Annotated in this window: 102 protein-coding genes and 1 riboswitch (2 of these 103 only partly in view); of the genes, 48 read left to right on the forward strand and 54 right to left on the reverse strand. The window is 69.6% G+C overall.

What is annotated here, in order from left to right; translation table 11 throughout:
- Positions 1 to 617 carry the 5' portion of an IS982 family transposase gene (locus tag J2853_RS37715; RefSeq protein WP_307555729.1) on the reverse strand. 277 nt of this gene lie to the left of the window's left edge, so 617 of the gene's 894 nt are visible here — the first part of the coding sequence; its start codon is at positions 615 to 617; its stop codon lies beyond the left edge, outside the window.
- A 317-nt stretch (positions 618 to 934) separates the two neighbouring features.
- Here J2853_RS37715 and J2853_RS37720 point away from each other — a divergent pair, with 317 nt between their 5' ends.
- The 3 genes from J2853_RS37720 to J2853_RS37730 all read left to right on the forward strand — a co-directional run bounded on the left by J2853_RS37720 (position 935) and on the right by J2853_RS37730 (position 4,232).
- On the forward strand, positions 935 to 1,492 hold the full coding sequence (locus J2853_RS37720) for an RNA polymerase sigma factor (protein WP_307565799.1): 558 nt from the start codon (positions 935 to 937) through the stop codon (positions 1,490 to 1,492).
- Positions 1,493 to 1,765: 273 nt separating this feature from the next.
- The gene (locus J2853_RS37725) at positions 1,766 to 3,277 is read left to right on the forward strand and encodes a S1 family peptidase (RefSeq protein WP_307565801.1); all 1,512 of its coding nucleotides are present in this window, start codon (positions 1,766 to 1,768) and stop codon (positions 3,275 to 3,277) included.
- A 322-nt stretch (positions 3,278 to 3,599) separates the two neighbouring features.
- A complete protein-coding gene (locus tag J2853_RS37730) occupies positions 3,600 to 4,232 on the forward strand; it encodes an ice-binding family protein (RefSeq protein ID WP_307565803.1) in 633 nt (210 codons plus the stop codon).
- A gap of 382 nt (positions 4,233 to 4,614) precedes the next feature.
- Here J2853_RS37730 and J2853_RS37735 read toward each other — a convergent pair whose 3' ends face one another.
- Positions 4,615 to 5,226 (reverse strand): hypothetical protein, encoded by a 612-nt coding sequence (locus J2853_RS37735; RefSeq protein WP_307565805.1) that lies wholly within the window; start codon positions 5,224 to 5,226, stop codon positions 4,615 to 4,617.
- A gap of 343 nt (positions 5,227 to 5,569) precedes the next feature.
- Positions 5,570 to 5,710, forward strand: a riboswitch (SAM riboswitch).
- 14 nt (positions 5,711 to 5,724) lie between these two features.
- Between J2853_RS37735 and thrC the strand changes: the two genes are divergently transcribed.
- The 4 genes from thrC to groL all read left to right on the forward strand — a co-directional run bounded on the left by thrC (position 5,725) and on the right by groL (position 9,817).
- The gene (thrC, locus tag J2853_RS37740; RefSeq protein WP_307565807.1) at positions 5,725 to 6,987 is read left to right on the forward strand and encodes a threonine synthase; all 1,263 of its coding nucleotides are present in this window, start codon (positions 5,725 to 5,727) and stop codon (positions 6,985 to 6,987) included.
- A 22-nt stretch (positions 6,988 to 7,009) separates the two neighbouring features.
- Positions 7,010 to 7,285: a MoaD/ThiS family protein gene (locus J2853_RS37745; protein ID WP_307565809.1), complete on the forward strand. Its 276-nt coding sequence runs from the start codon at positions 7,010 to 7,012 to the stop codon at positions 7,283 to 7,285.
- A gap of 387 nt (positions 7,286 to 7,672) precedes the next feature.
- Positions 7,673 to 7,873: a cold-shock protein gene (locus J2853_RS37750; protein ID WP_012895270.1), complete on the forward strand. Its 201-nt coding sequence runs from the start codon at positions 7,673 to 7,675 to the stop codon at positions 7,871 to 7,873.
- Between the two features lie 318 nt (positions 7,874 to 8,191).
- On the forward strand, positions 8,192 to 9,817 hold the full coding sequence (groL, locus tag J2853_RS37755) for a chaperonin GroEL (RefSeq protein WP_307565811.1): 1,626 nt from the start codon (positions 8,192 to 8,194) through the stop codon (positions 9,815 to 9,817).
- 126 nt (positions 9,818 to 9,943) lie between these two features.
- On the opposite strand, the gene J2853_RS37760 is transcribed toward groL, so the two are convergent.
- Positions 9,944 to 10,363, reverse strand: coding sequence for a GNAT family N-acetyltransferase (locus J2853_RS37760; RefSeq protein ID WP_307565813.1), 420 nt, complete (start codon positions 10,361 to 10,363; stop codon positions 9,944 to 9,946).
- A 23-nt stretch (positions 10,364 to 10,386) separates the two neighbouring features.
- Positions 10,387 to 12,414, reverse strand: coding sequence for a HelD family protein (locus J2853_RS37765; protein WP_307565814.1), 2,028 nt, complete (start codon positions 12,412 to 12,414; stop codon positions 10,387 to 10,389).
- A gap of 138 nt (positions 12,415 to 12,552) precedes the next feature.
- On the opposite strand from J2853_RS37765, the gene J2853_RS37770 reads away from it, so the two are divergent.
- Complete coding sequence (locus tag J2853_RS37770; protein WP_307565815.1) at positions 12,553 to 12,861, forward strand: hypothetical protein; 309 nt, start codon at positions 12,553 to 12,555, stop codon at positions 12,859 to 12,861.
- A 189-nt stretch (positions 12,862 to 13,050) separates the two neighbouring features.
- Here J2853_RS37770 and J2853_RS37775 read toward each other — a convergent pair whose 3' ends face one another.
- The 4 genes from J2853_RS37775 to J2853_RS37790 form a co-directional block, all read right to left on the reverse strand.
- Entirely contained in the window at positions 13,051 to 14,697 is a 1,647-nt protein-coding gene (locus J2853_RS37775) for a DNA repair helicase XPB (RefSeq protein ID WP_307565817.1), read from the reverse strand.
- Between the two features lie 170 nt (positions 14,698 to 14,867).
- A complete protein-coding gene (locus J2853_RS37780) occupies positions 14,868 to 15,563 on the reverse strand; it encodes a hypothetical protein (RefSeq protein WP_307565819.1) in 696 nt (231 codons plus the stop codon).
- Between the two features lie 121 nt (positions 15,564 to 15,684).
- Positions 15,685 to 17,196, reverse strand: coding sequence for an AMP-binding protein (locus tag J2853_RS37785; RefSeq protein ID WP_307565821.1), 1,512 nt, complete (start codon positions 17,194 to 17,196; stop codon positions 15,685 to 15,687).
- A gap of 43 nt (positions 17,197 to 17,239) precedes the next feature.
- Positions 17,240 to 19,618, reverse strand: coding sequence for a helicase-associated domain-containing protein (locus J2853_RS37790; protein WP_307565822.1), 2,379 nt, complete (start codon positions 19,616 to 19,618; stop codon positions 17,240 to 17,242).
- Positions 19,619 to 19,741: 123 nt separating this feature from the next.
- Here J2853_RS37790 and J2853_RS37795 point away from each other — a divergent pair, with 123 nt between their 5' ends.
- Positions 19,742 to 21,166, forward strand: coding sequence for a hypothetical protein (locus J2853_RS37795; RefSeq protein ID WP_307565823.1), 1,425 nt, complete (start codon positions 19,742 to 19,744; stop codon positions 21,164 to 21,166).
- Positions 21,167 to 21,217: 51 nt separating this feature from the next.
- Here the strand turns inward: J2853_RS37795 and J2853_RS37800 are convergent, their stop codons facing one another.
- Positions 21,218 to 21,880, reverse strand: coding sequence for a TetR/AcrR family transcriptional regulator (locus J2853_RS37800; RefSeq protein WP_307565825.1), 663 nt, complete (start codon positions 21,878 to 21,880; stop codon positions 21,218 to 21,220).
- 320 nt (positions 21,881 to 22,200) lie between these two features.
- Here J2853_RS37800 and J2853_RS37805 point away from each other — a divergent pair, with 320 nt between their 5' ends.
- Positions 22,201 to 22,830, forward strand: coding sequence for an HAD family hydrolase (locus J2853_RS37805; protein WP_307565827.1), 630 nt, complete (start codon positions 22,201 to 22,203; stop codon positions 22,828 to 22,830).
- A 90-nt stretch (positions 22,831 to 22,920) separates the two neighbouring features.
- Positions 22,921 to 23,319, forward strand: coding sequence for a cold-shock protein (locus J2853_RS37810; RefSeq protein ID WP_307565829.1), 399 nt, complete (start codon positions 22,921 to 22,923; stop codon positions 23,317 to 23,319).
- 65 nt (positions 23,320 to 23,384) lie between these two features.
- Here the strand turns inward: J2853_RS37810 and J2853_RS37815 are convergent, their stop codons facing one another.
- Complete coding sequence (locus J2853_RS37815; RefSeq protein WP_307565831.1) at positions 23,385 to 24,974, reverse strand: MFS transporter; 1,590 nt, start codon at positions 24,972 to 24,974, stop codon at positions 23,385 to 23,387.
- A gap of 181 nt (positions 24,975 to 25,155) precedes the next feature.
- Here J2853_RS37815 and J2853_RS37820 point away from each other — a divergent pair, with 181 nt between their 5' ends.
- Together J2853_RS37820 and J2853_RS37825 are read left to right on the forward strand one after the other, a co-directional pair.
- A complete protein-coding gene (locus J2853_RS37820) occupies positions 25,156 to 25,971 on the forward strand; it encodes a DUF3027 domain-containing protein (protein ID WP_307565833.1) in 816 nt (271 codons plus the stop codon).
- 135 nt (positions 25,972 to 26,106) lie between these two features.
- Positions 26,107 to 29,172, forward strand: coding sequence for a sacsin N-terminal ATP-binding-like domain-containing protein (locus J2853_RS37825; protein WP_307565834.1), 3,066 nt, complete (start codon positions 26,107 to 26,109; stop codon positions 29,170 to 29,172).
- Positions 29,173 to 29,316: 144 nt separating this feature from the next.
- On the opposite strand, the gene J2853_RS37830 is transcribed toward J2853_RS37825, so the two are convergent.
- Complete coding sequence (locus tag J2853_RS37830) at positions 29,317 to 29,580, reverse strand: DUF2530 domain-containing protein (protein ID WP_307565836.1); 264 nt, start codon at positions 29,578 to 29,580, stop codon at positions 29,317 to 29,319.
- 131 nt (positions 29,581 to 29,711) lie between these two features.
- Here J2853_RS37830 and J2853_RS37835 point away from each other — a divergent pair, with 131 nt between their 5' ends.
- Positions 29,712 to 31,178, forward strand: coding sequence for an NCS2 family permease (locus J2853_RS37835; RefSeq protein ID WP_307565838.1), 1,467 nt, complete (start codon positions 29,712 to 29,714; stop codon positions 31,176 to 31,178).
- A gap of 96 nt (positions 31,179 to 31,274) precedes the next feature.
- On the opposite strand, the gene J2853_RS37840 is transcribed toward J2853_RS37835, so the two are convergent.
- On the reverse strand, positions 31,275 to 32,420 hold the full coding sequence (locus tag J2853_RS37840; protein WP_307568955.1) for an RNA polymerase sigma factor: 1,146 nt from the start codon (positions 32,418 to 32,420) through the stop codon (positions 31,275 to 31,277).
- A gap of 8 nt (positions 32,421 to 32,428) precedes the next feature.
- Complete coding sequence (locus J2853_RS37845) at positions 32,429 to 32,836, reverse strand: YciI family protein (protein WP_307565840.1); 408 nt, start codon at positions 32,834 to 32,836, stop codon at positions 32,429 to 32,431.
- A gap of 285 nt (positions 32,837 to 33,121) precedes the next feature.
- Here J2853_RS37845 and J2853_RS37850 point away from each other — a divergent pair, with 285 nt between their 5' ends.
- Positions 33,122 to 33,496 carry a DUF4259 domain-containing protein gene (locus J2853_RS37850; protein ID WP_307565842.1) on the forward strand — a complete coding sequence of 125 codons (375 nt, stop codon included), beginning with the start codon at positions 33,122 to 33,124 and terminating at the stop codon, positions 33,494 to 33,496.
- A gap of 186 nt (positions 33,497 to 33,682) precedes the next feature.
- On the opposite strand, the gene J2853_RS37855 is transcribed toward J2853_RS37850, so the two are convergent.
- A complete protein-coding gene (locus J2853_RS37855; protein WP_307565843.1) occupies positions 33,683 to 34,327 on the reverse strand; it encodes a MarR family winged helix-turn-helix transcriptional regulator in 645 nt (214 codons plus the stop codon).
- A gap of 123 nt (positions 34,328 to 34,450) precedes the next feature.
- On the opposite strand from J2853_RS37855, the gene J2853_RS37860 reads away from it, so the two are divergent.
- Complete coding sequence (locus J2853_RS37860) at positions 34,451 to 35,128, forward strand: FMN-dependent NADH-azoreductase (protein WP_307565845.1); 678 nt, start codon at positions 34,451 to 34,453, stop codon at positions 35,126 to 35,128.
- A gap of 361 nt (positions 35,129 to 35,489) precedes the next feature.
- On the opposite strand, the gene thpR is transcribed toward J2853_RS37860, so the two are convergent.
- The 3 genes from thpR to J2853_RS37875 all read right to left on the reverse strand — a co-directional run bounded on the left by thpR (position 35,490) and on the right by J2853_RS37875 (position 38,030).
- Positions 35,490 to 36,062 carry an RNA 2',3'-cyclic phosphodiesterase gene (gene thpR / locus J2853_RS37865; RefSeq protein WP_307565847.1) on the reverse strand — a complete coding sequence of 191 codons (573 nt, stop codon included), beginning with the start codon at positions 36,060 to 36,062 and terminating at the stop codon, positions 35,490 to 35,492.
- Positions 36,016 to 37,488 (reverse strand): MFS transporter, encoded by a 1,473-nt coding sequence (locus J2853_RS37870; protein ID WP_307565849.1) that lies wholly within the window; start codon positions 37,486 to 37,488, stop codon positions 36,016 to 36,018. The genes thpR and J2853_RS37870 overlap by 47 nt, the downstream gene beginning before the upstream one ends.
- Before the next feature lie 77 nt (positions 37,489 to 37,565).
- Entirely contained in the window at positions 37,566 to 38,030 is a 465-nt protein-coding gene (locus J2853_RS37875) for a MarR family winged helix-turn-helix transcriptional regulator (protein WP_307565852.1), read from the reverse strand.
- A 520-nt stretch (positions 38,031 to 38,550) separates the two neighbouring features.
- On the opposite strand from J2853_RS37875, the gene J2853_RS37880 reads away from it, so the two are divergent.
- Entirely contained in the window at positions 38,551 to 39,414 is an 864-nt protein-coding gene (locus J2853_RS37880) for an NAD-dependent epimerase/dehydratase family protein (RefSeq protein WP_307565855.1), read from the forward strand.
- 137 nt (positions 39,415 to 39,551) lie between these two features.
- Here the strand turns inward: J2853_RS37880 and J2853_RS37885 are convergent, their stop codons facing one another.
- Positions 39,552 to 40,520 carry an aldo/keto reductase gene (locus J2853_RS37885; RefSeq protein ID WP_307565857.1) on the reverse strand — a complete coding sequence of 323 codons (969 nt, stop codon included), beginning with the start codon at positions 40,518 to 40,520 and terminating at the stop codon, positions 39,552 to 39,554.
- Positions 40,521 to 40,696: 176 nt separating this feature from the next.
- Here J2853_RS37885 and J2853_RS37890 point away from each other — a divergent pair, with 176 nt between their 5' ends.
- Positions 40,697 to 41,761, forward strand: coding sequence for a hypothetical protein (locus tag J2853_RS37890; protein ID WP_307565858.1), 1,065 nt, complete (start codon positions 40,697 to 40,699; stop codon positions 41,759 to 41,761).
- A 108-nt stretch (positions 41,762 to 41,869) separates the two neighbouring features.
- Here J2853_RS37890 and J2853_RS37895 read toward each other — a convergent pair whose 3' ends face one another.
- Positions 41,870 to 42,247 (reverse strand): STAS domain-containing protein, encoded by a 378-nt coding sequence (locus J2853_RS37895; protein WP_307565860.1) that lies wholly within the window; start codon positions 42,245 to 42,247, stop codon positions 41,870 to 41,872.
- Positions 42,248 to 42,602: 355 nt separating this feature from the next.
- On the opposite strand from J2853_RS37895, the gene J2853_RS37900 reads away from it, so the two are divergent.
- The 4 genes from J2853_RS37900 (at position 42,603) to J2853_RS37915 (ending at position 47,109) form a co-directional block, all read left to right on the forward strand.
- A complete protein-coding gene (locus tag J2853_RS37900) occupies positions 42,603 to 43,628 on the forward strand; it encodes an NAD-dependent epimerase/dehydratase family protein (RefSeq protein ID WP_307565862.1) in 1,026 nt (341 codons plus the stop codon).
- Positions 43,625 to 44,815, forward strand: coding sequence for an L-2-hydroxyglutarate dehydrogenase (gene lhgD / locus J2853_RS37905; protein WP_307565864.1), 1,191 nt, complete (start codon positions 43,625 to 43,627; stop codon positions 44,813 to 44,815). The genes J2853_RS37900 and lhgD overlap by 4 nt, the downstream gene beginning before the upstream one ends.
- A gap of 34 nt (positions 44,816 to 44,849) precedes the next feature.
- Positions 44,850 to 45,557, forward strand: coding sequence for a response regulator transcription factor (locus J2853_RS37910; protein ID WP_370879484.1), 708 nt, complete (start codon positions 44,850 to 44,852; stop codon positions 45,555 to 45,557).
- Between the two features lie 112 nt (positions 45,558 to 45,669).
- On the forward strand, positions 45,670 to 47,109 hold the full coding sequence (locus tag J2853_RS37915) for a HAMP domain-containing sensor histidine kinase (RefSeq protein WP_307565868.1): 1,440 nt from the start codon (positions 45,670 to 45,672) through the stop codon (positions 47,107 to 47,109).
- Between the two features lie 85 nt (positions 47,110 to 47,194).
- On the opposite strand, the gene J2853_RS37920 is transcribed toward J2853_RS37915, so the two are convergent.
- Complete coding sequence (locus tag J2853_RS37920) at positions 47,195 to 49,393, reverse strand: efflux RND transporter periplasmic adaptor subunit (RefSeq protein ID WP_307565869.1); 2,199 nt, start codon at positions 49,391 to 49,393, stop codon at positions 47,195 to 47,197.
- Between the two features lie 147 nt (positions 49,394 to 49,540).
- Between J2853_RS37920 and J2853_RS37925 the strand changes: the two genes are divergently transcribed.
- The 7 genes from J2853_RS37925 to J2853_RS37955 all read left to right on the forward strand — a co-directional run bounded on the left by J2853_RS37925 (position 49,541) and on the right by J2853_RS37955 (position 58,524).
- Complete coding sequence (locus J2853_RS37925; protein ID WP_307565870.1) at positions 49,541 to 50,755, forward strand: efflux RND transporter periplasmic adaptor subunit; 1,215 nt, start codon at positions 49,541 to 49,543, stop codon at positions 50,753 to 50,755.
- Positions 50,752 to 51,483 (forward strand): ABC transporter ATP-binding protein, encoded by a 732-nt coding sequence (locus J2853_RS37930; RefSeq protein ID WP_307565872.1) that lies wholly within the window; start codon positions 50,752 to 50,754, stop codon positions 51,481 to 51,483. Before J2853_RS37925 ends, J2853_RS37930 begins: the two co-directional genes overlap by 4 nt.
- On the forward strand, positions 51,480 to 52,745 hold the full coding sequence (locus J2853_RS37935) for an ABC transporter permease (protein ID WP_307565874.1): 1,266 nt from the start codon (positions 51,480 to 51,482) through the stop codon (positions 52,743 to 52,745). Before J2853_RS37930 ends, J2853_RS37935 begins: the two co-directional genes overlap by 4 nt.
- Positions 52,746 to 52,803: 58 nt before the next feature.
- Complete coding sequence (locus J2853_RS37940; protein WP_307565877.1) at positions 52,804 to 53,406, forward strand: hypothetical protein; 603 nt, start codon at positions 52,804 to 52,806, stop codon at positions 53,404 to 53,406.
- Between the two features lie 57 nt (positions 53,407 to 53,463).
- Complete coding sequence (locus J2853_RS37945) at positions 53,464 to 54,204, forward strand: response regulator transcription factor (protein WP_307565879.1); 741 nt, start codon at positions 53,464 to 53,466, stop codon at positions 54,202 to 54,204.
- Positions 54,205 to 54,718: 514 nt separating this feature from the next.
- Entirely contained in the window at positions 54,719 to 56,647 is a 1,929-nt protein-coding gene (locus J2853_RS37950) for a GTPase family protein (RefSeq protein ID WP_307565880.1), read from the forward strand.
- A complete protein-coding gene (locus J2853_RS37955) occupies positions 56,644 to 58,524 on the forward strand; it encodes a GTPase family protein (RefSeq protein ID WP_307565881.1) in 1,881 nt (626 codons plus the stop codon). The genes J2853_RS37950 and J2853_RS37955 overlap by 4 nt, the downstream gene beginning before the upstream one ends.
- Positions 58,525 to 58,590: 66 nt before the next feature.
- Here the strand turns inward: J2853_RS37955 and J2853_RS37960 are convergent, their stop codons facing one another.
- The 7 genes from J2853_RS37960 to J2853_RS37990 form a co-directional block, all read right to left on the reverse strand.
- On the reverse strand, positions 58,591 to 59,478 hold the full coding sequence (locus tag J2853_RS37960) for an alpha/beta fold hydrolase (RefSeq protein WP_307565883.1): 888 nt from the start codon (positions 59,476 to 59,478) through the stop codon (positions 58,591 to 58,593).
- Between the two features lie 300 nt (positions 59,479 to 59,778).
- Positions 59,779 to 60,327 (reverse strand): DUF8788 domain-containing protein, encoded by a 549-nt coding sequence (locus J2853_RS37965; RefSeq protein WP_307565885.1) that lies wholly within the window; start codon positions 60,325 to 60,327, stop codon positions 59,779 to 59,781.
- The gene (locus J2853_RS37970) at positions 60,324 to 60,791 is read right to left on the reverse strand and encodes a DUF8788 domain-containing protein (protein ID WP_307565887.1); all 468 of its coding nucleotides are present in this window, start codon (positions 60,789 to 60,791) and stop codon (positions 60,324 to 60,326) included. The genes J2853_RS37965 and J2853_RS37970 overlap by 4 nt, the downstream gene beginning before the upstream one ends.
- 39 nt (positions 60,792 to 60,830) lie before the next feature.
- Positions 60,831 to 61,613 carry a hypothetical protein gene (locus J2853_RS37975; protein ID WP_307565888.1) on the reverse strand — a complete coding sequence of 261 codons (783 nt, stop codon included), beginning with the start codon at positions 61,611 to 61,613 and terminating at the stop codon, positions 60,831 to 60,833.
- A 25-nt stretch (positions 61,614 to 61,638) separates the two neighbouring features.
- Entirely contained in the window at positions 61,639 to 62,127 is a 489-nt protein-coding gene (locus J2853_RS37980) for a DUF8788 domain-containing protein (protein WP_307565889.1), read from the reverse strand.
- Positions 62,128 to 62,175: 48 nt separating this feature from the next.
- Entirely contained in the window at positions 62,176 to 63,717 is a 1,542-nt protein-coding gene (locus J2853_RS37985; protein ID WP_307565891.1) for a phenylacetate--CoA ligase family protein, read from the reverse strand.
- Positions 63,714 to 65,216 carry a pyridoxal phosphate-dependent decarboxylase family protein gene (locus J2853_RS37990; protein ID WP_307565893.1) on the reverse strand — a complete coding sequence of 501 codons (1,503 nt, stop codon included), beginning with the start codon at positions 65,214 to 65,216 and terminating at the stop codon, positions 63,714 to 63,716. Before J2853_RS37990 ends, J2853_RS37985 begins: the two co-directional genes overlap by 4 nt.
- A 1,164-nt stretch (positions 65,217 to 66,380) precedes the next feature.
- Here J2853_RS37990 and bla point away from each other — a divergent pair.
- Positions 66,381 to 67,391: a class A beta-lactamase gene (gene bla, locus J2853_RS37995; RefSeq protein WP_307565896.1), complete on the forward strand. Its 1,011-nt coding sequence runs from the start codon at positions 66,381 to 66,383 to the stop codon at positions 67,389 to 67,391.
- 40 nt (positions 67,392 to 67,431) lie between these two features.
- On the opposite strand, the gene J2853_RS38000 is transcribed toward bla, so the two are convergent.
- Positions 67,432 to 68,574 (reverse strand): ROK family transcriptional regulator, encoded by a 1,143-nt coding sequence (locus J2853_RS38000; RefSeq protein WP_307565898.1) that lies wholly within the window; start codon positions 68,572 to 68,574, stop codon positions 67,432 to 67,434.
- A 139-nt stretch (positions 68,575 to 68,713) separates the two neighbouring features.
- Here J2853_RS38000 and J2853_RS38005 point away from each other — a divergent pair, with 139 nt between their 5' ends.
- The 4 genes from J2853_RS38005 (at position 68,714) to J2853_RS38020 (ending at position 72,104) form a co-directional block, all read left to right on the forward strand.
- On the forward strand, positions 68,714 to 69,637 hold the full coding sequence (locus J2853_RS38005) for a glutamate ABC transporter substrate-binding protein (RefSeq protein ID WP_307565900.1): 924 nt from the start codon (positions 68,714 to 68,716) through the stop codon (positions 69,635 to 69,637).
- Complete coding sequence (locus J2853_RS38010; RefSeq protein WP_307565902.1) at positions 69,637 to 70,281, forward strand: amino acid ABC transporter permease; 645 nt, start codon at positions 69,637 to 69,639, stop codon at positions 70,279 to 70,281. Before J2853_RS38005 ends, J2853_RS38010 begins: the two co-directional genes overlap by 1 nt.
- A 61-nt stretch (positions 70,282 to 70,342) precedes the next feature.
- Complete coding sequence (locus J2853_RS38015; protein ID WP_307565904.1) at positions 70,343 to 71,167, forward strand: amino acid ABC transporter permease; 825 nt, start codon at positions 70,343 to 70,345, stop codon at positions 71,165 to 71,167.
- 190 nt (positions 71,168 to 71,357) lie between these two features.
- Entirely contained in the window at positions 71,358 to 72,104 is a 747-nt protein-coding gene (locus J2853_RS38020; RefSeq protein WP_307565906.1) for a copper homeostasis protein CutC, read from the forward strand.
- Positions 72,105 to 72,197: 93 nt separating this feature from the next.
- Here J2853_RS38020 and J2853_RS38025 read toward each other — a convergent pair whose 3' ends face one another.
- The 3 genes from J2853_RS38025 to J2853_RS38035 form a co-directional block, all read right to left on the reverse strand.
- Positions 72,198 to 73,433 (reverse strand): TolB-like translocation protein, encoded by a 1,236-nt coding sequence (locus tag J2853_RS38025; protein ID WP_307565907.1) that lies wholly within the window; start codon positions 73,431 to 73,433, stop codon positions 72,198 to 72,200.
- Complete coding sequence (locus J2853_RS38030; protein WP_307565909.1) at positions 73,430 to 73,930, reverse strand: SigE family RNA polymerase sigma factor; 501 nt, start codon at positions 73,928 to 73,930, stop codon at positions 73,430 to 73,432. Before J2853_RS38030 ends, J2853_RS38025 begins: the two co-directional genes overlap by 4 nt.
- A 195-nt stretch (positions 73,931 to 74,125) precedes the next feature.
- Positions 74,126 to 74,629, reverse strand: a complete 504-nt coding sequence (locus J2853_RS38035; RefSeq protein WP_307565910.1) for a GNAT family N-acetyltransferase — start codon at positions 74,627 to 74,629, stop codon at positions 74,126 to 74,128.
- A gap of 314 nt (positions 74,630 to 74,943) precedes the next feature.
- On the opposite strand from J2853_RS38035, the gene J2853_RS38040 reads away from it, so the two are divergent.
- From J2853_RS38040 to J2853_RS38050, 3 genes are all read left to right on the forward strand, one after another.
- Positions 74,944 to 75,771: a helix-turn-helix transcriptional regulator gene (locus J2853_RS38040; RefSeq protein ID WP_307565912.1), complete on the forward strand. Its 828-nt coding sequence runs from the start codon at positions 74,944 to 74,946 to the stop codon at positions 75,769 to 75,771.
- Positions 75,772 to 75,962: 191 nt separating this feature from the next.
- Complete coding sequence (locus J2853_RS38045; RefSeq protein WP_307565913.1) at positions 75,963 to 77,456, forward strand: sensor histidine kinase; 1,494 nt, start codon at positions 75,963 to 75,965, stop codon at positions 77,454 to 77,456.
- Between the two features lie 99 nt (positions 77,457 to 77,555).
- The gene (locus J2853_RS38050) at positions 77,556 to 78,008 is read left to right on the forward strand and encodes an ATP-binding protein (RefSeq protein ID WP_307565915.1); all 453 of its coding nucleotides are present in this window, start codon (positions 77,556 to 77,558) and stop codon (positions 78,006 to 78,008) included.
- A 10-nt stretch (positions 78,009 to 78,018) separates the two neighbouring features.
- Here J2853_RS38050 and J2853_RS38055 read toward each other — a convergent pair whose 3' ends face one another.
- The 12 genes from J2853_RS38055 to J2853_RS38110 form a co-directional block, all read right to left on the reverse strand.
- A complete protein-coding gene (locus tag J2853_RS38055; protein WP_307565917.1) occupies positions 78,019 to 79,059 on the reverse strand; it encodes a LysR family transcriptional regulator in 1,041 nt (346 codons plus the stop codon).
- Positions 79,060 to 79,183: 124 nt separating this feature from the next.
- Positions 79,184 to 80,356 carry a glycine C-acetyltransferase gene (locus tag J2853_RS38060; RefSeq protein ID WP_307565919.1) on the reverse strand — a complete coding sequence of 391 codons (1,173 nt, stop codon included), beginning with the start codon at positions 80,354 to 80,356 and terminating at the stop codon, positions 79,184 to 79,186.
- Positions 80,356 to 81,384, reverse strand: coding sequence for an L-threonine 3-dehydrogenase (gene tdh / locus J2853_RS38065; RefSeq protein WP_307565921.1), 1,029 nt, complete (start codon positions 81,382 to 81,384; stop codon positions 80,356 to 80,358). The genes J2853_RS38060 and tdh overlap by 1 nt, the downstream gene beginning before the upstream one ends.
- 229 nt (positions 81,385 to 81,613) lie before the next feature.
- Positions 81,614 to 82,696, reverse strand: coding sequence for an SPFH domain-containing protein (locus J2853_RS38070; protein ID WP_307565922.1), 1,083 nt, complete (start codon positions 82,694 to 82,696; stop codon positions 81,614 to 81,616).
- A 5-nt stretch (positions 82,697 to 82,701) separates the two neighbouring features.
- Entirely contained in the window at positions 82,702 to 83,136 is a 435-nt protein-coding gene (locus J2853_RS38075) for an NfeD family protein (RefSeq protein ID WP_307565924.1), read from the reverse strand.
- 335 nt (positions 83,137 to 83,471) lie between these two features.
- Positions 83,472 to 84,608, reverse strand: a complete 1,137-nt coding sequence (gene fahA / locus J2853_RS38080) for a fumarylacetoacetase (protein ID WP_307565926.1) — start codon at positions 84,606 to 84,608, stop codon at positions 83,472 to 83,474.
- Positions 84,608 to 85,639, reverse strand: coding sequence for a hypothetical protein (locus tag J2853_RS38085; RefSeq protein ID WP_307565927.1), 1,032 nt, complete (start codon positions 85,637 to 85,639; stop codon positions 84,608 to 84,610). The genes fahA and J2853_RS38085 overlap by 1 nt, the downstream gene beginning before the upstream one ends.
- Positions 85,636 to 86,805, reverse strand: a complete 1,170-nt coding sequence (locus J2853_RS38090) for a homogentisate 1,2-dioxygenase (protein ID WP_307565928.1) — start codon at positions 86,803 to 86,805, stop codon at positions 85,636 to 85,638. The genes J2853_RS38085 and J2853_RS38090 overlap by 4 nt, the downstream gene beginning before the upstream one ends.
- Before the next feature lie 260 nt (positions 86,806 to 87,065).
- Positions 87,066 to 87,731, reverse strand: a complete 666-nt coding sequence (locus tag J2853_RS38095) for a response regulator (protein WP_307565930.1) — start codon at positions 87,729 to 87,731, stop codon at positions 87,066 to 87,068.
- The gene (locus J2853_RS38100) at positions 87,728 to 88,969 is read right to left on the reverse strand and encodes a sensor histidine kinase (protein ID WP_307565932.1); all 1,242 of its coding nucleotides are present in this window, start codon (positions 88,967 to 88,969) and stop codon (positions 87,728 to 87,730) included. The genes J2853_RS38095 and J2853_RS38100 overlap by 4 nt, the downstream gene beginning before the upstream one ends.
- Positions 88,970 to 89,079: 110 nt before the next feature.
- Positions 89,080 to 89,865, reverse strand: a complete 786-nt coding sequence (locus tag J2853_RS38105) for an ABC transporter permease (protein ID WP_307565934.1) — start codon at positions 89,863 to 89,865, stop codon at positions 89,080 to 89,082.
- 67 nt (positions 89,866 to 89,932) lie between these two features.
- A complete protein-coding gene (locus J2853_RS38110; RefSeq protein WP_307565936.1) occupies positions 89,933 to 90,850 on the reverse strand; it encodes an ABC transporter ATP-binding protein in 918 nt (305 codons plus the stop codon).
- On the opposite strand from J2853_RS38110, the gene J2853_RS38115 reads away from it, so the two are divergent.
- The 3 genes from J2853_RS38115 to J2853_RS38125 all read left to right on the forward strand — a co-directional run bounded on the left by J2853_RS38115 (position 90,849) and on the right by J2853_RS38125 (position 92,552).
- The gene (locus J2853_RS38115; protein WP_307565938.1) at positions 90,849 to 91,247 is read left to right on the forward strand and encodes a VOC family protein; all 399 of its coding nucleotides are present in this window, start codon (positions 90,849 to 90,851) and stop codon (positions 91,245 to 91,247) included. The genes J2853_RS38110 and J2853_RS38115 overlap by 2 nt on opposite strands.
- A gap of 180 nt (positions 91,248 to 91,427) precedes the next feature.
- Complete coding sequence (locus tag J2853_RS38120; protein ID WP_307565940.1) at positions 91,428 to 91,781, forward strand: VOC family protein; 354 nt, start codon at positions 91,428 to 91,430, stop codon at positions 91,779 to 91,781.
- Positions 91,782 to 91,871: 90 nt separating this feature from the next.
- Positions 91,872 to 92,552 carry an MmyB family transcriptional regulator gene (locus tag J2853_RS38125; protein ID WP_307565941.1) on the forward strand — a complete coding sequence of 227 codons (681 nt, stop codon included), beginning with the start codon at positions 91,872 to 91,874 and terminating at the stop codon, positions 92,550 to 92,552.
- A 40-nt stretch (positions 92,553 to 92,592) separates the two neighbouring features.
- Here the strand turns inward: J2853_RS38125 and J2853_RS38130 are convergent, their stop codons facing one another.
- Together J2853_RS38130 and J2853_RS38135 are read right to left on the reverse strand one after the other, a co-directional pair.
- The gene (locus J2853_RS38130) at positions 92,593 to 93,774 is read right to left on the reverse strand and encodes an alpha-hydroxy-acid oxidizing protein (RefSeq protein WP_307565943.1); all 1,182 of its coding nucleotides are present in this window, start codon (positions 93,772 to 93,774) and stop codon (positions 92,593 to 92,595) included.
- Between the two features lie 62 nt (positions 93,775 to 93,836).
- On the reverse strand, positions 93,837 to 94,391 hold the full coding sequence (locus J2853_RS38135) for a DUF302 domain-containing protein (RefSeq protein WP_307565945.1): 555 nt from the start codon (positions 94,389 to 94,391) through the stop codon (positions 93,837 to 93,839).
- A gap of 220 nt (positions 94,392 to 94,611) precedes the next feature.
- On the opposite strand from J2853_RS38135, the gene J2853_RS38140 reads away from it, so the two are divergent.
- Positions 94,612 to 95,106, forward strand: coding sequence for a winged helix-turn-helix transcriptional regulator (locus tag J2853_RS38140; protein WP_307565947.1), 495 nt, complete (start codon positions 94,612 to 94,614; stop codon positions 95,104 to 95,106).
- 143 nt (positions 95,107 to 95,249) lie between these two features.
- Here the strand turns inward: J2853_RS38140 and J2853_RS38145 are convergent, their stop codons facing one another.
- From J2853_RS38145 to J2853_RS38160, 4 genes are all read right to left on the reverse strand, one after another.
- Positions 95,250 to 96,482: a cytochrome P450 gene (locus tag J2853_RS38145; protein ID WP_307565949.1), complete on the reverse strand. Its 1,233-nt coding sequence runs from the start codon at positions 96,480 to 96,482 to the stop codon at positions 95,250 to 95,252.
- 35 nt (positions 96,483 to 96,517) lie between these two features.
- Positions 96,518 to 97,912, reverse strand: coding sequence for an NAD(P)/FAD-dependent oxidoreductase (locus J2853_RS38150; protein WP_307565951.1), 1,395 nt, complete (start codon positions 97,910 to 97,912; stop codon positions 96,518 to 96,520).
- Positions 97,902 to 98,147, reverse strand: coding sequence for a ferredoxin (locus J2853_RS38155; protein WP_307565952.1), 246 nt, complete (start codon positions 98,145 to 98,147; stop codon positions 97,902 to 97,904). The genes J2853_RS38150 and J2853_RS38155 overlap by 11 nt, the downstream gene beginning before the upstream one ends.
- Positions 98,148 to 98,472: 325 nt before the next feature.
- Complete coding sequence (locus J2853_RS38160; RefSeq protein WP_307565954.1) at positions 98,473 to 99,105, reverse strand: IclR family transcriptional regulator; 633 nt, start codon at positions 99,103 to 99,105, stop codon at positions 98,473 to 98,475.
- Positions 99,106 to 99,210: 105 nt separating this feature from the next.
- Here J2853_RS38160 and J2853_RS38165 point away from each other — a divergent pair, with 105 nt between their 5' ends.
- The 4 genes from J2853_RS38165 (at position 99,211) to J2853_RS38180 (ending at position 104,338) form a co-directional block, all read left to right on the forward strand.
- A complete protein-coding gene (locus J2853_RS38165) occupies positions 99,211 to 100,329 on the forward strand; it encodes an NAD(P)/FAD-dependent oxidoreductase (protein ID WP_307565956.1) in 1,119 nt (372 codons plus the stop codon).
- A 99-nt stretch (positions 100,330 to 100,428) separates the two neighbouring features.
- Positions 100,429 to 101,775 (forward strand): hypothetical protein, encoded by a 1,347-nt coding sequence (locus J2853_RS38170; RefSeq protein WP_307565958.1) that lies wholly within the window; start codon positions 100,429 to 100,431, stop codon positions 101,773 to 101,775.
- Between the two features lie 559 nt (positions 101,776 to 102,334).
- On the forward strand, positions 102,335 to 103,477 hold the full coding sequence (locus J2853_RS38175; protein ID WP_307565960.1) for an FAD-dependent oxidoreductase: 1,143 nt from the start codon (positions 102,335 to 102,337) through the stop codon (positions 103,475 to 103,477).
- Positions 103,478 to 103,510: 33 nt separating this feature from the next.
- Positions 103,511 to 104,338, forward strand: a complete 828-nt coding sequence (locus J2853_RS38180) for a L,D-transpeptidase family protein (RefSeq protein ID WP_307565962.1) — start codon at positions 103,511 to 103,513, stop codon at positions 104,336 to 104,338.
- 213 nt (positions 104,339 to 104,551) lie between these two features.
- Here the strand turns inward: J2853_RS38180 and J2853_RS38185 are convergent, their stop codons facing one another.
- From J2853_RS38185 to J2853_RS38195, 3 genes are all read right to left on the reverse strand, one after another.
- Positions 104,552 to 104,752, reverse strand: coding sequence for an EF-hand domain-containing protein (locus J2853_RS38185; RefSeq protein ID WP_307565964.1), 201 nt, complete (start codon positions 104,750 to 104,752; stop codon positions 104,552 to 104,554).
- A 340-nt stretch (positions 104,753 to 105,092) separates the two neighbouring features.
- Positions 105,093 to 107,366 carry a protein translocase subunit SecD gene (gene secD, locus J2853_RS38190; RefSeq protein WP_307565966.1) on the reverse strand — a complete coding sequence of 758 codons (2,274 nt, stop codon included), beginning with the start codon at positions 107,364 to 107,366 and terminating at the stop codon, positions 105,093 to 105,095.
- An 81-nt stretch (positions 107,367 to 107,447) separates the two neighbouring features.
- Positions 107,448 to 107,825 (reverse strand): hypothetical protein, encoded by a 378-nt coding sequence (locus tag J2853_RS38195; RefSeq protein WP_307565967.1) that lies wholly within the window; start codon positions 107,823 to 107,825, stop codon positions 107,448 to 107,450.
- Positions 107,826 to 108,097: 272 nt separating this feature from the next.
- Here J2853_RS38195 and J2853_RS38200 point away from each other — a divergent pair, with 272 nt between their 5' ends.
- Positions 108,098 to 109,759 carry an alpha-amylase family protein gene (locus J2853_RS38200; RefSeq protein ID WP_307565969.1) on the forward strand — a complete coding sequence of 554 codons (1,662 nt, stop codon included), beginning with the start codon at positions 108,098 to 108,100 and terminating at the stop codon, positions 109,757 to 109,759.
- Positions 109,760 to 109,865: 106 nt separating this feature from the next.
- On the opposite strand, the gene J2853_RS38205 is transcribed toward J2853_RS38200, so the two are convergent.
- Together J2853_RS38205 and J2853_RS38210 are read right to left on the reverse strand one after the other, a co-directional pair.
- Positions 109,866 to 110,222, reverse strand: a complete 357-nt coding sequence (locus J2853_RS38205; protein ID WP_307565971.1) for a hypothetical protein — start codon at positions 110,220 to 110,222, stop codon at positions 109,866 to 109,868.
- A gap of 426 nt (positions 110,223 to 110,648) precedes the next feature.
- Positions 110,649 to 112,514, reverse strand: coding sequence for a CASTOR/POLLUX-related putative ion channel (locus J2853_RS38210; RefSeq protein ID WP_307565972.1), 1,866 nt, complete (start codon positions 112,512 to 112,514; stop codon positions 110,649 to 110,651).
- Positions 112,515 to 112,763: 249 nt separating this feature from the next.
- Between J2853_RS38210 and J2853_RS38215 the strand changes: the two genes are divergently transcribed.
- The gene (locus J2853_RS38215; RefSeq protein ID WP_307565973.1) at positions 112,764 to 113,294 is read left to right on the forward strand and encodes a hypothetical protein; all 531 of its coding nucleotides are present in this window, start codon (positions 112,764 to 112,766) and stop codon (positions 113,292 to 113,294) included.
- Positions 113,288 to 113,773, forward strand: partial view of an adenosylhomocysteinase gene (locus tag J2853_RS38220; protein ID WP_307565974.1) — the 5' portion only. 675 nt of this gene lie beyond the right edge of the window; the window shows 486 of its 1,161 coding nt (coding positions 1–486); the start codon lies at positions 113,288 to 113,290; its stop codon lies off the right edge, out of view. Before J2853_RS38215 ends, J2853_RS38220 begins: the two co-directional genes overlap by 7 nt.

The raw sequence follows: 113,773 nt of genomic DNA on the forward strand, positions 1-113,773 counted from the left end.
TTCTCAAAAGGCTTGGAGGCGAAACCCTTGTCGCAGATGAGCAGAATGCCCTCGCGTTCGGCGATCAGGCCGGCATCGACCTCGAGCATCGCGGCCAGCACCTCCCGCTCGCCGATCTTCGGGTTGGCCAGCGCCCATAAGATCGGCATGCCGGTCGGGGTGCACACCAGATACAGCCGCAGGCCCCAGAAGAACCGGGAGTGTGAGGCGCAGTAGCCATAGCCGGCCCAGCCGGCCAGGTTCGAGCGCTGCACGGTTGGGCGCGACATCCCGCACGGCACCGGTGTGGAGTCAACGATCCAGTGGTTGTCGAACCAAAAGTCGCTGTCGGTGGCCAGCTCCCGGATCATCTGCTTGACCAGGGGCAATGCCGCGCGCAGGCGTTTGTTGTAGCCCGACTGCTGCGGCAGGTACGGGAACATGCCGGACAGGTGCGTGCGGGCGAAGCGCAGCCAGCGGGCCTCGGAGTGGTGACCGAGCAGCGCCTGGGCCACCGCTAGGCAGACGAGCTCGGAGTCGCTGAGCAGCGGCGGCCTGCCCATCGATCGGCTTCCTCCGATCTTGTCGTCGATCTTCACATATAGTGCGGTCAAGAGGGTGTTCAGGTCTTGCGTCACAACATGATCTTGAACGCCCTCTCTTCATGCCCGGTCACCGGCCCCAGACATCGGACTTACTCGTCTAGGGACACGCCTGTCCTGAAGGTTAACCGGGACGTCACCAGGATGCTCTGGACTTCAGGCCAGGGAAGAATGGCGTCGATCAGATTGTGTCAGCTCTTGTCATTAGGTTGGTGGATATGCAATGTTTCTGCGCTGCCCTTGGAGCTGGGGCGGGGCCGATTTGGGCGGGGTTCCGGTCGATGGGGACGTTAACGAATGTGGCTTCCGACCGTAGGATGTCCAGCGACTGTGACCGCTGATGGGGGTCCGCGATGGCGCTGGACGAGACGACCGAGGAACTGGCCCGCGGGGCCGCCCAAGGTGATCACCGGGCACTGGGCGAGCTGCTGAAGCGGATCGAGCCGGACGTGCTGCGGCACTGCGGGCGGATCCTCCCCTACCGGCAGGACGCCGAAGAGGCCTGCCAGGACACGTTGCTGGCGGTGGCGCGCAACATCGGCCGCTTCGAGGGGCGTGCCCGGTTCAGCACCTGGCTGCACATCGTGACCGCCAACTGCGCCAGGACCACCTATCGCTCGATGAAGCGACGTTCAGCCGAGCAGGGATCGGACGATCTGCTTCTGCAGAAGCCCGATGTCGCCAGGGTGAGTGTGATCGCCGGTTCCAGGCTGGACCTGCTCGACGCGATGGAGGCGCTGGAGGCCGAAAAGCCCGATCTGGCCCAGGCGCTGGTGCTGCGTGACATCTGCCAGCTCGACTACAGCGAGGTGGCCGAGCAGCTCCGCATCCCGCTCGGCACCGCCAAGTCCCGCATCCATCAGGCGCGCAAATACGTCCAAGGAGCTCTGGGCGACGCCTACGGTTTCTGACCTCGACGGGGTGGCGGGGAGCCCGGGGCGGGTCGAGCCGGTTTGCGGAGGTTCCTCCGCAGGAGCCGGAGCGCACCGGCAGACCCTTTTTCGGAAGGCCGGCGCTCCGGTGGGCCCCGCTCTAAAAACACCGCCCGCGTGGCGCGCGGCTTTTGCGGCCCCGAACGGCAACGGCTGAATTAGGGTGGCGTTGCCCACATCGCATGATCAACCTGCGATACGGGGTGATCTCCCCCCCTCATGCTGTGAAAGCCGAGGTCGAGGAGAGACCCCATGTCCCGCAGACATGTCGTTACCACGGGATGCGTTCTGTCGATCACCGCACTTACCCTGGCCGCGGTTCCGGCCGGCGCCGAACGCCGGGCAGCGGGCCCCCCGGTCGCCGCGGCCGCTCCGGCCGCGCTGAAACCGCCGCCGGGCATGGTGGAGGCGCTCCAGCGCGACCTGAATCTCAGCGAGGCGCAGGCCGAGGCCCGCATTCTGAACGAGGCCCGCCTGACCCCGATCGCGGCGCAGATGAGCACCAGGCTCGGCCCCCGCTACGGTGGCTCCTGGCTGCGGGGAAACAGCGCACAAGCGCTGGTGGTGGCCACCACCAGCGCCGCCGACATCCCCGTGATCCTCGCCGCGGGCGCCCAGGCCGAGGTCGTCACCAGGTCGCTGGCGGAACTGGCCACGATCAAGAAGCAGATCGACCAGAGTCTGCCCGCGAATCCGCTGGTGTCGAGCGCGCGCTACGTCGACGTCAAGCGCAACAAGGTGGTCGTCCTGGCCCCGAAACCCGACGAGGCCCAGATCGTCGTCGAGAGCGCCGGCGTGGACACCGAGGCGGTGATCGTGCTGCCCTCCACCGAGGTCCCCCAGCCCTTGTATGACCTGGTGGGCGGCGACGCCTACTACATCGGCGTCACCAGCCGCTGCTCGATCGGTTTTCCCGTGGTCAAGGGCGCCCAGAGCGGTTTCGTCAGCGCCGGCCACTGCGGCAAGACCGGTGCCACCACCACCGGCTTCAACCGGATCGCCCAGGGCGTCTTCCAGGGATCGACCTTCCCCGGCAGCGACTACTCCTGGATCGCCACCAACGCCAACTGGACGGCCCAGCCGGCGGTGAACAACGGCGAGGGCGGCACCATACCCGTCGCCGGCGCCCGCGTCGCGATCGAGGGCGCCTCGGTCTGCCGGTCCGGCTCCACCACCGACTTTCACTGCGGCCTCATCCAGCAGCGCGACGCCAGCGTCACCTACCCCCAAGGCACCATTTTCCAGCTGACCCGCACCAACGTCTGCGCCGAACCCGGCGACTCGGGCGGCGCCTTCATCTCCATCGACCAGGCCCAGGGAGTCACCTCCGGCGGCACCGGCGACTGCAGCTCGGGCGGCACCACCTACTTCCAGCCGATCGGCGAGATCCTCACCGCCTACGGCCTGTCCCTGAGAACCACCGCGGGCAACCCCCCGCCGCCGACCACGGGCACCTGCACCGGCTACCCGAACACCGTCACCGGCACCCTGACCAAGGGCCAGTCGGCCTACCAGCCCAGCAACCGCTACTACCAGTCGACCGCCGCAGGCGTCCATACCGGCTGCCTGGACGCCAATGTGGGCGTCGACTTCGACCTGTATCTGCAGAAGTGGAACGGCACGACCTGGCCTACTGTCGCGACCTCCGAAAGTGCGGGCCCGGACGAGAAGATCACCTACACCGGCACCCCCGGTTACTACCGCTACCGAGTGGTCGCCTCCAACGGCTCCAGCCCCTACACCCTGGGGTTCAGGGCACCGTAACCCGCCTCGGCTCCCCCCTCACATCCCGATCACCGGATGCGTTCCCGACGACCGGTAGGCGACAGCCGAGCGGTCCGTCGCAGAGCCGATGGGCGACCTGCTCGTTCACCTGTGGAAATTCAGAAGGGAGAGGTGCTGCAAGCCCTGCGGGTGCAGAAGCAGATGCCGTGCATGCCTGCGCGGTCCGCGTAGTCGGTGCGGACCGCGCGGACCTCGCGGACCTCCCGCCTTAACTCTGCCTATGGGTAAGGGACGTATGAGGAAGTTCGTGTCGACTGTGGTGTGGCATACCAGGGTTTCGAGGCTGGCCGGGGTACTGGGAATGGGGAAGCCTCTCGCTACGGCAGCCGCCCCGCCGCAGGCTGGCTTGTCCGGATTCTCCCGGCTGGCGGCGGGTTTCGCGCTCGTCCCCGCCACGACCGTGCTCATCGTCACGCAGTCCGGTGCGGGCGCCCCGCAACCGCCGGTGAGCCTTGGAACTGCGGGCAGCTTCGCGGTTCTGGCTGGGAGCACCGTCACCGGGAACCTCGGGCTGAGCCCGGGCACGGCGGTGACCGGCTTTCCGCCCGGCACCGTGAACGGAACCATCCATGCGGCCGACGCCACCGCCGAACAGGCCAAGACCGACCTGACCGCCGCCTACGACGATGCCGCCGCTCGGACTCCTGCCGCCACGGTGCCGACGGAGCTCGGCGGGACCACCGTGACGCCGGGGGTCTACACCTCCGCCGCGGGCACCTTCGGGATCACCGGGAACCTGACCCTCAACGCGCAGGGAGACCCGAACGCGGTCTTCGTCTTCCAGGCGGCCTCCACCCTCGTCACCGCGTCCGCCAGCACGGTGACCCTCACCGGGGGAGCCCAGGCGAGCAACGTCTTCTGGCAGGTCGGCAGCTCGGCAGCTCGGCCACGCTGGGAACCAACTCCAGCCTCACCGGGAACATCCTCGCGCTGACCTCGATCACGGTGACCACCGGCGTGACCGTCAACGGCCGCGCCCTGGCCCGCAACGGCGCCGTCACCCTGGACACCAACACCATCACCAGGCCCGCCGGTGCTCTCTCCATCAGCGTGCCCGCGACCGCGAATCTGGGTTCCGCGGCATCCGGTGCCGCCAACGTATCGGCCCATCTCGGCGAGGTCACCGTGACCGACGCTCGCGATGTCTCACCCGCCGCCTGGGTCGCGACCGTCAGTCGGGTGGTTTCTGTAGGCGGCTCCAGCTCCTGCAGGCCGGGTTGCACGACGCCGTACCCCGCTCCTGGCCTTGCCCTTCCCGCCGTGCCGGTCGCACCCCTGAACGGATCATGCCCGAGGGCGCGGATCGCGGTTGATGCTCAATCCCAGTTGAAGAACTGCTCGAACCTGAACCTTCGCACCAGGAGGGGGACGGAGTCCCGGCCGGTCACTCGGATCTTCCTGAGGCGGGTCTGCTGGTTCATCGTGACCTTCACGCACGTCAGGCAGACCTCATGATCTCCCAGCAGGGCGAAGTAGGAGATGCCGGCGCTGCGGCGTCCGAGACCCCTGTCGGAAAGGCCCAGTCCCACCTCACGGTAGATCCGCCTCGAACCCTTGAGGTTGAACGCGGTGGAGCCGATGATCGCGTGGTTCGACGTGGGGGGACAATGTACGAATATCCGGACGTTGTTGTTCTGGCGGGGATTCCAGGGCAACACCCGGAGCGACGTGACGTTCTTCAACTCGGGCGGGATCTGCCCGCCGTTCTTTCCCGAGGAGCCGCTCTTTCCCGAGGAACCGCCCTTCCCCGAGGAGCCGTCGTCCTTGCCGGAGGTGGTGGAGTTGTTGACGTTGACGTTCTTCTTGGAAGGGTCGGGGTCGGCGGCGACCTTCCGGACGACCGCGGCCGGGGTGTCGGACACCCCGGCCACGGGGCTCTGGCCTATCAGGAGAGCGATGACCGCTCCCATTCCCACGACGAGACGCATGTGTTCCTCTTGCCGGACAGACGCCGGACGTTGGTGGCGTGTTCTCGCCGAGGGACGGACACGCGGGTGGCGACGGAGGGCCGGTGCCTGGAACAGCGCGTGGAAGGATGACCGGGCACCCGTCCTGACCAGGCTTATTGTCTTATTATGCCGATCATGTCGTGCCGAGGTGCGCGCCACACCGACGCCGGCCCGCGGCTCGCGGTTCGCGCTCGGGGGAAGCTCGGGGGAAGCCGTCCGGCAGGCAACACATCACATCTCGAAATGTGGGACGCGTGGTCAGGATGACGGTGGGGCGGGTAGAGTGCATGAGACCTGCTCGTCAGGCTCCTAACTGAATATTTGCTCATCCAGAGGGGTGGAGGGACCGGCCCTGCGAAGCCCCGGCAACCATCTCGGTTCGCGACTCGTAATCTGACGAGGCCAGCCGAGACAGGTGCCAATTCCGGTCTGTGACCAGGGTGGTCGCAGACGAAGATGAGGGAAAGGCCTCGCTTCATGGCGCTCGCAACCACTGAAAACACCACCTCGCTCGACTTCGGCCCCGCTGTGGCCCTCTCCTGTCGCGAGTGCGGTGCCCGCTACGACCTCGGTCCCACCTTCGCCTGCGTCGAGTGTTTCGGACCCCTTGAGATCGCCTACGACTTCGGGCAGGTGACCCGGGAGCAGATCGCCGCGGGACCGACCAACATCTGGCGCTATCGTTCCCTGCTGCCGGTTCCGGCCGACGTGATCTCCAAGCCCAACATGGCCCCGGGGTGGACGAAGCTCGTCAAGGCCGACAACCTGGCCCGCGAGCTGGGCCTCCGCTCGCTGCACGTGAAGGACGACTCCGGCAACCCCACGCACTCCTTCAAGGACCGCGTCGTGGCCATGGCCGTCGAGGCGGCCCGCAACTTCGGTTTCCACACCCTCTCATGCTCCTCCACCGGCAACCTGGCCGGCGCGGTCACCGCCGCGGCCGCCCGCGCCGGGCTGGACGCCTGCGTGTTCATCCCCGCGGACCTGGAGGAGGCCAAGGTCGTCATGGCCTCGGTCTACGGGGGCAAACTCGTCGCCATCGAGGGCACCTACGACGACGTGAACCGCTTCTGCTCCGAGCTCATCGGCGACGAGCTGGGCGACCAGTGGGGCTTCGCCAACGTCAACCTCCGTCCGTACTACGCGGAGGGTTCCAAGACCCTGGCCTACGAGATCGCCGAGCAGCTCGGCTGGCGGATCCCGGACCAGATCGTCATCCCGGTCGCGTCCGGCTCCCAGCTCACGAAGATCGACAAGGCCTTCAAGGAGCTGATCAAGCTCGGCCTCGTCGAGGAGAAGCCCTACAAGATCTTCGCGGCGCAGGCCGAGGGGTGCTCGCCGGTCTCCACCGCCTACAAGGCGGGTCTCGACGTGATCCGCCCGGTCAAGCCGAACACGATCGCCAAGTCGCTGGCGATCGGCAACCCGGCGGACGGCCCCTACGTGCTGGACATCGCCCGGCGCACCGGCGGTGCGGTCGAGGACGTCACGGACGCCGAGGTCGTCGACGCGATCCGGCTGCTGGCCAGGACCGAGGGCATCTTCGCCGAGACGGCGGGCGGCGTCACCGTCGGTGTGCTGCGCAAGCTGGTCGCCGCGGGGCGGCTCGACCCCGACGCGGAGACCGTGGTCCTCAACACCGGCGACGGTCTGAAGACCCTCGACGCGGTGGCGAGCCAGGCGCGTCCCACCGCCGTCATCCGGCCCTCTCTTGACGCATTCCGTGCGGTTATCGCCTAGAAATCGTGAAAGGTACTGAATTATGAGCGTTTCTGTGCGGATTCCGACGATTCTGCGGACCTACACCGATGGTGCCGCCGAGGTGAACGGAGACGGTGCGACTCTTCGCGAGGTTCTGCAGAAGCTGGACGCGGACTTCCCGGGGATCGGAGCGCGCATTTTCGATGAAACGGGCAAGATTCGCCGTTTCGTCAACGTTTATGTCGGGGATGAGGACGTCCGTTTTGTCGACAACCTCGACACGGCCACGCCGCCCGGCGCCCAGGTCTCCATCATCCCGGCGGTGGCCGGGGGCTGATCCTCCCGGCGTTCCTTGAGCGCCCGGGCCCTCTCGCGACACCGCAACCCCGGGCGTCTCTCCGTGCTTCCCCTGTCACCCTCTCTGCTCTTCTCACGACACCCGCACCGGCTCCGGCCGCGTGCGGGTGTCGTGTTTTGTGACGTGAGCGCATACTTGGGACGCGGGGAAATAATGCAACATTTAACTAACTAATCGTGATTGCCAAACATGATTTGGCGCTAAAAGCGCATGTAAAGCAGTAGTTTGTTGATTGACTCTGTTGCCCCACGGCATCCCACAGGTATGGTCGAGAACGATCGACGTAGGCGATGTCTCCGCCTCGGAGATTGAGGACTTCGCGAGAGGAATGGGTGTTGTCCTCAAGTCCAGTAAGAGGAGTCGCAAGTGGCGCAGGGCACCGTCAAATGGTTCAACGCGGACAAGGGCTACGGCTTCATCGCGGTAGACGGTGGTAAGGATGTGTTCGTCCATTACTCCGCAATCATGATGGATGGCTACCGTGCACTCGAGCAGGGCCAGCGGGTCGAGTTCGAGATCACCCAAGGGCAGAAGGGTCCCCAGGCGGAGTCCGTCCGGGCGGTCTGACGTAGCCATCCCGTGAATTTGTCGGGAAATGTCGGTGGATCCCGCGGCAGCGCAGTCTGTGTGATCTTCGCGACAGCGGCCCGGTTCGCCGCTCCAGCGGCGGGCCGGGCTTTCGCCATGAGTGGAATGCAGGTCAAAGACCCGCAGCTTGCACTCGACAGGGTAGAGTGCTAAACAGTTTGTTGGCACTCCCGGTTCGAGAGTGCCAACCTGGATCGAGGCGATGGGGCCCGCCGAACGGAGTCGTGGGCCCACATGCCGTCGCGGGCGTCGGCTCGATCCGGTGCAAGCCACCCTGTGTTTGGGAGGTCTAGCCGTATGGCAGCCAAGATGATCGCGTTTAATGAGGACGCCCGGCGCGGTCTCGAGCGTGGTATGAACCAGCTCGCGGACGCCGTCAAGGTGACCCTCGGCCCCAAGGGCCGTAACGTCGTGCTGGAGAAGAAGTGGGGCGCGCCCACGATCACCAACGACGGTGTCTCCATCGCCAAGGAGATCGAGCTCGAAGACCCGTGGGAGAAGATCGGGGCCGAGCTCGTCAAGGAAGTCGCCAAGAAGACCGACGACGTCGCGGGTGACGGCACCACGACTGCCACCGTGCTCGCTCAGGCTCTCGTTCGTGAGGGTCTTCGCAACGTCGCCGCCGGCGCCAACCCGATGGCCCTGAAGAAGGGCATCGAGGCCGCCGTGGAGCGCGTCTCGGAGGAGCTCTCCAAGCTGGCCAAGGACGTGGAGACGAAGGCGCAGATCGCCTCCACCGCCTCCATCTCCGCGGGCGACGCCCAGATCGGCGAGATGATCGCCGAGGCGATGGACAAGGTCGGCAAGGAAGGTGTCATCACCGTCGAGGAGAGCAACACCTTCGGCCTTGAGCTCGAGCTCACCGAGGGCATGCGCTTCGACAAGGGCCTCACCTCGATGTACTTCGTGACCGACCCGGAGCGTATGGAGGCCGTCCTCGACGACCCCTACATCCTCGTCGTCAACTCCAAGGTGTCCGCCAACAAGGACCTGCTCCCGGTTCTCGACAAGGTCGTGCAGGCCGGCAAGCCGCTGCTGATCATCGCCGAGGACGTCGAGGGCGAGGCCCTGGCCACCCTGGTCGTCAACAAGATCCGTGGTCTGTTCCGCTCGGTCGCCGTCAAGGCTCCGGGCTTCGGCGACCGCCGCAAGGCCATGCTCGGCGACATCGGCATCCTGACCGGTGCCCAGGTCATCAGCGAGGACCTCGGCCTCAAGCTGGAGTCCACCACGTTGGACCAGCTCGGCCGCGCCCGCCAGGTCATCGTCACCAAGGACGAGACCACCATCGTCGACGGCGCCGGTGACCCCGACCAGATCGCCGGCCGGGTCAACCAGATCCGCGCCGAGATCGAGAACACCGACTCCGACTACGACCGCGAGAAGCTCCAGGAGCGTCTCGCCAAGCTGGCCGGCGGCGTCGCCGTCATCAAGGCCGGCGCGGCGACCGAGGTCGAGCTCAAGGAGCGCAAGCACCGCATCGAGGACGCCGTTCGCAACGCGAAGGCGGCCGTCGAGGAGGGCATCGTCCCCGGCGGTGGCGTGGCGCTGCTGCAGGCCGGCGCCAAGGCGTTCGACAAGCTCGAGCTCTTCGGCGACGAGGCCACCGGTGCCGCGATCGTCCGCAAGGCGCTGGAGGAGCCGCTGAAGCAGATCGCGGTCAACGCCGGTCTCGAAGGCGGCGTCGTGGTGGAGAAGGTGCGCAACCTCACCCCCGGTGAGGGTCTGAACGCCGCCACCGGCGAGTACGTGAACATGTTCGAGTCGGGCATCATCGACCCGGCCAAGGTGACGCGCTCCGCGCTGCAGAACGCCGCCTCCATCGCGGCGCTGTTCCTGACCACCGAGGCCGTCATCGCCGAGAAGCCCGAGAAGGCCGGAGCCGCTCCCGCCATGCCGGGCGGCGGCGACATGGACTTCTAAGTCCAGACGCTTTCACAAAAGAGGCGACCCTGAAGTGCCGGGGCCGCCTCTTTTCGTGTTCACCGAACCTTGTGTGATCGGGCGCCGTTCCTTTCATCCGGTTTGTGATCAATAAATGATCGGCTCCTAACTCAGGGGCTTGACCCAGGGGGCCCATTGGGGTTGAGGGGCGTAACCGGCGGCACCCCATGCGTGGTGGGCCAGGACATTGTCGTGGAGCACCATCGCGTCGGCGCGGAATGCGCCCAGTTTCGCGAAGCGCTCCTCCGCCGCGCGGATCAGGACGGTCCCGATCCCCTGGCGGCGGCGGGCGGGATCCACGGCCAGCCGATAGAGGTGGGCCCGCCAGCCGTCCCAGCCGGCGATCAGGGTGCCCGCCGGCTCCCCGTCGATCTCGGCGATGAGGACGGCCGCGGGGTCGCGCTCGATGAGCGCGACCGCCTTGGCAGGATCATCGTGGCGGTCGGTTCCCTCGGCGGCTTCGAGCCAGAAGGCCGGCAGCGCGCCGACGTCTTCCAGCCGCCCGTTCCGAACGCCTACGTCCATGGGCTTTTCCATGGCATCGGAAATCAGCAGAGCTGCGCGGGGAGCTCTCTGGCGTGGAGGACGGTCAGGGAGGTGACCGCGCGGGTCAGGACCACGTAGAGGCGGGCCAGGCCACGCGGTTCGGCGTCGACGATGTCGGCCGGTTCGACCACGATGACGTGGTCGTACTCCAGACCTTTGGCCAGGCTCGCCGGGATGACCAGGAGGCGGTGGTCCTCCACGGTGTCCGGGCTGAGCACCCGGTGGTCCAGGTGGTCCACGCGCGACAGCGCCTCGGACACGGTGGCGACCGAGGCGTCCGGGACGATGACGCCGATCGAGCCCTCACGGGACGACGCCTCCCGCACCGCCTGCGCCAGGGACGCGGCGAGGTCGGGCGCGGGCCGTACCGACAGGGAGCCCGTGCCGGGCCGCAGCGACTGGGGAGCGGCCAGGTCCGGGGCGATGGAGGGCAGCAGCCTGGCGGCGAAGTCGAGCACCTCGCGGGGGACGCGGAAGCCGAGGGTGAGCTCGGTGACGGCGCCGTCCTCGAACCCCAGGTGGGTGAGGACCTCCGTCCAGGAACGGGCGGACCAGGGCGTGGTGCCCTGGGCGAGGTCGCCGAGGACGGTGGCCGATCCGGTGCGGCAGCGTCGGCCGAGGGCGCGCAACTGCATCGCGGACAGGTCCTGGGCCTCGTCCACGACCAGGTGGCCCAGGACGGCGGTCCGCTCGATCAGGTCGGCGAGCTCGTCCATCAGCGCGGCGTCGGCCGCCGACCACTTCGCCGAGCGAAAGGACTTGGCGGGCTTGGCCCACAGGAGCAGCGACTGCTCGGCGGCGGTGAGGTCGTCCTTCGCCGCGGCGGCGAGGAACTCGGGATCGCTGAACAGCCGGTGGAGCACCTGCTGCGGGGTCAGCTTGGGCCAGACCTGATCCACGAGCTGCTTGATCGGTTTGGATCTGGCGACCGCGTCCTGCACCCGGTCGTCGGGAGACTCGCCGCGCTGCTCCATCCGGACGAGCACCAGGTGGGCCAGCCGCTGGGCGAGCGTCACCCGGCCCGGCCCGTAACGCGTGGTGCCGTGCAGCGAGGCGACGATCTCACTGGCCTCGTGGTCGGCCACCCGGTAGCGGTTGATCCCCTTGGTGAACAGCACGCCCTCGGTGGGCTTGACGACGTGCATCCACAGGGCGCGCTTGAGCACCGGGGCGATCCTCGCGTCGCCCTTGATCGTGGAGACCATGGGGTCCTCGGGGGCGAGGTGATCGCCCAGGATCCCGGCGACCGTGGTCTGGTCGACCTTGACCTCGCCCAGCGCGGGAAGCACCGAGGAGATGTAGGAGAGGAAGGCGCGGTTCGGGCCGACGATCATCACGCCGGACCTGGCGAGCTTCTCACGGTGGGTGAACAGCAGGTAGGCGGCCCGGTGCAGGCCGACCGCGGTCTTGCCGGTGCCGGGCGCCCCCTGGACGCACACGGTCTGGACCAGCCCGGAGCGGACGATCTCGTCCTGGTCGGGCTGGATGGTCGCGACGATGTCGCGCATCGGGCCGGAGCGCGGGCGCTCGATCTCCTCGGTGAGGAGCCTGCTCTGCTGGAGGTCGCCGCCCTGGTCGAGCCGCTCGTCCTCGTAGGCGGTCAGGTCGCCGCCGTGGTAGCCGAACCGGCGGCGGCGGGCGACGTCCATCGGGTCGGAGGGACTGGCCTGGTAGAACGCCCGGGAGACCGGGGCCCGCCAGTCGATCACCAGGGGGCGGCTGCGGTCGTCGTGGACGTGCCTGCGGCCGACGTAGATCGTGCCGGGCAGGTCGTCGTCCGCGGCGCGGTCGAGGCGGCCGAAGAACAGGGGAGTGCCGGAGAGGTCGGCGAGCGCCGCCACTCGCTGGTCCAGTAGTCCCTGCAGGATCTGCTGGGAGACCCAGTCGGCGGCGGCGTCGGAGGACAGGGAGCTGGCGTGTTCTCGCATCGCGCGCAGCGCGGCCCTGGAGGTGGCGAGGTGTGCGCGTTCGGCGGTGAGGATCTCGGCCGGGTCGCCGGTTATGTCGGGGGCCAATTGATGTGCGGGCACGCGGAAGCGCCTCCCATTCGATAAACGGAGGTGGTGGTCATCGGGCAGCGAATCGACCAGCTTACCGGGGACCTTCGTGACGCTCAAAAGGATTTAGCGATGGACTGACGTCCGGCTGCGGCGGGTATCTCAATGACCATGCGGATCTCCCCTGCGATACCGGTCGTGGCCAATCTCCTGCTGGCCGCGCTCTGGGGGTTTTCCGTGTTCGCGGGCTGGGGGCCGGAGGCCTTCTGCTCCGAGGGCGGCTGCGTGGAGAGGCTGGACGGCGTGTCCAGGCTTTCGGCCCTGTTCGCGGTGATCGCGGCCTGCTGTACGGCGGGCGCCTGGCTGGCCCCGCGTGCCCGCCGCGACGAAGACCGTCTCACCGCCCTCATGATCGCGGCGTTGGCCGTCTGGGTGATCGCGGAGGGCATTCTGTTCGTCGGTGGTCTGATCGTTCGGTAATCGCCAGGGCACCCTCCGTCATTCTGTCTTGAAATGGCGAAAAAGCCGGGCAAAACTGGTGACTCCGGCAGATCATGGGGGTATGTCGCCAGTGGCCGTCGAGGCCTAGCGAGGGGGTGGTTTTTTTGTCGAAAGCCCGCGGTATTTCGTGGACCTGACTCGAATTGACGACGTGTTCGCCGTCTGAGGCTATTCCCCGGCGAGCACGTCGTCCGCGTCGATGATCTGATACGCGTATCCCTGCTCGGCCAGGAACCGCTGACGATGCGCGGCGAAATCCTGGTCCACCGTGTCGCGGCTGACCACCGAGTAGAACCGGGCCCCGCCGCCGTCGGCCTTGGGCCGTAGCACGCGGCCGAGCCGCTGGGCCTCCTCCTGCCGGGACCCGAAGGTGCCCGACACCTGGATGGCCACCGCCGCCTCCGGCAGGTCGATGGAGAAGTTGGCCACCTTGGAGACGACCAGGACCTGGATCTCCTTGTCGCGGAACGCCTGGAAGAGCCGCTCGCGCTCCTTGATCTTCGTCTCGCCCTTGATCACCGGGGCGTTCAGGTGCTCGCCCAGCTCGTCGAGCTGGTCGATGTACTGCCCGATGACCAGCACCTGCTCGTCCAGATGCCGCCGCACCAGCGCCTCGGTCACCCGGGACTTGGACGGTGTGGTCGCACAGAACCGGTAGCGCTCCTCGGAGTCGGCCATGGCGTAGGCGAGCCGTTCCTCGTCGGTCAGCGTCACCCGGACCTCGACGCAGTCGGCCGGGGCGATCCAGCCCTGGTTCTCCATCTCCTTCCACGGAGCGTCGTAGCGCTTGGGGCCGATCAGGGAGAACACGTCGCCCTCCCGGCCGTCCTCGCGCACGAGCGTCGCGGTCAGTCCCACCCGCCGCCGGGCCTGCAGGTCGGCGGTCATCCGGAAGATCGGCGCGGGCAGCAGGTGCACCTCGTCGTAGATGACCAGACCCCAGTCGCGGGCGTCGAACAGCTCCAGATGCCGGTAGACGCCCTGCCTGCGGGTCGTCATCACCTGGTAGGTGGCGATGGTGACGGGCCGGATCTCCTTCTTGGTGCCGCTGTACTCGCCGATCTCGTCCTCGGTCAGCGAGGTCCGCTTGAGCAGTTCCTGCTTCCACTGGTGCGCCGAGACCGTGTTGGTCACCAGGATCAGGGTCGTCGCCCGGGCATGCGCCATCGCCGCCGCGCCCACGATCGTCTTGCCCGCGCCACAGGGCAGCACGACCACCCCGGAGCCGCCGTGCCAGAACGCCTCGGCGGCCTCCTTCTGGTAGGTGCGCAGCTGCCAGCCGTCCTCGGTGAGCGTGATCGGGTGGGACTCGCCGTCGACGTATCCGGCCAGGTCCTCGGCGGGCCAGCCCAGCTTGAGGAGGAACTGCTTGATGTTGCCGCGCTCGCTCGGGTGCACGGCCACGCTGTCGGCGCCCAGCCGCTCGCCCAGCAGCGGCTGGATCTTCTTGGAACGCAGGACCTCCTCCAGCACGGCCTGGTCGGTGCTGGTCAGGGCGAGCCCGTGGACGGGGTGCTTCTCCAGCCGGAGCCTGCCGTACCGCGCCATGGTCTCGGCGATGTCCACCAGCAGCGCGTGCGGCACGGGGTAGCGGCTGTAGGCGATCAGCGCGTCGACGACCTGCTCGGCGTCGTGCCCGGCGGCCCGCGCGTTCCACAGCGCCAGCGGGGTGATCCGGTAGGTGTGCACGTGCTCGGGCGCGCGCTCCAGCTCGGCGAACGGCGCGATCGCCTTGCGGCACTCGCCGGCCTTCTCATGATCGACTTCAAGCAACAGGGTTTTGTCCGATTGGACGATCAACGGTCCGTCAGTCACAGACGCTCCTTGGTTATGGCCGGCGAGCTCATGGTCGCACTCGTACGGGGACTCGTCGGTCTGCCGCGCGTCCCTCGCCTCCGGCTCCCTTATGTAACAGAGCCGAGGGGTCCAACAGTCCCGTAGGGAAAATTCCGGACCGATAACCTCGAACTACGTCAGTAGCGGTCTCAGTAGTCGTCGAAGGCTCCGTTGAGGCCGGCGATGATGAAGGTGGCGAGGCCCACGAGGATCAACGCGATGTTGATGCCGATGCCGATCCAGGTCCATTTGAGGAGCTTCTTGGCGCCCCTGACGTCGCGGTCGACCTTCCCCAGCGCCAGGCCGGACATGACGGCTCCGGCGATGCCGCCGAGGCTCACGTAGCAGCTCAGGGCGAACACGAGGCTGACGACCAGCGCGACGATCGCGTGGGTTCTGGCGCCCTCGCTGCCCGGCTGGTATCCGTACCCCTGGGCGTAGGGCGGCGGCGGATACTGCACGTAGGGCGGCTGCTCGCCGTATCCCTGACCCTGGCCGTAGGGCTGCCCGTATCCCTGGCCCTGGTCGTAGGGCCGGCCGTAGGACGGGCCCTGGCCGTAAGCCTGGTCCTGGGGCTGGCCGTATCCCTGGCCCTGGCCCTGGTCCTGGGACTGGCCGTGGGGCTGGCCGTATCCCTGGCCGTGGTCCTGAGGCCGGCCGTACGCCTGTCCCTGGCCGTGGTCCGGTTGAGGGCCGGGACGGCCGTACTCGGGCTGGTGCTCCTGCTGGGGCGGCTCGTAACCGTAGGGCGCGCCGTGGCCGGGAGTCTGGTTGGGCCCTGTGGCGTACGGGCTCTTCCAGTCGTCCGGGTTCGTGCTGGGACCTTCGGGGTGACCGCTGCTCACTGTGGATCTTCTCGCTTCTATCGAACTCTGAACGCCAACGCGTATCACGATATGGGTATGAGCCGTGTGTCACAGAGCGATGCTCTCGTCGTGATCGCGATCGTCCTCCCTCGGTCCGAGGCTATCCGGTGAGGCGGGCGCGCAGTGCCTTACGGTCGAGCTTCAGCACGCTGGTGACCGGGATGGAGTCGGTGAAGTAGATCTCGCGGGGGTATTTCACCCGGCCGACCCGGGCGCGGGTCCAGGCGATGAGCTCCTCCGCCGTGGCGCGGCCGTCCGGGTGGAGCCGGACGAAGGCCACGACCTCCTCGCCGTGGATCGGGTCGGGACGGCCGATCACCCCGGACATCAGCACGTCCCGGTGCTCGTTCAGCGCGTCCTCGACGTCGCGGGGGAAGACGTTGAACCCGCCCCGGATGATCAGATCTTTTTTGCGGTCCACGATGTGCAGGTATCCGTCGTCGTCCACGCAGCCGATGTCGCCGGTACGGAGTTCGCCGTCCACCAGCGCGGTGCCGCCGGCAGCGGCGTCCGCGTCGCCCCAGTAGCCCTTCATGAGCGCGTCGCCCCGGACACAGATCTCGCCCACCTCGCCGATCTCCAGCTCCTCGCCGTCGTCGTCGCGGACGGTGATCGTGTAGCCGGGCAGGGGCAGCCCGACGCTGCCCACCTTCCTGCGGTCCGGCGGGTTGAAGGTGGTGACCGCGCTGGTCTCGGTCAGGCCGTATCCCTCAAGGATCCGCACGCCGGGCATCCGTCGCTCGAACTCCCGGAGCACCTCGCGGCCCAAGGGCGCCGCCCCGCAGGTCAGATAGGACAGGTCGGGCAACCGGACGCTCTCAAGAGGCTCGGCCAGCAGCATCTGCAGCATGGCCGGGACCACCGAGCCGTACTGGACCCGCTGCTCGGCGGCCAGGCGCAGGAACAACCCGGGGTCGAACCAGCGCATCAGCACGGCCTGCGGAGGTTCGACGGCGTGCATGCCCGCGATGGTGATGATCAGGCCGTAGGCGTGGGAGAGCGGCACCGGGACGATCGCCCGGGTGACGCCCGGCCGGTGGGACATCCCCTGCGCGGCCTTCGAGACGTGCCAGAGGCCGCCGTGGGTCAGCATGACGCCCTTGGCCCGGCCGGTCGTGCCGCCGGTGTACATCAACGCCGCGAGATCGGAGGGGTCGCGCCTCACCGCACCGGTCTCCGCGGCCTCCTCAAGCCGGGCGAACGGCGTCGTGCCCGGCGGGGCGTCGCCCACCACGATCACCGGGACCTTCTCGGCGGCGGCCTGGACGGTGTCCAGCAACTCCGGCGAGGTGACCACCGCGACGGCGCCGCTGTCGACGAGGATGTGCCGCAGCTCCTCCACCCCGACCAGGAACACCACCGGTGTCACCACGGCCCCGGCCGCCCAGAGCGCCTGGTAGGTGACCGGCACCTCCGGGCAGGTGGCCATCATGACCACCACCCGGTCGCCGGGCCGGACCCCCAGGGCACCGAACCCGCCGGTGACCCGCCGCGTCCGCTCGGCGAGTGCCTCGGCGCGGTGCCAGGTCCCTTCGTAGTACAACGAGTCGAAGTCACCGAACCTGCTCCACGACTCCTCCGCGAGCCGGCCCAGTGTTTGATCAGCGCTCATGACCTTCAACCTGGGCGGTGCGGGCTGAGCAGTCAACCCCTCTTCAGGCGAGTTCGGCGATGCCCGTGATGCGGTGCAGGGCGAAACGGTGCACCGCGGCCCGCGTCTCGTCGTAGGCGGTGAGGTAGCCGCCCTCCATCCGGGCGGGTTCGAGGATCCGGCTGGTGGCGTTGCCCTGGGAGTCGAGGTAGCCGATCCAGACCTGGGAGCCCTGCCGGATGGCGTCGCGCAGGGCGGAGATCGTGGCGGTCGCGGGGGAGCGCGGGACCTGGCCGTCGGGGGCGTCGAGGGGAACGCGACGGGCCTGGTGGGCTGCGTCCCCGGCGCGCACGGCCCGGATGGCGGCCGCCACGACCTCGGCCTCCAGGCCGTTGAACGTGGCGGAGGAGCGGACGAGGGGCGGGCCCTCGGTCCTGCGGACGTCGAGCTGAGTGATGATCACGTCGCCGTCCAGGGACTCCGCGGCCGGGGCGTAGCCCATCGCGCGTAACGAGTCGATCAGGGCCGGCCTGGACGACTTGGAGGCGATCACCGTGGGGGCGAGCCGCCGCAGCCGCAGCGGGATCGCGCGCTTGTCGGCCATCACCTCGTCCAGCAGCGAGGAGTCGTCGCACCGCACGTAGGCGCTCGCCGTACCGATGCGCATGCGGCCGTGGCGGCGGGCCACGTCCGTGACCAGATAGCTGAGCGGCTGCGGGACGGGCGTGGTCGAATGGCGCTCCAGCATGGCCAGGATCTCGTCGGCGCCCTGCCCGGCGTCCAGCGCCCGCCGGATCGATCCCTCGTCGAACCGGTAGACCGTCGCGCCGCCGGTGGACTCCACCTTCGCGGACAGCGCCAGCCACCGCCTCAGCTCGGTGGTGAGCGGCCCCGGCGCGACGGCGGTCAGGTCGGCCTGGAGGAACACGTGATCGAGCGGCTCGGGCAGCAGCGGGGCCAGCAGCTCGCCGGGGGATCCGGTACGGCTCCCGCCGGGAAGCAGGGCGCGGCCGTGCGCGGAGAGCACGCCGAGACCGGTGACCCCGATCTGCTCGGCCTCGCGCAGCGTGAACTCCACAAGCTGGTCGCGGTGGCCGCCGCGGCGGCGGGGCTGCTCCCAGGCCAGGCGTTCGCGCACCGAGCCGAGGGTGGGCGCCACCCCAGGCGCCGCGGTGGCGAGCATGCCGAGGGTGGTGGTGCGGACCTCGGCGGCGGCGGAGCGGCGCAGGTCGGGGTGGAGGGCGTTGAGCAGCCGGTCGCGCTCGTCGCGCTCGCCGATCATCCCCGGCACGCGGTCCATGGTGAGCCAGGTCATGGCCAGTATCACCCAGCGGTCTTCGGTGCCCTTCATCCGCCAGGCGTCGTAGACGGGGGTGGGCAGCCAGTCGCCGTCCACCGCGCCGCTCGCGGCCACCAGCCCGGCCGCGTGCGCCACCTCGATGATCAACCCTGCCACCCACTCGGGCAGGTCGAGCAGGGCCGTGATCCGCTTGAGGTCGCGCACGGCCAGGCCGCCGCTGCGGAGCACGCCGGGAGGGTCGGCGCTCCAGCGCTCGCACAACTCCTCCACCGCGCGGGTGAACGTGAACGCCTGCCCGGCGGCCGTGCGGTCGGCGAGTCCCCGGTCGCGTCCGGCGCCGTCCAACGAGGGAGGGACGGGGGAGAGGTCCTGGTGAATCCGGCCGTCGCGGAGGAACAGGCCGACCTCGCGGGGCAGGACGACGGTCTCCTCGCCGGTGGCGCCCAGGAGCGCGCGAGAGAGGAGCTGCTCGATCGGCGACTGGGCGTCGGCGGCCCGCACCTCGCGGCGCGCGTTGGGCACCCGGCCGCTGGGCGGGCCCCAGGCCAGCTCGTTGAGGGCGGACCGCGCCTGCGGCGAGACGTCTTCGATCAGCCGCCCGACGACCTTCTGGTCGCCGAGCAGGTCGGCGAGGGCCTCCTTGGTGTCGCCGCCCCCGTGGTCTTCGTCGGTGATGTCCTGGATCAGCTCGGCCAGCCGTTCCGTGTGATGGTGCCGGAACACCTCCACGGCCGGGGGGCCGAGACCCGCCGGCCCGTCGAGGACCTCCCGCACCCCGGGTGCGGGGGCCAGGGCGCCGTCGGGCCCGTAGACCAGGACGAGGGTCCGCAGCCGCTCGACCGTCTCCTTGAGCGTGCTCCGGAAGACCGGATCGGCCGCTCCCGGCAGCGACCGGGCCATCTGGGCCTGCAACGATCTGTAGGAGATCGGCGAGGGGAGCACGCTCAGCGCCTCCATGACCGAGAGCGTGAACCGGTCGAGGCGATCGAGCATCCGGCCGACCGCGGACGGGCTGCTCGCCCGTCCCGCCAGGCCCTCGAGGTGCGCGGGGACGGGAGTGACGAGCTCGGGGCGCACGGCGGCGAGAGCCCGCAACTGATCGTCGCTCCGGCTGCGCAGCCACTCGGTGAACTCCGTGCTCATTTCGTCAATGGTAAGAGGCCTTACCGACAAAGCGAGGCACGGGTAAAGTTTGTGATCATGTGAGCGGCCGTGAATGGGGGAAAGAGGCCACAGGCAGGGCAGTGCCGAGAGAGGATGGCCAGCGTGATCGAGCGTGCCGACCAGCTTGTCCTGGAGTACGTCAGCAGGGCGGCCGACGCCGCCCACGGCGTGTTGCCCCCGAGGCAGCGGATCGATTTCGTCGGAAGGCTGCGGAAGCGGATAGACGCCGAGCGGACGGGGGCGGAGGGCCCGGAGGCCGTCGCGAAGGTCCTGGCCCGGTTCGGCGACCCCGCGGCGCTGGTACGGCGCGAAGTACGCCGTCTGGAGGGTGAGACGCCCTCGGGGGGCGTGCCGGAGACGCCGGGGGAGACCGGAGGCGCCGCCGAGGCCGTCGTCCCGGCCCCGACGCCGGGGAGCCTGACGGAGTCGCTGGGAGAGGCCGATCGCCCCGCCGGCGTCGTCGTCCCCGCCCCGGCCTCCGGCCTCCACGATTCCGCCGAACCGTCCTCCGGTCGTCCGGCCTCCGGGGAGTCCGGTTCCGAGTGGCTGGACTTCCCCGAGGCGTCGACGGGCAATCCCCGGCGCTCGCATCCTTACGGGGCCGCGCCGGGCGCCCATCACTCCGGGGCCGGCGCCCCGGGGTCTCCGGCCCACGAGGGCACCCACGACGACGCCCACGAGGCCGTCTCCGCGGACGTCCCCGGGCCCGTCCCCACGGGCGCCCCCGAACCGGCGGCCCGGCCGCGATCCTCACCGATCGCGTCCGGGGGAGACGGACCGGACGACCCCGCGGCCGAGGGCGTCGACGCGAACGACCCGCCCACCGAGGAGATCCCGCCCACCCGGGACGTCGTGTCGCAGCCGGAAACCGGACCGGGACCGGACGAGAGAACGGGATCGGTACCCGCGCCGAGGCCGGGAGAGGGATCGGGAGAGGGAGAGGGGCCGAAGGGCGCGACGGGGAGCGGAAGGCCCCGGTCCGTGACGCCGCCGGGAGTGGCCAAGGCCAGGCAGGAGGCCGAGCGGCTGCTGGCCAGGAAGCAGGCCAGGAAGCAGGCCAGGCGGCGGTTCAACCTGCCCCGCCGGAAGCACCGCCAGCCTCGATCGAGGGAGGACGTCGTCGCCGGGGAGAGCGACGCCAGGACGGTCCTGCTCGGTCACCATCGCGAGGTGGTCGGGATGGCCCTGCTCGGCCTGGCGGGGCTGCTGATCCCCTTCCCCTTCGCCCCCATCGCGATCTTCCAGATCCCCGTGCTGGTCTGGGCGGTCGCCGCGCTGGTCGTGGTGTTCTGCGAGGCCTGGGAGAACGTCGACAAGGTGCGCGGGATCGGCGCGCCGATCCTGAGCTACACCATCGGCGGCTCCCTGGTCGCGCTCATCCGGGCACGGGAGGACCTCGGCCTGGTGGTGGAGCAGTTCTTCACGATCAGTGGGTTCATGTTCATGATGGGAAGCGCCGCGGGTGTGTTCTGGCTGGCCTACCGCCTGTTCAACCCGGTCACTCCGACCGGCAGGCGCAACGGGTAGGCCGGCCGATCGTCTCGGCGGGTGGCTCGGCCGGAGGGCGCGACAGGTGGTTCAGCCGATCGCCTCGGTGGGCGGGCATGCCAGGTAGCTCAGCCGATCATCCCGGCGGCCGGGTTCGGGCAACAGGCCGAGCGCGAGTCGCACCCATGAGGCGATGAAACGGTCGCGTTCCGCGCGTCCGGGGGGCTCGCCCACCGTCTCCTGGAACAGCTGGTAGTGGACCACCGCGCCGCCGAGCACGGCGCCGATCGCGGGCCAGTCCAGGTCGGCCTCGGCGTACTCGGGCTGGGCCCGGAACCACGTGGTGATCGCGTCGAACATGGGCTGCAGCAGCCCCTCGCGGACGATCGCCACCAGCTCGGGGAACTGGCTCAGGTCGCGGAAGAAGACGCGCGTCAGCTCGCTCTCCTCGCGGGCCTTGGCCAGTCCGGACTTGCACAGATGGGCCAGACGTTCTTCGACGTCCAGCGACATGTCGACGGTGCTCATCTCGGCGAGGGTCTCGACGATCTGGGTCCGGGTCCGGGCGGCGTGTTCGTTCATCGCCGCGGCGAGCACCTCGTATTTCGACTTGAAATGCCGGTAGAGCCCTCCCGCGCCAGGCGACAACCCGGACGCGGCCTCGATCTCGGCCACGGAGGTTGCCGAATAGCCCCGTTCGGCGAACAGCCGCAGGGCTTCGTCGATGATCCGCTCGCGCGTTGATCTGGTCATTTCTCTGTCGATACCTCCACCATGACCCTATCCAGTGCCCAACTTCTCAGGTCGCGGCACGCCGGACCAGTCACGTTACGGGCGGTGCGCCGGACGGTCACGAGCCGCCCCCGGCGATCCGCGGGCGGCTCGTCGGGCGGCCGTGCGAAAGCGTTATGTCGATCATGAAGTGGCCCTCCCGGAGCTCGGCTCGGTGACTCGCCTTCCGGTAAGTGAATCCTTTCTTGAAAGGGGCCGGCGGCGAGTGGTGTCACGTACGGCGAGATTTACCATTCTTCGGGGGCCTCTCGGATAATGCCCTCCGGATCTGATAAGGAGTGGTGAGTGAGCCGATGAACTCGGTGGGGTTCGATCTCGATATGACGCTCGCGGACACGCGTGCCGGCATCGCCGCCGTCTACGACGAGGTGTCACGGCACATGGGTGTGTTCATCGACAGCGCCGCCGTGGTGGCCAGGCTGGGGCCGCCGCTGGAATGGGAGCTGGCCAACTGGCTGCCGCCCGAGGAGATCGCCGGGGCCGCCGCCTTCTTCAGGTCGCTGTATCCCTCGATCGCCGTTCCGGTCACCGTCCCCATGCCCGGTGCGCGTGAGGCCGTGGAGGCCGTACGGCGCGGCGGCGGCAGGGTCGTCGTGGTGACGGGGAAGAACGCCAGGGACGCGGCGAGCACGGTCGAATTCCTCGGCCTGGACGTGGACGAGGTCGCCGGCTCGGTCTTCGGGGCCGCCAAGGGGCCGGCTCTCATGAGTTTCGGCGCCTCCGCCTATGTGGGAGATCACGTCGCCGACATCGAGGCGGCGCGGGCGGGGGGCGTCGTCAGCGTGGCGGTGGCGACGGGCCTTTACCCGAGGGGAGAGCTGCACGATCACGGAGCGGACGTCGTGCTGGGTGATCTGACCGAGTTCACCGAATGGTTCGACGGCTGGCGAACTCCCGCCTCACTCGTGTAATTAGAGGCTGATTAGACGGTCGCTCTCGGCGTCCGCTGGGCATAACCTACATCCATTCCTTTTCACGACAGTCTGAACGAGGTCACCCCTGTGCCGAGTGGCAAAGTCAAGTGGTACGACGCCGACAAGGGTTTCGGCTTCCTCACCCGCGACGACGGCGGTGAGGTCTTCGTGCATTCTTCCGCGCTGCCCAATGGTGTGGACTCTCTCAAGCCAGGCCAGAAGGTCGAGTTCGGTGTGGCCGAGGGGCGTCGCGGCCAGCAGGCGCTCTCGGTTCGAGTGATCGATCAGCCCCCCACGCTCGCCAAGGCGGCCAAGCCAAAGGGCAAGCGTAAGAAGCCCGACGAAATGGTCGTCATCGTGGAGGACCTGATCAAGCTTCTGGACGCGGTCTCCACGTCGTACCAGAAGAACAAGCACCCCGAACCCGCGCACGCCAAGCAGATCGCCGCCGTTCTCCGGGCCGTGGCCGACGACCTGGACGACTGATCCCCTTCCCCGTGGTTCCCCGGTAACCCCTGCCGGCCCGCCTTACGCGAGACCTCCCCCACGGTTCAGCCGTGGGGGTTGGTCAGCGGCCTGGTCCGCTTCTCCGTGGGGGGATCGTCCCGCCGCACGATCGCGGTGGTCGTGCCCGCGGGCTTGGGCCTGGCCTTCTCCTCCGAGTGCCGTTCCCCGTTGGCGGAGGGCTGGGCGGCGGGAGCGTGGCCGGTCCTGGCGGCCTTCACCCTGGCGTCCCGCGCGTCGCTTCGCCTGCGCCGCCGTACCAGCAGCCAGCCGAGCGAGCCCGCCAGCACCGCGGCCATCACCGCGAGCCCGGCCGGCCCCTCGGTGAACAGCGACAGCAGCAGCCCGACCAGCCCGCCGACCACCCACGCGATCTGCAGGAACGCCTCGACCACTCCGAACGTGGACGAACGCACCTCCTCGCCGATCTCGCGCTGCACGATCGCGTCCAGCGCGAGCTTGCCCAGGCCCTGGGCGAACGCGGCCACCAGTGCGACGGCCACCGCGGTCCAGAGGTTGAACACGATCGCCGACACCACCGTGATCACGGTCGTCAGCGCGAGCGTGGCCAGAACGATGATCTGGGGGGAGTGATTGCGCACCCAGGACGCCACGGCCGCTCCGGCGAGGCCTCCCGCTCCGGCGGCCACGGCCAGCACGCCGATCGTGACCGGCGGGGCGAGCCCGGGGAGATTTCTGTCCTGCACCAGGAAGAGCAGGTAGAAGAGCAGGAAACCGGAGTGGAGGCGGATGGCCACGTTGGCCTTCATCGCCTCGGCGACCACCGGGCCCACGTTCAGCAGCGTGCGCCAGCGGGGTGGCCGCTTCTCGCCCTCGTCGTTCAGTTCCTCCAGATCGGGGGAGTCGACGTGACGGGGGAGCCGGACGGCCAGCACCCCCTGGAGCAGGAAGAGCACCGTCGCCGCGCGCAACACCCATTCGGCGCCGAGCCAGGCGCTGGCGCCCGCGCCGATCGGGATCGCGACACCCGCCGCGACCAGGGCGAACAGGGCGACCCTCGCGTTGGCGGTGACCAGCGCGATGTCGGCGGGCAGCACGCTCGGCATGATCGCCGCGCGGGAGACGTTGTAGGCCTTGGACAGCACCAGCACGGCCAGCGCCGCCGGGAAGATGGTGAACACGTCGCCGGGAACGATCGCCGCCGCCATGGCGAAACAGAGCAGCCCGCGGCCGAACAGCGTTCCGGCCATCACGAAGCGCCGGCCGGAGCGGAACCGGTCGAGGACCGGCCCGACGAACGGCGCGACCACCACGAAGGGGATCATCGTGATCAGCAGGTAGATCGCGACCTGGCCCCGGGCCTCGTTGACCGGAAGTTTGAACAGCGTCCCGGCCAGGGCCGCGGTGACCAGCGCGTCGCCCGCGCTGTGCGTGGCGGTCAGCTCGATCAGCTGTCCGAGACCCGTACGGCCCGCGCCCTGGGCGTGGGTCATCCTCCGGGCGGCCCTGCCGACCCGTTGCGTCCCGCTCGCCGCGCCACGCCCCGCGCGCAGGGTGGCACGGCCCGTGCTCTTTCCCGCCGTCACGGTCGCCCGCCCCGCTCCGGCCACCGCGCGGCCGGCCCGGCGGGAGGCCTCACCGATCGACTTTCGCGCCCGTTCCCACCCAGCTGCCACGTATCAAGTCATACCCGAATGGCGGGTGAGTTGGCGGGTGCGATAGGCAACTACTCGTGTGATCGGCATCCGGCGGTGTCGTTCGCTCCGGGCATAGGTGAGAATGAACTGTGAGTGAGCGCAGCGAGCGAGCCAGTAGGGACAGCGGCCGACGGGCTGCCAGGCTGACGGGAGACGACTCGTGAACCGTACTCGATCCCGCGCCGTGGTCCCGGACCAGGCCTGCGTCGCCGCCGTCGACTTGGCCCGTTTCGCGATCGAAGAGAACGTCAGACCCGATGAGGTGGGCGATCACCTCGGCGTCGAGGGTGAGGGCGACCGCGTCGTCACCCACTACTTCGCCAGTCTGGACCGCGCCTATCAGGGCTGGCGCTGGGCCGTCACCGTCGCCAGGGCCTCCCGGGCCCGCAACGTGACGGTCAGCGAGGTCGTGCTCCTGCCCGGCCCGGGCGCGCTGCTGCCGCCCCAGTGGGTGCCGTGGAGCGAGCGGTTGCGCCCCGGCGATCTCGGTGTGGGCGATCTGCTGCCCACCTCCGACGACGACGATCGGCTCGCACCCGGTTTCACCGAGGTCGACGACGACGTCGACCATCAAATGATCTTCGAGTACGGCCTCGGACGGGCACGGGTGCTCTCTCCGATCGGCCGTGACCGCGCCGTGCGGCGCTGGCACTCCGGCGAGTCGGGCCCGCACACCCCACTCGCCCACGCCGCTCCCGCCCAGTGCTCCACCTGCGGCTTCTACTGGCCGCTGGCGGGTGCGCTGCGCACCGGCTTCGGCGTCTGCGCGAACGAGTACGCGCCCGACGACGGCCGGGTGGTCGCCGCCGACCACGGCTGCGGCGCGCATTCGGAGGCCGCCGTGCTGCCGCACCAGGTGGAGCCGACCTCGCCGATCCTCGACGATCTCGCCTATGACACCACCGAGGACTCCTCGGAGGCGGGTCTGGCCGGTTCCGTGGACGTCGACGGCTCCGAGCCGCTGGGGCACTCCTGATCCGACCCTGTTTCGACAGCCCACCGGATAGTTTCTGATCCGGCGCTGTTTCCGCAGGCCGCCGGGTCACCTCCGGCCCGGCCGCCTGCCGGACGAGGTGATCTGCGTGGCCCTCGACCCATGGGACTCATCGCTGTGACTGACATCTTCGACACCGAGCGACTGCGCTCCGCCGTACTCGCCGCCTGGGCGGCCTCGCCCGCGCGTTTCCGCGAGGACGCCAACGCGGAGGAGGACTTCGCGCTCGGCGGCTACCGGGACCGGCTGATCGTCGAGCTCGCCCAGAACGCCGCCGACGCCGCGCTCCGCGCCGGGGTGCCCGGACGGCTCCGCCTGTCCCTGCGCGAGGGGGTGCTGTCGGCCGCCAACACCGGCGCCCCGGTGGACGCGGCCGGGATAGAGGGCCTGTCCACGCTGCGCGTCTCCGCCAAGCGGGACGAGTCCGGCGCGGCCGGCCGGTTCGGCGTCGGGTTCGCGGCCGTGGTGTCGGTCTGCGATGAGCCGGTGATCGGATCGCTCGGCTCCGGGGTCGTCCGCTGGTCCCGCGAGCAGACCGCCGCGCTGGTGGCCGCCGAGCCCGCGCTGGCCAAGGAACTCGCCGAGCGCGGGGGGCACGTGCCGCTGCTGCGCCTGCCGTTCCCCGCCGGTCCGGTCGAGATCCCCCCGGGCTTCACCACGCTCGTACGGCTGCCGCTGCGTGACGGCACGGCCGAGGACGTCGTCCGGCGGATGCTGCGGGAGACCAGCCCCGCGCTGCTGCTCGGCCTGCCCGCCCTTGAGTCGATCGAGATCGACGTGGACGGCGAGACGCGGACCGTCACGCCCGACGGCTGGCAGGTGGTCGCGGCCTCCGGGCAGTTCGCCCCGGAGCAGGTGGCCGAGCTGTTCGCCGACCGCCCGACCGAGGAAAGGGCCCGGCCGTACTGGCTGGTCCGCTGGGCCGTGCCCGTCGCCGGATCCGCGAGCGGGACTCCGGGCGGCCCTGACACCGCGGGTGGGGAGCCTCGACCCCTGCCCGCGCAGGTGCCGCCGGTGGTGCACGCGCCCACGCCGAGCGACGAGCCGCTGGACCTGCCCGCGTTGCTGATCGCCTCGTTCCCGATGGCCACCGACCGGCGGCACGTGGCGAAGGGCCCGCTGACGGACTTCCTGGTGGAGCGCGCCGCCGACCTCTACCTAGAACTGCTCGCCGGGCTGCCGCGCACGCCCAAGCTGCTCGACCTCGTCCCCGGCCTGATGGGCAAGGGCGAGCTCGACGCGCAGATCCGCCGGGCGATCCTGCGCAGGCTCCCCGACGCCCCGCTGCTCCCCGTGCTCTCCCCGCCCGCCGACGGCGAGGGCCTGGTCGTGCCCGGACGGCGAGCCTCCGTGGTCGCGGCCCCGGGCGAGCTGCTGGAGAAGATCGCCCCCATGGTCCCCGGGCTGCTGCCCGCGGGGTGGCCGTCCCGCCATCCCGCGATCAACACGCTCGGCGTCAAGCGGGTGCAGCTCACCGACGTCGTGGACATGCTCTCCGGCGACGCGGTCGAAGACAGGGACCCGGCCTGGTGGCGGTCGCTGTACGAGGTGCTGCCCGCCGACGACCCCGAGTCCCTCGGCGCGCTGCCGGTCCCGCTCGCCGACGGCCGCCTGGTCCGGGGGCCGCGCGGCACGCTGCTGCTGATCGACGGCTCCGCGCTGGACCCGGCCGTGCTCGCCCCGCTCGGGTTGCGCGTGGTCCACCCGGACGCGGCCCACCCGCTCCTGCTCCGGCTCGGCGCGGGCGAGGCGACCCCCCGGACGGTCCTGGAGGATTCGCTGACCCGCTCCGCCGTCTCGGAGTCCCTGAACAGCGCCGACGCCGAGCCGGTCGCCCAGGCCGTGCTCGCGCTGGTGGACGCCGCCGGACTGACCGCGGGAGAGGCCCCCTGGCTGGCCGACCTGGCGCTGCGCGGCGCGGACGGCGAGCTGTACCCGGCGGGTGAGCTGCTTCTCGCCGAGGGAGCGCTGGCCGGGCTGCTGGATCCGGACACGCACTTCGGCACGGCCGCGCCCGAGCTGGTGGAGCGGTACGGCTCGCGGGTGCTGGCCGCGGCCGGGGTGCTCGACGGCTTCGCCGTGGTGAACGACACCGACGTCATGATCGACCCGGATGACTGCGACCACGACCTGGACCGCGAGGACGAGTGGCTGGAGGCCGTTCTCGACCTGCTGCCCGAGATGGACGTCCCGCCGGTCGCCAGGGAGTTCTCCGCGATCCGCGACCTCGAATACGTCGCGAACTGGCCCGCGGCCCTCACCCTCCTGTCACGCCCGCCGCTCCGTTCGGTCCTGCATCCGCTGCGGATCCTCGTGGCGGGAGAGGTCGTGGAGGTGCCGTCCTACACCGCGTGGTGGCTCTCCACCCACCCGGTGCTCGGCGGGAGGCGTCCCACCGAGCTGAGGCTCCCGACCGCCGACGCGCTGCTGTTCGGCCTGTACGGCGACGCCCCGGCAGGGATCGACGAGGCCGCGCTGGCGATGATCGGCGTCCGGACCACGCTGGCGGAGCTGCTCGCCTCGCACGGCGGCCCCGACGAGCTGATCTACCTGATGGGCGACCCCACCGTGGAGGTGGACCGGGCCCAGCTCCGAGCCCTGTGGGTGGCTCTCGCCGCCGTCGAACCCGCGCGGGTCGCGCCCCCGCGCTCGGTCCGCGCCATCCTCGGCGGCGAGATCGTCGTCGCCGACGCCGAGGACGGGCGCACGCTGTCCGCCGAGGGCGAGGGTGCGGACGAGCCGGGCGAACCGGTCGTGGTCGAGGCGCCTGACCTGCTTCCGCTGGTCGCGGGCCGGCCGTTGATCCTGGCGCCCTTCGACCTGGCCGAGGCCCTGTCGGAGCTGCTGGACCTGCCGCTGGCCGGGGAGGAGGCAGCGGGCGAGGTGACCTCCTCGGGCGAGGTCCGTGAGGTTCCGCCCGCCGTGCGTTCGCTGCTGCCGACCGCGCCCACGACCTACATGGAGCACGAGAGGCTGCTCGTGGACGGCGTCCCCGCGGCCTGGCGGTTCTTCGAGGGCGTGGTGCACGCCACGGGGGTGGAGGGGCTGGCCCGCGGGCTCGCCTGGGCGTCGGGCCAGTGGGGAGACCGGCTCGCGGTCGCGGCGCTGCTGCGCGACCCCGAGGCGGTGCCGCTGCTGCTCGCCGAGGCGGACCTGGACAGCTGGACCGCGTCGACCAACTAGACCTGTCGTCCCAGTGCGTGGGACCGGTGCCCGGTTCTCACGCGAGTGTCCTCCCGCACATGCGCCGAAGTCAGCGCATGTGCGGGGACCGCGCGGTCGTCCGGCGGGGGGCGCACCCCTCGGACGTGGTTCGGAAAGGGACGATCACAAGATCACTGTCGTGGGTTCGACCGGCTTGTCCGAGGAGGGCGGCGGGCCACGGCGGTCGCGGCGCCGTACGAACCAGAGGCCGAACAGCCCACCGCAGATGCCCGACACACAGGTCCAGATCCACCACTGATGCTGGGGGCCCGGCTGTACGATCAGAAGCACGGCCAGGGCGATCGCCCACAGGACGGTGCCCGTGAGGATCGCGATCGTGTCGTTGGTCTTCAACGGCTGCAGATCCGGAGGGCGAGGCTGGTTCACATGATTCAGCCTAGGCGACGCCGCCTCACTACCCGCAAGGCGGAGTCTGTGAAGGCGCGAATCCATCTCGAAAGCATCACCATCGTGACCTGGGCCTTCCGACGGGAGAGCCTCAATGTCACTCTGCGTGCGTGAGTGACGCGAAAACCCCCTCAATAAGTAAACTTGACCGTTTCTTCTCTATTTCCGACCGCGGTTCGTCGGTGGGCCGAGAGGTCCGCGGCGGCCTCGTCACGTTCTTCACGATGGCCTACATCGTCGTGCTCAACCCCCTGATCATCGCCACCGTCAAGGACGTGGACGGCCAGTTCATCGGTGACGGCCTCGTGCCCAACGTGCCGCTGGTCGCCGCCGGCACGGCTTTCGTTGCGGGCCTGCTGAGCATCCTGATGGGTGTCATCGGCAGGGTCCCCTTCGCGATGGCCGCCGGCCTCGGCCTGAACGCCTTCGTGACCTACGGCATCGCCTCGCAGATGTCGTGGGAGTCGGCCATGGGCCTGGTGTTCCTGGAGGGCGTGATCATCGCCCTCCTGGTGCTCACCGGGTTCCGCACGGCGGTCTTCAACGCCATCCCACCCCAGCTCAAGACCGCGATCAGCGTCGGCATCGGCCTGTTCATCGCCCTGATCGGCTTTGTGGACGCGGGCTTCGTCCGCCGTGTGGCGGCGGGCCCGCCGCTGGAGCTCGGCATCGGCGGCAATCTGGCCAGCTGGCCGATCTTCGTGTTCGTGGTCGGTCTGCTGCTGATCGCCCTGCTGGTGGCGCGGCAGGTCAAGGGCGCCATTCTGATCGGCATCGTCTCCACCGCCGTCCTCGCGATCATCGTGGAGGCCGTCACCAAGGTCGGCGCCGCGACGGTGCCCGGTAAGGAGCCGAACCCGGCGGGCTGGCAGCTCGTCGTCCCCGGACTGCCCGAGAAGATCTTCGGGTTCGAGAACCCCCTGGTGCTCTTCAGGGAGTTCGACCCGTTCGGCGCCTTCGGCTCCGTCTCGGTCATCCTGGCCCTGCTGCTCGTCTTCACCCTCCTGATCACCGACTTCTTCGACACGATGGGCACGATGGTGGGCGTCGGGCGCCAGGCCGAGCTGATCAAGGAAGACGGCACCCTGCCCAGGACCCGCGAGATCCTCCTCGTCGACTCCGTCGGCGCGGCGGTCGGCGGAGCGGGCTCGGTCTCCTCCAACACGACCTACATCGAGTCGGCCGCGGGCGTCGGGGAGGGCGCGCGCACCGGCCTGGCCAGCGTCGTCACCGGCGTGCTGTTCCTGCTGGCCATCTTCGTGTCGCCGCTGGTCGCCGTCGTCCCCTACGAGGCCGCCGCCCCCGCGCTCGTTGTCGTCGGCTTCCTGATGATGACCGCGATCCGCGAGATCGACTTCACCGACTACGAGATCGCGATCCCGGCCTTCCTCACGATCGTGCTCATGCCGTTCAGCTACTCGATCGCCAACGGCATCGGTGCGGGCTTCATCACCTTCGTGCTGATCAAGCTGGTCATGGGCAAGGCCCGCGAGGTCCACGCGCTCATGTGGACGGTCGCCGCCCTGTTCGTCGTCTACTTCGCCCTGGGACCGATCAAGCTCCTGCTCGGCCTCTGAGGACGAGACACGGCCGTCATGGTGATCGGTTCTCACCGTGACGGCCGTGTGCGTTCGGAAGGCGCGGGTGCCGCGGGAAAATCCGAGCGCTACCCGTCAGCGGCACCGCCGGGTGTTGAGCCGGGCGGCCTGGCGCGTCAGGTGGTCGCGCTCAGCGAGGTTGGGCGCCTTTCGGGCCGCCTCGGCGTACAGCCGTGCCGCCGCCGCCAGGTCGCCGTCGCGCTCGTGGAGATACGCCGCCACCGCGGTGTGCCGGGGCAGCGAGTCGTCCAGCGCCGCGAGCGCCGCCAGCCCGGCGCGCGGTCCGTCGGCCTCGCCGACGGCCACCGCGCGGTTGAGCCGGACGACCGGGCTGTCGGTCAGGCGCGCGAGCTCGTCGTACCACTCGACGATCTGCACCCAGTCGGTCTCCTCGGCGGTGGGGGCGTCGGCGTGGAGCGCCGCGATGGCGGCCTGGGCCTGGAACTCGCCCAGCCGGTCGCGGGCGAGGGCCGCCTGCAGGATCTCGACGCCCTCGGCGATCGACTCGGTGTCCCACCGGGCGCGGTCCTGCTCGGCGAGCGGCACCAGGCCGCCGTCGGGCGCGGTCCGGGTGGCGCGCCGGGCGTGGTGGAGCAGCATGAGGGCGAGCAGCCCCGCCACTTCGGGGTGGTCGATCGCGGACGCGAGCTGCCGGGTGAGCCGGATGGCCTCGGCGGCGAGGTCGACGTCGCCGGAGTAGCCCTCGTTGAAGACCAGGTAGAGGACGCGCAGCACGGTGGCGACGTCGCCGGGCTGGTCGAACCGCACGCCGGAGACGGTGCGCTTGGCCCGGCTGATGCGCTGCGCCATGGTCGCCTCGGGCACCAGGTAGGCCTGGGCGATCTGACGGGTGGTCAGCCCGCCGACGGCGCGCAGCGTGAGCGCGACCGCGGACGACGGCGTCAGCGACGGGTGGGCGCACAGGAAGTAGAGCCGGAGCGTGTCGTCCACCCCGGGCGCGGGCTCGGGCGCCGGCTCCTCGTCGACGAGGTCCTCACGCCGGCGGCGGGCGGCGTCCGCCCGGGTCGCGTCGAGGAACCGGTGCCAGGCCACGGTGACCAGCCAGCCCTTCGGGTCACGCGGCGGGTCGGCCGGCCAGACGCGGACCGCATTGACCAGTGCGTCCTGCACGGCGTCCTCGGCCGCCGCGAAGTCGGCTCCGCGGCGGACGAGGATCCCGAGCACGCTCGGCGTGAGGCTCCGGAGCAGGGCCTCGTTCATCGAAGAGTTCACTCCGTGATGGTGGGCGGCTCGGTCAGGAACGGGCGCAGCTCCAGCCACTCGTGGATCGGCTTCCCGCCCGCCCCGGGGGCGGCCGACAGCTCCCCGGCCAGTTCGAGGGCGCGCTCGTGGCTGTCGACGTCGATCACCATCCAGCCGGCGATGAGGTCCTTGGTCTCGGCGAACGGGCCGTCGGTGACCGGAGGGCGGCCCTCGCCGTCGTACCGGACGAACGTGCCGCCGGGGGCGAGCGCCTGACTGTCGACGAACTCGCCGGTCTCCTCAAGCCGAGCCGCGAAGTCGTTCATGTACTGCACGTGCGCCGAGATCTCCTCCGGCGTCCACTTGTCCATCGGCACGTCGTTGACCGCAGCCGGAGCGCCGCGGTAGTGCTTGAGCAGTAGGTACTTGGCCATCGTGTCTCTCCTCGGTGCTGACGCGACCCATTGTGGTCACGTTCACCGCGGGGACGGAGCCGGTCGCGGGTTCTCGACATCGCCATCCGATTTTTTTCGGTTTCTCGTGGATGAGCCTGGTGAGCCGTCTTGTGGGGCCCGGGTACGCGGCGTGGCGCGGGGGCGGCCTCGCCGTACTGACCGCCTGCCTCACGGCACGCGCCCGCCGGGGCGGGAGGAACCGCGGATGGCCCGAACCCCCGGCGAGCGATAGCCTCACGGCGGAATCGGTTCAGAGGAGGGCGGATGGGGACCTGGGGTCCGGGCAACTTCGACGATGACACGGCCGCGGATCATCTTTCCGCCGTCACCGATCGGCTGATCGCCGAGGTCGCCGAGGCGATGGCGGGTGACCCGCTCGACATCGAACCCGACGAGTACTGGGGCGTCGCGGTGCCGTGCAACCTCGAACTGCTGTATCTCATCGCCCGGCAGGGGCACGTCGGCGCCACGCTGCCCGAGGCGGACACGATCGAGGAGTGGAAGAAGTCGTACCTGGCCGTCTGGGACAGGGAGATAGACGGCCTGGAACCCGGACCGGAACACCGGGAGCGGCGGCGCGAGGTCCTCGTCCGGACGTTCGACCAACTCGCCGAGCTGACCGCCGGGCGTCAGGCATAGCGCGGTCGGGAGTCCTCCGAGCCGGGACCGGGGCGCACCCGCCTGCCGGGGACCAGCCGGTCACGAGGCCGCGGCCGGGAGCGGGTTTCGCCGGTCGCCTGCTTCGATCCGGTTCGTCGCCACTCGGTGTTCAGCAGGCGGCCGAACCGCCGCGGCGGCGGACACCTGAAGGTCCCGCGTCGCGGCTCAGTCGCGCCGGGGGCTCCTGCGTTTGACCCCGAGGCGCCGGTCGTCGTCTTTCTCCAGGCTCTCCACCGCCTGGCAGGCGTCCTTCACGCCTTCCACCGCCTGGCAGGCACTCTCCACGCTCTCCACCGCCTGGCAGGTGTTCTGCAGGGGATCGCCCCGATCGGCGTAGACGGCGACGCGCTTCAGAAGCTCCTTGAAGGTCGACTCCTCGTTTCCGAGGGTCGACAGGATGTGGGCCTCGGCATGGGCGAGGGCGTTCCGCCGATCCTGCCAGAGGGCCTGCCCCGCCTCCGTGGCGACAACCCTGCGACTGCGTCGATCAGCCGGGTCGGGCTGCCGTGTCACCAGCCCCGCGGCTTCCAGATCGTCGATCAGATAGGTGAGGACCGTCCGGTCGATACCCAGCTGCGAGGCCATGACGCCCTGGTTGGCGGCGAGGTTCTGGCTGGCGGAGGCGATGACCTGGTAACCCCGTGGACCGCCCGGAATGTCGTTGAGGGACTCCTCCACGCTGCGCAGGTATGCCCGCAGGATGACGCTCAACGACCAGGCGAAGTCGTCCTTGAGTGTCTCGGCGGCGGACTGTCCTGCCGCGTCCTCGGCTGGTGAGGGGCGCGGGGCGGGAACGGGAGCACTGGACATGGCCTCATGCTAGCCAACCAACCACTTATGTGGCATCGCAGAGATTATCCTTGGCAACAGAGTTGCTTGACGGAACGTCTGTAATCAATATGATTTCTGCATCAACTAGCTGAGGAGCTCGAAATGAGCCTGTTCCGTCTTGATGCCAGCATTCGGGGAGACCAGTCCGTCAGCCGCGCGGTCGCCGACACCGCCGAGGCGGCCTGGATTCGCACTCACCCGTCCGGCGTCGTCACCCGGCGCGATCTGTCCGCCTCGCCGATCCCCGCGGACGCGTGGTCGTCGGCCGTCATGGGCTCGTTCATGCCCGAGGACCAGCGCACGGAAGATCATCGTCGGTCCGCGGCGCTCGCGACGCGGCTCGTGGACGAGCTCGTCGCCGCGGAGGCCTACCTGTTCGCCGTTCCGCTCTACAACTACGGGGTCTCGCAGCACGTGAAGGCATGGGTCGACCTGCTCCTGGCTGATCCTCGGATGGCCCCGGGGAAGGATCCGCTACTGGCTGGTCGTCCGGGGGCGCTCATCGTCACCCGCGGTGGCGGCTACGGCGCCGGCACTCCCCGTGAGGGCTGGGACCACGCGACGCCGTACTACCGCCGGTTCTTCGGCGACATGCTCGGGCTGGAGCTTCACGTGAGCGAGGTCGAGCTGACCCTGGCGGAGACCAGTCCCGGGATGGAATCCCTGCGGGACCTGGCGCGCCGGTCGCTGGACGCCGGCCACGCCTCCGCCGACGCGCACGGCGAGCTGCTGGCGAAGCACGTCCTCACCACGGGTGAAACGGCGGCGGCGGTACGTTGACGCGGGGCTGAGCCGAGTCCCGGGCTCCACCGGAAAGCCGGAACGGCCGTCGTCAGCGACGGAGCCGCGGGGACGGACCCGGCCGGGTGACGCGCCGGAGGTCCGGGGCCACAGGCCCAAAGGGGTGACGCGACTTCGGTCGCGGGAGCAGGGATCCGGAGGAGCGACGCGTCCGGGGTCCGGGGTCACGGGCCCGGTCGGGCGAGATGCCGTTCGCCGCACGTGGACGGCGAGGTCATCCGGGAACGCTCCGGAGCGCCGGCGGCTCTCAGGAGACGAGGGCGCCGATCACCACGAGGAGCACGAGCAGTGCGAGCACCATGGGCAGCAGCCAGCGACGGGGACGATCCACCTCTGGAGCCTAGCTCTGCCCACGGGGCGCTCGCGCAGCGAGGTGCCATTCGGCGATGGTCTCGTAACGGACCTCGGCTCCGAGGGTGCTCCTCACCAGATGCACCGTGTCGGCCTCCCATTCGGTGCCGGCGAACGGCTCGAAGGCCTCGACCAGGGGACGCACGTCGACGTCGGTGCGAGACCTGGCCAGGCTCAGGTGCGGCCGCAGGCGCCGGAGATCCGTCTGTACGGCTCCCGCCCGTCGCGCCCCCGCGCCCAGGGAGTCGGCCAGCCGGAGCAGCCGGGGGCCGCCCCCTCGCACACCGGTCAGGAAGATCCTCGCCCGGCGAGCCGAGGGAAACGCGCCCGCGCCCGCCAACGACAGCGTCATCGACGCGTGGCGTGACGTGGCACGGGCGAGCCGCGTCTCCAGCCCGGGCAGGACCCGGTCCGGCACCTCACCCAGAAACGACAGGGTCAGGTGCCAGCCGACCGGGTTCAGCCAGCGTAGCCGGGGCCATTCCTCACGATGGGGTTCGAGGGCGCGGACGAGCTCATCGCGCACTGACCACGGCGGCAGCAACCCCAGGAACAGCCGCATTCGACCTCCTGGTGAGCGCCTTGGTCAGCATCGTCGCCGCGCCCACCCCGACCAGGGTGAGCACTCCGCCGATCGTAACCCCCGTACGCGGGCCGCCCAGTTCGGAGACCCAGCCGAGCAGCGGCGCGCCGAGAGGGGCGCCGGCGGTCAGCACCAGCACGTAGATGCCCATCACCCGGCCACGCATCTCCGGCGAGGAGGCCAGCTGCACGCTGGCGTTGGCGGCCGTGTTGACCGAGATCAGCGCGATGCCGGCGGGGATGAGGAAGAGCAGGTAGAGCGGGTACCACGGGGCCAGACCGCTGGCGATCTGGAACACGCCGAACGAGAGCGCGCCGCCGATCAGCAGCTTCCCGCTGGGCTTCGCCCGCCGGGCCGCCAGGAGCGCGCCGCCCAGGGCGCCCACCGCGAACATGCTGGAGGCCACGCCGAAGGAGGACGCGCCCGCTCCGAAGACCTGGCGGGCCATCAGCGCGATGGAGATCGTGAACGACTGCGTGAACAGCGACACGAAGGCGACCAGCAGGATCGGCATCAGCAGATCCGACCTGTGCCGTACGTAGCGCAGTCCCTCGCGGAGCTGCCCCTTGGCCTTGGGCACCGGCGTCGGAGTGGTCAGCTCCGAGGTGCGCATCAGGACCAGGCCGGTGATCACCGCGACGAACGACAGTCCGTTGACCAGGAACATCGGCCCCGTACCGCCGAGCATGGAGATCAGCACGCCCGCGACGGCCGGCCCGACCACGCGGGCCAGGTTGAAGCTGGAGGCGTTCAGCGCGACGGCGTTCGACAGGTCCTTGCGGCCGACCATCTCCACGACGAAGGACTGCCGGGTGGGCACCTCGACGCAGGAGATGAGCCCGAGCGAGAACGCCATCACGTAGACGTGCCAGACCTGCGCGTTACCGGTGATGACGAGCACGCCCATGGCGAGCGCCAGCAGACCCATGAGCGACTGGGCGACAAGCAGCAGCGAACGCTTGGGGTAGCGGTCGGCGAGCATGCCGCCCCAGAGCCCGAACAGCACCAGCGGCAGGAACTGCAGCGCGGTGGTCACGCCCAGCGCGACGGCACTGTTGTGCGTGAGGTCCAGCACCAGCCAGTCCTGCGCGGTGCGCTGCATCCACCCGCCGACGTTGGAGATCACTCCGCCGGTCAGGAACAGCCGGTAGTTGTGGTTGCGCAGTGCCCGGAACATCCCGCCCGGAGCCTCCGGCACGGCCTGGGTGGTCCCGGTCACGACGGCCTGCGACTCGCCGGCGGCCGCGGCCTGCGCGGCCCGGGCGTCCCGCCTGCGCAGACTCGCCCGCAGCCTGAGCCTCCTGCCGGGGACGGCACGCGTGAAGCGGCCTCGCAGTCCCGTCCGCACCCCGGGCTTCGCGCCGGGTGCGGTGCGGGTGAGGCGGCCTCGCAGCCTTGCCCGCACTCCCGGACTCTTCTCCGGTAGCGCGTGCGCCTCGGCGTCCTGCCGGATCGCCGAGGCCCCGGGTTCCTCGGGTTCGGCTAGATCCGGCTGAGCTTCTCCAGAATTGGAGCCGCCTGCCGGAGTATCGCCCTCTCCTCGGGGGTCAGCTCCTTCAACCGCTGCGTCAGCCACGCCTCCTTGAGGCGGCGCTCCTCCTTCAGCAGCGTTGAGCCCTGCTCGGTCACGCTCACGGTCACCTGGCGACGGTCGGTCGGGTGCGGTGTACGGGACACCAGTCCCCGCTCGGCCAACGCGGCGATCACGCGTGTCATCGAGGGCGGTTGTACCTTCTCCAGCTCGGCCAATTCGCCGGGGGTTATCCCGGAATGCAGTTCCACGGCGACGAGTGTCGCGAGCTGGGTGGGGGTCAGTGAGTGCATCGCCGCCTGCCTGCGCAGGCGTCTGGTCAGTCTTGCCAGTGACACTCGCAGCGCCGAAGCCAGACCAGCGTCGCTGCGCAGGCTTGCGACGTGGTCCTTCCTGGGTTGGTCGTTCGTTAGCATAAGTCATTACCTTCGCTAACTATATACGAGTGCATGTGATTCCCTCCATGCCTTTCCTTCTCAGCGCGGCCGTACAGCGTGCCAGACAGGGAAAAGATCGCCAATTTCGGTGCGGGGCCCGGGACGCGGGACCCGTACGGCAGGTGTTCGGTTCGCCGAGCCCGATCGGAGCGACCCACTCGGTTCGGACGTCTGCGACCTTTGCGGCAGCCGCCTTGTCCTGCTCATAGTGAAGCATCCCGGCTCGTGACGACGGACGTGGTCGCGGCGGGGAGACGACGCCTTCCGGTCCAGGTGTTCACGGTGATCACGCGCACCGTTCCACGCGGCTCACGATGACCACGCGGCCCGCTCCGTACGGCTCGGCACTCCTGGGCCGTTCCCTCTCGAAACGCCCGCGAGTGTGATCAGGCTACGCGGTCATGCCCGGATAGCATCGGAACCCGCTGAACCCTCAGCTGTCCGCTCTCGATGAGATCAAACGGACATTCGTCATCACCGAAGGGAAGGCATGACTCCCATGCGATCTCGCGTCGCCGTCACCGGTGGGAGCGGCAAGCTCGGCCGCGCCGTCGTCGCCGAACTGCTGGCGCACGGATGGGACGTGGTCAACCTCGACCTGGTCGCCCCGGCGCAGCCGCTCTGCCCGTTCACCAAGGTCGACCTCACCGACTACGGCCAGGCCGTGGAGGCGCTGACGGGGGTCGACGACCGCCACCGGGGCGTGGACGCCCTGGTTCACCTGGCGGCGATCCCCGGCCCCGGAATGACAACGAACGCGGCCACCTTCGCCAACAACGTGACCGCGACGTACAACGTGTTCTCGGCGGCCCGGCTGGCCGGGATCCGCAACGTGGTGTGGGCGTCGAGTGAGACCCTGCTGGGCCTTCCGTTCGACGTCCCGCCCCCGTACCTGCCCGTCGACGAGGAGTATCCGGCCCGGCCGGAGACCGCGTACTCGCTGGCCAAGCACCTCGAAGAGCAGATGGCCGCCCAGTTCTGCCGCTGGGAGCCGGAGCTGAAGATGATCGGGCTGCGGTTCTCCAACGTCATGGAGCCCGGTGACTACGCCGGTTTCCCCGCCTTCGACGCCGATCCGCTGCTGCGCAGCTGGAACCTGTGGGGATACATCGACGCCCGCGACGGCGCCCAGGCCGTGCGCCGGGCGCTGGAGCACCAGGCCACCGGCACGGACGTCTTCATCATCGCCAACGCCGACACCGTGATGTCCCGTACGAGCGGTGAGCTCGTCGCCCAGGTGCACCCCGACATCCCCGTCCGGCGCGAACTCGGACCGCACGAGACGCTGCTGTCCATCGACAAGGCCCGCCGCGTCCTGGGGTACGAACCCGCACACAGCTGGCGTGACCACATCGAGGATTGACACTCGGCCGCCCGGCGACGTGGAGATCTCGTCGCCGGGCGGCCGGTGAGGCGTCCCGTGTCGCCTCACGCGGAACTCCGCGAGAGGCCGGGTGGGCGGCACGGGTGTTCCTCAGCCCCTCCGGGGCGGGGAACAGATCACCAGGCGTAGTGCTCGGGAGCGGTCTTGAACCCGGGGAAGATCTCGTCGAGGCGGGCCAGGGCCTTCTCCTCCAGCTCGATCTCCAGCACCCTGGTGGTGCCGTCGAGCTGTTCGAGCGTGCGCGGGCCGATGATCGGCGCGGTGACGGCACTCTGGTGGAGCAGCCAGGCCAGGCCGACGTTCGCCGGGTCCTCGCCGAGCTCGTCGCAGAACGCCTCGTACTGCTCGATCTTGTCGCGGTGCTTCTCCAGCTCCTTGGCCATGTTCTCCGAGGCGGAGCGACCCTTGTCGATCTTCCGGAGGATGCCGCCGAGCAGGCCGCCCGCCAGCGGGCTCCACGGGATCAGGCCCAGGCCGTAGTCCTCGCAGGCGGGGATGACTTCCAGCTCGGGGGCCCGGACGAGCAGGTTGTAGTGGGACTGCTCGGAGACCAGGCCAAGGCCGTTGCGGCGCCGGGCGGCCTCCTGGGCCTTGGCGATGTGCCAGCCCGCGAAGTTGGACGACCCGACATACAGGACCTTGCCCTGCTGCTTGAGGATGTCCATGGCCTCCCAGAACTCATCGAACGGGGTGTTCCGGTCGATGTGGTGGGCCTGGTAGATGTCGATGTAGTCGGTCTGCAACCGCTTCAGCGACGCGTCGGCGGCGCGACGGATGTGGAGCGCGGACAGACGCTTCTCATTGGGCCAGTCGCCCATGTCGTTGTGGACCTTCGTGGCGATGACCGTCTTCTCCCGGCGGCCCTCACCCTTGGCGAACCAGCGCCCAATGATCTGTTCGGTGATGCCCTCACCCTTCTTCCAGCCGTAGACATCGGCGGTGTCGAAGAAGTTGATCCCCAGCTCATGGGCGTGATCCATGATGGCAAAGGAGTCTTCCTCCGGCGTCACAGGGCCGAAGTTCATCGTGCCAAGGCAGAGGCGGCTGACCTTAAGACCGGTACGGCCAAGCTGTGTGTAATCCATGACTTCACACTAAGCACCTGGAGTGCACTCCAGGCGAGCCGGGGCCGTCACCGGCCGTGGCCCGTCGTGGGTCCGCGGTCCGCCGTGGTCCTCCGATCCACCGCGAGCCGCGGCCTGTCACGAGCCCACGGCCAGTCGACGGCGGTCCGGCTGTCTCGACGGGGCATGATGGCGACATGGGAGACGTCCTGATGCGCACGCTCGTAGTGGCCGCCCTGACAGGGGTGACGGTGTTCGCCGGGCAGGGGGCCTGGGCGGACGACGGGGAGGACGAGGTCCTCTTCCGCCTCAAGGACAAGCGGATCACCGAGTCGAGCGGGCTGGCGGTCTCGCCGACGGGCAAGGACGTCTACTACACCCACAACGACAGCTCCGCCGGGCCGACCTTCTTCGCGGTGGGACACGACGGACGGACCCGGGCGACCTTCACCCTGAAGGGGGCCGTGGCCCGAGACTGGGAGGGCATGGCGGCCTCCAAAGATCCGAAGACCGGGCAGGGGACCCTCTGGTTCGCCGACATCGGCGACAACTTCGACGGGGCCTGGCCTGACATCTCCGTCTACAAGGTGGCGGAACCCACCTCGCTGAGCGACGCCGTCCTCCCCGCCGTGCGCTACCGGTTCCGCTACGAGGACGGCGGGCACAACGCCGAGGGCGTCATGGTGGACCCCCGGACCGGACGCCTCTACATCGTGACCAAGCAGTTCGCCGGTGCCGTCTACCGGGCCCCGAAGCAACTGCGCACCGACAGGGTCAACGTGCTCCGCAGGGTCGGTGACGCGCCCATCATGGCCACCGACGCGGCCTACGCCCCCGACGGGTCGAGCTTTGTGGTCCGTACCTACTTCTCCGCCACGGTCTACCGCGCGCCCGGGAAGGAGCTCGCCCGGGTGTCGATGCCCGTGCTGGACCAGGCCGAGTCGATCACCTACACGGCGGACGGCAAGGCCCTGCTGGCCGGCAGCGAGGGACGCAACAGCCCGGTCTACCGGGTGCCGCTGCCCGAGGAGGTCCTCCGGGAGGCGGCCCCGAAGACCGGCCGCGCTCCCCTGCGGGTGCGCAGCCCCGCCCCCCTGCCCACCGGCACGACCGCCGACCTCGGCTCCAGCACGCCGGCCGCCGCCACGGAGGAGGCCGGACAGGACGACGCCGGGGTGCCGGCGCCGGTCGTGGCCCTGTGGCTGGCGGTCGCGGTGGGCGCCACCGGTGTGATCACCTTCATCGCCCGCCGTACCCGGTAGGGGGTACTCAGCCCGTCCTTGTCGACGTCGGCGTAGGGCGGTGGGTCTTTCGCTTCGCGTGATGTGCCGGCCGCCGGGTTCACGCGAGGTCGTGCGACATCGTCCCGATCATTCCGGGGGCTGGGAGTCCGTCTCGGCGCTGTGCTTGAGAGCGTCGGCCACGTCGGCGTCGATGGGGAACCGGCTGTAGAGGTCGGTCATGCGCAGGAGGCGTTCGAGGTGGCCCCGTACCTCGGCCAGTCGCAGCCAGCCGCCCGCCTCGGAGGTCGTGCGCGCCCCGCTGAGGAGCGCGCGCAGCCCGGTGGAGTCGCAGAAGGTGATTCCCCCGACGTCGACGACGATCCGGGTGCGGTGGGCGGAGATCAACTCCTGGATGGTTTCCCTGAGCAGCGGGCTGGAGTTTCGGTCTATGTCGCCTATGACGGTGACCACGGTGCAACCAGGACGCTCGTGGTGGTCGACATCGATGGACAGCTCTCTACTCATCGCCTCGCATCTTCCACACCGGTGACGCGGCCTGCGCCGGCCGCCGTCCGGCCTGATCAAGGTATACCCCTCCGTGCCGGTGAGGTGGACGACGGTCTGGAGACATGTGCATAACGGCTGCGTACGGCGGACGGCCGGTTCCCCGATCGGGGCCGGGCACCGGGGCGTGCCCGCACTCCGGCGGGTCCGGAACGCGGGCGCGTTTTCAGATAAATGACCGCATCGACATTTTCTGTGCTGACATATTTACGTATTCCCAGGTCGAAGCGGCCGGGGTTCGCGGACGACGTCACGATTGCAAAAGGGGCCGATCATTCCCTTCTCCTGGAGAGGGGGTTGCCGTTAACTTTCGAGGATGCGCGTTCTGGTAACCGGGGCATCTGGTTTCGTCGGCTCGCACGCGGTTGCCGCGCTTCTCGCCGACGGTCATAAGCCGGTTCTTCTGGTGCGCGATCCGGAGAAAACGCGGAGAGTTCTGGCCAAGGTCGGGGTCGTCGAGCCGGTTTCTCTCTATAAAGGCGATATTCGTGACGCGGTAGCCGTGCGCGCCGGACTCGAACAATGTGACGCGGTCATCCATGCCGCCGCCGAGATCGGGGTCGTCAACCAGGTCGGCGACGCGGCCGGGACGAACGTGGCCGGCCTCAAGAACGTTCTCGGGCAGGCCGCCGAACTCGGGCTCGACCCGATCGTTCACATCTCCACGATCGGCGTCTTCGTGCCGCCGACCGAGCCGGTGATCACCACGGAGAGCCCGCTGTCCTCGCCGAGGAACGATTACGGCAGGACCAAGGTCCTGGGTGAGCGGTACGCCAGGCAACTCCAGGAGCGGGGAACGCCGATCACCATCGTCTACCCGGCCGGGGTCATCGGGCCGCACCAGCCCTCGATCGACGCCCTCATGGAGGGACTGCGCGCGGGGCTGAACCAGGGCTGGCCGATCACCTCGGGCGGCGTCGGCATCGTCGACGTTCGCGATCTGGCCGTCGTGCTCGCCCGGTGCCTTGAGCCGGGACGCGGACCGCGCCGGTTCATGCTCGGCGGGCACCATCTCACCTGGGCGCAGCTCGCCGACGTCTGCGACGAGGTGACCGGGGAGCGCTGCCGCAGGTTCAGGGCGCCGAGCGCGGTGCTGCGCGGCGCGGCGGCCGTGCTCGACGCCGTGAAGCTGATCAAACGGATCGACTACCCCCTGACCAGGGACGCGGTCGAGATGATGGTCACGATGGTGCGGACCTGCGACACCCCCACCTTCGAGGCGCTCGGCGTGAGCCTGCGGCCGGTCCAGGAGACCGTCGCCGACTCGCTGCGCTGGTTGGCACAAGAAGGGCATATCGCTTCTGTGAAGGTCGGCAGGCTGGCGGGTAGGGTCACGCCGTGAACATTGGGATCGTCGGCGCCGGAATCGTCGGCTTGGCGGTGGCCAGGGAACTGGCACGAACCCGCGGCGCCATGGTGACCGTCCTCGACAAGGAGGACCACGTCGGAGCCCACCAGACCGGGCACAACAGCGGGGTCGTCCACGCGGGGATCTACTATCAGCCGGGCTCGCTCAAGGCCAGGCTCTGCCGGGAGGGCATGGCCCTGCTCAGGCAGTACTGCGCTGAGCACCGGATCCCCTACGACGAGGTCGGCAAGCTCGTCGTCGCCTCCACGGCGGCCGAGCGGCCGGGGCTGCGGAAGATCGCCGAGCGGGCCCGGGCCAACGGGGTTCCCGACATCGCCGAGCTGGACGCGCTGGCCCTGCGCGAGGTCGAACCGCACGCCGTGGGAGTGGCCGCCGTGCACTCCCCGCACACCGCGATCGCCGACTTCCCGGCCGTCGCCCGCCGCCTGGCCCTGGACGTCGAGGAGATGGGCGGTTCGGTGCTGCTGTCGCACCCGGTCCGCGCGCTGCGGGAGACCGCGAGCGGGGTGAACGTCCTGGCGGGACGGCGGAAGCTGAGCTTCGACCGGCTCATCGTCTGTGCCGGGCTCGGCACGGACACCGTCGCGCGGATGGCCGGAGCGGCCGGTGACGTGCGGATCGTCCCCTTCAGGGGCGAGTACTACGCGCTGGCCGGAGCGTCGAGGGAGCTGGTCCGCGGGCTCATCTATCCGGTGCCCGATCCTCGCTACCCGTTCCTCGGGGTGCATCTGACCCGCCGGATCGACGGCGAGGTGCTGGTGGGGCCCAACGCGGTCATGGCGCTCGCGCTGGAGGGCTACTCCTGGCGAGACGTCAATCTCACCGAACTGCGCGGGATCCTGGCCTGGGAGGGCACCCGGCGACTGGCCGCCAAGCACTGGCGGACCGGGGTGAGGGAGGTGTTCGGCTCGATGGCCAAGAGATCGTTCCTGACCGCCGCTCGCCGCTATGTCCCCGCCCTCACCGAGACCGACCTCGTCAGGACCACGGGTGGTGTCCGGGCTCAGGCCGTGGCCAGGGACGGCGGCATGTTGGATGATTTTGCGATTGACGTGCACGGTTGCGTTACTCTCGTAAGAAACGCCCCCTCACCAGCGGCGACCTCTAGTTTGGCGATTGCCAGGCATATTGTGGGGTTAGCCTCTGTGTTGACCAGTTAACTGCTTTCTCATGTGGGCCGGTGAAAATATATCTGTGACCGACTCACCCGAAGCCCGCCTGCTGATCGTCGAGGACGAGCCCAACATCCTCGAGCTCCTGGCCGCGAGCCTGCGGTTCGCCGGGTTCGGTGTGAACACCGCGGGCAACGGCACGGACGCCGTCGCCGCCGTTCAGCGGCACCGTCCTGATCTCATCGTGCTCGACGTGATGCTCCCCGACATGGACGGATTCGACGTCGTGCGGCGTCTGCGCGGTGGCGGCAGCGACACACCCGTGGTCTTCCTCACCGCGCGCGACGCCACCGAGGACAAGATCCGGGGGCTGACCGCGGGTGGGGACGACTACGTGACCAAGCCGTTCAGCCTGGAGGAGGTCGTGGCCCGGATCCGGGCCGTGCTCCGCCGTACCGGCGCCGGAGACCTGCTCGCCCGGATGCCGCGGCTCGTCTTCGCCGACATCGAGCTCGACGAGGAGAGCCACGAGGTGTGGCGCCAGGGCAAGGCCGTGGCGCTGTCGCCGACCGAGTTCAAGCTGCTGCGCTACTTCATGGCGAACGCGGGACGCGTGCTGTCCAAGGCGCAGATCCTCGACCACGTGTGGGACTACGACTTCCGGGGCGACGTCGGAATCGTGGAGTCCTACGTCTCCGTGCTCCGTCGCAAGATCGACAATACCGATCCCCGGCTGATCCACACCCTGCGTGGAGTCGGCTACGTACTGCGTCTGCCGCCGGCTTCATGAGACCGGTCGGCCGCGTGGCGTGTCCGCGGCGGGTAGCGTGATGCTCGGCCGGCCAGTCGATGTGCCCGCGACGGGTTCCAGGATGCCCGGTCGGCTGCGTGGCGTCTCTGCGATGGGTTCCGTGATGCTCGGTCGGCTGCGTGGCGTGTCCGCGGCGGGTTCCAGGATGCTCAACGGGACCCCGCTGCGGGTGAAGCTGATCGCGGTCATCCTGATCCTGTTGATGATCGCGCTCACGCTCATCGGCATCGGCAGCGTTTCGATCATGCAGGGGTACCTGATCGCCCGTGTCGACAGCCAGATCGACATAACCGCCGACACCGCGCTGCGCCGCCTGAGCCGCGGCTCCGAAACCCTGATCGGCAAACCGCTGTCCCCCGACGCCAGGCTGGAGCTCCGCAGCCGGGACGGCAAGGTCCTCGTCCTGCTCAGCGGCATCGACGTGGAGGGCAGGCCGGGGCCGAGTCTCCCTCCAGGACGGCACACCAGGTCGTTCGACAACGGCGAGTGGCGGGTTCGCGCGATCCCCCTGCAAGACGGAGGAAGCCTCGTCGTGGCGGTGGACACGGCAGAGGTCCGGCAGATCGTCGGCCAGCTCGCGCTGGTGGAGCTGCTCGGCGGGGGCGGGCTGATGCTGGTTCTCGCCGGGGTGGGCGTGGTGATCATTCGAAGGAGCCTGCGCCCGCTGGGGGAGATCGAGCGCACCGCCCAGGCCATCGCCGCCGGAGACCTGAGCCGCCGCGTCCCCGACACCGATCCGCGCACCGAGGTCGGACGCCTAGGCCAGTCGCTGAACGGCATGCTCACCCAGATCGAGAACGCCTTCCGCGCCAGGTCGGAGTCCGAGTCCTCGGCCCGCCGGTCGGAGGAGCGCATGCGCAGGTTCGTCGCGGACGCCTCCCACGAGCTCCGCACCCCGCTGACCTCGATCCGAGGCTTCGCCGAGTTCTACCGGCAGGCGAACGGCATCGACGCCACGCCACTGATGCGCAGGGTGGAGTCCGAGGCGGTCCGGATGGGGCTGCTGGTCGACGACCTGCTGATGCTCGCCCGGATGGACCAGCAGCGGCCGATGGCCATGCGACCGGTCGACCTGCTCGCCATCGCCGCCGACGCCGTCCACGACGCCCGCATCCTCGCCCCCGACCGTGAGATCACGCTCTCGGTGGACGGTTCCGCGCTCATCGTCTCCGGCGACGAGGTACGGCTCCGCCAGGTCGTGGGCAACCTGATGACGAACGCGCTCACCCACACCCCGCCTGAGACTCCCGTACGGGTGACGCTCCTGGCCGAGGACGGCATGGCCGTCATCGAACTGGCCGACGAGGGCCCGGGGCTCACCGTCGAGCAACAGGAGCGCGTCTTCGAGAGGTTCTACCGCGTCGACTCCGCCCGCGGCCGCCGTACCACCGACGACGGTGGCAGCGGGCTCGGGCTGGCCATCGTGGCGGCCATGGTCGATGCCCACGGCGGCACCGTCGCGGTGGAGTCCGATCTGGGCAAGGGCTCGACGTTCCGGGTGGCCCTCCCGCTCGCTCCCGAGCTGGACTGACCGAGGACGGCCCCGCTTCGTTCGGGGGCCGTCCCGGGTGTTCTCCGCCCGCCCCGCCCCGGGCCGGTCCGGCCCGGGGCGTGTTTCACGAGGCGCTCGGAGCGGCTCCCGGCCAGCTGCTGTCCGGGAACTCCCCGGTGGCCGCGCCGCCGGGGAGCACCACGCGGTCGTTCTCCGTGAGTCCGGAGGTGATCTCGACGTACTGGTCGCTGCGGACCCCCGTCTCCACGACGCGCTCTCCACCGCCCTGGATGGTGACCAGGGATTTTCCGTCCTTGGTCCGTACGGCGCGGGCGGGGACGTAGAGGGTCCCCTCCGACTCCGCGACGGTCACGGTGGCCGTCGCGGTCTGGCTCACCATGAGGTTGCTCGGCGCCTTGTCGAAGGCGAGCGTGACGCCGTACCTCACGAGCTGGTTGGTGTCGGTCGCGGTGGGGGAGATGTGGGTCACCGTACCGGTGTACTTCTCGCCCTCCCGGGTGGCCAGCGTGATCGTCGCCCGCTGCCCCAGCTTCAGCCGGCCGATGTCCGACTCGGTGAACAGCGCCTCCACCTCGAGTTCGTCGAGGTCTCCAAGGGTGATGAACGGGCCGGTGTCGGCACTGTCACCGACGGCACCGGCCACGGACATGACGGTTCCGTTCGCGGGAGCGACGATCCGCACTCCCTTCAACTCCTCGTCGGCGTCGGTGAGCTCCGCCTGCGCCTGCTTCACGCGGGCCTCGGCCTGGTCCGTGCTGAGCGGTGCCTGCCCACCTCCGGCGCCCCGGCTGCCACCGCCACCGCCACCGGCGTTCGCCGGGACGTTGCCACCGGCCTGTCCCATGCCCTGGCCGGCGCCCTGCGCCGAGCCTCGCGCGGCGCCCTGTCCCGCTCCCTGCGCGGCGCCCTGTCCCGCACCTTGCCCGGCTCCCTGCGCGGCGCCCTGTCCCGCGCCCTGCCCGGCTCCCTGTCCCGCGCCTTGTCCGGAGCATGAGGTGGGCGGCTTCGAGCCCGTGCCCGGCTTCGCGGTCGTGGTCGGCGTGGCCGTCGGACGAGAGCTGGGACCCCCGCCGTGTCCGGCCGGGCCGGAGGGGTGAGTGGGTTTCCCGGTCGCCGGCGGTGTGCCCGTGGGCGTCGCGGTCACGGTGCCCGTGGGCGTCGCGGTCACGGTGACCGTGGCGGTGGCGGTCACGGTCACCGTGGGGGTCGCCGTCACGGTGACGGTGACCGTCGGCACGGGACGGGGTGAACCCCCGCCGGTCGGTGTCGGTGTCGGTGTCGGGGTCGGGGTCGGAGTGGGTGTCGGAGTCGGAGTGGGTGTCGGAGTTGGTGTCGGCGTCGGCTTTGGCGGTCGCGCCTGCGCCTGCGTCTGGGTCCGGGTGGGGGTCGCCGTCGGGGTCTGCGGGGATTTCGGAGTCTGCGACCATTTGGCCTTGGCCTGGCTCTGGGTCTTGATCCTGGCCGTGGGTGTGGCTTCGGCCGTGGCCTCTGTTTTGACCTTGACCTTGGCCTTGGCCGTGGGGGTCGGGGTCGGGGTCGGGGTGGGAGTGGGCTTGAAGAAGTAACCGGCGGGCGCGACCTTCCCGGCTTCGAGCACCGTCACAGGCCCCCGCGGGCCGGCAGGTGCGGGTGTGACGCCCGGTGCGGACGTGGCAGCGGGGGCGGGTGCCACGGTTCGGGCGGTCGTGCCACTCGGACGGGGCGCGGACGCGGCGCCGGTCGGTGGGCAGTCCGCCTGTTGAGCGGGACCGGATCCCGTCTGGCCCTGGCCCTGGGCCTGTGCCTGGCCCTGACTCTGGCCCTGGCCCTGGCCCTGGCCCTGGCCCTGTGCCTGCGCCTGGGCCTGGGCCAGGCTCTGACCCTGTCCTTGGCCTCGGCTCTGTCCTTGGCTCTGTCCCTGACCCTGGGCCTGGGCCGGGGTCGTCGTGCTTCCGGCGTTGTCCAGGGCCTCCTGAGCCGCCGCGAGCTGTGCCTTCGCCGCGTCGTAGCGCTCACGCGCGGGCGCCGAGCCGATCCTGGCGAGCACCTGCCCCTTGTCGACCTTGTCCCCGGGTTTGACGTAGACCTTCGTGACCGTGCCCGCTCCACCGAAGCCCAGGTCCCTCGTACCGTCGTCCACGGTGTTGCCCGCGGCGGACACCGCCGCGACCACCGTTCCGCGCTTGGCGGCGGCGAGTTCCACCCGGGGCGCCTGGTCCGAGCCGTCGTCAAGCGTGTAGATGACGCCCGCACCCACAAGGACGAGGGCGGCCAGGGCGAGTCCTCCCGTACGCAGGGGCTTCGGGAGCTTGGTCGGTCTCATGTCGGACATCCTGGCTTGTCCGATTCACTGGATGCTCACAAATGCCTGAAGGTTTCCTGTGCATAAGAGGTTTAAAACCGGCTTATGCAGCAAACCTTCAGCCAGGGCCGGGCTGAGCCCAAGCCTGGTAAGCCAAGGTCGGGCGCTGTGAAGTTGTCCACCAAGCGCAGAGCGCTGATCGTGAACGGGACCCTCGGTGTCCTGTTGCTGGGCGGCGCGGGGATCGCCTACTCCTCCCTCGGAACCGGAGGGGGAGCCTCCTCCGCCGACGCGGCGGTGCGGACCGTCCCGGTGACCCGCGCAACGGTGTCCGCCTCGGTGTCCGCCTCCGGAACCGTGGCCAGTGCCAAGACGCGGTCGCTCAACTTCGGGTCGAGTGGCACGGTCGAGAAGGTCTACGTCGAGGTCGGTGACAAGGTCACCACCGGACAGATCCTCGCCCAGCTGGACGACGACTCCGCTCAGGAGAGCCTGGACGCGGCCGCCGCCGCCCTCGACGCCGCGGACGACGACACCTCGACCGCCGCCGCCTACGCCCAGTACGTCACCGCCAGGAACACCTACCGGGAGGCTCAGCGCGCGATGGCGGGCACCGTCATCAAGGCTCCGTTCGCCGGTACGGTCACCGCCGTCAACGGTATGGCCGGAGATTCGTCCGGCTCGTCCGGCTCGTCCGCGAAGGCGTCCGGTTCCGGTGGAGCCGGCGGCGCAGGCGGTGCCGGTGGTGCTGGAGGCGCCGGTGCCTCCGGCGGCGCGGCAAGTGGTTCCACCGGGTTCATCGAAATCGCCGACACGAAGAAACTGCAGCTCGTCGGCAACTTCACCGAGTCCGATATCACCAGGCTCAAGGTCGGCCAGGACGCCTCGATCGGGTTCGACGCGCTGACCGGTGTCACCGCGACCGGCAAGGTGACCCAGATCCAGCCGACCGCCACCACCACCAACAACGTGGTCCAGTATCCGGTGACCATCTCCTTCACCAAGGTGCCGGAGGAGGTCCGGCTCGGTCAGACCGCCACGGTCAAGATCGTTGTTGAGGAGGCCGAGGACGTGCTCGCCGTCCCCTCCACGATGATCTCCACGGTGGCCGGCCGGAGCACCGTGACCGTCCTCCGGGCCGGCAAGCGGGCACCCGTACAGGTCGAGCTCGGGATCAAGGGTGACGCGCTCACCGAGGTCAAGTCCGGGCTCAACGAGGGCGACCAGCTCATCCGCCCGGCGGCCACGGGAACCACCCAGCAGGGCGGCTTCCCCGGCCTCGGCGGTGGCGGCGGTGCTCGCGGCGGAGGCGGCGGCCTCGGCGGCGGTGGAGGCGGCGGCTTCGGCGGCGGCGCCCGCGGCGCGGGCGGGGGTGGCCGATGACCGCCCCGGTCCTTTTCGTCCAGGACCTCATCAAGGTGTACGGCCAGGGGGACGCCGAGGTCCGTGCCCTGCGCGGGATCTCCCTCACCGTCGAAAAAGGCGATTACGTGGCCATCATGGGAGCCTCCGGCTCCGGCAAGTCCACGCTCATGAACATCCTGGGCTGCCTGGACATCCCGTCCTCCGGTCGTTACCTCATCGACGGCACCGACGTCGGGGCGCTGGACGAGCAGCAGCTCGCCGTCCTGCGGAACCGGAAGATCGGATTCGTCTTCCAGTCGTTCAACCTCATCCCCCGGATGAGCGCGCTCGCCAACGTCGAGCTGCCCATGGCGTACGGCGGGGTCGGAGCGGCCGAGCGGCGGGCCCGCGCGCTGGCGGCCCTGGACCAGGTCGGTCTGACCGAGCGGATCCACCACGAGCCGAACGAGCTCTCCGGCGGCCAGCAGCAGCGGGTGGCCGTGGCCAGGGCGCTGGTCACCTCGCCCGCCCTTCTGCTCGCCGACGAGCCGACCGGCAACCTCGACACCAAGTCCACCGGGGACGTGCTGGCGATCCTCGACGAGCTGAGCAGCGCGGGCCGGACCATCGTGATCATCACCCATGAGGACGACGTGGCCACGCACGCCAAGCGGGTCGTCCGCCTGGTGGACGGACAGATCGTCGAGGACCGCCGCCAAGCCCCGGTCGACGGCCTCCCGCCGCGCATGCTGGAGGTCAGCTCGTGAGCCGGCTCGAAATCCTGCGGTTCGCGCTCCGCGGTGTGTCCGCCAACAAGCTGCGCAGTTTTCTGACCACCCTCGGCATCCTCATCGGGGTGGCGGCGGTGATCATGCTGGTCGCCTTCGGAGAGGGGGCGTCGCAGAGCATCCAGCAGAGCATCCAGCGGCTCGGCGCGAACACCCTCACCATCTCCGCGTCCTTCACCGGGGGCGGTGGCGGAGGCGGCGGCTTCGGAGGCCGGGGCGGTGGCGGCGGCGGGCAGAACACGGGACCGCGCACCCAGGCCAAGCAGCTCACCCTGGACGACGCCAAGGCCCTGACCGACCGCGAGCAGGTGCCGTCGGTCAGGAGCGTGTCGCCGGTGGTGACCGCGTCCGCGGTCGCCGCCGTCTACGAGGGCGTCAGCCACACGATTCCCCAGCTCGTGGGCACCTACCCGAGCTACTTCGAGGCGACCAACAAGCCCGTCGAGACGGGCGCCTACTTCGTCAACGACGACGTGCTCGCCGCGAGGAAGGTCATAGTGATCGGGAAGACCGTGTCCGACGACCTGTTCGGCACGGCGAGCCCGGTCGGCAAGCAGATCAGCGTCTCCGGAGTGCCGTTCACGGTGGTCGGCGTGCTCAAGGAGTCGGGCTCGGTGGGGGCGCAGGACGCCGACGACGTGGCCATCGTGCCGCTGCCCGCCGTACAGCAGAGCCTGACCGGGTTCGGCCCGCTGGGGTCGATCATCGTGCAGGCGACCGGCGCCGACACGACCGACTCGGCCCAGGCCGAGGTGACCGCCGTTCTCGACCAGCGGCACGGCATCACCGCCACGAGCACCGCGGACTACCGGATCCTGAACCAGGCCACCCTGCAGGAGACCGTCAGCTCGACCGTCGGCATCTTCACCGCCCTGCTCGGCGCGGTCGCCGGCATCTCCCTGCTGGTGGGCGGCATCGGCATCACCAACATCATGCTGGTCACCGTCACCGAGCGGACCAGGGAGATCGGCATCAGGAAGGCCATCGGCGCGCCCAGGAGCGCGATCCTCGGCCAGTTCCTCCTGGAGGCGACGGTGCTGAGCCTGGTGGGCGGTCTGTCGGGTGTCGTGATCGCGTTCGTCGGCACCCGGTTCTCGATCGCGGGCATCGCACCCGTGCTCGTGCCCTCCTCGATCGTGCTGGCCCTCGGCGTGTCCGTGGGCATCGGGCTGTTCTTCGGTGGCTATCCGGCCAACCGGGCGGCCAAGCTCCGGCCCATCGAGGCCCTGCGTCACCAGTAGTGATCTGTACGGCTTACACAACGCGAGCGATCTGTACGGCTTACGCAAGGAGAGAGACATGAGCGGCAATTCGGATGAGACGGTCTCGAACGGGAAGCTGCTGGAGACCTCCCCGTTCGCGGGTGACCTGGAGAGCGAGCTGGTGGCCCGGCCACGGCGCCATTTCTCCACGCTCACGGTGGTGCTCGCCGCCGGGGTGATGCTCGTCGCCGGAGTGATCGTGGGAATTCAGGCCCAGAAGGCGATGGGCGGCCCGGACGCGACGGCCGGTGCCGCGATGCGGCAGGGCGCCGCCGCAGCCGGCGGCGGAGGTGGGTTCGGCGGCAGGCAGCAGGCCGGCCAGGGCGCTCAGGGCGCTCAGGGCGCTCAAGGTCAGGGAGCCCGGCAGGGCGGTCAGGGCGGCTTCGCGGGCCGGCAGGGCGGTTTCGGCGGGATGACGATCGGCACGATACAGAAGGTGGACGGCGAGAAGGTCTACGTCCAGACGACGGACGGGTCCGTCGTCACCGTGAACACCAGCGACAAAACATCCGTGCGGGTCGCGAAGGAGGGCAAGGTCGCCGACCTCAAGCCCGGTGGCACGGTGACGGTTCAGGGTGCCAAGGCCGAGGACGGCTCGGTCACCGCGACAGTGATCAACCAGGGAGGCGGTCGCCGGTGATCGCCCGATCCTCTGAAGACTTTTTTCGGGAAACGTTTTCCCAGGAAACCTTCAGCCATGGCTGAGCTACGTTCCAGCGGGGTGAGCGAGTCTCGGGGGGTGCTGGACAGAGCTGAAGCCCGATTGCTGGTCGTGGACGACGAACCGAATATCAGGGAATTACTCTCGGCCAGCCTCCGCATGTCCGGATTCGAGGTGGTGACGGCGGCGGACGGCAGGGAGGCCGTGCACTTCGCCGAGCGAATCCGCCCCGACCTGGTTGTGCTGGACGTCATGCTGCCCGACATGGATGGGTTCGCCGTGGCGGGACGGCTGCGGGAGATGAGCGAGCAGATGCCCGTGGTCTTCCTGACCGCCAGGGACGGAACCGACGACAAGGTGGCCGGACTGCGCCTGGCCGACGACTACGTGACCAAGCCGTTCAGCCTGGAAGAGGTCCTCGCCCGGATCCGGGCCGTGCTTCGCCGTACCAGGGGGGACCTCGACCTTCCCACCCGCCTGCAGGTCGGCGACCTGGAGCTGGACGAGGAGGCGCACCAGGTGTGGCGGTCGGGCGTCCCGGTACGGCTGTCGCCCACCGAGTTCAAGCTGCTGCACTACTTCATGGTCAACACCGGCAGGGTGCTGTCCAAGGCACAGATCCTGGACCACGTCTGGAACTATGACTTCGGCGGCGACGCCGGAGTGGTGGAGTCCTACGTCTCCTACCTCCGCAGGAAAGTCGACACGGCCGAGCCTCGGCTCATCCACACCCTTCGGGGAGTGGGCTACGTCCTGCGACCACCCCATAGTGATTGAATTTTCAGCTTATATTCAGGTTCGCCGGATGTGACGCTGAGTTTCAGGTGTTCCAATGGGCAACGCATAGCCCCCGATCACCCCGGAATCGCGAAGCGGGTTCGGACTCGCCTCCAGCTGCGGGGGAGACGAGTCCGGGACAACCCCACGCGAGGACCGGGGGGAGCCCCACCGCTTTACCGAGTTCGCCCCCGTAACCCGGTCGAGCGGTGGGGCCGTTTTTTGTATCCCGTTTTCCTCGCGTCCCTTCGCGCTCCGGCCGTTCCGGCGGGCACTCTGTGACGATCCGATCACCATCGGATCGTGGATCTCGGATCGAAGAAGGTCAGACCGGATATGCGGTCCGACCACCCCTCGCGCGAACGTCACCCCCGATTTCCCTCCCGCGGAGGCCGGATGAAGCGGGGGCCACCGGCGCCGTCGAGTGAGGTGAAAAGGAGAAAAAGGAAATCGCCGGGATTCTCCGAACGGCCATACACGTCTAGCGGGCCTCCCGTCGGGCAGGATCGATCCTATGAAGGGGAACGACGGTCTGCTCGGGGCGCTGCGGGAATTACGGCAGCACCTCGACCGTGACCTGTTCCCCCTCGCGATCGGCGACGTCGAAACCGACCGGCGGGCGTTGCGCGAGCTGACCGGTCAGCTCGACGACTACCTGATCCCTCGCCTGAGCGTGATCGACGCGCCGCTGCTGGCCGTCGTCGGCGGCTCCACCGGAGCGGGCAAGTCCACCCTGGTGAACTCCCTGGTCGACGAGGACGTCTCGGAGCCCGGGGTCCTGCGGCCCACCACGCTGGCTCCCACCCTGGTCACCAGCCTCGCCGACCGCGAGTGGTTCGCCGCCCAGCACGTCCTGCCCGGCCTTCCTCGCGTGACGGGGAGCGCCAGAGGAGAGCCGGGCACGCTCCGGGTGGTCACCACCTCGGTCCTGCCATCGGGGCTGGCCCTGCTCGACGCGCCGGACATCGACTCGGTCGTCACCGCCAACCGCGAGCTGGCGGCCCAGTTGCTCGCCGCCGCGGACCTGTGGCTGTTCACCACCACCGCCGCCCGCTACGCCGACGAGGTTCCGTGGGGCTTTCTCCGCCTGGCCAGGGAACGGAGCACGGCTCTGGCCGTCATCCTGTCCCGGGTTCCGCCGGAGGCCCTGGGCGTGGTGAAGAAGGATCTGGACCGGTTGCTGGAGGCCAACGGGCTGGGCGGGACGCAACTGTTCGAGGTGCCCGAACTGGGACTGCCCGAGGAGAACGCCCGGCTGCCGCGTTCGGCGGTCCAGCCGGTCGTGGACTGGCTGACCGCCATCGCCGCCGACGCGCAGTCACGCGCCGACGTGGTGCGCCAGACCCTGTCGGGCGCTCTTGGAAGCCTCGCCGTCAGGGTTCCCGCGCTCGCCGAGGCGGTGGAGCGCCAGCACGCCGGAGCGAAGGAGCTTCGCTCGATGGCGGACGCCTCCTACGCCGTGGGGCTGGCCTCCTTCGACGAGGGCATGCTGGACGGGTCGCTGCTCCGGGGAGAGGTGCTGGCCCGCTGGCAGGACTTCATCGGCACCGGCGACCTGATGCGCACCCTGGAGAGCCGGGTGGGCCGGCTCAGAGACCGCGTCGTGGCACTGTTCACCGGCCGGCCGGCACCCGAGAGCGAGCTGCGGGTCGCGCTGGAGAGCGGGGTGGAGGCGCTGATCAGATCCTCGGCGGACGGCGCCGCCGAGCGCCTGCTCGACTCATGGTCGTCGCACCCCTCGGGGCGCGCCCTGCTCGGAGAGGCGGGGGTCGCCACGGTCGGACGGCTCGGCCGGGCCTCGACCGAACTGCGCGTGAAGGCGGAGGCGGCGGTCAGGGGCTGGCAGGGATACGTGCTCGACCTGGTCCGGGAGGAGGGGGCGGAGAAGCGCACCACCGCCCGGGTCACCTCGTTCGGGGTCAACGGCGCGGGGCTGCTGCTGATGCTGGCCGTGTTCGCCTCGACCGGCGGTTTGACCGGGATCGAGGTCGGCATCGCCGGAGGCACCAGCATGCTGAGCCAGAAACTCCTGGAGGCCGTCTTCGGGGACCAGGCCGTCCGGACCCTCACCGTCAAGGCCCGTGTCGACCTGCGCGCCCGCGTCGCCGCGCTCCTGGGGGAGGAGGCCGCCCGGTTCACCGTCCTCCTCGACGCCGTGGAGCCTCCCGAGGGGGCGGCCACGGCCCTTCGTGCCACCGCGCGGGCCATACAGGATCATTTGCGCGAGCTTCCGGTCGGGGAGCGTCAGGAGGCGCTTCCGGAGGGGGAGCGTCAGGGCGGGCTTCCCGGGGGCGGACGTCAGGGCGAGCTTCCCGAAGGGGAGCGGGGGCGGGTTCCTCCCGCGCTCCCGCGCCCGGCCGACGACCCGCAGGCCGTACAGGAGCGTGGCCGGACCTCCGGCGCCGCTCCCCGCACGACCGGTGGAGAGACGGGTGAGGCGTGAAACTGCTACGTCGTAAGAAGTCGGTGTCGCTGGACGAGCGGCTGGCCGGACTGGCGCAGGCCGCGGATCTGGCCGACGGACGGCTGGGCGACGACGCGATCGCCGGAGCGCGTTCGGTGATCGCCCGCGCCGGGGTACGGCGGAACCTGTCGGTCGACCACACCGCGGTCGCGCTGGCCGGTGCCACGGGCAGTGGCAAGTCCTCCCTGTTCAACCTGTTGTCCGGCGCCTCGCTCGCCACGGTCGGGGTCACCCGTCCGACCACCTCGACCGCGCAGGCCGCGCTCTGGGAGGGAGAGGGGGCGGGATCGTTGCTCGACTGGCTGGAGATCCCCCGCCGCCACGAGGTGCTGGACGTCCCTCCCGTGGCCGCGCCGCGGACACAGACGCGGAACGGCGGGCAGGCGGCGGTCGCGTCGGTCCCGCAGGCGGGGAAGGCCGAGATCGTGTCCGGTTCGCCGGGCGGGGCGGTGGAGGCCGCGTTCGGCCCGTCGGACGAGGAGGCGGCCGGGCTGATCCTGCTGGACCTGCCCGATCACGACTCGATCGAGCTGTCGCACCGGCTGGAGGTGGACAGGCTCGTCGAGCTGGTCGATCTGCTGGTGTGGGTGCTCGACCCGCAGAAATACGCCGACGCGGTCGTGCACGAGCGATACCTCAGGCCGCTGGCCCGGCATCGGGACGTGATGGTCGTCGTTCTCAACCAGATCGACCGGCTCTCCCCGGCCGCCGTGGAGCGGTGCCTGAAGGACCTGCGGAGATTGCTCGACGACGACGGGCTGACCGGGGTTCCCGTGGTCGGGATCTCCACGCGCACCGGCGCGGGTGTCTCCGAGCTGCGTGCCCTGCTCAGATCCCGGGTCGCCGACCGGCGGTCCTGGGCCACCCGCCTGGGCGCCGACGTCGGCACGGCCGCGGATGCGCTCGTCAGGGCGTCCAGCGGCGCGGACTCTCACCCCGCCGACTCGTCGCGGGGAACCGACGCCGAGCCGTCCGGGTCTGGGACTGGTCGGGTCTCCCGGTCCGGCCGGGAGCGCGGCCCGGGTTCCGGGGAGGAGGTGCCGTCGGCGAGCGTGCCGGAGGTGTCCGTGGACGGCTTGGCCAGGCCGCTGACCGACGCGTTGTCGGAGGCGGCAGGAGTTCAGGTCGTCGTCGAGGCCGTGGCCAAGGCCCACCGCCATCGCTCGGTCGCGGCCACCGGCTGGCCGCTCACCCGGTGGATCCGCCGGCTCCGCCCCGACCCGCTCCGCCGTCTCCACCTGGGAACCTCCCCGAACCGGCGCTCCGACGAGCCGGTCGGACGAACCTCGACCCCCGCCACGACCGTCGTCCAGCGCTCCCGGATGGACACCGCGATCCGGGAGGCCGCCGGGGCCGCCTCGGCGGAACTGCCCGGACCGTGGGCGGTGGCCGTACGGCAGGCGGCGCGCTCGCACGGAGACGAGCTGGAGGACGGCCTGGACCGGGCCGTGGCCGCCACCACGCTCGGGGTGTCCAGGCGGCCCGTGTGGTGGCGGGTGGTCGGACTGGCGCAGTGGCTGGTGCTCGCGGCCATGATCGCGGGCGGGGTGTGGCTGCTGGGCCTGCTCGGGATGGACTACCTGCGGCTTCCGCAGCCGTTCCTGCCGACCGTGGGCGATCTGCCCTGGCCCACCTTCCTGCTGAGCGGTGGCGTCCTCCTCGGGCTGGTGATCGCGTTGCTCTCCCGGGTGGCCGCCTGGCTCGGCGGCCGTCGTCGCGCGCGCAAAGCGGCCAGGGCGCTTCGCGCGAGCGTGGACCAGGTCGCCCGCGAGCTCGTGCTGGAACCCGTGGACGGGGAACTGTCCCGATACCGCCGGTTCACCGAGGCGATCACTGTGGCCCGGGACGGCGACTAGCGGACCTGCGGAGCTGATCGGCACCCAGATCGGCTTGCCGGGTCCGGATCGGGGCCGGGCAGGTCGTCATCCGGGTGGTAAGCGCGGCGATCGTTTGTCGGGCCCTTCCTGGAGGGACATCACGGCGTCGGCGAAGGCCTCGGGGCATTCCAGAGGGGTGAAGTGGCCGACCCCGTCGACCGGCCGGAGCTCGACATCGCGGAAGAAGGCCGGCAGCCGGTCGGACCACTCCCGGGGGAAGAGCGGGTCGTGCTCGGGCCACACCACGACGGTCGGCGTGGCGATGCGATGTTCCGGGTCGGGCTGTCGCTCGGCGGCCGACGCGGCGACGGTCCCGGCGCCGGCGCGATACCAGGAGATGGACGCGGAGAACGCCCCCGGCTCCGCGTAGCCGCGGACCAGGTGGTCGATGCCGGGCTCGAAGTCCGGCCCTGACCAGTGCGACCAGAAGTACAGCAGGTAGTCACGGACGGCCTCGGGTCTGCCGTCGATCAGTTGCTCGACGAGCGTCAGCTGGTGGAACGCCTGGTACCAGAACTCGCGCTGCGCCCGCTCGCCGAACACGCGTTCGGCGACGCCCGGCAGGGGAGGAGACAGGGCCAGGCCGCAGATGAGGTCGGGACGTTCCGAAGCCACTCGCTGGGCGACCCGGCTTCCGACGTCGTACCCGCCCAGCACCGGCCGGTCGAGCCGGAGTTCCTCGATGAGACCGATGACGCTGCGCGCCTGCCCGGCGGCGCCGTACTGCTCCCGGGGGTCGGCGAGATGCTTGTCCGACTCGCCGAATCCGCGCAGGTCGGGTACAACGACCTGGCGCGTGGGCGCGAGCAGGGGGACCACGTGCCGGTAGTCGGTCCGGTCACCGGGCCACCCGTGGAGCAGTACGGCGGGCGGTCCGTCGCCGGTGACGTCGTAGCCGAGCTGGAATCCGTCCACCATCGAGGTTCTCGGCATCGCCCCTCCTTCACGGAACATCTCTCCGGGGGGAGCCTCTACGAGGTAGGTCTCCCCTGCGGGGAAGCCCCCTACGCCCTCACGCTCGGGATTCGTCGGTGCCGGAGCAGCACGACCCGGGAGTCGAACGTCCGTGACTCGGCGAGTTCGAGGCCGGCCCGGTGGCTCCGCTCCTGGAGGACCGGCTTGCCGCCTCGCGCCCGCGGGGTCGGGCCGCGAGCGCCGGGAGGTCATGGCCGCCGCCCGCCGACGGCCATGACCTCCCTCTTCACCGCACCGTGCTCACGGTCCCGAAGACCGTCAGACGGGCATCACCCGCAGGGCGGGATAGCGGGCCGAGTTCAGGTACAGCTTGTCGGTGCCGTGTTCCTTCTCCAGCTCCAGGACGAACCGATAGCGGTAGAGCCCCGGCCGGGCGTCGCTCATCACCGCCCCGGCCCAGTAGTAGTAGACGGCGGTGTACTGGTCGCGCATCCGGTCGGGAGCGCCGTAGACCTTGAGCTCGGTCATGATCCGGCGTTCGGCGACGTCGTCCTCGTCGCCCTTCTCGATGTCGAGGAAGACCAGGTTGTTGATCTTCGGCATCGGAGGCCAGGTGCCGTCCGCACCGCGGTGCATGTCGATCGGGCGGATGATCCAGTTGATCACCTGACCCTGCTTGCAGGTGGTCTCCAGGTGGTCGGTGCCCTGCCCGACCCCGCCGATGCTGTTGTCCATCATGTAGAGGCAGCCGTCCAGGGACTTCGTCGCGGCGGCCCTCTCCATGTCGACGAGGGTCACCACGTTCAGCTGGACGGAGTTGAGCTGGCCGCGATCGGCGAAGTCCGTGGCCGCGTATGCCTGGGTCATCGGCCTTCCTTTCCCTCGTTGGCGGGACCGGCCAGGGCCGGCCGGGCATTGGGGGTGAACGGCGTGCTGACGGTGCCGAGCAGGAACGAGAGCCGGTACGGGACCGGTTCGGTGAGGTCCTGCTTGACCTCGGCGGTCCAGAACACGATGTCGGTGCCGGGATACACCTTCTGCGTGGGCTCGGCGATCCGCGGGTCGATCTCGATGTCGCAGAGGGCCGCGTAGGTCTCGCACTCCAGCGGGATCACGTTCCACAGCAGGGTGTCGCCCTTGCGTACCCGGCTGTGCAACTCGGGGGTGCCGAAACCGGTGGATCCCGCGGCCCTGTTGGTGTCGTAGAAGTAGATGTTCTCGTCCAGGTTCTCCGACGCCAGCGCGGCCACGGGATCGACCACCGCGGTGATCGTCACGGGACGGGTGGGCCGGGCGGGCCGGCGTTCGGGCTGTTTGTTCCTCGGGGGCATGAGACTCCTCCGCTCGAGAGTGCTTCGGCTCGGATCGGGTCAGCCGGCGGCCGGGACGGGCGGGAGGGGGAGCGCGCCCAGTCCGGCGCCGGTGAACCCGTTGCGCTTTGGATCGTTGATGATTTTGAGGCTGGACTCGCAGGTCAGGTCCACGGACTCCCAGACCAGCTCGTCGTTCCGCTCGATCAGCTCGTGCAGCTGGATGTGCATCGTGTACCTGTAGACCCCGGGCCGGCTCGTGTCCACGGTCGCGGCCCAGTACCAGCCGTCGTAGATCATGTCGGGCGACCCGTACTGGGCCGGGTACATGATCTTCTCGGTGACGGCCGGGCCGGTGATATCGGTGATCACCGGAGCCGGATAGTTGTACGCGCCGGGATCGCTCGTGGTCTTACCGGTGACGTCCAGCAGCTTGGCGTCGGTGAGGCCGCGCCCGCTGCCCGACTTGCGGGGGTGCTTGCCGACCTGCTTCTGCAGCCGCTTGAGACTGGCCTCGCTCATGCCGCCCTCGTCGCTGAGCGAGGCCAGCTCCTCCAGCGTCCGCCGGTCGTCGGCGCGCTCCTGCTCGGCCAGGTAGTTGCGCGGCACCGTCGGGGGGATCGACCCCAGCGCCGCGGGCAGCCAGTTCAGCACCTGCTCGGTCGCCTGCGATCCGTCGAGGAAGTGGGTGCCGGGCACGATCGTCACCAGTTGCTCGGTGCCCACCCCGGCGGAGCCGAACAACTTCATGTTGTCGAACCAGTACGTGTTGCCCTCGAGCGATCGCGTCTGGAGCGCGTTCTCGACGTCGAAGAGCACGATGATCCCGTGTTGCTGGGCCATGAAACCGCCTTTCGCAGAACGTGGCTCACACGCGCAGCAGCGCGGGCGAGTCGATGTGCAGCACGCTGTTGGGTCCTTCGTGGAGCCTGAGGGAGAGCCGGTACCGGTACGGGACACCGGGGGTCATGTCGTAGGGCACGACGCCCTCCCACACCAGCAGGTCGTGGTTCTCGCGCCCGTTGGAGCCGATGGCGTCGACCCCCGGCCCGGGCACCGGAACGATGGAGGGCTCCGCCGGGTACGGCGGCCCGGTCTGGTCGGCCGGGGACGGGGCTGCCGCACCGGCCAGGAACTCGATGGCCTGGATCTCGACCGGGGTCTGTACGTCCACGTGGATGGGGGTCCACTGGACGACCTGTCCCGGGGACACCATCGTGATGAGGTCGGGGGTTCCCTGGTGCTTGCTCCCCGCCGAGCTGTCGTCGACCATCGAGAGGTTGCCGTTGTGCAGCGTCCGATCGGACAACGCCCCGACGGCGTCGACCATCACGACGATGCTGATTCTAGGTTTCATCGATCCTCCCTTGTCGGATGTCATTCGGGTGCGAGGGCCGCCACGTGCTCAGCCCCGGTCCCTGACCAGCGGCGTCTTGCCGACGGTGGTTTGTTCGATCTGTGGTGAGGAGCGCGGCACGAACGCCAGCCGGAAGCCGTATCCGGTCTGCTCGATGGCCGCCGCATTGGCCTCCCGGTCGTTGAAGAGCGACAGGGAGATCGGCAGCGCCTGGGTGAACAGCTGTCGCGTCCCGCTCGGGCCGAGGGCGTGCTCGACGGCCGCGGTGGTGCCCTCGGCGTCGTCCACCGCCACGAGCAGGGTGAGGGTCCGGTCCTCACGGTGGTTGTGGAACTGGACCTCGTGCGCGACCAGATCCAGGTCGACGCCGGTCATCGAGCGAAGCCGCTCGCGCAGGGCCGCGTAGGCCAGCGTCGCCGAATACTGGCTGTCGTTGAGGTGCAGCACGTCGGCGGTGCGCCCGGCGAACTCGAATCGCTCGGTGCGCGGCCCGGGGCCGTTCAGGGCCGAGCGGCGGATCATCCGATCGCCGAGTTTGAGCCGGAGCAGCGGCGTCTCGTCGGCGTGCAGCCGGGTGACGACCAGCTCGCCCTCCTCGCCTTCGGCGACGGCACGGCCGTGCTCGTCCACGATCTCCACCAGGTGCAGCCCCGGCACGGCGGAGAGCGCCGGCGAGTTGTGGTCGAGCTGGAGCCCGACGCACTCGGCCTGGGTCGCGGCGAAGTAGCTGAGGATCGACACGTTGGGGAAGAACGCCTGCAACTCGTCGCGCTTGCGCTGGGGCAGGGAGCCGCTGCCGTACATGGCGACCCGGAAGCTCGCCCTGGCCTGCGGGGACAGGCCCGCGCCCAGCTCGGGCAGGAGCGCGATGCCGGCGGTGATGCCCATCAGCGCCTTGTGGCCCGGGTAGGAGAACATGTGCTCCAGCACCGGCGCGCTCACCGGTCCCGCGCCGATGTAGTTGACCCCCGGGACGTGGGACAGGACGCCGCCGACCATGGTCCCGCTGCTCCACATCTGGTAGTCGGCCAGGGTGGTGAACAGCCAGCGCGGCGCGGGACCGCGCAGGTAGCGGCCGAGCTGGTAGGCGCCCATGAACGCCCCGGAGATGCGGTAGGTGTCGCGCAGCTCCCGCAGGGAGTACACGATCTCCAGGGGCATGCCGTCACCGGTGCCGCCGCTGGCCACCACCTCGAACCCGCCGGAGTCGAGCGGCACGACCATCCCGGCCCGCGCGCCCATGAACATGTCCCGCTGCACGGTCTTGTCCGAGAGAGGGATCCGCTCCCACTCGGACATGTCGGCGGGGGCGCTGCGGATCCCGAAGTAGTGCAGCCGCTCGCGCCACAGAGGGTTGAGCAGGGCGATGCCGACGAGCTGCTGGAGCCGGCGGAACACCAGCGCGTTCTGGAGGTCGAGCGGGGACTCGCAGTACGGGACTCCGGTGAGCCGCCCGCACTCCTCCAGCTTCCCCGCGAACGACGGCAGCCGGGTGACGTCGTCCACCGAGCGGACCCTCAGCTCCTCCTCGGGGATCAGCCGTGCCGCCAGCTCCGTCGAGGTGGCGACGTCCAAATCCATCATGGTCATGAATGACTCCCGTTCCGCTGGTCGTGCCGGGCCGCGGCGCTCGCGCGCAGTACCCGTTGCCCGATGTCCCTGATCTCGGCGATGAGCATGGTCAGGTGGTCGGCGTCGATCAGGTGGTTCATCACCACCACGCGCAGCGCCGCCACCCCGTCGATGTCGACCTTGGAGATGAAGAAGCGTCCGTCGTCCCGGATCCGGTTGCGTATCTCCAGTTGCAGCCGGTGTACGGTCGCCGGGTCCAGGCCGTCCGGCCGGTACCGGAAGCACAGGATGTTGGACTCCGGTTCGTGCGCCACGGCGAAGTCCGGCTCGGCGGAGAGCATCTGGTACGCCTGCCGGGCCGTCGCGCACAGCCGGTCGATCTTCTGCTCGAACAGCGCCGGGCCGTAGACCGACCAGACCGCCCAGAGCGGCATGATCATCGGGCGTTTTGTGCACTCGAAGTTCTTGTCCGCGCTGTCATAGGCGCTGTAGATGTCCGGTTCCTCGTCGAACACGTAGCTGGCACGCTGGCGGAACGCACCGCGTGCCGCCGCGCCGTCGCGGTAGAAGAGCAGCGTGCACGGCGCCGGCATGAACAGCATCTTGTGGGCGTCCCAGGTCAGTGAGTCGGCCTGCTCGATGCCGCGCAGCTTGTCCCGGTGCCGGTCCGACAGCAGCAGGCTCGCCCCGTGCGCCCCGTCCACGTGGAGCCAGAGCCCGTACCGGCTCGCCACGTCCGCGAGCTCCTCCAGCGGGTCGAAGGCGCCCATCGACGTGGTCCCGGCCGACGCCACCAGGCAGAACAGCCGCAGGCCGCGCCGGCGCGCCTCGTCCAGTACCGGGCCGGCCAGATCGGGGCGGATCCGCCCGGCCCGGTCGACCGGGAGCCGGACGATCTGCCGTTCTCCGATGCCGAGCACCCCGGCCGCCCGGGTCACGCTGTAGTGGGCCTCCTCGCTGACCGCGATGGCAGGGAGGCCCGGCATGCCGCCGGCGCCGCGCGTCCAGATCTGCGGGAAGGCGCGGTTGCGGGCGGCCAGCAGCGCGGTCAGGTTGGCCAGGGAGCCCCCCGAGGTCGTCACCATGGCGAACCGGTCGCGGTCCCAGCCGATGAACCGGTTGAGCTCCTCGGCCATGAGCCGCTCGGCGACGTTGGGGAGCTGCCCGGCCTCGTAGAAGGAGGAGGGCTGGTTGACCACCGAGCCGACCAGGTCGATGAGGCCGGCCAGCGGCACCACGCCGGAGAACTGCCGTCCCATGTAGCCGGGTGAGTAGACCGGGATGCCGGTCCTCGTGTACAGGTCGACGATCTGGTTCACCCGGTCGGTGTCGAAGTCGGCGATGCGCTGCCGCTCCGGGGTCATCAGTCCTCGCGCGGCCTTCAGCAGCACCGACGGATCGAGGAGGTCAAGGCCCCGGACCGACCGGTCGCCCAGATACCTCGTCAGGCGGCTGACGATGTCCGCGGCGCCGTCGTGGAAACGTTCGGGGTCGAAGGCCGCGGTGAGGCCCGGCATGAGCGGTCGGGAGCCTTCGGCGGTGGTCGGCTCTGGAAAGGAATTCTGGACATCGGAAATCGAACTCGTCATGGAGGAGACTCCAAATGATCCGGCGTCGAGAACGCCCATGTGATCGCGCCTGGACGAGAATTCGGACACGGTGAATTGAACTCTCGGTCGATCACATGAGGGTTGTCGCGAATAAATGCGTGATCTGCGGTGATGAGTGGAGCGAGAAAGAGATCCCCGGCATTCGGGGACACGAGGCGGCATTCGTGCTGTCGCCGAACCGTTCTGGTGGTTTGGAACGGTCCAGCTTGGGAGGGGATGTCGATCGGCGATGGGGGGAGGATGGCACGAGAGGGCCTCGCTGCCCCCTGTTCACGCCCTGTTCAAGCAGTTCGGATCAGTCCGGCGACGATGTCGCCGACGATCAGGGTCTGGAGACGACCCGTCGTGGATGAATCGCGATTAATGCGATCTGAATTTCACCCGCCTTATGCGTTGGCATGCCCGTCATGTAAGCGACCTAATCATTGATTACGGGAGTGACGCAAGACCTCGGATGCAGGTGGAGTGGCAGATTCCGGCCACAGTTACTTGCGCACCGCGATTAAGGCGGGGAGATGTTCGACGAATCTCAGTTGTTTTGGGGCTTATGGGCCTTTGTCGTGAATTTTGATCAAACTCCGCATTCTGGGTCGCCCCGGCGGGCGACTCTCTTGGTGGGCGTTATTTAATATGCTTATATTTGCTTAAATATGGTAGATAAGGCGATGTGTCGTCTTTCGTGGGGTGCCGACGCTGAAAGCGGGCCTCTCCACCGTTTTGTGGAGGTGTCGGGTTGGGTGGCGTCGCTTCCGGATCGGCCGCCCCGGCCGGCGGGAGATCGTCGGTGACGCCGGGCCGGCGGAGGGCGGGCCTTCGCGTCCGGGACGGCCGGGCCCGCGGACCCGGGACCGCCCCGGAACGTCTTCGCGGACTCCGAGTGATCACGTGGTGGCCGTCTCCCCGTGCCTCGTCCGGGAAGGTCGCGAAGCGTCACCGGAGCATGAGGGAGCGGGCATCCTGAACTGTGGTGATATGCGTATCGATATCAATGTTCGATTGATATCGATATTGGACGGCGACGGATCCGGTCTGGTTTGCTCTCCCTTCTGCCGATGAAGAGCGAGGACAGGAATGCGACACCCCCGCACCCGCCGTTTCCCGGCGACGCTGAAAGCGACCGCGCTGACGACCTCCATCCTGCTGGGCGGTACCGCCTGCGGTCCGGCCACCACCTCGGCCGCCGGCCACGCGATCCCGCGAACCGGGACGGCCGGGATCGGGATGACGAACGGGCAGGTGGTCCTTGACGACCTCCGGACGCCGGCGCCCGGCGAGGCCGAGGCCCGCCGGCGGCTGCGCGCGCTGGAGACGTCCTACAAGGGCCGCATCGGTGTGTACGCCCTCGACACGGCCACCGGAAAGACGATCACGTACCGGTCGGGCGAACGCTTCCCGCTGCTGTCCACCTTCAAGGCCTCGGCGGCCGCCGCGGTGCTGCACAAGGCACGCACGTCGGACCCGGGGCTGATGGACAGGGTCATCCACTGGAAGCGGAGCGAGGTGAAGGCGAACTCGCCGGTCACCGAGAAGCACGTGGAGGACGGGCTGACCGTCGCCCGGCTGTGCGAGGCGGCCATCACCCAGAGCGACAACACCGCGGGCAACATGCTGCTGAAGCAGATCGGCGGACCAGCGGGGCTGACCCGATACCTCCGCACGTTGAAGGACCCGGTCTCGCACCTGGACCGCTGGGAGACCGAGCTCAACGACTGGACCCCCAAGGAGAGGCGGGACACCACCACCCCCGCGGCCATGGGCCGGAACCTGCACAGGCTCACGGTCGGCACCGCGCTCGACGCCAAGGACCGGGCGCGGCTGAACGGCTGGCTGATCGCGAACAAGACCGGCGGCGAGCGCATCCGCGCCGGGCTGCCCAAGACCTGGATCGTCGGCGACAAAACCGGCACCACCTCGTTCTACGGGGCGGCCAACGACATCGCCGTCGTCTGGCCGGCCAAGGGCGCCGCACCTCTGATCATGTCCATCTACACCAACCGGCGGGCCGCCGGCGCCCTGAACGACAACAAGGTCATCGCCGACACCGCCGCCATCCTCGCGCGGGGCCTCGGCAGGCTTTCCTGACGTCCGGCTCGTACGGCGTCCGGAAGAGGATCCGCGGTGCTCAGCTCAGTACGGTGTCCAGGAGCAGGGACCCGGCGCCGAGCAGTGCCGCGTCCGGGCCCGAGCGTGTGACGGAGATCTCCAGGTCGCGGGTGGCCAGGGGCAGGCAGCGTTCGTAGACGGCGCCGCGGATCGCCGAGATCAGTGGTTCGGCGGTGGACAGACTGCCGCCGACCACGATGGCGTCGGGGTTGAGGAAGTTGACCAGGACGGTGAGCACCTCGCCGATGAGACGCCCCGCGTTTCTGACCAGGGCGGTGGCCTCGGGCACCCCGTCGTCGACGAGGGCGACGAGTTCGGCGGGCCGCCGTACGGCGATGCCCTGCTCGGCCAGGGCGCCCATCAGCGCGGCGCCGCTCGCGTAGGCCTCCAGGCAGTCGGGGTGGCCGCAGGAACACATGACGGAGGAGTCGGTCCTGACCCGGACGTGGCTGATGTCGCCGGCCGCGCCGCGCCCCCGGTGCAGGCGGCCGTCGACGATGACCCCGCATCCGATGCCGCTGCCGGCCTTCAGCACCATGAGGTTGTCGCAGCCGGGCCACGCGCGTGCCTCGCCGACGGCCAGGAGGTTGGCGTCGTTCTCGACGAGCACCGGCAGGTCGTAGCGGGCGCCGAGATACTCGGCGACGGGGAAGTTGTTCCAGCCGGGCATGCGCGAGGGGGACACCACGCGACCGCTGGCGGGGTCCACGGGACCGGGGATGCCGGTGCCGACCCCGCGAAGGGGGGCGCCGGGTGGGCCGTGGGCCAGGAGCAGCTCGTCGAACGAGGCCGCCATCCAGTCGAGGGTCGCCTCGGGGCCCAGCGCGATGTCGCAGGGGCGTTCCTCGATGATCAGCGGGGTGCCGTTGAGGTCGAGCAGGCCCAGCCGGGCGTGGTGCGCCCCGAGGTCGGCCACCGCGAGCAGTCCGGAGGTGGGGCTGATCCGCAGCCGCCGTGGCCGCCGCCCGCCACGTGAGGTGCCCGACCCCTCCTCGACCAGCAGGCCGGTGTCGATCAGTTCCTCGACCCGCAGGGACACACTCGACGCCGCCAGGCCCGTCAGCCGGGCCAGCTCGGCGCGCGACTCGGCGTGGCCGGTGGCGATGAGGCGCAGAAGATCGCCCTGTGCCCCCCGCACGGACAGCCTCTCTTTGCCTGACATGGACAGAGGAATACCACGTCTGTACTTACTACAGCAATCCATTGACTTACAGCGGAATCATCCATTACCTTCCGGTTTGTCTTCGATATCGAAGGAAGACGGTAATAACTCAGGCTGATCACAAAGGATGGTGGGCCCGATGGTGTCCCTGAAGCGGATGGCCGCTGTCGCCGCCGTGTCGCTGGTCGGCCTCTCGGCCTGCGCCGGCACGGATTCGGGCAGCTCAGCGGTGCCGGGCGCGGCCACGAGCGGCGGTAACGACCTGCTTGCCGGTGCGCCGGTGGCGGCCGCCACCGACATCCTGCCCGGCTCCACGATGGAGAAGATCAAGAAGCGCGGCGAGCTGATCGTCGGCGGGTCGCTCGACGCTCCGCTGCTGTCGCAGCAGAACCCGGTGACCGGCGAGATCGAGGGCTTCGACGCCGACATGGGCAAGGCGCTCGCCAAGTACATCATCGGCGAGCCCAAGGTGAAGATCGTCAACGCGGCGTCGGAGACGCGCGAGGCGCTGCTGAGCAACGGCACCGTGGACGTCGTCCTCCAGACCTACACGATCACGCCGGAGCGGGCCGAGCAGGTCGCCTTCGCCGGGCCGTACTACTCCTCGGGCCTGACCATCGCGGTCAAGAAGGGCGCGACGGGGATCACCAAGCCGGAGGACCTGAACGGCAAGACCGTCATCGCCGGAGCCAACACCCCGGCCATTCCGGCGATCAAGAAGCTCGCCCCGCAGGCGGAGATCGTGACGTTCGGCAGCGACCCCGAGTGCATGCAGGCGCTCAAGCAGGACCGCGGCGTCGCCTACGTCCAGGACGAGACGCTCCTGATCGCCAACGCCCAGAAGGACCCGTCGATCCAGATCATCGGCTCGCCGTTCACGAGCGACCCGTACGGCATCGGCCTCAAGCACGGCGACGAGCAGTTCAAGAAGTTCGTCAACGACTGGCTGGTGAAGATCCAGGGCGACGGCCTCTGGCAGAAGACCTGGAAGAACTCCCTCGGCACGGTCGTGCAGGGCGAGGCTCCCACCCCGCCGCAGATCGGATCGGTTCCGGGGTCCTGATGTCCGCCTTCCTGGATCACCTGCCCGAGTTCTGGGAAGGACTGATCGTGACGCTCCAGCTGATCGCGGCGTCGTTCGCCGGCGCCGTGGTCGTGGGGTTCGTGATCACCGCCATGAGGGTCAGCCCGGTCGGCGTCCTGCGCGGGATCGGCACGGCCTACGTGGAGACCTTCCAGAACCTGCCCCTCCTCGTGCTGCTCGTGCTGGCCGTCTTCGGCCTGCCGGAGATCGGGATCAAGGCGAGCCTGCTGGTGACGGCCGTCGTGGTCATCGCGCTCTACGAGGCGGCCTACATCGCCGAGGCGCTGCGGTCCGGCGTCAACTCGATCGCGGTGGGACAGGGCGAGGCGGCCCGGGCACTCGGCCTGACCTTCGGCCAGTCCCTGCGTCACGTGGTCCTGCCGCAGGCGCTGCGCACGGTGATCCAGCCGATGGGCAACATCTTCATCGCACTGACCATGAACACCGCGCTCGCCGGCGCGGTCGGGGTGGTCGACCTGACCGCCGCCGCGAACCGGGTGAACCTCATGGAGGCCCAGCCCATTCCGATCTTCGTCGGGGCGGGCCTGGCCTACGCGCTGATCGCCGCCTGCGTCGGGCTCGTCACCGGGCGGCTCGAACGACGGCTGGTGATGGTCCGATGACCTTCGACCGAGGGCCGATGCCGGTCCCGACGACCCTCGAACGACGGCCGGTGATGCTCCGATGAGCAGCCTGCTCTTCGACGAGCCGGGCCCGCGCGCCCGCCGCAGGATCCGGATCGCGACCGTGGTGGGGGCGGTCGCGGTGCTCGGCCTGCTGGCGCTGGCCGTACGCCAGTTCGCGGCCAACGGCCAGCTCGACGCCGACCGCTGGCAGCCGTACGCGACGTGGCCGATGTGGCGCTACCTGCTGAACGGGCTCTGGTCCACCGCGCTGGCGGCGGTGGTCTCGGCCGCGCTCTCGATGGCGGCCGGGCTGGCGCTGGCCCTCGGACGGCTGTCGCGGCGCCGGTGGGTGCGCGTGCCCGCCGCCACGTACGTGGAGGTCGTGCGGACCGTCCCGGCGCTGCTGCTGGTCTACGTCGTGCTGTTCGCGCTGCCCCGGTACGGGCTGGATCTGCCGCTGTTCTGGAAGCTCGTGGTGCCGCTGTCGGTCTCGAACGCCGCGGCCTTCGCGGAGATCTTCCGGGCCGGGATCGGATCCATCGAGCGCGGCCAGAGCGAGGCGGGCCTCGCGGTCGGCCTCACCTACGGCCGGACCATGCGCCTGATCGTGCTGCCGCAGGCGGCCCGGCGGGTGCTGCCCTCGATCGTCAGCCAGTCGGTCGGCCTGCTGAAGGACACCTCGCTCGGCTTCGTGGTCAGCTACGCGGAGCTGCTGTACAGCGGCAAGGTCCTGGCGACCTACAACGGCCTGCTCATCCAGACCTACATCGTCGTCGCGCTGACCTACCTGGTGGTCAACGCGTCCCTGTCCAAGCTCGCCCGCGTCCTCGAAGCGCGCACCCCCCAGGCCCGCCGGCCGCGAAGGAGACTCATCCGTGCCTGAGCCCGCTTCCCTCGTCGAGGGACGTGCCGGATTCATCGGGCGCGCGGCGGCGGTCATCGACGCGAACCCGTGAGTCACGGCCGTGGTCGCGCCCGCCGTACTCCAGGTGAGGGCGGGGCGGCGGAGGCCGCGAACGTCCGGTGCCGGGCGGGGGTGTCCCGGTCGGTGAGATCCATGTTGTGGAGGAAAAATGAGCCTTACCTATGAGATCTGCATTGACAGTACGGCGGGCGCGCTGGCGGCCGAGCAGGCGGGGGCGAACCGGGTCGAGCTGTGCTCGGCGCTCTTCGACGGCGGGCTCACCCCGACCCTCGGCACCGTCGAGGCGACCCTCGCGGCGGTCACGGCGATCCGCGTCCACGCGATCATCCGTCCTCGCGGCGGTGACTTCATCTACGACGAGTACGAGATCGCGGCCATGGAGCGCGACATCGCCACCATCAGGGACGCGGGCGCGCAGGGCGTGGTGATCGGGGTGCTGACACCGTCGGGTGAGGTGGACGTCGAGGTGGCCAAGCGGCTCATCGACGCGGCAGGAGGGCTCTCGATCACCTTCCACCGGGCCTTCGACATGACCGCCGACCCGTTCGCCGCCCTGGAGACGCTCGTCTCACTCGGCGTCGACCGGGTCCTCACCTCCGGCCAGGACGTCACGGCGCTTGAGGGCGCGCCGCTGATCGCCTCCCTGGTCGAGCAGGCACAGGACCGCATCGTCATCATGCCCGGCGGCGGGATCACCCCCCGCAACGTCGGTCGCGTGGTCGAGGCGACGGGGGTCAAGGAGATCCACTTCGCGGCGCTGGTGGACGCGCCCAGCCCCGCCGTCCACCGCAACCCCCGCCCCTTCATGGGCGGCGAGCTGCGCCGGCCCGAGTACGCCCGCCTGGTCACCTCGCCGGGCCTGGTCTACGAGGTGATCGCCGCCTCCGGCGCCTGAGGGCCACGCGCACGCCCTGCCCGCTCGGTAAGCACCGCGCGGGCAGGTGGAGTCCGGGACTTCAAGCGTGTGCCGCTGTGTCAGGACACTCGCTCACCGGATCCTCGTGAGGTCGATGATCACGTATTCGCCCTTGACCGGGTAGGACACCAGGCGGTCGTCACCCATGCCGAGCTGCACGCTGACCGACTGGCCCTTGGCGTCGGGAGGGGGCAGGCCCAGGTCGCCGGACTTTCCGGTGACCAGGTCGATCAGGTACTGGCCATCCCGCGGCCTGGGCATGTCGACGGTTTGGAAGCGATCGGCGCCCAGTCCCATAAATGCGGAACCGGGCAGGTCTCGTTCCTGCGAGCCGTCCCGCAGCCGGTGGAAGGACGGGCCCTCGGACCTGTTGCCGATGCAGGTCGTCACGCCGCAGCGTACGTCCTGCTCGCCCGGCCGGACGACCGCCTTGCTCGTCTCACCGGTCTCGACGTTGAGCAGGTCCTCGAAGCTCGTCTCATGGTTCGGTGTGTACTCACCCGGCGTGCCCACCCAGGGCCAGCGCAGGATGTGATGTCTGCCGGCGCCCGCGACAGGCTCCACCGTCCCGCCCCCGAGGGGGACCGTGAAGACCCCGCCTTCGAGAACGGAGAAGGCCAGCTTGTCGCCGACCACGGTGAGGCGGTCTCCGCCTCCCTTGACCGGGGCGGCCGTGTCGACGGCCGTGGGCCGCCCGCCCGAGATCGGGACCGACCAGAACTCCGTGACCCTGCCGCCGTCGACCACCTTGATGGTCTTCCAGATGATCCGCCCGGCGCCCGCCGTGTAACCGTCGGCGAAGACCCCCTTCGGCGTGCGGATATCGGCGATCTTGCGAACCCGGCCGCCGTCCAGATCGTAGGCGTAGATCGCGTCGGCCTTCTCGAAGCTCTCCCAGGTCTCCAGCAGCAGAGTGCGGTCGTCGATGAAGATCCGCGGATGGTACTTGCGGATGCCGGGCAGCTTGGACGGGATCTTCCAGACCGCCTGCGGCCAGACCTTCTCGATGGGCTCGGGGGGCACGAACGCCTGCTCGCGGGAGGGAGACGGCGTCGCGGTCACGGAGCTCGGTGCCTGGGTCGGATTCACGACCAGAGGGGCGGGGTCGCCGCCGGCGCCGCGCACCGCCACCACTGCCCCGCTCGCCACCACCGCGACCGCGACGGCCGCGACCAGGGTCTGCACGCGGGTTCTGCGCCGCAGGGAGTGGGCCCTGACCTGTACGGACAGGCTGCTCGGTGCGTGCGGTGCGCGCTGGGAGGCGTGACCGAGAGTCCGGCGAAGAACGTCTTCCAGGTCGTCGTTCATAGGGCGCTCCCGTTGGTGGCGGTGGGGTGCGGGACGGCGGAGCGGAGCTTGTTCAGGCCGAGTGACGCGTGGCTGCGGACGGTCCCCCGGGAGATGCCGAGAACGTCGGCGATCTCCGCGTCGGTCAGCTGCTCGTAGTAGCGCAGGACGAGTACGGCTCGCTGCTTGCGGGGAAGTCCTTCGAGCGCCCGCCAGAGTCCCTGTTCCACCTCGGAGGGAAGCACGTCGAGATGCGATCCTTCCGGCAGGTCCCAGGTGAGCCGCTCGCGGCGGCGCAGCCGCCAGACGCCGATGTGCAGCCGAGCCATGATCATTCTGGTGTAGCTCTCCGGATCGTGCTTGCGGCGCACCCGCGACCACGCGCGGTGCAGCCGGATCAGTGCCTCCTGGGTGAGATCGGCCGCGTCGTGGGGGTTGCCGCTGAGCACGTAGCCGTAGCGCAGCAACGCATTGGCCCGCTCGGCGACGAAGTCCGCGAAGCGGGGGTCGTCATCCAATTGCCTTCGCCTTTCGTCGGTTCGTCACAACCCAGACGAACTCGGGGACGAAAGTGTTGAATCCCGATACGGCAGAGTTCAGCCGACCAGGGCTCCGCGTCACGAGCGAGAGCGCACAAGGTGCCATGGCTCATGAGCGCGAGCGCACAAGCCGGTCAGGGCTCCGCGTCACGAGCGAGAGTGCACGCGAAGGGCTCAGGAGATCACCGGACTGCGGCGCTCGATGAGGACGACGTCGCGCCAGACGCCGTGGTGGCGGCCGACGCGGATCCGGGTGCCGATCACGCGGAATCCGGCGCGCCGGTGCAGGGCGAGGCTGACGGCGTTCTCGGGGAAGATCCCTGACTGGATCGTCCAGATGCCCGCCGCCTCCGTGGAGGCGATCAGTGCCCGCAGGAGGGCGAGGCCCACCCCGCGGCCCCGGGCGTCGGGGTGGACGTAGACGGAGTGCTCGACGACACCGGCGTAGACGCACCGGCTGGAGACCGCGACCACCGCGCTCCAGCCCACGACCCGCCCGTCGGCGTCGAGGGCGACATGCCGGTGGCCGGGCAGCTTGGTCGCGTCGAACTCCTCCCAGCCGGGGGCGGTGGTCTCGAAGGTCGCCTGCCCGCCGTCGATCCCGAGCCGGTAGATCGCCAGAACCCGCTCGGCGTGCTCGGTGCCCATCGGGACGACGCGAACGCCGGCGGCCGTCATGCCCGGCCGTTCGCGGAAGCGATGAACCGGATCTCCCGGTGGTCATCCACGGCGGTCCTCATGGCCGGTCTCCTCTGTGATGGGGGTCACGTACGCCGCATCCATCGCGAAGCCGCCCGGATCATTCTCCCCTACGGGAAATCACGGAAACCATCCCCCGTACGGCGTGCCGGCCGCCCCCGGGCGGGCAGAGCTCGCGGCGTGTCCGGGCACCCGGTCGAGCCGCGTCGATCGGGACGCTCGCCGACGGTGAGGGCCGCTCCTGGGTGTATCGCGTCCTCCCTACCTGCGGATTTACGACATACCGTGCTGGAATGGACAGTGACAACCTCCTGGGTGAATTCCTGCGCGCCCGGCGTGAGGCCACCACCCCCGCACAGGTGGGGCTGCTGCATTCCGGCCTCCGCTCGGCGCCGGGGCTGCGCCGGGAAGAGGTGGCGATGCTGGCCGGGGTCAGCACCGACTACTACATCCGGCTGGAGCAGGGGTGCGAGCATCATCCGTCCCAGAGGGTGCTCCGCGCCCTGGTGCGGGTCCTGGGTCTCGGCCCTGACGCCGCGGCGGACCTGAGCGGACTCGCCCGGCCTCGGCCGCGGCGCCCCGGAAGGCCCGGCAGGGGGGAGCGGGTCAGCCCGGACCTGCTGCGGCTGATGTCCAGCTGGCCGTACACGCCGGCGCTCGTGTTCGGCCGCCACATGGACGTGCTGGCCGCGAACCCGCTGGCCACGGTCCTCTACGACGGGCTGGAGCACGCGGACAACCTGGCCCGGCTGGTCTTCCTGGACCCCGCCGCGCACGAGTTCTACCGGGACTGGGACGAGGTCGCTCGCTGCAGGGTGGCCCATCTGCGTGCCGCCGCGAGAACGGACCCCGGCGATCCGTACCTGATCGAACTGATCGATGACCTCTCGCTCAACAGCGCGGACTTCCGCCGGCTCTGGGCGTGCCACGACCCCGTCGGCCTGCTCCACGAGGACAGGCATTTCCACCATCGCGAGGTCGGCGACCTGACTCTCAACTGGGAGCTGTTCAACGTCAACAGTGCTCCCGGCCAGCAACTCCTCATCTTTCAGGCCGAGCCCGCCAGTTCCTCCGAGCAGGCCCTGGCCCTGATGGGCAGCCTCGCGATCATGGCGGCATGATGCCCCCCGCCCACCGTGATCACTCGATCCCGGATCGTCGTTGGCGGATATCGGCCGGTTTTAGAGCCCGTACGCCTTTTGTCGATATCTAGCGTTCAGATGACGGATGTGATCGGAAGCAACTGACCCCTATCAGGCCCTCTGCCGCATGATGAGTCGATCGTGGGCAGCACACATCCTGGAAGGAAGACATGGTGACGCTGATCCCGCGCCTGCGTTCGATCCAAGCGCGCTACACGATGACCGCGACGGCGCTTCTGCTGGTCGTGCTCGTCGTGGTGAGCGTGAGCTCCGATCTGGCGATTCGGTACCGGATTCAGGATGACGTCTTCAACGCCTCCGAACGGGTGGCCAGCCAGTGGAGCGCGGCGGTGCGCAACGGCAACATGCCCAGCGTGATCCCCACCTCCGGCGGTGTCGATCTCATCCAGCTGGTGGACTCCCACGGCACCGTGCTGAGCGCGAGCCGGCAGGCGTTGCCCAGGCCGCCGCTGAGCTCGATCCGGCCGCCTGCCGACGACCGGTTCCAGCGGCTGACCAGCGGGGGCGTGATGATGATGGCCATCCGTCTCTCTCCCCTGGTGGACGCCCCGGTCATCTACGCGGGTCAGGAGGAGCCGTCCATCCTGAACAAGCACTATCTGGAGTACTTCCTCACCGCGGGTGCGTTGACCCTGCTGCTGCTGGGGGCCTGGATGACGTGGTGGGGGGTGGGCCGGACGCTGCGTCCGGTGGCGGCGATCCGCGAGCGGATGTCGGAGATCACGGTGAGCGACCTGAGCCTGCGGGTGCCCATGCCGCCGGGCGATGACGAGTTCGCGCTGCTGGCCCGCACCGCCAACCAGACCCTGGAGCGGTTGCAGGAGGCGGTGGAGCAGCAGCGGCAGTTCGCCTCCACCACCTCCCACGAACTGCGCACCCCGATCGCCGGTCTGCGCACGCAACTGGAGGAGGCGCTGCTCTACCCCGACGAGGTCGATTCGTTCGGGAGCATCCAGGGGGCGCTGTCGGCGACCGGCCGGCTGGAGGCGATCGTCAACGACCTGCTGCTGCTGGCCCGGCTGCGCGTCGCCGACCCGGTGCGCGAACGGATCGATCTCGGCAAACTCGTGACCGAGGAGGCGTCGGCCCAGGCCAACGGCGTGCCGGTGTACGTCCGGGCGGCCCCCGGCGTGTGCGTCTACGGCTCGCAGATCAGGTTGATCAGAGTGGTGAACAACCTGCTGAGCAACGCGCGCCGGCACGCCGACACCAGCGTCGAGATCTCCGTCGACTCCGCCGACGGCCAGGCCGTCGTGGCGGTGGTCGACGACGGCGCCGGCGTCGCGCCGGCCGATCGGGAGCGGGTCTTCGAACGCTTCACCCGCCTGGGCGACGGGCGGCGCCGTGATTCCGGGGGCAGCGGGCTCGGCCTGGCCATCTCCCGCGACATCGCGGAAGCCCATCACGGGACCCTGCGGATCGAGGACTCACCGCGCGGCGCCCGGTTCGTCCTGCGGCTGCCGCTCCTGAACCAGAACATCGAGCGAACCGGTGCGATGACCGGGCCGGTGGCGAGGGGCCGTTCCGGACAGGCGGGGGCATCCAGCCCCATCCTGCCGGGAAGCCGCCGGCTGGCGGGGTCATGGTCGAACGGGGAGGGAACCGGCATCCCCCGGCTTTCGTGGAGTCGTCACTTTGACTGACTCACACGCCTCCCGGCGGGGACTGCCGGGCTTGCCCTCGAAGCCGATGAACCACGTGATCGAGCACTACAGCGAGATCGGTCGATGAATCAGGAAACCTTGAGAGAGTCACGTCTGCCCGGTGATCCCGAAGCCGCTTCACGGGCACGTGACGAGGTCCGTGAGTGGCTGGGGTGCGATCATCCGGCTTACGAGAACGTGCGGCTGGCCGTGTCCGAGCTGGTGACCAACGCCGTCCGGCACTCCCGGATGGAACAGGCCGGGGTCGTCGAAAGCGATCCGCTGATCCTCCGGCTGACGGCGCACGACGATCTGCTGCGCGTGGAGGTCACGGACAAGGGCTGGACCATGGGTAATCCGCGCGTCCGCACGGAGCCGGTGCCCCACCTCGCGGAGAGCGGCCGGGGGCTGGCGATCGTCAGCGCGCTCTCGGACGGGAACTGGGGGTACCACTCGCACGGGCCGGGACCCGGCCGGACCGTGTGGTGTGAGATCCCCGCGGCCCCGCTGACCTCCGAAGACCCGTCCGGACTCCTCCCCCGGTTCGGCTGAGGCGGCCCGTCTACCTCAGCGGCGGCACCCGGCGCAGGGTCGTCGCGGTGTTCCGGAAGGCGTCCAGCAGGGGGACGAGCAGTGGGTGACGTTCCGCGCCCCGCCGGACGGCCGCGAAGACGCGGCGCTCCGGCCCCTCGACCGGGCGGATCACCACACCGGACAGGTCGGTGTCGCGCAGGGCGAGCCGCGGGACCATCGCCACCCCGGCCCCGGCTGCGGCCAGGGCGACCACGGCGCTGAAGTCGTCGGAGGAGTGGGCGAACTCGGGGGTGAAACCCGCGTGCTCACAGGCCAGCGCGATCACGTCGTGGCAGGGGTTGCCCGGATAGGGGCCGATCCAGACCTCACCGGCCAGATCGGCGACCGACAGCGTCTCCGCGTCGTGTTCCGGGGCGGGTGACGCGTCGACGGGCGCCGATCTCGCGTCGCGCCCGGGGGCCGCCGGCGTCTGCGCGCCGCCTTCCGGGGCGGGTGCCGGGTTTCCGTCGTGATCCGGGACGGACGCCAGGGGGTGGTCCCGGGGAAGCACCATGTCGAACGGCTCGGAGTAGAGCGGGATCCGGGACAACCGCCGGTCGTCCTCGGCGGGCGCTCCGCGATATTCGACGGCGACGGCGACGTCCACCGCGCCGTCCAGGACCATGGTGAGGCTCTGGTCGCCCTCGGCGTCCAGGACCTTCACCTGGATGCCCGGCTCCTTGATCCGGAGCGTGCCCATCGCGGGCGCCACGACGAGTCCGATCGCGGTGGCGAAGGAGGCCACCTTCACCTCGCCCGCCGTACCGGTCGTGTAGGCGGCGATGTCGGCCCCGGCCCGCTCAAGCTGGGCGAGGACCTCGTTGGTGTGGCCGAGAAGGATCCGGCCGACGGCGGTCAGCCGCACGCCCCGGCCACCGCGCTCCAGCAGGCGGTGGCCCACCTCATGCTCCAGCGCGACGAGCTGCTGGGAGACCGCCGAGGGCGTCAGATGGAGAGCGGCGGCCGCGGCGGTGACCGTCCGATGGTCGGCCACCGCGCGCAGGGTCCTGAGCCTCCGCGTGTCAATCACCCCCCCATTGTCGCGGAGGGGTGAAACCGCTCGTCGTACGGGCTCCGTGACGCCGCCCGCCGTACGGGCGGGGCCCCGGTCACCGTGCGGGCTCCGGGGTGCCGCTCGCCGTACGGGCCGGTGGTTACCCGCGTGCGGCGATGAACGCCTCCACCGCCCGGTCCACGTCCTGGGTGGAGTGAGCCGCCGAGAGCTGGACCCGGATCCGGGCCTGGCCGTTCGGGACCACGGGGTAGGAGAAGCCGATGACGTAGATCCCCTGGTCGAGCAGGCGCTCGGCCATCGCGGAGGCCTCGGCGGCGTCGCCGATCATCACGGGGACGATGGGGTGGTCGCCGGGCAGGATGTCGAACCCGGCCTCGGTCATCTTGGTGCGGAACCGCCCGGTGTTGGCGCGCAGCCGCTCACGGGCCTCGCCGGAGGCGCTGATCAGGTCGAGGACGCGCAGGGAGGCGGCGGCGATCACCGGGGCGAGGGAGTTCGAGAACAGGTAGGGGCGGGAACGCTGGCGGAGCAGCTCGCAGATCTCCTTGCGCGCCGCCACGTAACCGCCGCTGGCCCCGCCGAGCGCCTTGCCGAGCGTGCCGGTGATGATGTCCACCCGGTCCATCACGCCGTGCAGCTCGGGGGTGCCCCGGCCGCCCTCGCCGACGAAGCCGACCGCGTGCGAGTCGTCGACCATGACCATGGCGCCGTAGCGCTCCGCCAGGTCGCAGATCTCGTCCAGCGGCGCGACGTAGCCGTCCATGGAGAAGACGCCGTCGGTGACGATCAGCTTGCGCCGGGCGTCGGCGGCCTCCTTGAGCCTCGCCTCCAGCTCGGCCATGTCACGGTTGGCGTAGCGCAGGCGGCGCGCCTTGCTGAGGCGGATGCCGTCGATGACGCTCGCGTGGTTGAGGGCGTCGGAGATCACCGCGTCGCGGTCGTCGAGCAGCGTCTCGAACACCCCGCCGTTGGCGTCGAAGCACGAGCTGTACAGGACCGTGTCCTCCTGACCGAGGAAGTCCGACAGCCGCGCCTCCAGCTCCTTGTGCACCTCCTGGGTGCCGCAGATGAAGCGGACCGACGCCATGCCGAAGCCCCAGCGGTCCAGCGCCTCCTTGGCGGCGGCCACGACCTCGGGGTGGTCGGCCAGGCCCAGGTAGTTGTTGGCGCAGAAGTTGAGCACCTCCCCGCCGCCGGCGACGGCGATGTCCGCGCGCTGCGGGGTGGTGATGACCCGTTCGGGCTTGAGCAGGCCCGCCGCGGAGATCTCGTCCAGGGTCGTACGGAAGTCGTCGCGAAGATTGTCGAACATCAGGCGGTCCAATCCAAGATGATCTTGCCGGTCTTGCCGCTCGCGGCGGTGTCGAAGGCCGCGTCGAAGTCGCGGTAGGAGAAACGATCGGTGATCACGGGGGAGAGGTCGAGGCCCTTCTCCAGAAGCACCGACATGGCGTACCACGTCTCGTACATCTCCCGGCCGTAGATGCCCTTGATGGTGATCATCGAGGTCACGATCGTCGCGAAGTCGACGGCGAACTCCTCGGCGGGCAGCCCGAGCATGGCGATCTTTCCGCCGTGCGACAGATTGGCGATCATGTCGCGAAGTGCCTGCGGGTGCCCGGACATCTCCAGGCCCACGTCGAAGCCCTCACGCATGCCCAGCCGGTTCATGCCCTCCGTGACCGACGTCTCGGCGACGTTCAGCGCCAGGGTGACCCCGAGCTTGCGGGCCAGATCCAGCCGCTCGTGGCTGACGTCGGTGATGACCACGTTGCGGGCGCCCACGTGCGTGGCCACCGCGGCGGCCATCAGCCCGATCGGCCCGGCACCCGTGATCAGCACGTCCTCGCCGACCATCGGGAACGACAGGGCCGTGTGCACGGCGTTGCCGAACGGGTCGAAGATCGCGGCGACGTCGAGGTCCACCGGCATCCGGTGCACCCAGACGTTGGAGGCCGGAAGCGTCACGTATTCGGCGAAGGCACCGTCCCGGTTCACCCCCAGCCCGATCGTGTTGCGGCACAGGTGACGGCGCCCGGCCATGCAGTTCCGGCACTTGCCGCAGACCAGGTGCCCCTCGCCGCTGACCAGGTCACCGGGCGAGATGTCCTCGACCCCCGGCGCCACCTCGACGACCTCGCCGCAGAACTCGTGCCCGACGATGAGCGGTACCCGCAGTGTCTGCTGCGCCCACGCGTCGAAACTCCGGATGTGCAGGTCCGTGCCGCAGATCCCGGTGCGCAGCACCTTGATCAGAACTTCTCCCGGCCCGACGACCGGTTCCGGCACGTCCACCAACCACAGGCCTGGTTCGGCCCGCTCCTTGACCAGTGCTTTCATCAAAGGTTCCCCCTCGGCTTCGACCTTACGCACTGTGCCCGGTCCGCTCTGAAGGTGTCCATCGCGCTTTTCTTAAGCCTGCCCACAGCGCGGCTTCACACTCCGCCGGTGAGAGTCAGGGTTCGGATGTGGGGCGGATGGACTCAAGGGGACCCTGGTTCATGACGAGCGGCCCACCCGGGACACCGGGTGGGCCGTGAAAGCCGTGCCTCTCAAGCGCGGAAGAGGATCAGGGAGTGGTGCGCTGGCGGTTCTCCTGCAGGTCGGCGAGAGGGTCGGCGTGGGAGGCGGCGGACGAGCCGAGCTGGCGGAGACCGGAGTCGGTCTCGGCGGCCTCGGCCACCGCGTCGGCCGCGGCCTTCTCCGCCTGAGCCGTCTCCCTGGCGGTCGTCTCGCTGACCGCAGGAGCCTCACTGATCTCACGGGTGGCCGGCGAACGGGGAAGGGACTCGGTGAAGGCCTTCGAGACGCCCTGGAGGGCGGAGGTGACCTCGCTGGGAATCACCCAGAACGTGTTGCCCTGACCCTTGGCGAGCTCCGGCAGCACCTGCAGATACTGGTAGGCCAGCAGCTGGGGGTCGGGGTCGTTGCGGTGGACCGCCTGGAAGACCTCGTCGATGGCCTGCGACTGGCCCTGGGCCTTGAGGATCGCGGCGCTGCGGTCACCCTCGGCGCGCAGGATCGCGCTCTGCTTGTCGCCCTCGGCGGTGAGGATCTGCGACTGCCGCTGGCCTTCGGCGTTGAGGATCGCGGCGCGCTTGTCACGCTCGGCGCGCATCTGCTTCTCCATCGCCTCCTTGATGCTCTTGGGCGGGTCGATGGCCTTGATCTCCACCCGGTTCACCCGGATGCCCCACTTGCCGGTCGCCTCGTCCAGCACGCCCCGGAGCTGGCTGTTGATCGTGTCGCGGGAGGTGAGGGTCATCTCCAGGTCCAGCGAGCCGACGACGTTTCGCAGGGTGGTGACCGTGAGCTGCTCGACGGCCTGGATGTAGTTCGCGATCTCGTAGGCCGCGGCCCTGGGGTCGGTGACCTGGAAGTAGAGGACGGTGTCGATCTCGACGACCAGGTTGTCCTCGGTGATCACCGGCTGCGGGCGGAAGGAGACCACCTGCTCACGGAGGTCGATCATCGGGTAGACGCGGTCGATGTAGGGAATCACGAAGTTCAGGCCCGGCTTGAGCGTGCTGTGGTAGCGGCCGAGCCGTTCCACGTTGCGGGCACGGGCCTGAGGGACGATGCGTACCGAACGGATCACCGTGAACACGGCGAACAAGACGATGAGCAGACCGGCAATCAGGAATGCATCCATATGGGTTACTCCCGGGGATATACGAGCGCGGTGGCGCCCTCGATCTCGATTACGTCGACGATCGCTCCCGCTGGAATCACTAGAGTCTCGTCGTAGGCCTTGGCCGACCATTCCTCGCCGCCGATCTGTACCCGGCCCTCCCGGCCGTTCACCTCACGCAGGACGTAGGCGGACTTGCCGACGAGGGCCTGGATTCCGAAGCGCTGGTTCGAGGGCGGCAGTTTGAGGTGTCGTTTGGCGATGGGCCGCACCACGATCACCCCGGCGACCAGGGAGGCCGTGAAGACCAGGAGCTGGAGCGGGATCGGCAGACCGATGACGGCGGCGATGGAGGCGAACAGCGCGGCGCCGCCGATCAGGCCGAGGGCGGTGGTCAAGGTAAAGATCTCCGCTACGCCCAGCACCACCGCGAAAATCAACCAGATGATCCAGTCATCCATGCTCCAGCCCTCCTACTTGTTAAACGGGGCGGGCGTCCAAGAGGTTCCTTCCTCTACCGTATGTCGTTATTCAGATGCCCGTAGGGAGTTGCCGTCACTCGTTAGCGAACCGATTTCGTAAACCGCTCCCGGACCGGTTCCTGACCCGTTCCCGAATCGGTTTCTCTCGCCCTCCCCGGTCCGGTTCGGGGCCCACTTCCGGCATGCGGTGCGACGCTCCTGAGAAATCCGTCCCAGGAGCGTCGGATTGACCACCGATTGTGAAATTCGTAGATGTTCGTCTCCCGGTTGCCCCACCGATGAGCGAGCGGGCGTGTTGAGCCGCGTCGCGGGGCCTATCTGGCGGGTTCGACGGTTCCCGACACCTCGCCCAGAGTGATCACGGTCCCGCCGGGGCCGGGGGCGGTCGCGGTGATCGTGACGGTGTCGCCGTCCTCCAGGAAGGTCCTGGAGGAGCCGTCGGGCAGCTTGAGCGGCTCGGTGCCGTTCCAGGTCAGCTCGATCAGCGATCCCCGCTCGTCAGGCTCGGCGCCGGAGACCGTGCCGCTGGCGTACAGGTCGCCGGTGCGCAGGGACGCGCCGTTGACGGTCATGTGGGCGAGCATCTGGTCGGGTGTCCAGTACATGTCCCGGTACGGCGGGCGGGAGACGACCTCGCCGTTCACCGCGACCTCCAGCCGCAGGTCGAGCCCCCACGGCTCCTGGCGGCGCAGGTAGCCGAGCGGCTCGGGCTCCTGTCTCCTGCCCTCGACGCGCGCCTGCGACAGGGCCGCGAGCGGGGTGATCCACGGGGAGATCGAGGTGGCGAAGGACTTGCCGAGGAAGGGGCCCAGCGGGACGTACTCCCACGCCTGGATGTCCCTGGCGCTCCAGTCGTTGACCAGCGTCACACCGAACACATGGTCCTCGAACCGGCCGGCCCGGTCGCCCAGGGCGGTCGGCGCGCCGACGACGAACCCGAGCTCCGCCTCGATGTCCAGCCTGGCCGAGGGTCCGAAGACCGCCGCGCCGCGCTGCCCGGACGGCCTGACGACCGGGGTTCCTGAGACGACGACGGTCCCGGCCCGGCCGTGGTAGCCGACCGGCAGGTGCCGCCAGTTCGGCTTCAGGGGCTCCTCGTCGGGACGGAACATCCGGCCGAGGTTGGAGGCGTGCTCCAGCGAGCAGTAGAAGTCGACGTAGTCGGCCACCTCGATCGGCAGGTGCAGCGTGACCTGGTCCAGCGGGATCAGGTGCGCCTCGACCGCCGTCCGGTCGGTGCCCAGCTTGTTCTGGATCACGGCCCGGGTGTCCCGCCACGCGGCGGGGCCCCTGGACAGGAAGGCGTTGAGCGAACCGGTGGCGAACACCTCGTCGTGCAGGGCTCCGGCGAGGTCGAGCACGTGGTCGCCGTACCGCACGCCGACGCGGGGGGTCTCACCCTCGTTGCGGGAGAAGACTCCGTAGGGCAGATGCTCCAGGCCCCAAGACATCAGGTGTTCTCCTCTGTCGTGTCGATGCTCGTGGCGGTTTCCCGCTGATTTCGGATGTCCGGGCCCACGGCCTCGGACGGCTCCCGGGCGATCAGACCGAGGGCCGCCAGGTCCTCGATCGGGGTGTTCGTGCTGCACGAGCCGTATGACACCAGCAGCTTCCTGGCGTGCTCGGCGGTGTCCTCCGGTACGGCCCGCGCCAGCCGTACCAGCTCGCCGACATCGGTCAGCTTCAGCACCGGCACCGGGTCGCGGCCCTCGACGGCCGCGCAGACCGCGAGGACCAGGTTGAGGAAGCCGTGCCTGTCCACTCCCAGCGCGGGGTCGAAGTGGCGGACCGCGTTGTGCAGCCCGGCGGTCGCCTTGAAGGGGATCCCGTGCTTCACGCAGTGGGCGATGGCGGCGCCCAGGTCGTGGGCGGTGGGGAAGGCGTCGGCGGTGAGCCCGCCGCAACGGAACTTCAGGCCCGGCCCGGAGGCGTCGTGAGGCGGGGAGTCCGGGTCCGGCGGGGCGGTGTCGAGAGGCGGGGAGTTCAGGCCCGGCTGGGCGGTGTCGCGGGGCGGGGAGTCCGGGTCCGGCCGGGGGTCGTCGTGGGGCGGGGACGCGTGGTTTCCGGGAGGGACCTCCACGAAGAGCCGGGCCCCGCCGGGCAGCAGAGGGGCGAGTCGTCCGGACACGGCGTCGGGTGACTCGCCGGGCGGCTGCCGTACCTCGACCAGCTCGACCGCGAGATCGTCGAGCGGCGGGACGTCCGGGGTGTCCAGGATGAGCCCGAGCCGGATGGGGAAGGTCAGGTGGGCACGGAGTTCCGGCAGGCGGCCGGCCGGGCAGAGAAAGCGATGGGCGAGCACCGGGTTGTTCCCGGCCAGGTCCTTTCTGTGCCGCTCCAGGGCCTCGGCCATCGGCAGGGAGGTCGGGGGGAACAGTCCGGCGTCGTCGACGAGGCCGCGGAAGAGCGCGGCCGGGCTCATGGCCGTCGTGCCGCCGGTGCCTGTCGTTCTCGTGTCCGTCGCCTGGCCCGTCTCCGTCATCGGGCCCACGTCCACGCGTACGCGGAGTCCTCCACCGACAGTCCCGCGGGGCCCAGGTCCAGTGGGCGGAAGGTGTCGACCATCACGGCCAGCTCGCTCGTCTGCGTGTGCCCCTGCCGTACGGCCTCGATAACCGCCTCGACGGCGCCCGGCTGGGGGCCGTGCGTGAACCCGGCAGGGTGCAGGGAGATCGAGCCGACGTCGATGCCCGAGCCCTTGCGCGCGGTGTAGTCGCCGCCCGCGTAGAACATCAGCTCGTCGGAGTCGACGTTGTGGTGGTTGTAGGGGATGGGGACGGCGTCGGGGTGGAAGTCGAGCGGCCGGGGGCAGAACGAGCAGATCACGAAGTTCGGGCCCTCGAAGGTCTGGTGCACCGGCGGCGGGGCGTGGGTGCGCTTCACGATGGGCTCGAAGTCGTTGATGTTGAACGCGTAGGGGTAGAGGCAGCCGTCCCAGCCGACCACGTCGAACGGGTGGTTGCGGTAGACCAGCCGGGTCAGCCCGCCGCGCGTGCGGACCAGCACCGGCACCTCCTCGCCCTCGACGATCAGAGGCTCTCCCGGAGAGCGCAGGTCACGCTCGCAGTAGGGCGCGTGCTCCAGGAACTGGCCGTACTTGGACAGGTAGCGCTTGGGCGGCCGGATGTGTCCCGCGGCCTCGATGGTGAAGGCCGTGACGCGGCCCTGGGGAACCCAGCGGTGGATCGTTCCGGTGGGGATGACGACGTAGTCGCCCTCGCCGGCCTCGATCACCCCGTAGGTCGACTCGAACCTGACCCGGCCCGTGGCGATGTAGACGCACTCGTCGCCCATGGAGTTGCGGTAGAGCTCGCTGGGGGTCTCGGTCGCGGCGTACGACATGCGGACGTCGGCGTTGCCCGCCAGCAGCCCGCGCCCGGTGACCAGGTCGCCGCCGGTCGGCAGGTCCTGGGTGCGGAGGTGGCGGGGGGAGAGCGGCAGGTTGGGGACCAGCGTCGTGGCCTCGGTGGGCGTGACCGCCTCGGCCTTGATGATCGCCGTGGGGAGATGACGGTGGTAGAGCAGGGAGGAGTCGCTGGTGAAGCCCTCCTCGCCCATCAACTCCTCCGCGTACAGCCCGCCGTCGGGCCGCCGGAACTGCACATGTCGCTTGCGGGGAATCTCTCCCACGACGCGGTAGTACGGCATCCGTTTCTCCCCGTTCTGTCCGCTTATCGGACATCAACGTCCTTTATATGAACAACGATCTGCCACGAGCGGGAAGATGTCAAACGTCCGGGAGCCCTCGTCGGGTCTCAGCGCACCTGGTCCGGTCTCACGAATCCGATCCATGAGGCGATCCGTTCTCAGCACCGTCGATCCGCTCGTCACGGGGTCGCCCGTCATTCGATGAAAGTGATGCACGAGCTCATCCGGGCACCCGGCGCGATCACCCTTGGCGGGTACGGTCAGGGCTGTTCAGGCGTTCGTGGGACGAGCAGCCCGCGGTTGAACGCCTCGGTGACGGCGGCGGCGCGGTCGTTCACCCCGAGCTTGGCGTAGATGTTCAGAAGGTGACTCTTGACCGTGGCCTCGGTGATGAACAGCCGATTGGCCGCCTCACGGTTGGTGTTCCCGGCCGCCACGAGCTCTATGACCTCAAGCTCCCGCTGGCTGAGCAGTTGGGGGGCGGGCGTCCTGACCCGGTTCATCAGCCGTGCCGCCACCGAAGGGGAGAGCACGCTCTCGCCCCTGGCGGCGGCCCGCGCGCCTCGCAGCAGGTCCTCCCGAGGGGAGTCCTTGAGCAGGTAGCCGGTCGCGCCCGCCTCGATCGCCGGCAGTACGTGGGTGTCGTTGTCGTAGGTGGTCAGAACCAGCACGCGCGCGGTGACGCCGAGCCTGGTCAGCTCGGTGATCGCGGTCAGCCCGTCCATGCCGGGCATCCGCAGGTCCATCAGGATCACGTCGGGCCGGAGCTCCTGGGCGAGCCGTACGGCCGCGGCGCCGTCCGGTGCCTCGCCCAGCACCTCGAATCCGGGCGCGGAGGCGAACATGCTGCTCAGCCCATCCCTGACGACGGGATGGTCGTCCGCGATCAGCAGCCGGATCGGGGGCTCGGTCGTGTGATCGGTCATGCGTGGCTCCCGGCCGGCAGGGTGGGGACGCAGGCCGAGATCCCGGTGCCGGAGCCGGGCTCCGACTCGATCCGGAGACTCCCGGACAGTCCTTCGACGCGCTGTCGCATGATGGCCAGGCCGAACCCGCCACGGGACGGCTGCCGCGACGCGCCGTTTCCGGCCGTGTCGGCTTCGAGACCCGCGAGATCGAAGCCCCTGCCGTCGTCACGCACGTCCAGCGCCACCTCGTGTTCCAGATAGGACAACGTCACTCCCACCCTGGTCGCGTGCGCGTGTTTGGCCACGTTGGCCAGTGCCTCCTGCGCCGTGCGCAGCAGGGCGAACTCGGTCTCCGGTGCCATCGGCCGCACCGTGCCGGTCGTCGTGACCTGGACGGCGAGTCCGTGCAACGTCGACCACCGGCCGACGACGTCGGTGAGCGCGTCGCTCAGGTGCGCGGTCTCCAGTGACTCGGGCCGGAGCGCGTCGACCGAGCGCCGGGCCTCCGCCAGACTCTCCCTCGCCAGCCCCTTCACGGCCTCGAAGGGGCGGCGCCACGGCGCCGGGACCTCGTGGATCTGCTCGGCGGCCTGGAGCTGCGTGATGATCCCGGTGAGCCCCTGCGCCAGGGTGTCGTGGATCTCGCGAGCCATCCGCTGGCGCTCGTCGAGGACCCCCGCCTCCCTGGCCTGGGCGAGCAGCTGGGCGTGCAGGCCGGCGTTCTCGGCGAGCGACGCCTCCAGCAACCGGTTCGTACGGCTCAGCTCGTCAAGGGCCCGGAGACGCTGCTCCCTCTCCTTCTCGGCGATCTGGAGGAACCAGGCGGTGCCGCACATCATGACGACGTTGACGACAACGATGATCACGGAGATCGTCAGGCCGAGAGCGGTCGTCTTGGGCACGTCGGATGCCTGGGCGGCACCGGCCACGACCGCCACGGCGGCCACGCCCAGCAGCCGCCACGGCCAGCGGAGGATGGTGAAGGCGTAGATGTAGGGGGCGGGGGTGAACAACGCGAACGCCGGGTCCCGCGCCACCAGGACCGCGGTGATCACCAGCAGTCCGGTGAAGAACACCCCCATGATCAGTGGCCGCTCCCACCAGGCGGGGCGCAGGGTGAACATGAGGAGCATCCACCCCGCGGCCACCCCGCACAGGACGAGGTCGACGAGCAGGGAGTCGCCGCCCGCCGACTGCTCCGCGATCACCTTGAAGACGACGAGGGCGGCCAGCAACGTGTACGGCACCACGGTCACCAGCAGAAGGGGGGGGCCGTCCTTGCTTCACGATCCAGGACTCTGGCATCTGCCCGCTCATATCCCTCTCCTTCCGCCTTGAGCTTGTCTCCGGCGTCTGTTCCCGGCGTCTACTCCCAACGGAACCAGCGGACCGCGATGACCGAGCATATGACCGCGTAGCCCGCCAAGGTCAACAATGGCTGGGCGGATGGGAAATGGCCCTCGAAAGCAGCCTCCTGGAACGCCTGCATCCCCGCTCCGAGTGGGGTGTAGTGGCTGATGCTCTGCATCAGCGGGGGCATTTGCGCGATCGGCACCCAAAGCCCGGCGAAGAACATCATCGGAAAGAACGCCACCGTGCCGATCGCCGTGGCCGGGCCACGTCCGGGCGCCAGCGCGGTGATCAGCAGGCCGATCGAGAGCAGCGCGGCGGCCGCGAGCAGCCAGCCGACGACGAAGCCGGCGAGATTCTCCGGCAGGCGGACGCCGAAGCCGAGCCTGGCCACGGCGAGGAACAGGGTCACCGCGACGAGCGCGATGGCGAGGTTGGCCACGAGCTGGGCGGCGAGCACGCGGGCCGGGCCGATCGGCGTGGTCCGCATGCGCCGCAGCACGCCGTTCTCACGGTATCCCGCGAGTATCGTCGGCAGGGCGGTCAGTGCCAGGATCGCCAGGTTGAACAGGATGATGACCGGCACGTAGAGGTCGAAGTACGTCAGGTCGCCGCCGACCTCCACGGCCTCCCCCAGGGCGGGGACGTTTCCGAGGATGATCAACAGGACCAGCGGGAAGCCGACCCCCCAGAGGGGACCGGTCTTCTCGCGGACGCAGAGCTTGACCTCGGCTTTGGTGAGCCTCCACGTCGCGGAACCGCGCTTGGCGGTGAGGGGTGCGGTGGTGTTCAGGACTGACATGAGTATGACTGCCTCTCTGTGGCCGGGCTGCTCTGTGGCTGGGCTGAGTCGGTTCGGATCACTCGGATCACGAGGCGTCGTCGGGGCGTTTCCCGGTCAGCTCGACGAACGCGTCCTCCAGGCTCGCCTGCTCGACGCGCAGCCGTTCGGCCACGATCTGGTTGCGGGCCAGTACGGCGGTGACGGCGTTGAGCGCGTTGCTGTTGCCGTTGACGATGACCAGCTCGCCCCGGCGGGTGACGCCGGAGACGTCGGGCAGACTCGTCAGCAGCTCGTCGTCGATCTGCCTGGACGGGCGGAACTGGATCCGCTGCTCGATGCGGGCCCGCTCGGTCAGGCCGGCCGGGGTGTCCACCATGACGACGCGGCCCGCGTCGATCAGCGCCAGCCGGTCACACAGCCGCTCGGCCTCCTCCATGAAGTGGGTGACCAACACGATCGTCACCCCGCGAGAGCGCACGCCCTCGATCAGGTCCCAGGTGTCGCGCCGGGCCTGCGGGTCGAGGCCGGTGGTGAGCTCGTCGAGTATCGCCACCTGAGGGCTGCCGACGAGTGCCAGCGCGATGGAGAGCCGCTGCTTCTGGCCACCGGACAGCTTGGCGTACCTGGTCTTCGCCTTGCTCGCCAGGCCGAGGCCGTCCATCAGCTCGCGCCAGTCGGCCGGATCGGGATAGAAGGAGCTGTAGAGCTCCAGGGCCTCGGCGACCTCCAGCCGCTCCTGGATCTGCCCCGCCTGCAACTGCACGCCGAGCCGCCGGGTCAACTCGGCGTGGTCCCTGCGGGGGTCGAGCCCGAGCACCTTGATCTCGCCCCGGTCCGGCACGCGGAGGCCCCCGATGCACTCCACGGTCGTCGTCTTGCCGGCGCCGTTCGGGCCGAGGATCCCGAAGATCTCGCCCTCCTGAACGGTGAGCGAGACATCGTCGACCGCGACGTTGTTCCCATAGCGCTTGTGGAGATTACGTACCTCGATCACTGGCGGCATGCGCGCGTCCTTTCGGGCTCAGACCCTGGCGGCTGGCTACGTTCAGCCTTCTACGACCGGCACTCCGCGAACACCGACCAGTGGACTGGACCTGGCTGCCGAGCGGTGGGGGCGTCGGCCCAACCAGGCGGGTGGTCGCCATCCACCGATCGGTGGATCGCGACCCGGACGCGGGGAGCGTGGAAAGCGGCGGGACCGGTCGCTCCGTGAACGCGGCCGCACCAGAAAACGCAGACGAACGCGGCGACAGCTGCACATCGACGTCCGTGTCGAGGACCTGGAGCAGGCCGAGCAGAAAGCGCTGGCCCTCGGGGCCCGCAGGCTACGCGGCGGCGGCGAACGGTTCCGCGTCTACGAAGACCTCGTCGGCCACCCTTTCTGTCTCGTGTCCTGGTGACCCACCGGGACGGCATCGCCGGCGGATCGGATCCGGTGAGAACCGACAGCCCTCGCCGCTTCTCGGTGTGTCCGCCCTGGCCTGTTCTCCGTCGGGGGCCGTGAAGCGTCGCGATGATCAAGGTATATCTTGATATCAAGGTAATTTACCTTGATATCAAGATATATGCGAGGAGTTCCGATGCTGCACCACGTCCAACTGGCCTGTCCGCCCGGAAGCGAGCCCGCCTTGCGGGACTTCTACGAGGGTGTGCTCGGTCTGGCCGAGGTTCCCAAGCCCCCGGTCCTCGCCGCGCGGGGTGGGTGCTGGTTTCGCGGCCACGGCATCGAGTTGCATCTCGGCGTCGAAGCCGACTTTCGTCCGGCGCGCAAGGCTCACCCCGGCCTGCTGGTCCGCGACATCGACGAGTGGGCCCGGCGTCTGACCGAGGCGGGCTACCCGGCCTCCTTCGACGACGATTTCCCGGGAATGCGCCGCTTCTACAGCGAAGACCCCCACGGCAACCGCCTGGAGTTCCTCGAACCGCTCTCCTGACAGCGGGTGGTCGCCGAACCGGTTCGGCGGCGCCTTCGCGTAACTGCATCTGGCTGACGCCCTGCGGCGGGCGAGCAGGGCGAGGCCGTCGTGACCGCGTGGTCGGAGGTGGAGAGCAGTGTCGTCACCGGCCTCACCCCGGCCGACGTCGACGAGCCCACCCGACTGCTGCCCGGAGAGGTGGGGCTGCCTTCTGAACCGCGCCGCCGTACTCCTGGGCTGCGGCGGGAGGAGGTGACCCAGCTCGCGGGCATGTCGGCCGACTATCTGATGCGGCTGGAGCAGGCGCGCAGCCCGCAGCCGTCGACGCAGCTGCTGGCGGCGCGGGCGCTGTTCGGCTGCCACTGCACGATCGAGGAGCCCGACCGCAACATTCCCTGGCGCTGGTTCACCGACGCGTTCGTACGTGAGGCCTACCCGGAGGAGGAACACGCCGAGTACTCCCGCCTGCACGTGGCCGACCTACGCGCGGCCGTGGTCCGCCGCGGCGACGACCCGGCCGCCGCGGCGCTGGTGGAGCGGCTGCGCGCGGCCAGCGAGGAGTTCACGCGGCTGTGGGAGCTGCACGAGGTGGCGGTACGGCGGGCCAGCCGGATGCGCCTGCGGCACCCCGCGATCGGGCCGATGGAGTTCGACTACGAGGCGCTGCTGGCCCCGGCCGAGGACCAACGGCTGCTGATCTACACGCCGCCGCCGGGCTCGAAGACGTTCGAGGCGCTGGAGCTGCTGCGGGTGGTCGGCCCGGAGACCGCGCACCGCAGCCACCGATAGGCGCTGGGGCCACCTGATCCTCTGCCTGCCGGACACGGCCCTAGAGGAGCGAGGTGCCCGAGGTGCGGCGCAGGGCCTGGGGGGTCAGATCGGCGAGGGTGGGATAGCCGTCCACGGCCATGATCAGGTCGGCTTCGGCGAGGAGGGCGCGCAGGACGTGGACGATGCCGTCGACGCCGCCCAGGGCGAGGCCGTAGGCGTAGGGGCGGCCGACGCCGACGGCGGTGGCGCCGAGGGCGAGGGCTTTGATCACGTCGGCTCCGGATCGGACGCCGGAGTCGAACAGGACGGGCAGGCCGTCCGCGGCGTCGACCACGTCGGGGAGGAGGTCGAGGGCGGCCAGCCCGCCGTTGGCCTGCCGTCCGCCGTGGTTGGAGCAGTAGATGCCGTCGACGCCGGCGTCCTTGGCCCGGCGGGCGTCGTCGGGGTGGCAGATGCCCTTCAGGACCAGGGGCAGGTCGGTGAGCGAGCGCAGCCAGGGCAGGTCGTCCCAGGTGAGAGGGTTGCCGAAGACTCCGGCCCAGTGCATGACGGCGGCCCGCGGATCCTCTTCCGGGGTGCGGGCGAGCTGGGCGCGGAAGACCGGATCCGAGGTGTAGTTGGCCAGGCAGTGCCCGCGTAGCTGAGGGAAGTTGCCGGTGCTCAGGTCACGGGGACGCCAGCCGGTGACCCAGGTGTCGAGGGTGACGACGATGCCTTTGAAGCCGGCGGCCTCGGCGCGATGGACCAGGTTTTCGGCCAGCTTCCGATCCGTGGGGGTGTAGAGCTGGAAGAAGCCGGGGGTCTCGCCGAACTCCTGGGCCACGGCCTCCATCGGATCGACGGAGAGCGTCGAGGCGATCATCGGAACCCCGGTGCGAGCCGCCGCCCGGGCCGTGGCCAGGTCTCCGTGCCCGTCCTGCGCGCACAGGCCGATCACTCCCACCGGGGACATGAACAGCGGGGACGGTAGCTTCAGGCCGAACAACTCCACCGACAGCTCGCGCCGTGCCGCCCCCACGAGCATCCGGGGGATCAGGCCCCAGTGCTGGAAGGCGGCGACATTGGCGCGCTGGGTGTATTCGTCACCGGCGCCCCCCGCGACGTACGACCAGATCGAGGGCGGCAGCATGGCCTCGGCCCTGGCTTCGAGCTCGGCGAAGGTCATCGGCAGCCCCGGCACGACGCCGCGGAGGCCGTCGAAGTAGATCTCGTGCTGGTAGTCGCCGAACTGTGGGCTCATGCCAAGTGCCTTCCACTGGGATCGGAGTGCCGCCGTGGGCCGGGGAGGACGCGGCGAACCCCTTATCCATGGGGTACCCGTTCCCGGACGAGCTCGGCCGGTACGGGCGCGTCGAGATATTCCAGCAGAGCGGCGAGCTTATGGTCCAGTGTGATGCCGACCTCGGTGATGTCGGGGTTGCCGAAACTGGCGAACCGGGTGCTGGGCTGGTCCACGGCGAAACGGGTCGTGCCTCCGGCGTCTTCGTAGATCGCCGTGCGCAGCGGCGCGTAGAGCAGGACGGCGGGATCGTGGTGGTACATCCCCTGGGCGATCGCGTGGTTCCCCATCAGGTACTCGACGCAGACCCACCGCTCGCCGGCCAGCCGCATCAGCGGGGTGAAGTCGTGGCTCCAGTAGATGATGAAGCCGTGCGGCGCGTTCTGGGCCGTGGCCCGGAGAACGGTGTCCCAGTCGGCCTCGTCCCTGATGAGCCGCTCGAAGCGTTCGGTGTCGAACACGGGAACGGCGCGCTCGTAACGCTCCCGGAACTCCTGGAACGGGGCGGAGACGCCGACGGTCAGGCGGTTCACCTCGTGCGGGACGGTGTGGACTCCGGTGTCCGTCCGCTGGATCATGATTCCTCCAATGAGAATTCGGTGTCCGCTCGCACCTCGCCGGCCGCGAGTGTGGATTCACGGAATGCCCTGACTCGATGGTGGATTCGGTGAGCCGTCCTCACCGGCGGGAAGCGCCGGAGGGCCACTTGGCTTGCGATTCAATAGTCAGGCATGTGGTAAACCGTATGTAGCAGACTTGTGCACCGCAAGCCAGTAATGGGAGAAAAGGGGTAAAACTGTGGCATCTGACCGCAGGGCACACGCGGGTGCCCCCTGCCCGATCGGCCGGGCCATCGATGTCCTGGGGGAGAGATGGACGCTGCTGATCCTGCGCAACGCCACGCTGGGCATGACCCGCTTCGAGGATTTCCGGTCTGACCTGGGCATCGCCGACAACATCCTGTCGCTCCGGCTGACCCGCCTCGTCGACCTCGGCCTGTTCACCCGCGTGCCCTACCGCGACGGCGGTCGCACCCGCAACGAGTACCGCCTCACCGCCGCGGGCGCCGACATGCTCCCGGTACTGCACGCGCTCGCCGACTGGGGCCACGAGCACACCAGGCCCGACGAGCCCGCGGAGCGGATGCGGATCGTCCACCGGACCTGCGAGCACGCCACGACCCCGGGCGGGCACTGCGACCACTGCGGGCAGCCCGTACGCCGCGAGGAGGAAGCCTGGATCCGGCCCTGGCGATCACCTGAACCGACCCCCCTCGCGGCCCCCGTCGTCTGAGGATCCGGTGAAGCGGAGAGGTCGTTGAAGCCGTGGGGCCGGTGAAACGAGCCCGTCCCGCGGAACCTCCCGACCACACCGAACTGCCGCCCACACTGAGCGCGCCGCCTACGCCGAAGCGCCGCGCATATTGGGGGCGCCGTCTACGCCAGGAGATCGTCGAAGGCGACCGAGAGGTGGCGTGGGCCGCGCAGGACCGGGTTCCGCCGGTACGGAGGCGGGTCGTTCACGAGCTGGGGATTGTCGAGCCGGCGGGCCAGTTCGGTCAGGGCGAGCTGGGCCTCCAGCCGCGCGAGAGGTGCGCCGAAGCAGTAGTGGATGCCGCTGCCGAAGCCGAGGTGCTGGTTGTCCCGGCGTTCGGGCTCGAACCGCTCGGCGTCCGGGAAACGTTTGGGGTCCCGGTTGCCGGAGGCCAGGACGAGCCAGATGGGCGCGCCCTTGGGGATGACGGTGCCCGCGATGTCGATGTCGTCGAGGGCGGTGCGCTGCGGCAGGAGCTGCACCGGCGGCTCGTAGCGCAGGAGTTCCTCCACGAGCGGGACGGCCAGGCCTGGATCGTCGCGCAGCCTCTTGAGGACGTCGGGGTGGCGCAGCAGCGTGAGCATCCCGTTGGAGATGAGGTTGACGGTGGTCTCGTGACCGGCGATGAGGAGCAGGACGCCGGTGGCGATCAGCTCCACCGGCGTCATCTGCCCGTCGGGGCCGTGGTCGGTGGCCAGCGCGGAGAACATGTCGTCACCGGGCACGTGACGGTGCTCCTCGATGAGCTCGGCGAGATACCGGCCCATCTCGGACCTGGCCTGCTGGGAGGCACGCTGCCGTTCGGCGGGCCCCTCGGCCGGGTTGGGATCGAGGGCGGCGACGATCGCCTCGGCCCAGACGTGGAAACGCGCCTCGTCCTGGCGGGGAACCCCGAGGAGCTTGCAGATCACCGCCACGGGAAAGGGGTAGGCGAAGTCGTCGACGATGTCGACCTGGTTCCTGCCCTGGAAGCCGTCGATCAGGTCGGAGACCATCCGGGTGAGCTCGCCGCGCATGTTGAAGACCCGCCGGGGGCATTTCGGCGGCCCGAACGGGCGCGTCGCCAGGCGGCGCAGCCGGTCGTGCTCGGGCGGATCGAGCCTGATGAAGCTGACCGGCAGGCTCGGGTCCTCCTCCAGGGGAAGGGCGTCGCCCGGCTGCGGAACCCGGTTGCGCAGGTCCGAACTGAGCCGCGGGTCGTGCAGCAGGGAGAGGATCTCCCAGTAGGTGCTGACGGTGTAGACGCCGTCGTCCTGCCGCGCCACCGGCGTCCTGCGAAGCTCGGTGTAGAGCGGATAGGGGTCGGCGCGGTTGGCGTAGTCGGTGATCTGCCGCAGCAGCGTGCCCGAAGTCATGGAAGTCCTTCGATGTCCGGTCGGGAAACTCGTTGTCACATACGGGCCGGGGTGAACGTGACCTTCCGGTCGCTGGGCGAGTAACCGCTCAGGGTGACGGTGGGCCCGTGGGAGGGCAGGGAGGGGTCAGGGAACTCGGAAGGGACCGCCCGCAGTCCTTCGGGACGCCGGTCCACGTTGGCGAATTCGAGCGGGAACGGCGCGGCCGTTTCGATCAGTCTGCGGTAGAAGTCCAGCCATCTGGCCTGGTCGAAGGCGACGGCGGCGATGACGCGGCCCTGGAAGCCGTAGGCGACGGTGAAGCGGTGCTCGGCGAGCGAACCCTGGGTGATCATGAGTTTGTCTCCCATGGTCGGTACGCCGGTGGACTTGATGTTGACGCCGAACTGAGCGGACCAGAAGGCCGGAACCCACAGGTACGGAAGGCGGTCGGGCCCGGAACTGATCATGTTGTGGGCCGCGACCTCGGCCTGTGTGACCGCGTTGCCCCAGTGCTCCAGCGAGAGGAACTGGTATCCGAAGAGCGGGTGGGGCGAGCGGGCGACGTCCCCGGCGACGAAGATGTCGTCGGTGACGATGCCGTGGATGTCGAAGGCCCGGCACCCGGCGTCGCAGGCGACTCCCCTCGGACCCGCGGCCACCCCTGAGCCCGCGAGCCACTCGGTGTTGCGCATCGCACCGAGTGCGATCACCGCCACGTCCACGTCCAGTACGGTGCCGTCGGACAGATGGGCGCAGGTGAGCCGTCCGGCGGAGTCGCCTTCGAGCGCGGTGACCGTGATGCCACAGCGCAGGTCGACGCCGTGCTCACGCTGTAGTTCCGCCGCGACCGCGCCGATGACGCCGCCGAGCGCCCCCACCAGAGGGGCCGGGCCGCGCTCGGCCACCGTGACCTCCAGTCCCCGCTCGCGGCAGGCGGAGGCGATCTCGGAGCCGGTGAACCCGGCGCCGACGATGAGCACCCGCCGGGGTCTGGCGGTCAGCCTCCGGTTCAGCCGGGCGGCGTCGTCGCTGGTGCGCAGGACGAAGACCCCGTCCAGGTCGGCCTCGGCCTCCTTCACCCACGGCCGGGCGCGGGTGCCGGTCGCGATCAGCAGGCGGTCGAACGGGACCTCCTCGCCGTCGGCCAGGCGCACCTGCCTGCCGGTCAGGTCCAGCCCCGTGGCGGCGACCCCGAGCCGCCACTGCGCGTCGAGCGCGCGTCGCCGGGGAAGGGGGGTGGCGTCCGCCGGCATGTGGCCCAGCAGGACCTGCTTGGACAGCGGCGGCCGGTCGTAGGGTTCCTGCGGCTCATCGCCGATCATGGTCAGTGATCCCGTGAAACCCTCCTCGCGCAGCGTCTCCGCGGCTCGCAGACCTGCCAGGGACGCGCCGACGATGACGATACGGCCATGCTGTCTGAACGCCCGGGAGAGCTCGTCAACGGACATGGGCCTCCGCCTCCCTCTGGGCGGCGGGTTCGTCGGCCTGGTCGTCCCGCTGGTCGACCAGGATGGCCTGGACAGGGCAGGCCGCCGCGGCTCTCATGACATGCTCGCGCTGCGCGTCACCCGCGTGAGGGGTGTACATCAGTGCTTCTTCACCGTGCATGGTGAACACATCCGGCGCCAGGAACGCGCACTGCGCGTATCCCTCGCACCGATTGAGGTCAACGACGATCCTCATGAGGACCTGTGTCCCTTCACCGGGGTTGGCCATCGAGATGATGCCTACCGTAAGCCGCTGAACAGGGAAAACGTCATCCGGAATCGCCGTGTTGCGCCTTTTGGGCCACCCTTTGCCGGACTACCCCCGAAAGGAGGGTGATGGACCGTTGGGGGGTGCGCGTACGCGGGGACCCGGGAGGGCGACGGACCGTTGAAGGCGTGCGTACGCGGGGACCTGGGAGGGCGACGGACCGTTGAAGGCGCGCGTACACGGGGACCGGAGGGGGCGACGGACCGCCGGCCGGGAGTGACGCCGCGACAAGGCCCCGGCGCTCCGACGGTCGTCAGGTCAGGGAACGGGCGAGTTCGGCGGCGGCGTCGGCCACCCGGGGGCCGACGGTGCCGGGGTCGAGAGGGGTGAAGGTGATCACGCCCACGGAGGCTTCGAGCCAGGGCAGGCCGGGAACGGGGGCGGCTATGCCGCGGGCGCCCTCCTGGAGCTGCCCCTCGGTGATCAGGTAGCCGGTGCGGCCCTCGCGCAGGGCGAGGATGGCGAGACCGGCGGCGCCCCGGGCGAGAGGGTGGCGGGAGCCCTCGCGGTAGGCGACGTGCATGTTCGTCCAGGAGGGTTCGACCACCGCCACCGCCAGGCCGTCGTCCCCCTCGGCCACGGTGAGGTGCGCGGTCGCGCCGACCTCCTCGGCGAGCCTGCGCAGGGTGGGCAGGGCGCCGTCACGGAGCAGCGGCTGTACGGCGCGCGCCAGGACGAGGACCCCGAAGCCGAGGTGGACGCGGCCCTTGCCGTCCCGGCGGACGAAGCCCTCGCTCTGGAGGGTGGTGAGCAGGCGGTAGACCGCCGGGCGGCTCAGCTCCAGCTCGGCCGCGAGCTCGGTGGGAGTGCGGCCGCGGCGGCCGTCCGCGAGCAGGCGGAGCAGGCGCAGGCCGCGTTCGAGGGTCTGCGACGATTCGGCCGCCATCAGAGCGCCTGCTGTGCTGAGAGCATGTCCTTGATTATCGCGGGTGCTTGCGGTCGTGAGCCGGTGTGGCACACGATGAGGGTCCGATCTTGGTAAGGGGGCTCGATGAGGTCCGTCATCATCGTCGGAGCGGGCATCTGGGGCACGTCGCTGGCACTGAGGCTGGCGGAGTCGGGGTGGCGGGTCACGCTGGTCGAGCAGTACCAGCCGGGACACCTGCGGCAGGCGAGCGCGGGGGAGACCCGGCTGTTGCGGGCCTCGCACGGCACCGACGAATGGTATCCCCGGATGGCGCGGCGGGCCCGTGAGCTGTGGCGGGAGCTCGGCGATCGGGTCGGCGAGGAGCTGTACACCGAGACGGGAATGCTCTGGTTCGCCCGGCGGGCGCAGGGGTGGGAGCGTTCGAGCGCCTCGGTTCTGGAGCGGCTCGGCATCCCGCACGAGATCTGGGATCCGGCCAGGGCGGGGACCGTCTTCCCGGACTTCCGCGGCGACGACCTGGAGTTCGTGCTCTGGGAGCCCGAGGCCGGAGTGGTCAGGGCCCGGCGGGCCACGCAGGTGACGGCCAGGCTCGCTCTCGCGGCGGGGGTCGGCCTGGTCAGGGGCCGGGCGGAGCCGTACGGCGACGCGGTGCGGGTCGGCGGGGAGGTGCTGCGCGCGGATCAGGTGGTCTGGGCGTGCGGGGCCTGGCTGCCCCGGTTGTTCCCCGGACTCGTGGACCTCCAGGTCACCAAGCAGGACACGCTGCACTTCGCGGTGGCGAACGGGTGGGACACCCCGGCGTGGATCGACGACGAGGCGTCGGTCTACGGGCACGGGGACGTCGACGGGCTCGGGATGAAGGTGACGTCGGACGCCGAGGGCGAGCCGTACGACCCGGAGGCCGGGGACCGCAGGATCTCCGCGGCGAGCGAGACGGTCTCGCGGGACTACCTCCGGCGCAGGTTCCCGAGCCTGGCGAAGGCGCCCGTGCTGTTCAGCCAGGTCTGCCAGTACACCCTCACCCCCGACAACGAATGGATCATCGCCAGGGCGGAGGACGGCGTCTGGCTGCTCGGCGGTGATTCGGGGCACGGGTTCAAGCACGCTCCGGCCCTGGCCGAGTACGTCGGGGAGGTCCTGGAAGGCGGTCGCGAGCCCGAGCCCCGCTTCGGTCTTCACGAGCGAATTCCCGCCCGGGGGCTGCGTACGGGCAGCCGAATCAACAAAGTGAATGAAGCCTGACGATTTCCTGACCGGGGTTGTTGGGATGATCGCGACGTCGCTAGAGTGCAAACAAATCGTTTTGATGGTTTTGACCGGCTTTACCGGGGAGTTCTGTACATGCGATTTACTCTGCGTCGGGCTCTCGCCGTCGGCGCCACACTCGCAGTCGTCGGTGTGATGACGCCGGGGGCCGCCTACTCGCAGGATGACCCTCGTAGCTGTAACGACCTGATGAGTGCCGACGCCCCCGCCTTCGTGATGTGCCACTGGCTCGCGACGCCCGAAGAGGCCCGTGACATCGCGATGTTCTGGGGAGCCAACGACTCGGCCAATCTCAAGGAGGCCACCCCGCAGGAGGGGAAGTTCATCGACTGCTCGTCTCCGGGAGACGTCTGCCCCGTTCTGGAGGGCCCCGAGATCAGCGGCGACGAGAACTCCCCCATCCCCGACGGCGCCGAGGAAGGCGGGGTGCCCGAGTGTGAGGCGGGCCAGCAGTGTTCGGTCGACGGGTACGAGGCGGGTGGCGACGGGACGGTGAGCAGGTCGGAGCTGGGCAACTCCACCCTCCCCGTCGGCGCCACCTCCAAGAACGTGACCATGGGCACGCAGGACACGGCCGCCGCCGCTGCCGCTGCCGCCGCCCAGACCCCCACCGGCCAGGCGATCACCGCCGCGAAGGCCGGCGGGTTCAGGGTCTGGCTCGACACCGAGCTGGCCGATGACTGGAAGGCGGGCACCGCGGCCTTCACCGCGACCGTCAAGCGCATCGGCGCGCTGGCCGCGCGACCGGAGGTGGCGGGAATCCGCTTCACCTCCCAGCTCGGCTACAACAAGAGCTTCAAGACGGCGGAGGAGATCAACGCCTTCGTCACCGCCGCGTCCGCGGCTCTGCGCCAGGTGGCGCCCGGCAAGCGGCTGGGCGTGCACACGGTGGTGCCCGAGTTCGCCTGTGGCGCGAACGACGCCTGCAAGACGGAGATGCGCAAGCAGTATCCGCTGCTCGTGCCCGAGCAGCTGGAGGCGTCCCTGACCGCGGGCGGCATCGACCAGATCTCCCTGGACACCGGCCTGCTGTACGGCGGCTACACCCCCTGGAAGATCGACGCCGAGCAGGCGCAGCGCAACCAGTGGATCCAGGTCCGCGCCAGTTCGTGGGACGTCCTGGCCCAGATCGCCGCGGAGGAGACCGGTCTCGTCGGCGAGGTCACCGCCGAGCAGGTCGCCTCCCGGGTGTCCACGCCCGTCATGGACGGTGCCGCTCAGCAGGTGAACCTGTGGACCCGGGTCCAGAACGCCCAGGGCACGGTGAACCGGCTGACCGCCTGGGACGAGTTGAAGAAGCTCACCCCGATCCAGCGCCGCATGGCCGCCGTCTACGACCCGAATGCCCCCGAGACGAACGTGGCCGCCGACCTCAAGAAGCTTTCCGAGGTCTTCGGCCAGATCTACCTGACCACCGCCTGATCTCTTCCGCCGAAGGCCCGGGGCGCGGATCGTCGCCCCGGGCCTTCGACGTGTTCCAGGACGCTTCCCCACCGCCTGACGCCTTCTCTCGCCTGCTGCCACCTCACCGTCCGACGCGGCTGCGACCGTCAGGCCCGCCCGCCGGCCGGGCCGTCGAAGTCATGCTCGGTGATGCCAATAGGGGCATATAGGCGAGCCCAAATATCAACGCAGGCAATCCCGTCTCCCGTGACCCTTATCGGCTCGTCGTAACCGACGAGGACCGGCTAAAAGTGTGCCAATGTTGGCCCGCGCTGATCGATGGATTGATTGCGAAAATCCAGCTCGCCACCAAACGCTCGCCATCGGGGGATTCAGGCCCGGTGCGGCTTTGCCACCATTCGATCCGGATCGTTGCCTTTATCGGTAATGGTTTTCCATCGACGCGCGGTTTTCCTTCTCCCGTTCCGGGTTTGCCTCCGCTCCGGAGTCCGGCGGTATCCGGATTTACTCTGGGAGGGTTTCGGTGTTCGTCATGGACGTCTCTCGCAGTCGGCCGTGCCGAAAGTGATCGAGCTGGATGGATGAAGGAAGAGGGCGTTATCAGGTGCGCGCGAGTTCAGGGAAGATACTTGTTGTCGGGGCCGGCGTAAGCGGATTGACGACTGCGCTGTGTCTGGCCAGAGAAGGATTCCGCGTCACCGTGCTCGCGGAGAAATTCGCGCCCGATATCGTCTCGGTCGTCGCGGGCGCGCTGTGGGAGTGGCCGCCGGCGGTGTGCGGTTACCACCATGACCAGATCTCGCTCGCCCGCTCCAAGGAGTGGTGCGTCACCTCGTACGGGATTTTCGAGGAACTGGCCCGGGCCAACGTCCCCGGAGTGGCCATGCGGAGATCCAACTTCTATTTCAAGCATCCCGTCGAGGAGAACCCGCAGGATCTGAACAAGATGCAGGAGCTCGCGGGGAAGGTGCGCGGCTTCGTCCGCGACCGGTCGCTCGCCGAGCGCAACGGCATCGATCCCGACTACGGCGTGGTCGACGCGTACTCCCACCTGGCACCCATGATCGACACCGATCAGTACATGATGTGGCTGATGCGGGAGGTCGAGGCCCACGGGGTGCAGGTCAAGCGGTATCGCATCGAGGGGCTGCTGGCCGACCGGAGAGCGGAGCTCCTCGACCGCTTCGACGCCGAGGCGATCGTCTGCTGCGCGGGTCTGGGCACCGCCCAGCTTCGCGGCATCGACATGTATCCGCTGCGCGGCGCGCTCGTGCGGGTCCGCAACGACGGAATTCGCGGATGCCGGATCGGCGAGGCCCACTGCGTCTCCCACAACGAGGGAAGCAACGAGCAGGACATCGTCTTCATCGTGCCGCGCAGCGAGAGAATCCTTGTTCTCGGAGGGCTGGCGGAAAAAGACGAGTGGGGAACGGATATCAATCTGGATAACCACGGACCCGTTCGGGAAATGTATGAACGCTGCCTGGCCTTCATGCCCGCACTTCGAAATGCCGAACTGGATCCCGACGAGCCGGTCCGGGTCGGGCTGCGGCCGTTCAGGCGGGAAAACGTCTGCCTTGAATGGGATGAGACAGAGCAGATCATTTACAATTTCGCGCACGGCGGAGCTGGATTCAGCTTCTCCTGGGGCTGCGCCCAGGAGGCCGTCGGTCTGGTGCGTTCAGCCGTAGAGGACCGCACGTACTCGTATTCCTTCTGACTGGTTTCGCCTGAGAGCGGATGGGCGTGAAACATGCGAAGAACTGTCAAGTGTTTTCTGGTCGCGAACACGATCCTCACCGTGACCGCGTGCATGCCGATCGCCGGCCTGCACGTCGGGATCACCTCACCCGAACATCCCGGGCCGCCCAGGCCCCAGGCCGACGCCCCGCTGTCCCCGGCCGAGCAGCTCGCGACGGCGCGGTTTCCTCTCCTTCGCGTCGGAGACAGCGGAACCCGGGTCCAGGACGTCCAGAGACGTCTCAACCGGCTGGGATTCAACGCGGGGACCACCAGCTCCGAGTACCGTCCCGCTCTGCGCGCGGCCGTATGGGCCTTCCAGAAGGCGAACGGCCTGCCTCCCGTCAACGAGGTCGACATGCCGACCTGGCAGGCGCTCTCCCGCCCGGCGCGGCTCAAGCCGCTGGTGCGCGCGGGGGAGTCCACGAGGGTGGAGATCGATCTACGGCGCCAGCTCCTCACGGCCTGGAAGGACGGCAAGTCCGCGCTCGTCACCCACATCTCGACCGGTAACGGCGAGCACTACTGCGAGAAGGGCCGCTGCGGGGTCGCCGTCACACCCGTCGGCGACTTCCGGGCCTGGTTCCGGACGCCCGGATGGACCAAGGGGCCCCTGGGCGAGCAGTTCTACACCGTCTACTTCAATGGGGAGGTCGGCTTCCACGGTTCCGAACGGGTCCCCCTGCGTCCCGCGTCCCACGGATGCATCCGCGTCCCGCTCCACAACGCCAGGCCCCTCTTCGACATGATCCAGGTCGGGACCCCGGTCTACGTCCGCGGTTCCAGCCCGGCTGAGAATCCCCAGAGAGACGCGGGGCAGACGAAGGCCCAGCGGAGCTGACCCGAGTCCGGTCCGCTCACGACGGCACCGGGCGGCGGGCCGTACGGGGCGGCGGGCCGTCACCGCGAGTGGACGCCGGCACCGGCGGCAGGTGTCGGGATCGCGCCGGCGGGGAATGGATGTGGTCCACGCTCGGCCCGCGACTGGCTCATCGCGGCCGGTAGGGGGGATTCACGGGTCGAGCGTGGGCGAAGCGCCGAAAGCGTCGTGGGTCTACTTGAGGTAGTTGCCGAACTCTTCCAGGGACATGAGGCCGTTGCCGTCCTGGTCGATCTTGGCGATGGCTGCGGCGGCGGCCTCGGGGGTGACCGGCTGGCCGAGCACCTCCATGAGCTGCACCAGTTCGGCGGCCGAGATGAAGCCGTCGCCGTCGACATCGACAATATTGAAAGTCATCGCGTAGTCGTCCGCCATGAGGGAATCCGCCTTCCAGGAGCAGGGCAATCAGACGCGAAGCACATTAGCGGGATATCGCCGCGTTGATGACGTCCTTGTCTTACTACCTGAAATCACCGAATCGCTTGAGGTTCCCCGCCCCTTCTCACAAGAGACGGGGGGCCTCGGAGCCTGTCGGCGGCAGGCCCACGGAGAGCGGAAGAACCGCTCTCCGTGGGCTGCGTGAGCCGCGAACCGCGCGGGCCGCGAACCGTGCGAGCCGCGAATCCTATGGGCCGCGAACCGTGCGGGCCGTGAACCGTGCGGGCTGTGAACCGTGCGGGCTGTGAACCGTGCGGGCCGTACGCCCGGGGTGCGGTCAGAGCACGGCGCCCGACCCCTCGCGGGTGGAGACGGCCGTCCCCCTGCCCTTGGGCTGCGGCGGTGGTGCCGAGCTGCGCTTCTCGAACCCGATCGCCAGCGGTACCGCGACCAGCGCGGAGGACAGCGTGCCGGCGATGATGCCGATCAGCAGCGCCACCGCGAAGTTCGTCAGCGAGTCGCCGCCGAGCACGGCCAGCGCGGCCAGGATGAACAGCGCCCCCAGACCCGTGTTCACCGTACGGGGTACGGTCTGCAGGATCGCGGTGTTCGATATCTCCGCGAACGAGTCCTTGCGCTGCGCTCCCCACAGCTCGCGGACGCGGTCGAAGACCACGACCTTGTCATTGACCGAGTAGCCGATCACGGTGAGCATCGCCGCCAGGAAGATCCCGTCCACCGGCTTGTCCAGCCACGCGAACGCGCCGACCACGATCGCCGCGTCGGCGACCAGGGCCAGCACCGCCGCGAGCCCGAACGTCCACCGGAACCGGAAGACGAGGTAGGCGAGCTGCGCGGCGAGCGCGACGCACAGCGCGATGAGCGCGTTGCGGCGCAGCTCGTCCCCGAGGCTCGGGCCGATGAGCTCGTCGCGCTCCTTGGTGATCTGACCGCCCTTGCTCTCCAGCGCGGCCTCGATCGCCTTCGCCTCGGCGGTGCTGATCTTGCTGGTTCGCACGGAGATGTCGTCTCCCGACGACTGCACCACCGCGTTCGGGAAACCCGCGCCGCTGACCAGCTCGCGAGCGGTGTCGGCGCTCATCGGGGTGCTGGTGGAATACTCCACGAGCCTGCCTCCGGTGAACTCCACGCCGTAGTTGAGCCCCCGGAGCATCACCCCGCCCACCGAGACGGCCACCAGCACGCAGGTGATCACGAGATAGAGCGTACGGTGGCGCATCAGGTTGGGCTTGCGCGTGTTCAGCCAGGTCCGGACGCGCCCGATGTCGGCCAGGCCGGTCAGCTTCGGCCGGTCCAGCACGCCCCTGCGGCCCACCGACCACTGGGCCAGGACCCGGGTGATGACCATCGCGGTGATCAGTGAGGCGATCACGCCGATGCTCAGGGTGACGCCGAAACCGCGCACCGGTCCGGAGGCCAGGAAGAACAACAGCCCCGCGGCGAGCAGCGTGGTGATGTTGGAGTCGGCCACCGCGCTCCAGGCGTTGCGGAAGCCCTTCTCCAGCGCGGTCTTGAAGTTCGGCTCAAGGGCGTACTCCTCCCGGGCGCGCTCGAAGACCAGCACGTTGGCGTCGACCGCCATGCCGATCGCCAGCACGAAGCCCGCCAGACCGGGCAGGGTGAGCGTGGCGCCGAGTGCCACCAGCGCCGCGTAGGAGATGAGCGCGTAGCAGGTCAGGGCGATCGCGGCGAGGAAGCCCATCAGCCGATAGATCATGATGATGAACAGGGCGGTGAGCAGCACGCCGATGACCGCCGCCTGGGCGCTGGCCGCGATCGCGGCGGCGCCGAGCGTCGGGCCGACGGTCCGCTGCTCGATGATCTCGACGGGCACCGGCAGTGACCCGCCCTTGACCAGCGTGGCCAGGTCCTTGGCCTCTTCCGCGGTGAAGTCGCCGGTGATCTGGGTCGAGCCGCTGGGCAGGCCCACCTTGCAGGCCACGTCCGCGTTCATCTGCGGCGAGACGATGACCTTGTCGTCGAGGACGATGGCGACCCTGCGCTTCGGGTCACCCAGCGGGTTGCAGGCGGCCGCGCCGGTCATCTTCGCCCACGCCTCACGCCCCTGGTCACGGAAGTCGACGGCGACGTACCACCCGCCGCCCAGCTGGGCGTCGTTTCCGGCTCCGGCGTCGCCGACCCCGTCGCCGGTGAGCTGGGCCGGTCCGACGAGCAGCTTGGCGCCGTACTCGTCGGTCATGACCTTCTCCCCCTTCCGCACATGGGTCATGGCGTCGGGCACGGCGAGGACGTGGTGGAAGGTGAGCTGGGCGGTCTTGCCGATGACCGCGGCGGCCTTGGCCGGATCCTGCACGCCGGGCAGTTCGACGATGATGCGCCGCTCGCCGGAGCGAGCCAGCGGCGCGTCCGCCACGCCCAGGGAGTCGGCCCGGCGGCGGAGCACCTCAAGGGTGCGGTCGGTGGCCTCGGCGTCGGCCTTGACGGTCGGGGAGTCTCTCGTCTCCAGCACGATCTGGGTGCCGCCGCGCAGGTCGAGACCCAGGCGCGGGGACATGGTCAGGGCGATGAACAATGAGGTCGCGATGACGGCTAACGCAGCCATCGCGCGCACCACGGGGGCACGCGTCATAGAAGCCTCCACAGGCTGGGGGGAGTTTTCGGGTACGGCTAAGCACCCGGAGCGACTCCGGGGTGTTTCATCGGGGGCGTTTCAGCTACCTGTGGGGGGCGGGGCGCGACCGGGTTTGACCAGCGAGGCCGCGAGTGAACGTGAATCGTCGTCACAGACGGGGCGCCGGTCGAAGCCGGGGGCGAGAGACAGATATCGGGCGTCAGGCGGGCGGGCCGCGACCGGGTGGCCGCCTCCGCCGCCTCCGGCGAAGCCGGTGGCCGTGGTGAACGAGTGCCGCTGCCGGCTGGGCGGAACCTGGCGGGACAGGGGCTGGTGTTCTCCGGCCGCCGTGACGACGGCCGGGTGCCGCAGCAGGAGGGTGGTGGCCGTGCCGCCGCCCAGACCTCCGGAGACGAGCAGCGGGAGGAGCAGGGAGAGCAGCCAGCCGATGGGCGCACCGCGCCTCGGCTGCCGCATGATCTCCTCCAGGTCGTCGACTACACCGTAGCCCGCCGAGGCGCTTCGCGACCCTCTCCGGAACCTTTCCCGCGATCTCCACCGCGACCTTCCCCCGCGCTCTCCTTCGTGCTTCCCGTGTCCTCCGGACGCGGGGGAGGGTCCGTGGCCGGAGGCGCCGACCGTACGCACCGCGGCCCTTTGACAGGAACATTCGGGCCGTATGTCCGGTGACTAGCGACTACATACCCGCCGTATCTCATAAACGTGCCATGCGGGGGTAGTGCGCATGCATGCGACTGACCTACACAGCTGACTTATGGTGGAAGAACGCGGTCGTCTACTGCCTCGACGTCGAGACCTACAAGGACGGCAACGGAGACGGCATCGGTGACTTCCGCGGTCTCACCCAGCAGGTCGACCACCTGGACCGGCTCGGCGTGACCTGCATCTGGTTGATGCCGTTCTTCCCGAGCCCCAGCCGCGACGACGGCTACGACATCGCGGACTTCTACTCCGTCGACCCCCGCCTCGGCACCCTGGGTGACTTCGTGGAGTTCATGCGCACCGCCAGGGACCGGGGCATGCGCGTGATCGCCGACCTGGTGGTCAACCACACCTCCGACGAGCACCCCTGGTTCAAGGAGGCGCGGTCCGGCAAGGACTCCGCCAAACGAGACTGGTACATCTGGCGGGACGAGCCCGGCCCCGTCGACCCCAAGGCCATCGTCTTCCCCGACAAGGAGGACAGCCTCTGGGAGCTCGACAAGAAGACCGGCCAGTACTACTACCACAGCTTCTACAAGTTCCAGCCGGACCTGAACACGGCCAATCCGGAGGTCCGCGACGAGATCGCGCGCATCCTCGGCTTCTGGATGGAACTCGGGCTGTCCGGGTTCCGGGTGGACGCCGTGCCGTTCCTGATCGAGGGCATCGGCGGCGACCCGCACGAGTATCTCGCCGACCTGCGGGCCTTCATGAACCGTCGCGACGGCACCTCGATCCTGCTGGGCGAGGTCAATCTGCCCTACCCGGACCTGATGAAGTACTTCGGCGACGCCGGCAACGGCGACGAGGTCACCATGTGCTTCGACTTCATCGCCATGCAGCGGTTCCACCTGTCGATGGCCCGCCAGAACCCGGAGCTCCTCGCCGAGGCCCTGCGCGAGCGGCCCGAGCCGCCCGACGACTCCCAGTGGGCCATGTTCGTCCGCAATCACGACGAGCTGACCCTCGACAAGCTCACCGAGTCGCAGAAGCAGGAGGTCTTCGACGCCTTCGGACCCGACAAGAACATGCAGGTCTACGACCGGGGTCTGCGCCGCCGCCTGCCGCCGATGCTCGACGGCGACCTGCGCCGGCTGAAGCTCGCCTACAGCGTGCTGTTCTCGCTGCCGGGCACGCCGGTGCTCTTCTACGGGGAGGAGATCGGTCTGGGCGAGAACCTCAAGGGCGAGGGCCGGATGGCCGTCCGGATCCCGATGCAGTGGTCCGCGAGCGGTGGGTTCTCACCCGATCCCAAGACCTCCGTCCCGTCTCCCACGGGGAAGTTCGGCCCGAAGAACGTCAACGTGAACGACCAGCGCCGCGACCCGGACTCTCTGCTCCGATGGATCATGCTGTTGATCGAGCGCTACCGGGAGTCGCCGGAGCTGGCCTGGGGCGACTACGACGTGCTGGACGCCGGGGACGAGGCGGTGCTGGCGCACCGGGCCGACGCCGAGGGCGGCACCGTGGTCGCCGTTCACAACTTCGCCGACCGCGAGGCGAAGGTGGAGCTCGTGCTCGCCGATCTCGGCCACTGCGACGTGCTGACCGACCTGCTGGTGGACGGCACGCTCGACCTTCCCCGCGACGGCCGGGTGAAGTTCACGCTGGAACCGTACGGCACCCGCTGGTTCCGCGCCTCCGTCCCCGAGACGCCCCTGGAGGACTCTTCCGCCAAGGGCCGGTGACCGCCCTCGCCGAGGCCGTGGGCCTCGCCGTCCGGGACGCCGCCTGAGGCGGCGTCCCGGCTCCCGGCCGGGGATCTCCCACGGCCGGATACCGGGTCCGGCGGAGTCAGGGGCGGTGCGGGCGCACGTGACGCGGGTCTCGTTTGGTCTTGAGCTTGTCCAGCTGGTGGATCAGGTCGTCGCGGACCTCGGCCAGCGCGATGGGCAGATCGGGCTCGGCCGAGGTGGCCACCAGCGGCTCCGCATGGGGAAGCAGGCATTCGAACGTCACGCACTGCTCGGCCCTGTCGCGGTTCTTGATGCTCAGCCGGAGTTCGACCGAGTCGCCGGAGTAGGAGCGCAGCCGTTTTCCCAGGGTGGTGAACCGCTCGACGATTCCGGGGCGCTCGCTCTCGGCGAAGCCCGTGCCGAGGATGAGCCGCTCGCCGATGACGTCCGGCGGTTCGCTGGTCGAATCGGTCATCGTCGAAACCCTCTCTCTGAGTACGGTCAACACTACCTTCGGCGATGACGGGGGTTCCGGCCGGTGGCCCCCGACCCGGGTACGAGGGCGCTCCCAAATGCGCATATGCTGCGCATCGTCGTTTTCGTGGATTTAGTAGGACTTAGAGGGAGAAGCTCGCCGTGTACAAGGAGTTCGCAGTTGAGGCCGTGATGTGGCTGATCCCCGTCGCCGTTCTGCTCGGGGTAGCCTTCATGATCACTGCCTGACCCGGGCTTGGCCGAGTCGCCACCGGAGAGCGGGCCGGCGTCCGGCCGGGGCGGTCTCACGGAGTCGAGATCCGGCCGGGACGGCCATCGGGTCGAGGTCCGGGCCGGGGCGGTCTCACGGAGCCGGCGTCCGGCCGGGACGGCCGTCGGGCCGGCGTCCGGCCGGAACGATCACAGGTCAGCGTTCGGCCAGGACGATCACGGAGTCGGCCTCGCCGAGGCGGAGCGGGCGTGACTTGCTGGGATTGAGGACGACGCCGAAGTGCGGGGCCTCGTTCACCCGGTCCGCCAGACGGTAGCCGATCGCGGTCTCGCCGCGGCGGCGGGCCGCCTCGATCACCGAGGCGAAGCTGACCGGGGCCCCCGGGCGGACGTACCGGTTCGCCGGGCGAGGATAGATCTCCGAGCCGTGGGAGTCGAAGAGGTAGCCGAACACCTCGGCCAGATGCTGGTTCTCGGCGAGCTGGGCCAGGAGCAGGCCGATGACCGTGTCACTGATCACGATGTCGTCGGCCTGGGTGACCTCGGCCAGGCTCCGGTTGTTCTCGTCGTGCATCTCGCTCACGATCGAGTAGCGCTCGCCGAGCGTCGTCTGCATGTCCCGGAGCTGCAGAAGGATCATCAGGGTCCGGGTGTCGGCGTGGTCGGCGCTGTAGCGGTCGTCGGAGAGCACGATCACGTGCTGGTACAGGGCCAGGCCCAGGGACTCCAGCGCGTAGCGGTCGGAGGTGTCGCAGTCCTTGGCGTTCACCGTGAGGTTGGTCAGCCCCTCGAAGCCGATCGCGGCGTCGGGGTGGTCGGAGGCGATGTCCAGGACGGAGCCGGGGGCGACGTATCCGTCGAGATAGCGGACGATCTGGCGGCCCCGGCTGTTCCAGTTGAGGACCAGGGTCCGTTCCGCGCCCGGCTTGACGTGCTCGGCCGAGACGATCGAGCTCTCCTCGGCTCCGGGCGTTCCCGCGGCCAGATGGATCAGCGAGTCGTCGTGGGCGATCACGATGATCTCGTCCGAGGGGGAGATCACCGTGCTCATGGGCGGGTTCAGCATGACCCCGCAGGCCCGGCGCAGGCCGATGACCGTGGCCGTCTGGTAGGCCGGGAGCGCCTCGCCGTACGTCATGCCGACGAGGTCCGGGTCCGAGCGCAGATAGATCTCCCCGTCGGCGAAGTTGAGCAGGTCCATGCAGACCACGGACATGCCCGACTGCCGGGAGGACTGCACGATGAGCCGGGAGGCGGTGTCGTCGGAGTCGACCAGGTGGACGTCCGGGCCTCCGGCGAGGCGGGCGGCGGCCATGTTGGCGGTCGCGGCGATCGCGGCCACCACCGGCGGGTGGTCGCCGGACCGCTTGACCAGCGCGAGCAGCGTCTTGATGACGTGCGCGTCGGGGTCGTCGCCCTGCGGCGACAGGACGACCACGGAGCGGGCCTCGTCCAGGTTCATCAGCTTGAGGTTGGCCGGCTCGGTGGGCCGCCCGGTCCGGCAGACCAGCTTGGTCCTGCCGGTGTCGCCCACGTGCTGCCGGATCTCGTCCTCCATGGCGAGCTTGTCCTTGTCGGCCAGGATCGAGATGACCGATCCGCGGTCGCTCGCGTGTGCCTGGACCAGCTCGGTGACGATCGTGAAGACCTGCTCGGACCAGCCCAGGATCACGATGTGCCCGGTCTCGATGATCCGCGACTTGCCCTTGCGTAACTGCTCGAACCTGTCCTTCAGCCCGTTGGAGAGCACGCCGACGAGCGCGCTCACGATGAAGATCCCGCCCAGCGAGGCGACGAACATCAACGCGACGAACGGTGCGCTTCCGGTGTCGCTGGCGATCTTCCCGGGGCTCAGCGTCCGCATCAGGGCCACCCACATCATGCCCATGGCGCCGTGGTTCTTCTCCGCCTCCGCCGGCGTCAGCCACAGGCTCAAGAGCGTGACCAGCAGGATCAGGCCCAGCGAGATCAGTGCGAGCCAGCCGATCAGGGCCGCCGTGCCCCGCGACATTGTGTTGTCGAACCAGTAACGCACTCGCTCTCGGAATGTCGCCCGTGACACCGAACACCTCCCTGGGGGTAAACCTAGATCAACGGTCTCACAAAAAAGACATGTCGATCAGGTGTTCGCACGTTAGGGAATAGGTGCGGCTCCCCGGGCCGGACGGCGGCTCGCCGGACCGGCTCGACGCCTTCGGCACCCCCTCGGATCCCTATTAATGATCTCTTAGGTGTCAGTCCGCACACGAGCATTGTCATGAACCATCGCTCTCCCCTTTAATCGGACCTTGCGAAGATCGGATTAAAGACCATGAGCGACGCACATCGCCGGGCACAGACCGTTGTGCAGAATATTTTGCGCCTCACCAACCTGTTGATGGCGGGTAAGCGGGTGGCCGTTCTCGGGTACGAACCCGAGCTGGCCGGCCGCCTGCGAGCCATGGGCGCGCAGACCCTCGTGACCGACCCGGCGGCGGCCCTCGACGGCCACCGGGTGCTGCCCGTGGAGAAGGCACTGCCGATCGCCGACCTGGTGATCGGGGCGGCGGGGGAGCATCTGAGCCTCCTGCGGGACGGTGCGATCCTGGCGACGGCAGAGCCCTCCGTGGAGCCTTCCGCCGGGCCGTCCGTGAACCCGTCCGTGAATCCGTCCACCGCATCGCCCACCGCATCGCCCACCGCGCCGTCCGCCCCGCGACCCACCGCGTCGCCGTCCGAGGAGTCCGCCGGGCCGTCCGCGGGTCCGTTCGCGGGGCTGGCGGGGACGAGGGTCCGTGACGGGATCACCGCGTACAGGCTCGATCCCCACCGTGAGGTGTTCGTACTGGACAGCGTGTGTTAGCCGACATCAGGGACCCCTCGCTCCGGGCGCGCGGGCTGGAGAGGATCTCCTGGGCGCGGCGCTTCATGCCGGTGCTGAACGCGATCGGCGGGGAGCTCGACCTGACCGGGCGCAGGGTCGGGCTGGTGCTCATGCTGGAGCCCAAGACCGCGAACCTCGCGCTGGCGCTCAGGGACGCCGGAGCGGACGTGATCGTGACCTGCCCGGCGAGCGAGGTCGCCGACGACGTGGCCGCGGCGCTCGTGCACGAGGGCGTCTCCGTGCTCGCCCGCTCCGACGCCTCGCCCGCCGACGACAGGGACCTCGCGCTGCGCATGCTCCGCGAGCGGCCGGACGTGCTGGTCGACGACGGATCCAGGGTCGTACGGCTGGCACACGCGGAGAACCTCCTGGACGGGCTGGCGGGAGCCGCCGAGGAGACGACCAGCGGTCTGCGTCCCCTGCGGGTGATGGCCGAACGGGGTGAACTGCGGATCCCG

The organism is Streptosporangium lutulentum (genome assembly GCF_030811455.1).
In the GTDB taxonomy this organism is placed as follows: domain Bacteria; phylum Actinomycetota; class Actinomycetes; order Streptosporangiales; family Streptosporangiaceae; genus Streptosporangium; species Streptosporangium lutulentum.

Coding starts and splice junctions, on each gene's coding strand:
- J2853_RS37855 (WP_307565843.1), bottom strand. CDS start 34,327: ATGTCCAGTGCTCCCGTTCCCGCCCCGCGCCCCTCACCAGCCGAGGAC.
- J2853_RS38095 (WP_307565930.1), bottom strand. CDS start 87,731: ATGACCGATCACACGACCGAGCCCCCGATCCGGCTGCTGATCGCGGAC.
- J2853_RS37975 (WP_307565888.1), bottom strand. CDS start 61,613: ATGGCCCAGCAACACGGGATCATCGTGCTCTTCGACGTCGAGAACGCG.
- J2853_RS38040 (WP_307565912.1), top strand. CDS start 74,944: ATGGACAGTGACAACCTCCTGGGTGAATTCCTGCGCGCCCGGCGTGAG.
- J2853_RS38110 (WP_307565936.1), bottom strand. CDS start 90,850: ATGCCGCCAGTGATCGAGGTACGTAATCTCCACAAGCGCTATGGGAAC.
- J2853_RS37965 (WP_307565885.1), bottom strand. CDS start 60,327: ATGACCCAGGCATACGCGGCCACGGACTTCGCCGATCGCGGCCAGCTC.
- J2853_RS37915 (WP_307565868.1), top strand. CDS start 45,670: ATGGGTTCCGTGATGCTCGGTCGGCTGCGTGGCGTGTCCGCGGCGGGT.
- thpR (WP_307565847.1), bottom strand. CDS start 36,062: ATGCGGCTGTTCCTGGGGTTGCTGCCGCCGTGGTCAGTGCGCGATGAG.
- J2853_RS37895 (WP_307565860.1), bottom strand. CDS start 42,247: ATGAGTAGAGAGCTGTCCATCGATGTCGACCACCACGAGCGTCCTGGT.
- J2853_RS37990 (WP_307565893.1), bottom strand. CDS start 65,216: ATGCCGGGCCTCACCGCGGCCTTCGACCCCGAACGTTTCCACGACGGC.
- J2853_RS38175 (WP_307565960.1), top strand. CDS start 102,335: ATGGATGAAGGAAGAGGGCGTTATCAGGTGCGCGCGAGTTCAGGGAAG.
- J2853_RS37900 (WP_307565862.1), top strand. CDS start 42,603: ATGCGCGTTCTGGTAACCGGGGCATCTGGTTTCGTCGGCTCGCACGCG.
- J2853_RS37790 (WP_307565822.1), bottom strand. CDS start 19,618: ATGAGCACGGAGTTCACCGAGTGGCTGCGCAGCCGGAGCGACGATCAG.
- J2853_RS38000 (WP_307565898.1), bottom strand. CDS start 68,574: ATGTCAGGCAAAGAGAGGCTGTCCGTGCGGGGGGCACAGGGCGATCTT.
- secD (WP_307565966.1), bottom strand. CDS start 107,366: ATGACGCGTGCCCCCGTGGTGCGCGCGATGGCTGCGTTAGCCGTCATC.
- J2853_RS38015 (WP_307565904.1), top strand. CDS start 70,343: ATGAGCAGCCTGCTCTTCGACGAGCCGGGCCCGCGCGCCCGCCGCAGG.
- J2853_RS38195 (WP_307565967.1), bottom strand. CDS start 107,825: ATGCGGCAGCCGAGGCGCGGTGCGCCCATCGGCTGGCTGCTCTCCCTG.
- J2853_RS37730 (WP_307565803.1), top strand. CDS start 3,600: ATGGGGAAGCCTCTCGCTACGGCAGCCGCCCCGCCGCAGGCTGGCTTG.
- J2853_RS38005 (WP_307565900.1), top strand. CDS start 68,714: ATGGTGTCCCTGAAGCGGATGGCCGCTGTCGCCGCCGTGTCGCTGGTC.
- J2853_RS37770 (WP_307565815.1), top strand. CDS start 12,553: ATGCGGATCTCCCCTGCGATACCGGTCGTGGCCAATCTCCTGCTGGCC.
- J2853_RS38135 (WP_307565945.1), bottom strand. CDS start 94,391: ATGATCCAGCGGACGGACACCGGAGTCCACACCGTCCCGCACGAGGTG.
- J2853_RS37930 (WP_307565872.1), top strand. CDS start 50,752: ATGACCGCCCCGGTCCTTTTCGTCCAGGACCTCATCAAGGTGTACGGC.
- J2853_RS38150 (WP_307565951.1), bottom strand. CDS start 97,912: ATGTCCGTTGACGAGCTCTCCCGGGCGTTCAGACAGCATGGCCGTATC.
- J2853_RS38075 (WP_307565924.1), bottom strand. CDS start 83,136: ATGGATGACTGGATCATCTGGTTGATTTTCGCGGTGGTGCTGGGCGTA.
- J2853_RS38165 (WP_307565956.1), top strand. CDS start 99,211: ATGAGGTCCGTCATCATCGTCGGAGCGGGCATCTGGGGCACGTCGCTG.
- J2853_RS38070 (WP_307565922.1), bottom strand. CDS start 82,696: ATGGATGCATTCCTGATTGCCGGTCTGCTCATCGTCTTGTTCGCCGTG.
- bla (WP_307565896.1), top strand. CDS start 66,381: ATGCGACACCCCCGCACCCGCCGTTTCCCGGCGACGCTGAAAGCGACC.
- J2853_RS38115 (WP_307565938.1), top strand. CDS start 90,849: ATGCGCGCGTCCTTTCGGGCTCAGACCCTGGCGGCTGGCTACGTTCAG.
- J2853_RS37745 (WP_307565809.1), top strand. CDS start 7,010: ATGAGCGTTTCTGTGCGGATTCCGACGATTCTGCGGACCTACACCGAT.
- thrC (WP_307565807.1), top strand. CDS start 5,725: ATGGCGCTCGCAACCACTGAAAACACCACCTCGCTCGACTTCGGCCCC.
- groL (WP_307565811.1), top strand. CDS start 8,192: ATGGCAGCCAAGATGATCGCGTTTAATGAGGACGCCCGGCGCGGTCTC.
- tdh (WP_307565921.1), bottom strand. CDS start 81,384: ATGAAAGCACTGGTCAAGGAGCGGGCCGAACCAGGCCTGTGGTTGGTG.
- J2853_RS37950 (WP_307565880.1), top strand. CDS start 54,719: ATGAAGGGGAACGACGGTCTGCTCGGGGCGCTGCGGGAATTACGGCAG.
- J2853_RS38200 (WP_307565969.1), top strand. CDS start 108,098: ATGCGACTGACCTACACAGCTGACTTATGGTGGAAGAACGCGGTCGTC.
- J2853_RS38215 (WP_307565973.1), top strand. CDS start 112,764: ATGAGCGACGCACATCGCCGGGCACAGACCGTTGTGCAGAATATTTTG.
- J2853_RS37720 (WP_307565799.1), top strand. CDS start 935: ATGGCGCTGGACGAGACGACCGAGGAACTGGCCCGCGGGGCCGCCCAA.
- J2853_RS38205 (WP_307565971.1), bottom strand. CDS start 110,222: ATGACCGATTCGACCAGCGAACCGCCGGACGTCATCGGCGAGCGGCTC.
- J2853_RS37985 (WP_307565891.1), bottom strand. CDS start 63,717: ATGACCATGATGGATTTGGACGTCGCCACCTCGACGGAGCTGGCGGCA.
- J2853_RS37885 (WP_307565857.1), bottom strand. CDS start 40,520: ATGGATTACACACAGCTTGGCCGTACCGGTCTTAAGGTCAGCCGCCTC.
- J2853_RS38045 (WP_307565913.1), top strand. CDS start 75,963: ATGGTGACGCTGATCCCGCGCCTGCGTTCGATCCAAGCGCGCTACACG.
- J2853_RS37760 (WP_307565813.1), bottom strand. CDS start 10,363: ATGGACGTAGGCGTTCGGAACGGGCGGCTGGAAGACGTCGGCGCGCTG.
- J2853_RS37970 (WP_307565887.1), bottom strand. CDS start 60,791: ATGCCCCCGAGGAACAAACAGCCCGAACGCCGGCCCGCCCGGCCCACC.
- J2853_RS37800 (WP_307565825.1), bottom strand. CDS start 21,880: ATGACCAGATCAACGCGCGAGCGGATCATCGACGAAGCCCTGCGGCTG.
- J2853_RS37860 (WP_307565845.1), top strand. CDS start 34,451: ATGAGCCTGTTCCGTCTTGATGCCAGCATTCGGGGAGACCAGTCCGTC.
- J2853_RS38145 (WP_307565949.1), bottom strand. CDS start 96,482: ATGACTTCGGGCACGCTGCTGCGGCAGATCACCGACTACGCCAACCGC.
- J2853_RS38010 (WP_307565902.1), top strand. CDS start 69,637: ATGTCCGCCTTCCTGGATCACCTGCCCGAGTTCTGGGAAGGACTGATC.
- J2853_RS37980 (WP_307565889.1), bottom strand. CDS start 62,127: ATGAAACCTAGAATCAGCATCGTCGTGATGGTCGACGCCGTCGGGGCG.
- J2853_RS37850 (WP_307565842.1), top strand. CDS start 33,122: ATGGGGACCTGGGGTCCGGGCAACTTCGACGATGACACGGCCGCGGAT.
- J2853_RS37725 (WP_307565801.1), top strand. CDS start 1,766: ATGTCCCGCAGACATGTCGTTACCACGGGATGCGTTCTGTCGATCACC.
- J2853_RS38130 (WP_307565943.1), bottom strand. CDS start 93,774: ATGAGCCCACAGTTCGGCGACTACCAGCACGAGATCTACTTCGACGGC.
- J2853_RS38160 (WP_307565954.1), bottom strand. CDS start 99,105: ATGGCGGCCGAATCGTCGCAGACCCTCGAACGCGGCCTGCGCCTGCTC.
- J2853_RS37940 (WP_307565877.1), top strand. CDS start 52,804: ATGAGCGGCAATTCGGATGAGACGGTCTCGAACGGGAAGCTGCTGGAG.
- J2853_RS37920 (WP_307565869.1), bottom strand. CDS start 49,393: ATGAGACCGACCAAGCTCCCGAAGCCCCTGCGTACGGGAGGACTCGCC.
- J2853_RS37890 (WP_307565858.1), top strand. CDS start 40,697: ATGGGAGACGTCCTGATGCGCACGCTCGTAGTGGCCGCCCTGACAGGG.
- J2853_RS37960 (WP_307565883.1), bottom strand. CDS start 59,478: ATGCCGAGAACCTCGATGGTGGACGGATTCCAGCTCGGCTACGACGTC.
- J2853_RS37875 (WP_307565852.1), bottom strand. CDS start 38,030: ATGCTAACGAACGACCAACCCAGGAAGGACCACGTCGCAAGCCTGCGC.
- J2853_RS38105 (WP_307565934.1), bottom strand. CDS start 89,865: ATGTCAGTCCTGAACACCACCGCACCCCTCACCGCCAAGCGCGGTTCC.
- J2853_RS38155 (WP_307565952.1), bottom strand. CDS start 98,147: ATGAGGATCGTCGTTGACCTCAATCGGTGCGAGGGATACGCGCAGTGC.
- J2853_RS37945 (WP_307565879.1), top strand. CDS start 53,464: ATGGCTGAGCTACGTTCCAGCGGGGTGAGCGAGTCTCGGGGGGTGCTG.
- J2853_RS37785 (WP_307565821.1), bottom strand. CDS start 17,196: ATGAGCGCTGATCAAACACTGGGCCGGCTCGCGGAGGAGTCGTGGAGC.
- J2853_RS38085 (WP_307565927.1), bottom strand. CDS start 85,639: ATGACGGAGACGGGCCAGGCGACGGACACGAGAACGACAGGCACCGGC.
- J2853_RS38120 (WP_307565940.1), top strand. CDS start 91,428: ATGCTGCACCACGTCCAACTGGCCTGTCCGCCCGGAAGCGAGCCCGCC.
- J2853_RS37840 (WP_307568955.1), bottom strand. CDS start 32,420: ATGAACGAGGCCCTGCTCCGGAGCCTCACGCCGAGCGTGCTCGGGATC.
- J2853_RS37735 (WP_307565805.1), bottom strand. CDS start 5,226: ATGCGTCTCGTCGTGGGAATGGGAGCGGTCATCGCTCTCCTGATAGGC.
- J2853_RS38025 (WP_307565907.1), bottom strand. CDS start 73,433: ATGAACGACGACCTGGAAGACGTTCTTCGCCGGACTCTCGGTCACGCC.
- J2853_RS37880 (WP_307565855.1), top strand. CDS start 38,551: ATGCGATCTCGCGTCGCCGTCACCGGTGGGAGCGGCAAGCTCGGCCGC.
- J2853_RS38185 (WP_307565964.1), bottom strand. CDS start 104,752: ATGGCGGACGACTACGCGATGACTTTCAATATTGTCGATGTCGACGGC.
- J2853_RS38170 (WP_307565958.1), top strand. CDS start 100,429: ATGCGATTTACTCTGCGTCGGGCTCTCGCCGTCGGCGCCACACTCGCA.
- J2853_RS38035 (WP_307565910.1), bottom strand. CDS start 74,629: ATGACGGCCGCCGGCGTTCGCGTCGTCCCGATGGGCACCGAGCACGCC.
- J2853_RS38020 (WP_307565906.1), top strand. CDS start 71,358: ATGAGCCTTACCTATGAGATCTGCATTGACAGTACGGCGGGCGCGCTG.
- J2853_RS38060 (WP_307565919.1), bottom strand. CDS start 80,356: ATGTTCGACAATCTTCGCGACGACTTCCGTACGACCCTGGACGAGATC.
- fahA (WP_307565926.1), bottom strand. CDS start 84,608: ATGTCTTGGGGCCTGGAGCATCTGCCCTACGGAGTCTTCTCCCGCAAC.
- J2853_RS37845 (WP_307565840.1), bottom strand. CDS start 32,836: ATGGCCAAGTACCTACTGCTCAAGCACTACCGCGGCGCTCCGGCTGCG.
- J2853_RS38090 (WP_307565928.1), bottom strand. CDS start 86,805: ATGCCGTACTACCGCGTCGTGGGAGAGATTCCCCGCAAGCGACATGTG.
- J2853_RS38180 (WP_307565962.1), top strand. CDS start 103,511: ATGCGAAGAACTGTCAAGTGTTTTCTGGTCGCGAACACGATCCTCACC.